Genomic DNA, 115343 nt, shown 5'->3' on the forward strand with positions numbered 1-115343 from the left:
CAGTTAACGTTGGCTTTCTCGTTGGAGATCGTCCGTGGAAGAGCAGCGCATTCTACGCATTTCATGTTCGAAGTCAACATCCTTGATGAGCAATTAAAAGACATCTGACTTTCAGCTACATAAAGTATTGAAAACGATTCATCTGGTAAGGAATAATCCTGGCTTCAGTAACAGCAGAAAACACTTCCTTCATCTCCTTCTGCTCATCTATCGCACCTTTAACGACGACTCCATCCCTACTTAGAGGTGATAAATAAATGAGGTCTTCGCTGGTTAGCTCAAGATTTTCGATGGTCATCATTGTTTGCTTCAGATTTTCCATCCTCTGCTGTCTGGGAGCAGCACCCGCCAATATTGTCAGGCCAATGCTAACACCAGACCCTCGGGCAGTATTAATAGTCGAGACACACTTAGTTAAATCTCCCGCCTTACCCAGGCTGGCTCTCAGTTCACTCCAACCCGTTTCCAGACCCACAACTATATGACGAAGTCCTGCTTCTCTTAATTCACTCCAATCCTCAGCGCTGCGCTTTGCACTGAAGTCTGGATCTATAAATGAGCCAATCTCTCGTTTGAATGTACCCAGTTTTTCCTTTATCACCTCAAGACAAAACATCAGACGCCTTTGCGATAACGCCATTGCATTAGCTGAGCCGAGAAATACACCAGGAGATGACGAGACCTTACCTCTATACAATTGTTTCACAGCGGTCAGGTGATCAGTGAAAGCCTGTTCACTTAAAATTTTGTAGGGTTTGTCTTTATAAAAAGCACAGAAGGTGCATCGCCGATTAGGGCAACCAATGGCCGGCATCAACACAATATCGCTATAACGGTCTGGCGGTAGTATGGATACCTCTTCCGGATACACTACACGATAAAGCCTGGCTTGATTTTCATAATCCAGAGTCGTCAAACCCTGGCTCGCCTTTATGGTCAAATCATTACAGGCAACACCTTGAACCCACAATTCAAACTCTTCATGCACTTTTTTTACCAGCGCCGCTGACATCGTGAGCGCCTCTGCCCCTTTTACCACAGAGCCATCCATACAACGCCGGTAGAATCTATTTCTCACCCGGAACGAACACCAGTACCCTTCGCTGTTTATTCGCGCCGATATACATTGATCACTGTCTTTTATTTTACAACCATCCTTAAGATAACGTAGTTCAATAGTCATACAACACACTTCTATAATTTCTGATATGATGAGCCTGCTTGGGAGACTTAGATCGACTAGTGACAGAACAATAAAGGACAAGCATTTGCGAAAAATAACTGTATTCGTATTCCTTGCTCTACTTTCCGGACAGCTGCCTGCTAAAGTATCTGATGTCTGTAAGGAAGTTGTATTAACAGGCCATCCAGACCTCCCTCCCGTCAGCTGGGGTGATTACCAAAACACTCATGGCGCAGCATCAGATCTGGTCACCGAGATCCTTGAAGAAGAAGGCATCAACGTGATTAATGATTTTTTTGGCGGAGCTAACAGAGTTACCTACAAGCTACGTCAGGGAATCATCCAAATTAACCCTGCAATGCCCTATCAGCAAAATCACTTGAACGACATTTACTATATATACCCGCCAATCTATACCCAAAGCTATATGGTCGTCACCCGTAGGGATCAAGAACATAAAATTAGTGACTGGTCCGACATGATCGACCTGAAGGGTGTTGCGCCACGGAATGTTCGATTCAGCAAAGCATTCAGCCAATACGCTGCAGATAACCTCCTCATCGTGAAAACCTTCAATGCTCAGCAAGGATTAAAAATGCTAAGCGTAGGGAGAGTTGATTATGCCGTTTATCCACAAATTCAGGGCGACCTGTTTGTTTCCCTGCTCGACCTGGAAGGTAAACTGGAAAAAATGCCGGTAGAACTTTCTAACTTTGACCTTTATGTCGCTATTTCCAAAGAAATGGGCTGCTCACTCCCCGTAAACTCAATCTCAAAAAAACTCACCGAACGACAGGAGTCCGGCTACGCCGACAAAGTATTCAACGACAGTCTTTACAAATGGATGGGGTTCAGTCTCGAAAAACGCAACACCTCCCCCAACTAGCCCAGAAAAATCCTCCATCTCACATTCTAAGCCCAGAAAACAACTCTGACTTTCCGCCGTCAACCTACCCTTCTTATATTTATTTGATCTACATCATTACTCGCTAAGCCTTTAATTTTTATAGTCTTTACACAAACACTAACTATCAAAAAAGCACATTAGCAGGATAAAACAGTCATGAGCCTGACCAAAGCCCCACCGATGCCCGACTCAAGCGCTGGCAATTCCAAAATGATGGATCGCTTTCTGAACGTCATTGAAAAGGCTGGTAACAAATTACCAGACCCAACACTGCTCTTCCTTTATGGGCTTATTATTGTCTGGGTGCTCTCTGCCCTCATGGCTCAGATGGATCTCGACATGATTCATCCAGCCACCGGTCAAAACATTGCCGTAAACAATCTATTAACCGGCTCGGCTCTGGCTACATTCCTGGCCAGCATGGTGAAAAACTTCACAGGGTTTGCCCCACTGGGTATTGTTCTGGTTGCCATGCTCGGCATTGGTGTTGCTGAAAAATCCGGCTTCATTAATACCGGCCTGAAAAAAATGCTCAGCGTGACGCCACCTTTTCTTCTGACTCCGATGCTGATTCTGGTGGCCATTGTCAGTCATACAGCAGCTGATGCCGGTTATGTACTGGTTATTCCATTGGGCGGCATCATCTTCCATGCGGCGGGTCGTCATCCTCTGGCGGGTATTGCGGCTGCCTTTGCAGGCGTATCCGGTGGTTTCTCTGCGAACTTTATTCCTTCCGGTATTGATCCGCTGCTGCAGGGTTTCACTCAATCTGCTGCCCGAATCCTTGATCCGGCCTTTCAGATGAATCCTCTGGCTAACCTGTTCTTCACCGGCGCATCCAGCATCGTGATTATTGCTATTGGCTGGTACGTCACCGACAAAATCATCGAGCCGCGCCTGAAGGCAACTACGGTTCTGGACGAAGACGCTGAGAAAGCACCAGACCTTAGCGTATTCACAGCAGAAGAGAGCAAAGCCTTTAATGCGGCTGGCCTGGCCATGCTGGCGGGTATCGGTCTGTTGGTTGCTGCAGTTTTCCCTGAAACTTCTCCACTGCGTTCACCAGCGGGTGAAATTACGGCGTTCTCTGCACCGTTGATGCAGTCCATCGTGCCTCTGATTTTCATTCTGTTCATCATCCCGGGCATTGTTTACGGTAAGGTCTCTGGTAACTTCAAAACCTCTAAAGACACCGTTCTTGCTATGAACAGCACCATGTCTACCATGGGTTCTTACCTGGTTATGGCCTTCTTCTGTGCTCAGTTCATCTACGCCTTTACTCAGTCCAACCTTGGTACCGTACTGGCACTGAGCGGTGCTGAAGTTCTGCAATCCATGAACCTGCCAGGGCAAATCACAGTCATCGGTATGATTCTGCTGACGGCTACAGTCAACCTGGTGATCGGTTCTTCTTCTGCGAAATGGGCGCTGATCGGCCCGATTCTGGTACCAATGCTCATGGCCGTGGGTATTTCTCCTGAACTGTCTCAGGCGGCTTATCGTGTGGGCGATTCCGTTTCTAACATTATTTCTCCGCTGATGGTGTTCTTCCCACTGGTGGTGGTTTATTGCCAGCGCTATGTTAAGGATTCCGGCATTGGCTCTCTAGCCTCCATGATGATGCCTTATTCCATCGCCATGCTGATCGGCTGGACCATTTTCCTGCTGTCTTACTGGGCGCTGGGGCTGCCACTGGGTATTCAAGCGTCTTATACTTACCCAGCGATGTAATACCTTTCTCATAGAAGACAATCAACTCACTCTTTAAGGGGCTTCGGCCCCTTTTTTTTGCCTTGAATTTCTCCTGCATCAAGAGGGAACGTATGCCCTAAAAAAGAGTCTATCCTTCTATAGCTGATAAAATGCAGAGGAGACTCCCCCTTGTTTAACCTGATGAAAATCATTGATGGCATGACAACGACCAACTGGATCATTGCAGCTATCTGCCTGATTTCATGGATTATTATCATTCATTACGCAGGTATGGTAACTGAAAAACGCTGGGGTGATCGAGAGTCCGGTGCCTTGGTTGGCTTTTTCCTGCCAGGCTTTGCCTTTATGGCTTTGCTCTACTGGCTGTAACCCATCCATGGGTCATTCAAACAATCCAATGATTTAATTCTGTGACGATTTCCAGGATGGCTTTTTCATCATATGAATAATGAAAGCGATGGATGGAAAAACAACTGTTCCCGCAATCACAATCCCTACGTAGGTAGAAGGGCTACCAATCGGCAGGTTACTTGGCGGAAAGAAGGACACAATAAATGCAAACAACACACCCAGAAAACCCAGCCCGGCTATAACAATCATGCCCCCTATACCGCCGGGCACCTTATAAGGTCGCTCCAGTTCTGGTTGAGTAAATTTGAGGCGAATGGCGGATGCGTACATCAGCATATACATCATCAGATACAGAGCGATCGTCATTGCGCTGATTAAGAAAAAAGCCACACTTACATTTTTGAAAACAAAATAGATGCACGACAAAACGGTGACAATGCCACCCTGAAGTAAAAGAATATTGGTTGGAATACCTTCCGCATTCGTTTTTGCCAATGCCGGTGGTAACTCCCCGTTGGTGGCCGTCCACAATAAACCTTTACTCGGTCCACTGATCCACGACATCACACCACCCAGAGCACCAAAGGCGAGCAGCAGACAGAATAATCGGTTCCACTCACCCAGCCCCAGCTTATCTAACATATCCTGACTGGCTGCCATTAAACCTGACTGCAGATCGATATCATTGGGTGGTATGACCGCCGCCACCGCCAGAGATCCCAAAGTAAATAGTAAAAAGATAATCAGGCTGGCCACCAGCATGGCAATGGGAAATTCTTTCTTGGGATTTTTCATCTCATTAGCATGAACGGCGTGTACTTCGACACCAGCAAACAACAGAATAATGCCCGCTAGAAAGGCTATATTGCCAAAGCTGGTAATCTCGGGCCAAAACCGTGGCAGCACTTTGCCCGCCTCTTCTTTTACCAGACCAGTATCTTGAGTGATTAAGTGCTCAAACGCGACAGGATCTCCATATTCGATCCACAAGAGTGCGAGAATGATAACAACAATACCCGGCAGCACCGTTCCAATCAGAAAGCTTCCTCCTGTCACCTTCGAAATAACAGCGCTCCCCTGAAACGTCATCCAAGTGGAAAGCCAATAGAAAATAATACAGAAAACACCAATATAATACTGATCATTGGCAAGGTCAGGCCGTGCCAGCATATAAGCGACACCCGCCGCTGCAAATGACATGACTGTTGGGTACCAGACCACATTTTGAATCCACTGCAACCAGATGGCGACAAAACCTGCTCTTGGCCCATATGCCTGCTCTACCCAGGTATAAACGCCACCACCGTGATCAGAAAACGCACTGCCCAACTCTGCGGCGACCAATGCTGCCGGTATCAAAAAAAGAAACGTGGCAAAACCTATATAGAAGAACATGGTCATTTCTTCTTTTGCCATCATCGGCAATCCTCTCAGGCTGATGACAGCTGCAGAAGTCATCAACGCAATGGCAACGATGGAATATTGTTTCTCGGATGAGCTTGAAGCGGTAGCCATATATCGAATACTCAAGGATTTGAATTTTGGGCGGGAATGAGATGAAGTGTAGGGATACGACAAAAGACACAGGGAATTATAGCTATCGTTTAAAGATAAAATGCTCAAGAAATAGGCAAATTAAGAATAACAGTCACCTCTTTTAAACTTATCGAGTCGTTTGTTTTCTCAGCTATCTTTACGCTACACCCCTCAAAGAAAAGAGCTTAATGAACATCAATACTCGCTCCATCCAAGAACAGAATCCTCGCAATTATCGTTTATCGCAGAATCTTTTGGTGCTTTAGAATAAGACAGGTAAACATCTGCAGCCTTGTATTAAAGAAGCCCCGTGTTTAAAGTCCTGACTAAAATAATGAGAACTCAGGATTTAGCCATGAACAACCCGCTCGCCCAACCTCTTGATCTACCCTGTGGCGCACAAATACCTAATCGTCTCGGCAAAGCTGCTATGACCGAAGGCTTGGCGACCAGTGAAGGCCTGCCCACGCCAGAATTAGACCGGCTGTATCGCACTTGGTCAGAAGGCGGTGCAGGCATGCTACTGTCCGGCAACATTCAAGTGGATGCAGATCATCTAGAGCGGCCCGGTAACGTTGTGATTGATCGTAAACCCAATGAAGAAATGAAAACTGCACTGGCGAGCTGGGCCAAAGCAGCCACATCGAATGGCAATCATTTCTGGGCACAGATCAGTCATGCAGGTCGTCAGACACAAAAAAATGTCAATCCAACCCCGAAAGCACCCTCTGCTATTAAGATCAACTTACCCGGTGGACAGTTTGGTCAACCAACTCCGTTAACCATTGCAGAGATAGAAGACATTGTTCAACGGTTTGGTATCGCAGCCGGTGCGGTTCGTGATGCTGGATTTACCGGTGTGCAAATTCATGGCGCCCATGGTTATTTAATTTCACAATTTCTGAGCCCACGCAGCAACCAGCGCACCGATCAGTACGGCGGTGAGCTGTGCAACCGAGCTCGCTTTTTGTTGGATATCGTCAAAACCGTGAGAGATGTGGTGGGGCCAGAGTTTCCAGTGGCGGTTAAACTCAACAGCGCAGATTTTCAAAAAGGCGGGTTTGCCTTTGAAGACAGTTTACAGGTATCCCAATGGCTGGAAGAGGCCAGTGTCGATCTGATTGAAATCTCCGGTGGCACCTATGAACAACCCAAACTGCTTGGTCTTGAAGGCCTGGAGGAAGAAGAAAAACAAAATGTCGCTCAGTCCACACAAAAGCGAGAAGCGTATTTTGTGGATTTCGCCTTAGCCATGCAGAAAAAGGTATCCATCCCTTTGATGGTCACCGGCGGTTTTCGCCAGCGCAGCGTGATGGAACGAGTCGTGAGCGAAGGCAGCGCAGACCTGATCGGGCTCGGTCGTCCTATGTGCGTTATGACTGACGCCCCCTATCGATTACTGCAAGGGGAAACTGAGCTTCCTAGATACGAAGACGCCTTGGCACTATTGCCGGGCTGGTTGTCATTCTTGCAACGCTTTAATGCAGTGCGCGCCATGGCAAGCTTTGCCATACAGTTCTGGTATTACGCTCAGCTCGACTCGATTGCTCGCACCGGTTCAGCTCAAGAAGATAAATCCGTATTCACTGCCACAAAAGAAGTGATGGCTCAGCAAAAAGTATTACTTCGTCATAGACAGTAGTTTGAATTCGTTCAAACGATGTCTAACGGATATGATGGAAGTCAATGGTCTCCTCTTTCACCCCTGCTTCAGGGTCGTAAAAGACATCAACATCCATCGCACCTTCTGATTTTGCGACAATACAGGTGACTGCACAGTCACCTGTTATATTGACGGCGGTTCTCACCATATCCAAAAGACGATCCACACCCATCACCAGGGCGATCCCTTCCAGTGGCAGCCCAACCTGCTTCAACACCATCGCCAGCATAACCATGCCTACACCCGGTACACCTGCCGTTCCTATTGAAGCCAGCGTGGCAGTCAATATGACGGAAAGATAGTCACTGATCGTCAGCTCTATGCCAAACGCCTGAGCAATAAAGACCGTCGCAACCCCCTGCATAATGGCTGTACCGTCCATATTAATGGTACTGCCCAGAGGGATGGTGAACGAGGCAATTCGATTGGAAACACCAAACCGATAGGTCACTGTTTCCATGGTCACGGGGATTGTTGCATTACTGGATGCCGTACTGAATGCAAACATGGCAGCGTCGTCCATTTTCGACAAGAACGTTCTCGGACTGAGTCCCGTGAAAATTTTCAATAAAGAACAATACGTCACCAGTGCATGTATCAGCAGAACACACAACAGTAAGGTAAAGTATTTAGCCAGACTGACAATGGCTGACAGTTCAATGGTCGTAAACAGCTTGGCCATCAAACAAAACACACCATAAGGCGCAACATTCATTAATAGCGCCACCAACTTCATCATCACATCGTTCAACGCATCAAATAAACGAGCGATCTTGTCACCAGAATCACCGGCGGCACCAATGGCAATACCAAACAGCACGGCAAATACGATGATCTGTAATGTATTACCGCTGGCCATGGCTTCTATTGGATTATCAGGAAACAGGTGTATTAACACTTCACTGATAGCTGGTGCTTCTTTGGCAGAAAAACTGGAAACCGCTTCCAGATTTGCCCCCACACCCGGCTTAACAATCAATGCCGACACAATGGCTAAGGTGATGGCAACTGCGGTGGTAAATAGATAAAGAGCCAGTGTCTTAAAGCCCAGTCGCCCCAACGTTGAGGCGTCAGAGAGGGAGCTGGTACCACAGACAATAGAGGTAAATATCAGTGGTACAACCAGCATTTTTAGGGAAGAAATAAAAATCTGCCCAATAATATGAAACAAGCCATCCGTTACGTATTGCGAGACAAAAACGTTCTCACTCAGAAACGTTCGAGTCAACACCCCTGTCGCTAAACCGGCAACCATGCCAACCAACACTTTTGTAGTTAGCGAATATTGACTCCAGCGCTTAATCATAGGACAACCAGGACGACACTATTTAGGGTAAAAGACAGAAGCAGACGTTTGTTAAATAAGAGCCAAACAACAGTGTTCTTACATTGCTTGAAACCAAGCATAGGTAATGAACAACACTGCCCATCGACAGAACAGACAGTGAACAGCCGGGACAGCACATTCCCGATGATGACTACCCAGTTTAGCAGAAGATAAACCACTGTCTTTTATTGGCATTCTTGGTAATCGAATACCAAAGTCGTCTGGCCTGCGCACAATTTGACTTAGCGCCAGCAGCTTAGCAACATGTCGTCGTGTTTCACCGGGCAGATCCAGCACCCAGAAGCCATTCAGCGTGTAATTCTGCTTGGATTGATTTACCAGCTTTTTAACCCGGTAAAGGCCTGCGTTATAGGCCGCAAATGTCAACAGCCAGTCATTCGTTTTACCATGAACATCCTGAATATAATCTAAAGCTGCTGCCGTTGATTTTTCGAGATCGACTCGTTCATCATCGAGCGTTGAAACTTCTAACCCGTAGGCTCGGGCCGTTCTTGGCATCAACTGCCATAGCCCTTTTGCCCGTGCTGATGAATGCGCATTAAGATTCAATTCGCTCTCGATCAGTGGCAAAAGCGCTAACTCTGAAGGCAGCCCCCTTTCCTGAACTTTCAAAATAATAAACTGTTGATAGGATTGAATTCTGTTGGAGTGTCTATTGAAGTAGTATTGAGGAAAGGCTTGCAGCTGATCTTTTACTCTTTTGGCATCATAATGTTCAGCCAGCTCAAAACCATAGCGAAGTGACTGCCAGCCATCACCTGGATTTTTAAGACAAACCGGTCGGCTTATCTTCTTCGGCCACTGACTTTTCTCAGAAAGGTCAGCCTGCAAGGCATACACCTGCGAACAACACCCATTTGTGACATATATAAAGAAAGACAACACTGCTGAGCTAAACAGCCGCTCTGAAATACCAACAGATCGTATCCATTGGAACACCCGTATACATTCATCACATATCAGGATCAGCAGGACTTTCAATGAATGCCCTGTACTCACTAGCCGTAACAGATAGTCAACCTCGCGTATAAAAGAAAACAACCAAAGGCTGCTAAGAACAACATCATCAGGGATGTCTGAAAACAGGAAGCTAATCTAATATAGTCCATACTTTCAAGAACTTGGCTCCCCATGTAGATTAACCAATTGTGATTTTTTTGAAAAAAAAGGCCGCTTCTGGTTCAACTGCCACTAAGGCTGTGCCATTATTGAGCAGATCCTTTTTAACTTTAATCCTGATAAGGGCACGTGCGTCCTGGCCGATATGATTCTTTGGCCAAACACAATGGAAACTGATATGAAAAAGGTTATGAGAATTTCTGCCCTGGCTGCGGCCGTGTTATTGGTAGCGGGCTGTCAGGATACTGCGCAAGAAGCGCCAAAAGCAGAAATCAAAACAGAACTGAAGACCGATGAGCAAAAAGCCGCTTACGCTATTGGCGCATCCATCGGGAATTTCGCCAGCCAGACCCTAAAGCAGCAAGATGAGCTGGGCGTTGCACTGGATCGTGATCTGGTCAAAACCGGCCTTTTGGACGCACTGGCTGGCCAGGAAATGATGAGCGAAGAAGAAATGGGTGCAGCCCTTCGTGCTCATGAGCAAAAAATGAACACAGTCGTTCAGGAAAAAGCCAAAGAAAAGCGTGAGGCAACTCTGCAATCTGGCGCTAAATACCTGGAAGACAATGCCAAGAAAGAAGGCGTTACTGTCACAGATTCTGGCCTTCAGTATGAAGTGGTTAAGCAGGGCGATGGCGCCAAGCCAGTTGCCGCAGACACCGTTACTGTTCATTACACCGGCAAGCTGACCGACGGCACTGTATTTGACAGCAGTAAAGAGCGCGGTCAACCAGCAACCTTCCCTCTGGCTAATGTGATCAAAGGCTGGACCGAAGGTGTGGCTCTGATGCCAGTCGGCTCTGAATACCGCCTGACCATCCCTGCTGAGCTAGCTTACGGCGATCAGGAAGTAGGCTCTATTCCTGCCGGGTCCGTTCTGGTGTTTGATGTTGAGCTGATCAGCATTGAAGGCAAATAAGCTTCAACTCTTGATTTGGGCAAAGCGCTTAGCTTTGCCCAATCTTTGTAAAGAACCCTCATGAAACTGATATCAATCCTCGTCATCCTGTTTATCAGCCTGTTTGTTGTCGTCAAACTCACTGAAAAACACGGCAAACCAATGACTGCTGAGCAGCAAAGCAAGCTGTCGCGCATAGCCATGGTTCTCATTTTTGTCATGATAGTCGCCGGACTGATCAAGTCTTGCAGTTAACCACCCCTTTATTTCTTATAACGAATCCTTATTCAAAACGTTTCATCCTCTCCTGAACAAATATTGATCTGGATCGATAAAAACACTCGGTCGATAGGTCTATGATGATGCATACATTCGGAAAACATCCCCTGATAAAGGAGCTGCACAATGAGTGACAGTGAAGTGTTTCATCTTGGCCTGAATCGCGAAATGCTTAAAGGCGCCGAGCTGGCTATCGTTCCTGGTGATCCGGAGCGGGTTCAACGTATTGCTGAACTGATGGACAACCCTGTCAAACTGGCAAGCCACAGAGAGTTTGTTACCTGGCGAGCGGAAGTGGACGGCAAGTCTGTGGTCGTGTGTTCTACCGGCATTGGAGGTCCTTCTACATCCATTGCCGTGGAAGAACTCGCCCAGCTTGGAATTCGTACCTTTCTTCGGGTCGGTACCACCGGAGCCATTCAACCACAGATCAATGTTGGTGATGTCATCATCACTACTGGCTCCGTTCGATTAGACGGCGCCAGTCTTCATTTTGCACCGCTTAGCTACCCGGCAGTGGCTGACTTTGCCTGCACTCGAGCAATGGTTGATGTCGCCATTGAAAATAATTTGACTTATTGGACAGGCATTACGGCGTCCAGTGACACTTTCTACCCTGGGCAGGAGCGTTACGACACCTATACAAAACGTGTCAGAAAGAAGTACCAGGGCTTGATGGAGGAATGGCAATCCATGGGTGTGCTGAACTATGAAATGGAATCCGCCACCTTGTTAACCATGTGCGCCACCATGGGTCTTCGAGCGGCTTGTGTAGCTGGTGTTATTGTTAATCGCACCTGCAACGAAATACCGGACACAGAAAGACTGGCCAGTGTTGAACCGAACGCCATCAATACCGTGGTAGCGGCAGCACGCTCACTGTTGAAATAGCATTCATTTATACAGAAAAGCCTGCACCGCAGGCTTTTTACGCATAAGAAACACAACTTTTCAAAGACTGATTCAGCGCCCTCAAAATATCCTGCCTGGCAACAATACCAATTAAACGACCATTCTCAATGACTGGGTAAACCTTAGGCTTATTGCCAGACATCTTCTGAGCGATATCAATAATCGAATCTTCCGGGCTCACCGATAGAGGACTTTCGTGCATCACATCTTTCACATGCAACCGGCTATCGCAATGATAAGAGCCACTGATCAAATGTGGAATGCAATCAAACTCGGATAAAAAACCAACCAACTGTTGATGATCATCCACCACAGGCAATCCGGATACATTAGCAGACAACAGCTGATCAACCGCATCACCAAGTTTGCTGTCCGATGAAAGCGGGTTAATATTTCTTCGTAAAATATCCCTGACAATGTTCATATTCATTCACTCCAATGCAGTCATAAATACTGTATTCAGCATGGGAGAACAGTGAGAAAACAGCCAATAATTTCTAGCTTTTCCCCCCATAGTTAAAATTCATTAAATACAACACGCTCATTGTTTCACAGCTAACACTTGAACAATATCGGTTGCTACCAGCCCCCACACCTGACTGAGTGTTTCCACATAACCGCTATCAGGCTCAGTGTCTGTATATGGCTTGTTATACACTGCTTGCCTGTGGGCAACTGTCTGCCCTTCAATATCCTCCAGTGTCCACCCAGCCATAAGGTTAAGCTGTCCGCCGGCGATAGAAATCGATTGAACCTCAATCTTGGCAACCATCTCTGGTCGATGTTTGCGAAGCCAAGGGCCTGCACTGATCCAGACCTCTGTTCCGGAAGCTTTTTGCAGGTTTTCCGCCATAGCTCGCGTCATTAACTCAGATAATGGCTCACCCCAGCGATCCAGAGTCGAGCTGTGAATATTGACACCACCATCGCTCCAGACCAACTGCCTTTTGTCCAGCCAACCAGCAACACTCACAGGAAAAACACCAACAGACAATGGCAGTTTATCTATGTCTGTTACAACGTTCAGTTCTGAGTCAGCAATAAGCCTGTAGTTGTGGAAGGCAGGATTTGAAGAAACGCACCCCGCCAACACCACAACAAAACAAACCATCAGAACTTTTATAAGCATCAGGCGAACCAACAACGGATTATGCGCTCTCACAATGGTTCTCCCACTGACCGACCAAAAATAATAGCATCAGGTTCACGGCGCAGCATATTAGCCAAATCACCCATAGCCCTAGATGCACGACTGATGTCTGTCGCACTCTGTTGCAACTGGAACATAAGCGGAGAATCAGGATTGAGCGTATCCTGCGCTGCTTCCATGGCTTTCTCCAACTGAACCAACGACCGGTTTAACTGACGGGTGGTTGCTGGCAACTCGGTTTGAAGCAACGTAGTGACCTCACCGGCATCTTTTGCCATGGACGCAAATTCTTCGCGAATACCTGCCATATCCGCACTCATCTCTTCCGACATAGCCCCCATACTGACAAACGCCTTGCCCACATCTTCAATCAAATTATTCATGCGAGCATCACTGGTAAGCGCTTCCAGGTTGTCCAGAGTGTCTTTGAGGCTTTCCGCCATTTCTGCCAGATTGATACTTTGAAAACGCTCCAAAAATTCATCCAGATCGTTAGGAACCGTCGGGATTTGCGGGTAACGGGTATTGTATGGCTGGAGCAAGGGTTTATTGTTAAAAAAGTCTACTTCGATATAGAGCAGCCCGGTTAACAGACTTTGCAGGCCAATCTGAGCACTCAACCCCTGTCGTATTAGCTGCCCCAGTACATCATGCTCCTCACCGGTTCCCTGCTCGCTGATGGCATCGGGATACATATCGACGGTGACGACATTCAGCACTTTCTGGTGATTGTTGTATAACCGTGTATTAATGCTGACAACTTCACCTAGCTTCACACCCTGAAGCGTGACGGGAGCGCCCACATTCAGTCCCTTAATCGACGTATCAAAAAGAATTTGATACCGCTGCACTTCTTTTTTTGAAAAACCATCGGTGTTTAAAAACAGCGCCAAACCAATCATCATGGCGAAAATGGCAATAACAAAGATACCCACAGAGACAGAAACGGACTTTTTATTCATCAACGGTTAAACACCTGCACGACGATCAGCATGTAATGGTTGAGGCTCTGCACCTTTGGCAGACTCACCCGAGTACTCCCCGCGGGAAAGAAACGCTCGAACTGTATTGTGCTGACTGTGATTTAGCATATCTGATGGTGAACCGGTATCCAGTTGAGTTTTAGTTTCGGCATCAAGGTACACACCATTATTGCCAATGGCAAAAATACTGGCCAGTTCGTGGGTCACAATCACGATGGTGGCGCCAGTAGAATCTCGTAATTGAAGTATTAATTCATCGAGTCGACGAGCACTGAGAGGGTCCAGACCGGCAGAAGGTTCGTCAAAGAAAAGAATCTCGGGATCAAGGGCAATGGCTCTGGCCAATCCCGCACGTTTTGCCATACCACCACTGATTTGTGATGGGTAATAATCTTCAAAACCCGCCAATCCCACCAGCGACAATTTATAACGAGCTAATTCTCGCATACTGCGTCGCCCCAGTGACGTGTATTGCTCCAGAGGCAGTGCAATATTTTCCGCCAGAGTTTTATCACTGAACAACGCGCCCCCCTGATAAGTGACGCCCCAGCGCTTGCGCATTTCTAGCTGTTTTTCAGACGTCGCTGAAAAGTAACTTTGCCCCTGAAACAGAATATCTCCCTCTGCCGGCTGAAAAAGGCCAATCATATGTTTGAGCAAGGTGCTTTTACCGCAACCACTGCCCCCCATAATGACAAACACATCACCTCGATTTATCGTGAAGTTCAAGTTGGCCTGAATCAGATTACTGCCATATGTCATGGTCAGGTTTTGGGCTTCAACTATCACGTTTATCATATTATTTTCTGATGACGACACGCTTAAACCCCCAACTTAAAGTAAAGAATGTTTAAGCCAGCATCTGCTACCACCAGATAAATAATGGCTGTAACCACTGCATTCGTCGTGGCCTGCCCCACAGCGGCGGAAGAACGACCGCAGGCCAGACCTGCACGACACCCGGCCATCGCAATCAGCAAGGCAAAAACGACACTTTTGATCACCCCGGTCAAAATGTCCGTATAGGTAATGGCTTCTCTCAGTTGATGCAGATACATCAGCCAGGTGACGTCCATACTGGTGGCGACCAAACCACCGCCCACCATCCCCAGCACATTACTGTAGAGCGTCAATAATGGCATCATCAATAACAATGCCAGCGTTCTTGGCAGCACCAGATAATCCATGGGTTTTATGCCCAGCGTGGTCAAGGCATCAATTTCTTCATTAACCTGCATGGTTCCGAGCTGCGCAGCATAGGCGGCACCGGTCCGGCCAGACATAATAATGGCCGTCATCAATGCCCCCATTTCCCGAACCATACCAACGCCCACTAAATCGGACACATAGATTTCAGCACCGAACTGCCGCAACTGAACCACCCCGAGATAGGCGAGAATCATGCCGACAAGAACACTCTGCAGAGAAACAATAGGAATGGCTGAGGGACCCGCTTGATGACAAAAACTGACAATATCCAGCCAGCGGGCAGAACCCTTTCCTGCAATCCAGCGAACCATGGTCAATGCAAGCTCACCAAGAAAGGCGAGAAAGTTGATAACACCATCACCCACATGGGTTATCCATTGGGAAGCAGTGCCTGCAAGAGAACGTTTTCTTTTTGGCTGGGCTTTGTTCGCAGGGACAGCGTTCGCCAGCCTGAAAAGATCACCGACATCATCAGGCAGACCCGACAAATCAAAGCGACACTGGGTGTTAGCCTGACAGGCCATTAGGTACGCCAACAGCCTGGAATCCCAACAGAAATGATCACCCGCTTTAAACAACAATGTACCAGACTGCCCATGGGTACGTTTTGAGGGAAGCTCATCCTGACCCGGAATATCCGCCCCTATCGTCCATGAGCCATTCAACGTGACCACAATCTCAGTGTCAGACAGCTGTTTAATGGTCAGTGTCGCCTGATTCATTTTTATTGGGACCTGTAATAATCAGCTGAACAGTTCAGAAATGTTTCTGGTAATCTCATCAACATCCTGAATGGTGGTGGGAACAACAAGAATCGTATCATCTCCGGCAACACAACCCATAATCCCACCCTTGGTGCCAATGGAATCCAGCAACCGTGCAATCATCTGGGCAGCACCAGGGCTGGTTTTGATCACAATCATCGTTTCGTTGTGGGCAATATCTTCAACGAGGTCTTTAACGGCAATACTGGAATCCAGTTTGCCCATTTCCGGAGGCAGGCAGTAAACCAGATCATTGAGCGCATTACGGGCACGAACCGCCCCAAAGCGGCTCAACATTCGTGAGACTTTCGACTGACTGATATTTTCAAAGCCCTGCTCCTGCAGGACGGAAACAATCTGCCCCTGGGAGCCACATCGTTCTTCTTTCAACAACTGGCGAAAAGCCAGAATCAGGGCATCCTGTTTTGGATGATTCATATCAGCGACACAACCTGTGTAATGTTCATCAATAATAATGACTGACGGCTCTATTGTGAATATTATTTACCAGCCGAAATGAATAGTTATTCATTTTTTTCTTGATTTTATCCATCTCAATCGATAACAATTCAGCCATAAATTCAGCGTTTAAGTAGATTCCGGCAATGGGCATCGCAGTACAGAGCCTGAACAAGTCCTTTGGGAACCATCGGGTACTAAAAGACATCAGCTTCAGCATTCATAAAAGTGAAACCACCGTATTACTTGGCTCCAGCGGCGCGGGTAAAAGCACCTTGCTGCGCATGCTGAACCTCTTGGAAACACCGGATGATGGCACTCTCAACGTAGCCAATATGGAATTTTCCTTCCACCGGGGCAGTGCATCTCACTCAAGTAAAACGCTTTCTCATAAAGCTGTCCAACTAAGACGCAAAGTAGGGATGGTCTTTCAGCAATACCACCTTTGGCCACATATGACCGTGTTGGACAATCTTATCGAAGCCCCAATCCAGCAGGGCATGTCAAAAACCGATGCGCTGGAAAAAGCCAATGCCCTGCTGCAACGGATGGGACTCCCTGATAAAGCACATGCATGGCCATCATCACTTTCCGGTGGTCAGCAGCAAAGAGTCGCCATTGCCCGAGCCCTGATGCTCTCACCTGAAGTGCTGCTGTTCGATGAACCAACGGCCGCTCTGGATCCTGCCATCACCAACCAGGTAGTCGACATTATTCAGGAGCTGGAAAGCGCCGGAATCACCATGGTGGTGGTCACTCACGAGGTAGACTTCGCTCGAAAAATCGCTAATCGCGTAGTCTATATGGAAAACGGTGAAATTGTCGAGAACGGCTCCGCAGAGCGATTCACCGCGCCTCAAACCCCAGCTTTCAAACGCTATTTACAACACTGAACCACAAAACACATATACCCAAAGGATTTCATGTTGCTACGCGGCGGCAATCGAGTGAAGCCAACAAAGTAGCAACTTGAAAGGCGACGGGTATAACCAGAAAATGCTGCCAAAAGCTGTAATAAGGAAAGCCACCATGAGAAAAACGACTATCGCCGTATTATTAACCTGCACTACCTTCACCGGAGTGACCTTTTCAAAATTTGCGGTAGCTCAGGATACGATTCGCTTTGGTATGGAAGCCACCTACCCTCCTTTTGAGTTCATCAATGAAAACAATGAGCTTGATGGGTTTGATGTAGAACTGGCCAATGCCATTTGCACAGAACTGAAGGCTAACTGTGAGTTCAACAACCAACCGTTTGATAGCTTAATTCCAGGCCTGAAATTTCGTCGGTTTGATGCGGTGATCTCCGGTATGGATATCACACCGACAAGACTGGAGCAGGTGTCATTTAGCCAGCCTTATTATGAAAACTCCGCCATTTTCGTTGCAAGCAGCAAACAGCCGTTGACCAATCAAGCCGACCTCCACAATAAAACCATCGGCGTACAAAATGGCAGCACCCACCAAAGTTACCTGATCGATAAGCTGGAACAAGATGGTGTGAAAATCCGTCCATACGACAGTTATCAGAATGCACTGTTAGATATGACCAACGGGCGTATCGATGCCGTCTTTGCTGACACCGCGGTGGCTCGCGAGTGGCTGGCACAGCAAACACAAGGCGCATTTAAAACGGTCGGTACAGAAGTTAAAGACGCCGACTACTTCGGAATGGGGATGGGTATTGCTACACGCAAAGACGATCCTTTGATGGAGAAGCTCAACAAAACGCTGACTGAAGTAAAAGCCAATGGTATTTACCAACAGCTCCACGCCAAATATTTTAATTCGGCAAAATAAACATCTGAATCTTGCTCCCATTCCAGAGGGTGTCACAAAAGGCAGCGAGCGCAGCCCTTTTGCGACAGCCTCTCTAATGGGAGCACATTACCTGATATTGTGAGGTCCCTGTGAGCCTGTCCGCTCTCTTTGTCGAAGCAACCCTGATGACGCTAGGGCTGGCACTGTCATCTCTAGGAGCCTGTCGGACTTACCACTGACCTACTGCGAAAAAGCCGGATTTGGCCATTTTTTATGCTCCTTTTCGTTGAATAGCTCGCTATTCGCCTCAAATGAGAATAAAAACTGACTCAAACCGGACTTTTTCTCGCTACGGTCGGCTAAGTCCGACAGGCTCCCAGCTCTGGGTATACTGATGGCCATTCTGTTTGCCCTGGCGGAGTTAAGCCGTTTCAAACCGCTGGCACTGGCCACCAGCACGCTGATCGCTTTGCTCCGAGGTCTACCAGAAATATTGGTGGTCTTTTTCGTCTATTTTGGATCAACCCACGCCATATTCTTACTGACCGACGAGTTTGTAGAAATCAGTCCATTTCTCGCCGGTACTATGGCCTTGTCGTGCATCTATTCGGCTTATGCTTCCCAGACACTTCGGGGAGCGCTCCTTACAGTGCCCAAAGGGCAGCTTGAAGCAGCGATCGCATTGGGCATGAGCAAACCCCATACATTTTTCAAAATCACTCTACCCCAAACCTGGCGCTATGCATTGCCCGGCCTTGGCAACCAATGGCTGGTGTTATTGAAAGATACAGCACTGGTTGCGCTCATTGGTGTTAATGAGCTTTTACTGCAAGCAAAAATGACTGCCGCCAGCACTTATGAGCCATTTACCTGGTATGCCACTGCCGCATTGATCTATCTGGGGATTACACTGGTCAGTCAAGCCGCTCTGAAAAAAATGCAGGCTCGATCCAACAGACACCTGACGTCCAACACCTCGAACACATTTTCTCAACACCCTGTTATGACGCAGGAGGTTACACCATGAATTGGGACTATTTGCCAGAGCTACTGAAAGGTCTGGGCACCACTCTGGAATTGACCGTGGTCAGCCTGTTAACAGGTTTGGTCTTGGCTATCCTGTTCACCATTGTTCTTTCCCTGAAAGTTCGGGTTCTGGACAGGCTGGTTAAATTGCAGATTCTGCTGTTCACCGGCACACCACTGCTGATTCAGATCTTTTTAATCTACTACGGCCCTGCCCAGTTCGAGACCATCAAAAACAGCGTTCTGTGGCCTTTGCTCAGCCAACCCTGGTTCTGTGCCATGCTGGCATTGGCACTCAACTCCGCCGCCTATTCCACTCAATTGTTTAAAGGCGCGATTGATGCGGTGCCGCGCAGCGACTGGGAAGCCTGTCAGGCACTTGGAATGACTGAGCGACAAGCGTTGATTAAGGTTATACTTCCCCACGCCGCCCGTCGTGCATTACCGGCTTACGGCAATGAAATCATTCTGGTAATGAAAGGTTCTTCTCTGGCCAGTACCATTACTCTGATGGATCTTATGGGCTATGCGGCAAGACTGAACACCCAAACGTACGACACCCTGACTGTATTCACCATGACAGGCCTGATCTATCTGGCCATGACGGGTGTGCTGACCTTACTGATTCGCTTTATGGAACATAAAGCACTGGCTTTCAGCCGTTGAACGAGAATTTTCTGTGCTCATTAATGATTTGAACTTTGAAGAGTCCCTGTCACCCTCTATTTCCAGGCACTCGATCAACAACCTCTCGATTCTGAAGATTCAGAGCTCGCTCTGTGAAGCGGCTATCTCTTTGCATGGAGGTCATCTCCTGCAATTTAAGCCTGCTGGAGAAAAAGACATTATCTGGCTGAGCGACAAAGCCATATATTCTCCAGAGAAAGCGATTCGGGGTGGTATCCCGGTATGTTGGCCATGGTTTGGTACCATTGGCTCACCATCCCACGGCTTTGCACGAATAAGCCCCTGGCAACTCATGAATTGGCAGGAAAACGAAGAGGCCATTGTTATAAAACTTGGTTTATCCGCATCAGAACAAACCAAAGCGATATGGCCCCATGAATTCAGTGCCACACTGACGTTTAGGCTCTCTGCATCATTAAAAACCACACTGGCAGTGACGAATACCGGAGCAACACCATGGCGCTGGAGCGGTGCTCTGCACAGCTATTTCCAGATTGCAGAAGCCACAGAGACCTCCATAACCGGCGCTGGAAAGGACTATATCGACAGTCTGCAAAGCGGTAACAAGTGCGAAAGCACAGGTGACTTATTGATCAATCAATCCATTGATCGGGTTTATACCGCTCCGGATGACAGCATTGTTATCCATGACAAGGGGAATCAGCGAAGATTATCCATTCGCAATACTGGCTCTAATGCCGCTGTTATTTGGAACCCGTGGGATGAGATCAGTAAAGGCATGGCGGATATGAACGACGACGGATACAAGACAATGGTGTGCGTTGAATCCACAAACTTTGCTGATAACCTTGAATCCGGCACATTGCTGTCACCTGAAGAAACTCATCAACTGACCACTGAGATCAGCATTCTGCCGCAGTAAACGGTTTCAGCTGTTGCGTCCCACAGGCAGAAAGAATCATTTCAACCGCACTTTTGGACATGGCATCGATCGCTCCTTTATCCAGATAGATGCCATCGTTCAATAAACGACTCATTCCGTGCAATGTGCTCCAGCTGACCTGGGCAATACGAAGGCAGTCAAGGTGGCTGGCAACCTGACCTTTATCTTGCCACTGCCGGATTAAATCCACAAAATTTTGAAAGCACCGAAACGAAGCAATTTTCAAAGCCTCGGTAGGCTCACCATTTTTCCATATTGTGCGCCCAAACATCAGGTCATATTGCTCTTGATGCTCCCGGGAAAAATCCAGATAGGCCTGAACAAACGTATTAAGCCATAGACTCATATCACCTGTCTGTTCAGACATCAGCAAAGAGAAATGCACGTCCCATTCTTTAAAACCCTGCTCTGCTATGGCGCACAGCAGCGCATTTTTATCTTTGAAATGGTGATATGCCGCTGTTCTGGACACCCCTGCACGCTCAGCAAGGTTACGCATGGATAACCCTTCAACACCAACAGTAGCAATGACACAGGTAGCCTCACGCACCAAACTCTGCCTCAGGTTTCCATGGTGATAGTTCTTTTTATCCATAATTCAGGGCTCACACATCTCGATAGGCTGGATTGTTACAAATCTATTATTCAGATAGCAATGCCGAATAACCTAAATAAGAATAATTCTCTACAAATAACAGGGCGAGTACACGCTTGCAACTTATAATGAGTTATCCAAACTCAGTTGCGTTTAAGTCATGCCCTTGCCTGATCTAAATCTGTTAAGAGTGTTTGATGTTGTCTATACAACTGGTGCCGTAAACTTAGCCGCTGAGCGGCTAGATATGACAGCACCGGCCGTCAGCCAGGCAATAACCCGGCTTTCCAAACAGATAGGCCAGCCATTATTTGTACGTCAGGGGCGAGGTATTGCTCCCACTGCGACGGCAACCTCTCTTCGCCAGGAAATCACGCCTCACCTTGGCATTATTGAGCAAAGCATTACCACAAAACATCAGTTCGACCCTGAAACCAGCCAGCGTACTTTTTTCATTGGCAGCGATCAGAACTACGATCTGCTCTACATTCAACACAGCTACGAACAAATTAAACGGGAAGCGCCCAATGTCACCTGCGAATGGGTGCCCGGGCTTCATTTAGAAGAAGAAAGGCACGATGCCCTGCGCCTCAGAAGTGTTGATCTCATCATAACATCCTATCCTCTTGACTCTCCTGGCTTTCATCATCGTCTGGTCACCTCTGAAAATGTGGTGGCCGTCTGCGCCCGACATCACCCAAGAATTCAGCAGCTTTCGGACTTTCACCATTTTTTCAAGGAGCCTCATACGGCACTAAACAGTTTCCGGCAGAATAATTTCTTCGTTGAATCTCTCTCAACGCAACCACTACCCGCCCGGGATATCGTTTATCGAAATGACTCAATGCTTAATCTGATGGTCATGGCCGCAGCCACTGACTGGCTTTGTATGTGTGCAGAAAAACTGGCTTTGCAATATGCCGATGCCTTACACCTTCATCGCTTTGATCTTCCCTTTGATGCTCAAAAGCTTCCGGTATACCTGAGTTGGCATAGCGCCCGGGAAAACGACCATGGCCTTCAATGGTTAATCCAAAAAATCACATCCGGCATCACTACCATGCCCGAGCCTCTGGATTAAGCACTGCTTAATCCACGCTGTCAGTCAGCTGCAATGATCCCCTTCGATAGATTCATTACAGTACCCCTGTCTTTAGCACCCAGGCATCAAAGCCTACCATCTTTCAAATAGACAGAGGCTCTTTATGAAGCGTTCTATTCTTTCAACCATTATTGCCAGCTTGATCGCAGCCAGTCCTGTTCATGCCATCATGAGCAGCTCAGCAACTGACTATGAAGTAAAATCAGCAACCGCCATCACCACGACAGTAAATGCTGACGTCAAAAAAAGCCTGCCATTCTCAGATACTTCAGATTTTGTTGATGCTAATCGTGGTTTTATAGCTGACCTCGCAAGCGGAGAAATTCTCGGCAGCAATGGAAAACCTGTTTACTCCATGAGCAGCTTTAACTTTCTTGAAGGACAAGCACCCGATACGACGAATCCAAGCCTGTGGCGTCAAAGTATTCTGAACGCCACCAGCGGACTGTTTGAAGTTACCGAAGGTATTTACCAGGTTCGTGCCTGGGATCTGGCCAACATCAGCTTTATCCGAGGTGATTCCGGCTGGATTATTGTTGATCCATTGTTGTCTACTGAAACCGCCAGCGCTGCACTGGAATTAGTTCGGGAGAAAGTAGAAGACTTGCCGGTATCCGCAGTGATTCTTACCCACAGTCATGGAGATCATTTTGGTGGCGTAAGAGGGGTAATTTCCGAAGAAGACATTGATTCTGGAAAAGTGCCTGTAATTGCACCGGATCATTTCTTTGAAGAGTCGGTCAATGAAAACCTGATGGCCGGTAACCAGATGAGCCGTCGAGCCAGTTATATGTATGGCAACCTGTTGGAAAAGAGTCCAACCGGGACATTGGGTTCTGGCCTGGGTACCACCACCTCCTCTGGAGAATTCACCATTGTTAAACCGACCATAGAGATCGGTCATACACCTACCCACCTTAATATCGATGGCGTCGAAATGGAATTCATGTACACCCCGGGTGCCGAAGCGCCCGCCGAGTTGATGTTCTACCTGCCTGAATTCAATGCGTTGATGCAGGCGGAAGAGATCAACAAAACCATGCACAACCTCTACACTCTGCGAGGCGCACAAGTTCGAAGCGGGCTGGACTGGTCTAAATACATTCAACAGACCATTGAGAACTACGGCGACGAGGTGGAAATATCTTTTGGCAGCCATCACTGGCCAACATGGGGGAATGAACGCATTGTGGATTACTGGGAAGGGCAGCGTGATACCTACCGTTACATCCACGATGAAACACTACGCCTCGCCAACCACGGCATGACTATGCTGGAAGTTGCCGAGAGCGTAAAACTACCAGAAAGCCTGTCGTCTGGTTTTGCCAACCGGGGTTATTACGGCTCGGTCAGTCATAATGCCAAGGCTCAATATCAGCTTTACTACGGCTGGTTCTCTGGAAACCCTGCCGAGCTGAATGAACTGCCACCTGTGGAAGAAGGTCAGAAGTTTATCGAATACATGGGCGGTTCCGACAATATACTCGAAAAAGCCCGGGCTGATTTTATTGATGGTGAATACCGCTGGGTGGCCACCGCACTGAACCATGTCGTCTTTGCAGAACCCGATAATCAAGAGGCCAAAAACCTGCTGGCAGATACATTGGAACAGATGGGTTACCAGGCAGAAAGTGGCCCATGGCGGAACTTTTACCTGTCTGGCGCCAAAGAGCTTCGACAAGGTGTGATGGCTGCTGCTACACCAAACACAAGTTCCCCGGATATAGTGAAGAACCTGAATTTAGAAACCTATCTGGATTATCTCGGTGTACGACTCAACCACCCAAAAGCCGCAGGTAAAGAGTTGTCGTTTAATGTCGTGATGCCCGATATTAATCAGCGGTTCACTCTAAACGTTGAGAACGGTGTGCTCAACTACACCATGAATAAACAAATGGATAACCCTCAGGCAACCATTCAGCTGGATAGATCTGTTCTGGATGCCATCAACCTTCAGCAAACCAAAGTGAGCGATGCCATTGATGCAGGCGATGTTCAAGTCCTTGGAGATAAAGACAAAGTGAATCAGTTCATTGCTCTGCTGGATGTGTTTCCTTTCTGGTTCAACATCGTTACGCCCTGACCATCCCTTCATCCATCAATCTAGCAGCTACTTAACCTGCCCTATCAGGTTGAGTAGCTGACTTTACGTTAAAAACCTAAAAGGACTGCTGCATGTCCCTTATGAATAAACTGTCGTCGATCATATTTTCTGTAACCACCGCACTCATCACTGTGCCGGTTATAGCTGATGAGGTACAGGATATGTCCGACCCTTTGGCTGTATATACGCAGGCTGGGGCTGGCATCACCAATGACGGCCTGAACCTCAAATTTGGCAATACTTACGACACCGGTAATCCAGACACCATGGCCATGAATATCATCGAGATCAAAGGCTTCGGTGGAGAGACTCTGGGGCTGGATGGTAATGACTCTATCAACTCAGCCCGTTTTCGCAACTTCACGCTGGATACCACCAACGGGCGCGGAGCCCAGATTGATGCAAACTGGGATTTCAACAACAATACCGGAAGCATGTCGTACAGTTTTATTCAGGCATTACCAGCAATCGGCTCAGTGCAATTCTATCCACTGGCCGGCGTCGGCTTAACACTAACCGATAGCGCGGAGATTCGTGGTCAGGAGAATGAAATAGGCAGCATAGGATACGCAATTCCATCCAGCTTTATGGTTATTGGCACCTACAGCAAGGTAACTGTGACAGATAATATCTGGCTGAATTACAATCCAATGCTTATCAACACCTTTAACAACAATGACTTCATGTCCGACATGATGGATGGCGTCCATCATGAAATCGCCGCCAGTTACCAACTCAACCCCAGACAGAATGTGCGGTTGTTCGGTAACTATGCAGATACTGAAATGAATGATGACTGGGACTGGCGAGTAGAGTTTAACCAGCAGTTTTAAATCTCTGTTTGAATCACTAGTTTTCATCATATCAGGCGCAGTAAACTGCGCCTGACTTCTTTTGTTCAACACCTTATGATGTTATCCAAAGGAGATTGAAAATAATCTTGACACTGTCAAAATGACTCTTTATCTTGACATCGTCCAGATGAGTTAAGCGAAACAAAAATAAACGGCTTATGCCGAATAACTAAGCGGTTAAACGTCAGATCTGATCCTATGAACTACACCACACTTCGAGTTGAACGTGAGGGTCCTGTCACGCAGGTTATCCTCAACCGTCCAGACAAACGCAATGCCATGAACCGAGAGTTCTGGCTGGAATTCCCCAAAGCCATCCGAGCGATAGACGAAGAAGGTAGCACCCGGGTGATTGTCATTTCCGGCGAAGGCAAGATGTTTTCAGCCGGCATGGATCTCACTGTCTTTATGTCGCCTAATCAAAAAATGATTTCCGGTGACCTGGGTCGTAAAAGTGAGAATCTTCGTCGTACCGTGCTTCAGCTTCAGGAATGCTTTAACGTTCTGGAAGAAGTTCGCATGCCAGTGCTGGCGGCGGTTCATGGTGGTTGTATTGGTGGCGCTATCAATCTTGTCAGTGCCTGTGACTGCCGTTATGCCACCGAAGACGCCTATTTCTCGATTAAAGAAACGGAACTGGGTATGACGGCCGACCTCGGTGTTTTGCAGCGCCTTGGCAAGCTAATGCCGGAAGGTCTTGTTCGAGAACTGGCCTACACCGCTCGTAAACTACCTGCCGATGAAGCCTTAAGAACCGGATTGGTGAATGCGGTCTTTGCGGATCAGGAAAGTCTGATGGCTCATGTTATGGGTATTGCACGACAGATTTCCAGCAATTCACCACTGGCCGTGATGGGCAGCAAAGAAGTGATCAACTTTTCCAGAGATCATAGTGTTTCCGATTCTTTGAGATACATGGCAGCCTGGCAGAGTGGTATGTTCCAGCCCGGTGAAATGATGGTGGGTTTTCAGGCCAAGATGCAGAAATCAGAACCCGAATATCAGGATCTCTGGCCAGTTGAAGAGCCCTTCTCTTAAAGAAAGCCGTCACAGAATAATAATTTGCGAATCACGTTTTAACGTAATGGGGAAAATACAATGACAACTCAATACCCACACCTTCTGGAGCCACTAGATCTTGGCTTCACTACTCTGAAGAACCGCGTTCTGATGGGTTCCATGCACACCAGCCTGGAAGAACAACCTAACGGCTTTACACGACTGGCGAAGTTTTATGCCGAACGGGCTGCCGGTGGTGTTGGCCTGATCGTCACTGGCGGTATCGCACCGAATATGGAAAGCGGCGGCATGCCCGGCGCAGCCCTGATGAAAACCATGGAAGATGTGGAACATCATCGGGAAGTGACCGATGCTGTGCATAAAGAAGGCGGCAAAATCTGTATGCAGATTCTGCACACCGGTCGTTATGCTTATCATCCAATGAGCATTGCGCCCAGTGCCATTCAAGCACCGATCAACCCTTTCAAACCAAAAGAACTGTCGGCAGAGGAAGTTGAAGGACAGATAGACGACTTTGTTAACTGCACGGCACTGGCTAAAGAAGCCGGTTACGACGGTGTTGAAATCATGGGTTCTGAAGGTTACTTCATTAACCAGTTCATCGTTAAGCGCACCAACCACCGTGAAGATGAGTGGGGCGGCGAATATGAACAGCGTATCCGCCTGGCCGTTGAAGTGGTTCGCAGAACCCGTGAGCGCGTTGGCAAAGAGTTTATTATTATCTATCGCCTTTCCATGCTGGATCTGGTTGACGGTGGCAGTACGTGGGATGAAATCGTTCAGCTGGGTAAAGAGATCGAAAAAGCCGGCGCCACCATCATCAATACCGGCATCGGCTGGCACGAAGCTCGCGTACCTACCATTGCCACTATTGTGCCTCGCGCCGCCTTCACTTGGGTGACTGCACGAATCCGTAAAGAGCTAAATGTTCCAGTGGTTACTTCTAACCGAATCAATATGCCGGAAACCGCCGAGGAAGTTTTGGCCCGAGGTGATGCGGATATGGTGTCCATGGCTCGCCCATTACTGGCCGACGCCGACTGGGTGAACAAAGCCGCCGACAATAAGTCGGATGAAATCAACACCTGTATTGGTTGTAATCAGGCTTGCCTTGATCACGTATTTGAGTTGAAAGCCATCAGCTGCCTGGTCAACCCAAGAGCTTGTCACGAAACAGAATTGAATTACCTGCCAACGGACAAGCCTAAAAAGCTAGCGGTTGTTGGTGCTGGCCCAGCTGGTCTCGCTTTTGCGACCACTGCCGCTTACCGTGGTCATAAGGTGACATTGTTTGATGCGGCTGATCAGATTGGCGGGCAGTTTAACATCGCCAAAAAAGTGCCCGGCAAAGAAGAGTTTGAAGAAACGATTCGTTACTTTAAACGTCAGATTGAGTTAACCGGCGTTGAACTGAAACTGAACCAGCGCGTATCCGCTCAGGATTTGGATAACAGCGATTTCGATGAAGTGATTGTCGCCACGGGTATCGCGCCAAGAAAGCTGGATATTGAAGGCTTTGATAACGCCAAAGTGCTGAACTATCTGGACGTCTTTAAAGGCGCACCCGTTGGTGAGAAAGTTGCCGTTATCGGTGCTGGCGGAATCGGTTTCGACCTTTGTGAGCTGATCACTCAGGAAGGCCCATCCACCAGCCTGGACATCCCGGCCTTTATGAAAGAATGGGGCGTGGATATGGAAATGGAAAACCGTGGTGGCCTGCTGCCAGAGTCCGGACATCACAAGACAGAGAAAGAAGTCTTTCTGCTGCAGCGTAAACGCAGTAAGCCGGGCTCCAAGCTCGGTAAAACCACTGGCTGGATTCACCGTTCTTCTCTGGCTAACCGTGGTGTGAAGATGATTCCATCCTGTGAGTATCACAAAATTGATGATCAAGGGCTGCACTTATCCATTGCTGGCGCGCCGGAGTTGCTGGAAGTGGATACCGTGGTGATCTGTGCCGGTCAGGAGCCTATGCGCGAACTGGCGGATAACATTCAGAGCAAAACGGTTCATCTGATTGGTGGCGCTGACGTTGCGGCTGAACTGGATGCCAAGCGGGCTATTAATCAAGGTTGCCGATTGGCTGCTGAGATTTAATGAGCTGAGTTGAACTGATCTGAGTAGCTTCCCGATAGAAAATTCTATCGGGAAGTTTTCTTTCTTAATGGGATTGTTTGTCAGTCCATTGAAAACAACCGATAAATCAATGGAACTTTTTAACAACCTGAAAGTCATTGTTCTGTATTGAGCTTGAGTTACTTTTACAGGTTACCCCATGAGTTTCCGCATTCCATTTATTCTTATTGCATTTTTCCTACCCTCATTCGCTATGGGTTTCGAAGACTATAACTACTCATTTATTAATGCAGGGCTTGGGTACAATCAACAAAGCCAGGGAGTGGAATCTATTGATGGAACCGCCTGGTACATCAATGCAGCCTATCGACTCTCATCGTCGCCCTTTATTCTTAATGCCGGCTACGCCTACTCACAGGTGGATAGAGGTGAACTTGCTGACAACACTGCCATCAAAAGCAACGCCTATTTTGCCGGTTTCAGCTTACTTCTCCAGCCAACTGAGCGCTTTCACATACTGCCTGCATTATCCAGCGGCTCACTGATCAACCGCCTGATTGAAGACACCAATGAAGCGAAAGAAAGAACCACCGTGTACAGTGGCTCTATTTCTGCACGCTACCATCTGGAAAGAGGGCTGTGGCTGTATTCCGGCTACATTCATCAAGAGTATGAAGAGAAAACTGACGCTCAAACCAACTTCTTTACTGCCGGTGCCGAGTATCAAGTTGATAAAAGCTGGGGGCTTGGCCTGGGTTATAAAGGCAACTCAGACCAGTATTCGACGCATTTATTCGTTAAGTGGTTTTTATAGATTCTTATGCCAACAGAGCTTAGGGAGCTGGAAGAGAAGATTATACCATCGTCATCTCCGCGAAGGCGGAGATCCACCGTCGTGATGGATTCCCGCCTTCGAGGTTGTCGCAAAAGCTCTGGCTCCCATGCTGTGCGTGGGAACCCATATTTCTAACTCATTGAAATTCAAGGGTATGCATTCCCACGCGAAGCATGGGAACGAGGTTTCTGGAGTTTTGCGAGACACCCTCTTGCGCGAGAATGACGTGTGCTGGTATTTTCTTAAATACCACTTGCCTTATGACGCCTTCTTGCGAGCACTTGTCGCTCGTTTACGACCTTTTCGTTTGAACGATTGTTTGGTGGGCGCTGCGATTCCTGCCACGGTTGGAAGCCCATCCGTCATGGTTTTTGTTAACAAGGCTCGCAGCTCATAATCAAGGTTTCCCATAAACTGTGCATAGCTGCCTTTTCGTTCAACAATGCTGTTCAATGCAGATTCCCAACGGGCCGTCATATCCGGAGTCGTAATGGCTTCCGGTAGCGCCTTGATCAACGCCCTTCCCGTAGCAGACGCATGAATGTTCCGCCCACGCCTTTCCAGAAACTGTCGCTTAAACAACAGTTCAATAATATTGGCTCGCGTGGCTTCTGTACCTAACCCATCGGTGTCTCTGAGCACCTTACGAATATCTTTGTCCTGAACATATCGTGCAATGCCCGTCATTGCAGAAAGCAATGAAGCATCATTGAATGGCTTGGGTGGTTGAGTCTGTTTTTCTTTCAGCTCAGCGTCTTTGCAATTAAGAACATCGCCTTTTTTAAGCTCTGGCAAAAACGCTTGTTCTTCTGCGTCTGCCCCTGAGTTTTTATCGCTTTTACCGGTCTGGATCAGTTGCTTCCAACCTTCTTCCACGGTCTGGCGACTGGTGGCGCGGAACAATCCTTTTTCTATTTCAACATCAACGGTTCTTTTTCTGAAACGATGATCCGGGTAGAACTGTGCGACATATTGTCGTGCAATCAATTGATAGAGCTTTCGATCCATCTCCGGCAAACGTTCAAGATCCATTCTTAACGCGGTAGGAATAATGGCGTGGTGAGCGCCTACTTTCTTATCATTCCACGCCGATGTTTTTCGATCTGGCAGCGCCTGATCAACCGCCTTACTTAATGAAAAGGCATTATGTCGAACCGCCGCCAATACCTCTGGCGCTTGCTGCAGATGTTCTTCTGGAAGATAACGACAGTCCGAGCGCGGGTAGGTCACCAGCTTTTGCTCATAAAGACGCTGACAACTATCCAGTACTTTTTTGGCGTCCATTTTTAGTTGCTTAGCGGCATCAATCTGCAACGCGGATAAAGAATAGGGTAATGGTGGGGTTTCTTTCCCTTGCTTATCATCGACTCGCTGCACCGTTCCGGGCTTTCCGATGACACGATCTACAACATTTTGCGCCAGTCGCCGGTCGAGCACCCTGCCCTCTTCATCCATCCAGGGCTGACAAGAGTCACTGGGAATCCACTTGGCTTTGAAGGTTTCCCCTTGGTCAGTGACCAGCATTGCCAGCACTTCAAAAAACGGCTTAGGTTGAAAGTGTTCTATTTCTTCATCCCGACGAGCCACCAACCCAAGAATCGGGGTTTGTACCCGTCCAATAGAAAGCAGACCGTTATAACCCACTTTACGACCCAACAACGTGCAACCACGGGTAAGGTTTATGCCATAAAGCCAGTCGGCACGGGAACGGGCAAGGGCTGAAACCGCCAGAGGAACGTAATCTTGATTAGAAGCCATACGCCCAAGCGCCTGAGAGACTGCTGAAGGATTCAGATCACTGATCAATAAACGACGGACTTCTTTTTTTCGGGCAGGTGACATTTTCAGGTAATCAAGCACTTCATCCACCAGCAGCTGACCTTCACGGTCCGGGTCTCCAGCGTTTACCACAATGTCTGCACGTTTGAGCAACTTTCCAATGACCGACAACTGGGTTCGTACACCTTTTCTTGGACGAAGTTTCCACTGAACAGGCACTATGGGTAAGTGCTCAAGCTTCCAGGTTTTATAAACCGGGTCGTAAGCCTCTGGCTCTTCCTGCTCTAACAGATGACCGATACACCACGTCACCACATCGCCCGATGCGGATTCGATATAGCCCTCATGCCTTTTCAAAGGCTTTTTCAGCACATCAGCAATGGCTCGCCCCAGACTGGGCTTTTCAGCAATAAACAAGCGCATTCAGGATCAGTCCAATCACACCATTTCAAAACACTGTTTTTTTATACAGCATTATTGAAGAATTAGCGAGCTACACATGACCTTAATTCTGTCATAGAGAAAGATAGAGCTGACCATTCCGGTTCTTCCAGAACTTCTGTTTCTTTGCTGCCGGGTTATCCGAATCAGAATGCTGAGTACTCATATCACGTTTGGGGTTAACCGGTTCTGGTAAGGGTACCGTTTCAATGTGAACAGTTTCTTTTTTAACGGCTTCATTTACAGGCATTTCCACAACATTATCCCGAATGATCTTTGAGGCTGACTCTTCAACTGCCCAACTGAATTCTGGAATTGAATACACTGTATCAATATCAGTTTCAGAATTATCGAGTCTTATTAATTCTTCAACCTCAGCTGGAACTGGCAAGAGTTCAACATCCGCAGTCTCTCCCCCACATAACCGCTCCCGCGCATCCCTTTCACTTTCCAATGTGTGAAAAATCTCATAAGGCGCCTGGCACACGGAGGTTGATAGCCGTGGAATCAAATACGTTTCCATTACCTCTTCAGGAATTTCCGGGCGAGCCAACTCAAGGGTTTCAATTGTTAACCCGGTGCTCTTGTCAATTTGTGCCTGCTCAAGCCTTTCTTTCAGCCGCTGTTTGAACAGAGGAAACTCAGTCAAAAAGAGGGCCTCGATGGTCATCTGCCGACAAAGATGACGCACTCCCTGAATAACCGGTTCAACCACCAGTGACTCTTCATACTTAGCGCCATAATTTGTCACCACTGGCAATACAGATTCAGGTGTAATTTGATGCTTAACCATGAGTTCAGGAATCGAAAGACTAAACCCTTCCACCGTCACACAAGGGACACGCTGAAGAAGCCTTACCACGGGCTCAATACTGATGGAAAAACCCTCGTCTCTTGGCCATGCGCTGTAGGTTCCTGGTTGATATACCTCACCGTAAAAAACACCCTGATTTCTGAAAACTCCAACACTGCCTTCTGGCACCGTATAGCGATAAGGCAAAAAACCACCCTGCGCACAATGGCTAAAAACGAACAACGCCACAAAGAAAATCTGTACCAGACACACACGCCGACTCATCACACAGCATCCTTATTTGATTAAAATTATTCGTGATGAATAGTTATAGACTACACTGGCAATGGCCTGTTTATGGAATGTTAAAAGGGTAAATTAATGATGCTTAAACTTTCTGGCCTTGCCGTTACGGTTATTGTACTGTCCATCAATGCACATGCTGCAACGAAACAAAAAGCAGATCCCTCCTCCGGAAAACCCGCCAAACCCATATCAAGCTGGACCTGTGAAGACTTCATCTCGCTACAAGAAAACTACCAACCTTATGCCATTGCCTGGGCAACAGCTTACAGCAAAGCCGGCAAACCAGAGGGAACAAACTTTGATACCGAAGGCATGGAGACCATCCGGCCAACATTACTTCAGTTCTGTAACCGAAACCCTAAAGCTTCATTCTGGGATAAAGTAAAAGCGGAAACCAAAAAGGTCTTTTGAGCACCGCTTTCATCTTCTTAAGTCCCTCTTGCCACAACATCTTTATACTCAACCAACTGCAGCCGAAAGATATGGTAATCTCTTATCTATCAACTCTTTTGGCTGCCAACTATGGATACCATTGATTACCGCTCAAAATTAACCTGCGATCGCCCTCAACCCCGGACGCACGACCAGCCAAGAGATCTGATTACAGAAACGGAAAGTAACCGTGGTCGTATTATCCAATCCGCTGCACTCCGAAGACTTCAGCAGAAAACTCAAGTCTATCCGTTGGAAACCAATGCTTCCGTCCGAAGTCGCTTAACTCATTCTCTGGAAGTACAACAAACCGCACGCTACCTTTCAAAAACCATTCTTGACCAATTGAAACACAGCGGAAAATTAGCAAACTATGGATTGGCGGGTATCGAAACGGCATTTACCAATCTTGTTGAGATGTCCTGCCTGTTACACGATGTGGGCAACCCACCTTTTGGGCACTTTGGTGAAGTGGCCTTCAGTCGCTGGGTTCAGGAGCATGGTCAAGCTTGCCATCACAAAGCCATCGCCAGACAAACGATGATCCAGCAGGGTAAGCCAGATTCTCACGACCAAAATGGGCACTCGGCCTTATTTACCCATATTCTTTTCCCAGACCTCTGTGTGTTTGAAGGCAATGCGCAAGGGTTACGCATCATACACAGCCTGCAATCTCTGAATCTCACCTGGTCACAACTGGCAGCGACCATCAAATACACTCGAGCACCTTACCAGGATGCACAAACAGGATTTCACTATCGCCAGAAGAAACCCGGATTTTATTATTCCGAACAGAGTTTAATTGAGGATATTTGTCAGCACCTTAAAATAGAAAAACACTGTCGTTTTCCATTGGTTTACATCATGGAAGCGGCGGATGATATTTCGTACTGCATTGCTGATCTTGAAGATGCGATGGACAAAGGAATTCTCACCCTGAGAGGCCTTAGCTATTGGTTGAACGAAGTTTGGCAGGAACACTCCGCCACCAGCGACTATCTGCCCAAGCTGATCAAGTCCGCAGAAACCTTTGCCAGTAATAACCCACAGGATTTTATTCGACATCTGCGATCTCACCTGGTGAGAGATCTGGTTAGTTATGCCGCCAATCGGTATCTGGATCAACACGAGGCGGTTTTCAATGGCACATTAGATGAGCCTTTAATTGATGGCGGCTCTGATCAGCATCTGGCTCTGAAAACGCTGAAGGCCGTTGCCATACGTCATGTGTTCAGCAGTCAGGAAAAAGAAACACCAGAATTAAGAGGCCATGCTGCTCTGCGGGGATTATTGGACATCTATCGTCCAATTCTGGAGTTACCCAGAGACGACTTTGCCAAACTTGGTCAGTTGGATGATAGCGAGCATTTTATTGAATACCGCCTGAACCATCGCCTGTCCCGAAAATACAAAGCGGCTTACCTGCGTGCCATCCAGCAGGTGGAACAAGAAAACCACTCACCAGCAGAAGCCAATGATCTCGAATGGTATTTCCGCACCCGATTGATCCTGGATTATATTTCAGGCATGACGGATCATTTTTTGTTGACGGAGTATCAGACGCTGTCGGCCATTTAGTCGAAATTGCTGGTTAACGGGAATTTAAACCAACTGCTTTTCTTTTTATCCACACCCTGCATTTTCTCCAACCATAATGCGCCTTCACTTTCAAAGTGCTTTTTGGAGGCGCTGTAACCCATATCATAAATAGATTTCAGCTGATCTGGCTTCACCATAAATGCACTGCAATCTTCAATGCCTTCTGGCGCCAAAGAAATTTCTGGTAGGCTTATATTTGAAAATTGTCTGGCAGAGCTGAAAATCTGAAAAACGCGATCCAGCACATCAAAGGTGTTTTCAAAGTGCTCGCTGGGTCTTGACACAATAGGTGACAGATACATGCCAATATGATGACGGCACTGGTCGTTAATCAGATCAGCAGGGTAATTATTAATGATGCCGCCGTCGGCATACACAGTGTTATTCCAAGTTAGCGGTGTAAACATTCCAGGGTAGGCGGAAGAGGCCGCCAGAGCGTTAATCAATGGCCCACTGTTAAACACCACCTGCTGCGCCCGATTCAGATCCGTGGCCACCACGTGGAGTGGTTTTTTCAGCGCTTCAAAGCGATCTTCCCGAAAATAGGGTGCTAAGTTTTTTGCCGCTTTTTCCGAATCAATTAATCCAAGGGAGTTAAACGACAGATTCCGCAGGCTGAACATTTTAGTGGAAATAAAAAACTCTAGTATCTCATCCGGCTCATAGCCAGCACAGTACAAAGCACCCACCATAGCGCCACCACTGGTGCCTGCGACGATATCCGGTGCAATACCCTGCTCTTTAAGGTATTGCAAAAGACCGATCTGTGCCATGCACTTGGCACCACCGCCAGAAAGCGTTAGTCCAAGCCGGTAAGGTTTTGTTTTGAATAACTCAGTCGAAAACATAGTCAGTCCTGAAACCCTTGAATCCTATCGTTTGCCTCATAGGTTATAAATCGATCTGCCAACTATTATGTCACGTTCGATGTTCTACACTACACTTATTCAAAAAAAAGACAGGGAGGATACAATGACAGACCTATCCATTATCGACCCGCTCCCCCTCCACGACACACTGCTGCCGAAGTTTATTTATGGCACTGCCTGGAAAGAAGCGGCCACCAAAGACCTTACTCTAAAGGCCTTGGAAAATGGCTTTACCGCTATCGACACAGCCAACCAGAGAAAGCATTACTTCGAACAAGGCGTGGGTGAAGCACTGCAGCATTTTTACCACAGCAGCGGCACTAGCCGGGATCAACTTTTCCTTCAGAGCAAGTTTACTTACAAAGAAGGTCAGGATGAGCGGCTACCCTATGACGTTAGCGCCAGTTACACGACTCAGGTCGAACAGTCTTTCCTGTCGTCACTGGAACATTTGGGTACCGATTATCTGGACGCTTATTTGCTCCACGGTCCATCACAGCGGGAAGGGTTGAGCGAGCGGGATTTTGAAGTATGGGAAGCCATGGAGAGTTTCTATCGATCCGGGCACATCAAGCTGCTAGGCGTTAGCAATATGTCCCACGACCAGCTTGAATACCTGCAGACACGAGCCTCCATTAAACCGATGCTGGTGCAAAATCGGTGTTTTGCCCATTCTGGCTGGGATACCCACGTACGTGAACTTTGCCTGCGCCACGGTATTCATTATCAGGGGTTTTCACTTCTAACCGCCAATACCGCAGTTTTTAAGCAACCTGACTTTCTAGCGATTATGCAACGAACTGGGTTAACTGCACCGCAGATCATTTTTCAGTTTGCTCTGAAAGTAGGCATGGTGGTGTTAACCGGTACGTCTAATGAAAAACATATGCAAGAGGATCTTCATTGTATGAAGATCCCATTGATGGATGAGGAAATCATCACTATTGAACAATTAATGATGACAAAATAACAGACAAAAAAAAGCCGACGATGACGTCGGCTAATCAAAAATGGTCGGGGTAGAGAGATTCGAACTCCCGACATCCTGCTCCCAAAGCAGGCGCGCTACCAGACTGCGCTATACCCCGTAAGAGTGTCCCGGACAACATGTCGGCTGTACAACTTGATCAGCCTCCATACCGGAACACAACATACTTTACTCGCTTACCGATTGATCCATTAGTCGCATCTTCCGAAGATTAATTTCGGCAAATACTCAGATCCGCTTACGGCTAACTAAAAAAGCTCGCGTTACAGGCGAGCCTTTAAAATCTGGTCGGGGTAGAGAGATTCGAACTCCCGACATCCTGCTCCCAAAGCAGGCGCGCTACCAGACTGCGCTATACCCCGTTGATCACTGATTCATCGCTGAGCCAGTGGTCGGCAATTATGCGGATTTTCTGGTCGGCGTCAACACTAATTAAGCAAAACCGATAATTTTTCCTGAGACATGAACAAAACATCCTTCCGTGTCATGTCACTCACCGATGGAATTCGTGAGATATCCACATGGTGAAGATGGAGATAAGGATGACTCTGACGAAACTCCCTTAAATCCCCACGAGTCACAATCGGGCAAAACTTTTGCCCGAATTTGGTTTGGAACTGACGGGCAATCTGCTGAAACCCACTTTTAGCCGGCAGTAGAATTCGACGTTTCTGACTGTCACGTACCGAAATGTAAAACCCCTCTTTGCCAACACATTCTCCAGGTATCAGAAATATACCCGTCTGTTTGGCCGCAGAGAGATCAAGCTGCTGAATAGTCCAGAGATGTTCTGAGAAATCAGGCATGACCACCAGTTTCTCCCTCTGAGACGTTCCCCAGTACACACTGTACCTTCCGTATAAACTCTGAGCTCCCGGCGAATAAACGCACAATGCAGAGCTGAGTGAATCAAAAAAGTCTGCCGCCTTTTTTTGCTGGCTGAATCTGGAAAGACTCCAGATCACTGTTTTTTGATGGTCAATTGTGCTCATAATTTTTTGTGAACTTCATCACATAATCATATTAAAACGGATCATAACAGCAAAAAAACTAACGTCCTAATCCAAATGGACCAGTCCGCTGTAATTTTTTCAAGATTATGAAAGCTGTTCATCATTTATTCAGACAACATGCATAAATACTGCGCTCAGAATCACATGATTAACCCTAAGTGATGAGACAACTCTCTCTTCCTTGGATCAGAATACGGCGCCATTAACGATGACAATTGAGAAATATGACCTTTAAAACCGCATGCTCCGATAGGACAAACTGACACCCTAAAGGAATCCTAGCGACTCTTAGCCTCCCAAGCTCAGCGCATTATGGAGACAGATGATCGGTAAACACAATAGTCTCCAAGAGACTGTTTACCCGAAAAGCGAACCTCGTCAAAACCTAAAAAGCAAAAATACTAACGGGTTCCGCTTTATGAACACTGACAAACAGAGTCGACTATAGAATCTGACGCGGTCACTGCCTGAAGTTAAAATGATTCCAATAAGAAAACCTTACCGCTGTCCGTGGAAAAATAAAGATAACCATCAGGACTGACAGCAATGTCTCTTATGCGCTCACCCAAATCTGCCATCAATCATTGAGATTCAGAGAGCCTGCTCTCATCAGTAGAGACAACATTAATATGCGTTAATTTTAATGCACCGGCTAAAAAATGATTATTGAGTTCAGGGTATTGGTCGCCCCGATAAAGCATCAAATTACCGGGCGCAATGGAAGGAATATAAACCAGCTTCGGATCCTCCATCTCGGGCAGCGAAATTGCATCACCCACATTGATTGGCCCCCAATATTCTTTTCCGTGGGAAACTGTCGCCCAGCCGTAGTTCGCACCTTTTTTAATGAGGTTAATTTCATCACCCCCTCTTGGTCCATGTTCAATGGACCAGAGCTGCCTGGTTGGTTCGTCGTAAAAAAGCCCCTGAGGATTTCGGTGGCCGTAGCTCCACATTTCTGCCAACCCTTCCGCTTTTTGAAACGGATTATCGTCAGGAACTGAACCATCAAGGTTAAGGCGCAAGATAGAACCCGCATGGGTGTTTTTATCCTGACCATTCTCGCGCTCACCCCGGTCACCAATGGAGAAAAAGACATACCCATCCGCAAACGCTATTCGACTACCAAAGTGACGCCCCGTGCTTGATACCGCATCAGCAACGAATAACTCCTGCCACTGGCTTAACTGATTGTTTTCTACATGCGCACGAGCCAATGCCACCGTTGTGCCCTTAGCCGTTTGCTTGCTATAGGTGAAATAAAGTAGTGGCCTTTCAGGGTCACTGTCAGGCGCCAGCGCCACATCAAGCAAGCCACCCTGCCCATGATCATCCACCGAGTTAACGACAAAAAGCGTTTGCCTTAACCCAGTGTGAATATTGAGGAGAGTAACAGTGCCATTCTTTTCGTTGATGACCACTCGCTCCGAATCCAGAAACTCGATTGCCCATGGTATACGAAAACCCTCGGCTATTTGCCGTGCACGATATTCAGCGGAGTAAGCGGCAGTTGTCAGGCAACTGAGTAGGATAATTATTATTGCTTTCATGTTTTATTCCAGTGAGCCCATCAGCATCACTGGAAATCTAACACGATAATACATTAACTGTCAGGAGAGCAGCGATAAGGAAAACGCTATGCGGCATCACTGCTTCCACTTAAAAATCGAGTTAATTGTATCAGCTAACGCTGAAAGCCATTATTAAACGCATTCACTTCTCGGTCATGCTGAACGGGAATAACCGCCGGCTCCTTGAAGTACTGACTTTCAACCCAATCCACTGCAACCTGAAAGGCCTGCTCGCCATAAGCCGCAAAACTGAAACGACGGGACAATCTTTTTCCAAGACCATTGACCGCCGCGCTGTATGCCTGCCATCCTGCTTGCCCATCACTGAGCGTATATTTTTCAATTTTCATCATAGCCAGAGGCCAAACTCAATTCTTATTGATAGTGACTGCGATTTGTCATGAGCGTTCAGAGTACTCAGGCTCTGTTACAACTTGATGACCGTCTCACATAATTTAAAGGTGGGTGATTATTAACCAGATGCAGGTATCGCACATTGATACGTACCAATACTTATTAACAACAATTCTATCGCAAACTGCAATAATGAAACTGCGAGGGCAAAGAAAAAATAAAACCAGAAAGAAAGGTAACGACAGGAGAGATAAAAACAACAAAAGGGAAAATGGTCGGGGTAGAGAGATTCGAACTCCCGACATCCTGCTCCCAAAGCAGGCGCGCTACCAGACTGCGCTATACCCCGTAAGACGACGACTATCTTATTGTTTTTGATGGATATGTCAACAGTAGAATCAGATAATAACTGATTCCACATAATTGCCACACACATCCATCATAGGCCGATAAGAGCCGCAAATGCGGCATCCATCACTAAGAAGCTCGAAGCTTGCGACACTTCTTCAAGGTTTCAGCAATCATAAATGCCAATTCCAAAGCCTGATCTGCATTAAGCCTTGGATCACAATGGGTGTGATAACGGTTACCCAAATGATCTTCGGTGACCGTTCTCGCACCACCGACACATTCAGTGACATTCTGCCCCGTCATTTCAAAATGAACACCGCCGGCATAAGTCCCTTCCGCCTGATGTACGGCAAAAAACTGCTCGACTTCTGCAAGAATGCTAGACACTTCACGGGTCTTATAACCATTACTGGCTTTATAGGTGTTGCCATGCATTGGATCGCAACTCCAGAGCACATGCCGTCCTTCCCGTTCAACCGCCTGCAACAATGCTGGCAGACCTTTCTCAACATTATCAGCTCCCATACGAACAATGACGTTTAACTTGCCAGGTTCGTTTTCCGGGTTGATAAGGTCAATCAACTGAATCAGCTCATCCGGATTCAATGTTGGGCCCGCTTTTAACCCAATCGGGTTTTGAATACCGCGCACGTACTCTACATGACCACCATCCACCTGACGGGTACGATCCCCTACCCAAAGCATATGAGCAGAACAGTCATACCAGTTGCCAGACAAACTATCACGGCGGGTCAGTGCCTGTTCGTAAGGTAGAAGCAGTGCTTCATGGGAGGTATAGAAAGACGTTTCACGAATGGTTGACGCGTTTTCAGCGGAAATCCCACAAGCCCGCATAAAGCCCAATGTTTCATCAATTCGATCCGCCAGATTTGTATACTGCTCGGATTGTGGGCTGCTGGAAATAAAGTCCAGATTCCAGGCGTGGACTTGCTCAAGTGAGGCCAAGCCTCCCTGGGCAAATGCACGAATCAAATTGAGCGTAGACGCTGCCTGATGATAAGCCTGCAACATTCTCTCAGGATCAGGCGTGCGGGATTGCGCCGAAAATTCCATGCCGTTGATGATGTCGCCCCGATAAATAGGCAGCTCAACACCATCAACAGTTTCTGTGCCAGAGGATCTTGGCTTGGCAAACTGCCCGGCCATTCGCCCGACTTTAATCACCGGACAAGCTGCGCCAAACGTCAGCGCAACCGCCATCTGCATCATGACCTTAAACGTGTCGCGAATATTGACCGCAGAAAACTCAAGGAAGCTTTCAGCGCAATCACCGCCTTGCAGCAGAAACGCCTTACCTGCCGTAGCATCCGCAAAACGGCTCTTCAGCTCATTAACTTCTCCCGCAAACACCAGAGGCGGCATCGCAGCCAGCCTGTTTTCGACTTGTGTCAGCTTTTCCTGATCGGGATACTCTGGCAGCTGGAGCAAAGGCATGCTTCTCCAACTATCCACATTCCATGATGTCATTCAATCACCAGCTTATTTCACGCATTGATTGAGCCTAATTCTACCTTAAGAACATGGGTAAAGCGCACTAAATACTTATGCCGTGACCGGTATACTATCGTTTGAATGATCTTTCGCTACGGCTCTATGAATCTGCGGGTCCTTAAGCCCTTCCTCAAATCAGTTAAACGAAGCTTGAAGGTAGCTTTAAGCCCCCTGCTTGAACATATAGAACCACACAAATTTGACCAATTTGAGAAAAATTCACCCTTCCAATATTTACAGCTCGAAGCAGTTTTGCTATAAGTTCACCTGCTTATTTTATAAGTAGTAGTACATAGACAAATGATTCTTTCTCAGATTTTCATGACGATTATTAAACTCGGCAAAATTATGATGTGCCGAGGGGGATCTCGTGGCTAGCTGAAAAGCAAAAAACGAGCCCCCGCACCTTCAACGGTCCGGGGGCTTTTTTATGTATAAAGGTATAAAAGCGTGAACGAACTGAATCTTCGACTGACCACTGTTAACGACCCATCATGCCTTGAGCAGGTTCTCCATGGCAGCAGCGAAAATGGCTTGCACCTGAAGAGCTTTGCCGCAGAGCTGAACCACGACAAAAATCAGTACGAAATTAAAATGTGTGTTTGCGGCTTCACCCATCAGCACCAGATTGTGGGATGGTTAGCGCAACAGGAATATATTCGCGAACTGAGCCCGTTAAAATCGGCGACTGGGCTCGTATGAATTTATGATTTTCTAACCTCGGGCAACAGGTCGTTCCGGGTTAGTAATCCATTCACTCCATGAGCCGGAATATAGTACAGCACCATGAAGGCCTGCGTACTCCATGGCCAGAATATTGTGGCAGGCCGTTACTCCGGAGCCACAATAGAAGACAAGGCTGGCACTTCCAGTTGTGAGTGATGAGAAAATTTCATTCAGCTGTTCAGGCGGCAAAAAACGTCCATCGTCGTTCAGGTTATCGGTAAAGGGATGGCAAGTAGCACCGGGAATATGGCCAGCGATAGGGTCTATACTTTCTTCTTCACCCCTGAAACGTTCGTGGGCTCGAGCATCCACCAGTGGGTTAAGAAGGCCGCCACTGACTATTTGCGCTTGCAGGTCGTCAGCAGAGATCACCGGCATATGACCGGTAGTCAGGTGATTAAGTACAGGAATCGTTTCAGAAGTATCTGCGGTCACTGGATAACGACCACCCAACCAAGCTTTCATACCTCCATGAAGCACGGACACATGCCTCAAACCGGCCCAACGCAGCAACCACCAGGCTCTTGCAGCCATGGCATGCCCGCCATCATCGTAAACGACAATTTGTGAGCTCTCTGTGATCCCCCACCGACTCAGCGTTTCCAGCCAATCAGAAGATTCTGGTAAAGGGTGCCGGCCGGTTTTACCCGGGATGATGTCACCGGATAGGTCTTTTTCCAGATCCGCATAAATCGCTCCGGGGATATGTCCTTGGTCATACATCACCCGGCCAAGCTTTATATCTGCAAGACTAAAGCGCGCATCAAGCACCACCAATTGCTCATCATTGAGCAGCGTTGCCAACATTTCAGGCTCGATTAACAGAGTCATCGCCTTACCTCAGGATCGACCATTAATGATTCATGACCGGACAATGACACAGTAAAAAAAACATGCGTGGTTTGCAAGAAACGAGGTCAGAATTGACCATGGTTATTGTCATTAAAACGTTGTGACAGAGGGGAAACAGGAAAGAGTAAGGTAAAACCCACCAGCAGAACTGGTGGGATCACATCCATGTGATCAGTGCGTCCTTGCACTATCTACGTTACCAGTCAGCAAGATTGAGAAACAGTCGACATTTTCACCAATTGACGTGAGACATATCTCACAACTCATTCATTTACCTTTGACGTTTTATCCACAATCTGATCATTACGTATGACTTTTTCAGAAAGCAGGTTTGTAAGCTCATCCTCTTCCGGCTCTACCAAAATAATGCGGGTTTCATCGGCTAACTCATCAAACTCAAGTTCAGGAAAGTTTTTTTCTCCCTCAAGATCAGACACTTCACCATCGTCTTCTACAGAGATCACCTCAGACAGCGGCAGCTCTTGAACCTCTTCACTGCCGGAGAACAGCAACCAACCTGCTACGCCAACCATTAGCACGGCAACTAATAATGCGACGACTGTTTTGCCTCCCATCCTCACTCTCCTTCTTAAGAACTACCGATTTAAGAACTGCCGATATCAATAAGCTCTGACCACTCGAGTGGTATTACCCTGAGTTAAGATTTTTACCTTATCACCCATCTGCAGCGGCGCATTAGAGTTCGCTTCCTGAACCACTGAAATATAACTGCCACTATCAAGGCGAATGGTCATTTCAATGCCCTGCTGCCCGGTCAGTTCTTTTTCAGTCATACTGCCAAGCACGCCACCGGCAACACCACCGAGCACGGCAGCTATATCACTGCCTCTGCCGCCACCAACTGTTGATCCGGCAATGCCACCAATGGCAGCACCAGCAATGGTGCCCACAGCACCTTCTGTACCTTCAATTTTCACATACTGAAGTTCAGAAATAGTGCCAAAACTCACTTGCTGAATGCGCCGGGCTTCACCACTGGAATACGTTGTACCAGTAGTATCCGTCATGCACCCGGTAAGAAAAATCACCAGAAAAGCGGTAGCCAGTTGTTTCATCATATTCATTACTCTTCAGTATTCCCGTACTCCAAAAAATCGGGGCACGGGAATAAACACTAACAATTATATTCGCCTAACCTATCCAGGCACGGGCATTGCGGAACATCCTCATCAATGGTGCATCTTCGCCCCAATGCTCCGGATGCCAGCTGTTTTGCACTTTACGGAACACTCGCTCCGGGTGCGGCATCATAATAGTGACACGACCATCGGCACTGGTTAAACCCGTAACCCCTTGAGGCGAACCGTTCGGATTATAAGGATAACGAACAGTTGGCTTGCCAAGATTATCCACAAACCTCAACGACACCTGTTCATTCGTGAACAGCTGGTCAACATGGGATGGATTGGCAAATTCAGCATGACCTTCTCCATGGGCAACCGCAATCGGCATTCGCGCCCCTTCCATACCCTGGAAGAAGATGGAACGGCTCTTCTGAACTTCCACCATAGAAACTCGAGCCTCAAACTGCTCCGACTGATTACGAACAAAATGCGGCCATAAATCTGCGCCAGGGATCAAGTCATGAAGATTAGACAACATCTGACATCCATTACAAACACCCAGCGCAAAACTGTCCCGCCGTTCAAAAAATTGGGCAAATTGTTCCCTTGCCTGTTCGTTAAAAAGAATGGATTTAGCCCAGCCTTCACCAGCGCCCAAGACATCTCCGTAAGAGAAGCCACCACAAGCCACCAGCCCTTTAAACTCCTCCAGGCTACGTCGCCCAGAGAGAATATCACTCATATGAACGTCATAGGTTTTAAAACCGGCCCGATCAAATGCAGCGGCCATTTCAACCTGACCATTTACACCCTGCTCCCGCAGAATGGCCATGGCAGGTCGAACACCGGTATTAATGTAAGGTGCGGCAATGTCTTTGTTGATGTCAAAAGGCAACGAAGCATGGAGCCCTAGATCTTTGTCGTCCAGCAGGTTATCAAACTCTTGTCGTGCACATTCCGGGTTATCCCGAAGTGCCTGAATGCGATAACTGGTTTCTGCCCACCAGCGCTGGAGCTTCACTCGACTTTCACTGATCAATTCTGCTCCGTTAAAGCGGAACTTCACTTGCTGAGCATCCGCTAACGTACCGATAGTGTGTGAGCAAGACGCCAGCCCATATTGAGCGAGAATGTCTTTTACAATGCCTTTGTCCCTGTGACGAACCTGAATCACTGCACCCAGCTCTTCATTAAACAGCGCGGGCAGAATCATGGATTTATTGCCCGCCAGTTTATCGAGATCCACCGCAATACCGGTATGTCCGGCAAATGCCATCTCGATCAATGTGGTAAACAGGCCACCATCAGAACGATCGTGATAAGCAAGCAGCAAGTCCTTAGCCATCATTTCCTGAATGGCATTGAAGAAGCCTTTAAGGTCTTCAGGAGAATCCACATCCGGAGCCTGGTCACCTACTTGACCATAAACCTGAGCCAGCGCTGACCCACCAAGGCGGTTATGATCCCGCCCCAGATCAATCAGAAGCAGATCGGTATTGCCCTGATCGGTTTTCAATTGGGGAGTTAGGGTTTTGCGAATATCCTGAACCGGCGCAAAAGCCGTAATGACCAATGATAAAGGCGAAGTGACGCTTTTAGTTTCGCCATCTTCCTGCCATTGGGTTCTCATGGACATGGAATCTTTGCCTACCGGAATAGCAATACCCAACGCAGGGCATAATTCCATTCCAACTGTTTTCACTGTCTCATAAAGATTTTCATCTTCCCCCGGATGCCCTGCTGCGGCCATCCAGTTGGCAGAAAGTTTGATATCGCTCATTTTTTCGATGCAGGCACTGGCAATATTGGTGATCGATTCGCCAACTGCCATACGACCGGAGGCCGGTGAATTAATCAGAGCAAGCGGCGTTCGCTCTCCCATGGACATGGCTTCGCCGGTGTAACGGTCAAAACTGGAGGCGGTCACTGCGCAATCTGCCACCGGCACCTGCCACGGACCCACCATCTGATCACGATTGACCAGGCCGGTAATGGTTCTGTCGCCGATGGTGATCAAAAAGCTTTTGCTGGCCACAGAAGGTAGTTTCAGAACACGTTCCATGGCTTCCAACATTGGGACGTCATCAAGGTTCAGTGGTTCACGTTCGAATGATTGCCTCTGAATTTCCCGATGCATTTTGGGCGGTTTGCCCAGCAGCACCTCCAAGGGCATATCCACGGGTTGGTTGTCGAAATGACTGTCATCAACCAAAAGATGCTCTTCTTCTATTGCTTCACCCACCACCGCATAAGGGCAACGCTCTTGCCGGCAGATCTCTTCAAAACGACTCAGGTCGTCTGTTGCCACCGCGAGCACATAACGTTCCTGGGATTCATTACACCACAGCGCCAGTGGCGACATGCCCGGTTCATCATTATTGATGGCCCGAAGCTGGAAGTGACCACCACGGCCACCATCGCTCACTAGTTCCGGCAGTGCATTTGACAAACCACCTGCGCCAACATCATGAATAAAGGCAATCGGATTATTATCGCCCTGCTGCCAACAACGATCGATGACTTCCTGGCAACGGCGCTCCATCTCCGGGTTGTCCCGCTGCACACTGGCAAAATCCAAATCTTCCTGACCGTCCGCAGAGGTCATGGAAGACGCCGCACCACCGCCCAGGCCGATCTGCATGGCCGGGCCACCAAGGACAATCAGTTTCGCGCCAACAGGGATTTCACCTTTTTCCACATGCTCCGCTTTGATATTGCCGAGGCCACCGGCCAACATGATGGGCTTGTGGTATCCGCGAACTTCATAACCGGCAGCGCCATTCACACGGGCTTCAAAGGTTCTGAAATACCCACAAAGATTTGGGCGGCCAAACTCATTGTTAAAACCGGCGCCACCCAGCGGACCATGAATCATGATATCCAATGGTGAAACAATTCGATCCGGCTTGCCATAACTCTGTTCCCACGGCTGCTCGTAGCCCGGAATTTGCAAGTTAGACACAGTAAAACCGGTTAAGCCGGCTTTCGGTTTGGAACCTTTACCCGTGGCACCTTCATCACGAATCTCACCACCAGATCCAGTCGCAGCGCCAGCCCACGGCGCAATCGCCGTTGGGTGGTTGTGGGTTTCTACCTTCATCAGGATATGGATAGCTTCTTCGTTGAAGCCATACTCCCGACTCTCCGCTTCCGGATAAAAGCGCTTGGAGTGGAAGCCTTCAATGACCGAGGCGTTGTCTTTATAGGCAGAAAGCACACCTTCACCGTTCAGGGCGTGGGTGTTTCGAATCATCTTGAACAGGGAGAGATCCTGCTCTTCGCCATCAATACTCCAGGACGCGTTAAAAATTTTGTGACGACAATGTTCTGAGTTTGCCTGGGCAAACATCATTAACTCAACGTCGGAAGGGTCTCGTTCAAGCTTTTGATAGCTTTCAACCAGATAATCGATTTCGTCATCGGCCAGTGCTAATCCTAACGACTGGTTTGCACTCACCAGTGCGTCTCTGCCACCTTCCAATACCGCCACTGTCTTCATTGGGGCGGGCTCAGAAACTGCAAACAGCTGGGGAATCTCGTCTTCACTGTGGAATACAGACTGAGTCATCCGATCATGAAGCCCGGCAATGACAGCCGCCTCTTGCTCCGAAGACAGTTCAGCATCCGCATAAACCACAAACCTCACACCACGTTCAATCCGCTGAATCATGGATAGGCCACAGTTCCTTGCTATTTCAGACGCTTTGCTGGACCAAGGAGAAATAGTACCAGGTCGGGGAACCACCAGATACTCACCTTTCCATGAAACACTATCTGGGATTCTTTGCTGAATCGTTGGTCCATAAGTGAGCAACTTTTCCAGAATGGCTGCTTGATTATCATCCAGCTCTGACATTTTTTTGACGTAATGCTGAAAATCAGCAACGACAGCAGTGATTGCAGGAACTTTGCCCTGAAGCTGGGCAAGCAGCTTTTGACTGCGAAAGTGGGAAAGTGCAGGAGCGCCACGCAGTATCAGCATGTTCTGGTCTGTCCTCGGGACTTGTCTATTAATAACGTGTCACAACAGGACTGCAGCCAGGAGCGAATAATTAAAATCAGAAAGCTCACAGGTGGTCACTTCCTGATTTGGATTACACGCAGTCCTTGTGCTGCAGTCTCTCAACTCAGGGGAATGATCAAAGGTCGCTATGATAATCGAAACTGGCCTCAGGAAACCAGCGGTCAACCGCCATAAATTTCGGCTTTTACTGCATTATCAGCGAAGAGGTTTACCTTTTTGCTCTCGGATTTGCCTGCGGCGGTCGCGAAAGAAACTACTAATCATCGTACTGCACTCATCCTGCAGCACACCGCCCACCACCTCCACCCGGTGATTCACCCAAGGTTGATCAAACACCCTTGAAGCACTGACCGCTGCGCCAGCTTTAGGTTCCATTGCACCGAAGATTAACCGTCGAATCCGGCTGTGAATAATCCCGCCAGCACACATGGTGCAAGGCTCCAGGGTGACATAAAGATCGCAGTCCACCAGCCGGTAATTACCGATAACCTCAGCGGCCAGTTGCAGAACAAGGATTTCTGCATGGGCCACCGGATTGCAGGACGAAATAGGCTGATTACAGGATCGTGCCAGTATCTGGCCATCTTTTACCACCACCGCACCAACAGGCACCTCGCCTTTTTGACGCCCTTTATCCGCTTCCAGCAGCGCTTCTCTCATCCAGATGTCGTCATTAATCACTAATCAGGGTCTCAATAAAAGAGGTAAAACCGTTACTTTGCAGCTAATTTTCACCCGAGCTTCAGAAAACTAAAACCCCAGCCGATCAATTCCATAGAATTTTTTCGCAACCGGGCAGTCTGAGCTATACATAGTGTCTAAGCTATAAATGACTAACATTATAAAACAGCTCAATGTTTAACAATAAAACAGCAAAATAAATCAGTGGAGGAAGGACCTGATGTCTTTCAAGCAGAATGTAGAACAACATCTACAACACTTTGCCCAGAGCATCGGTCTGGGTGAGCTTAAGCTCAACGAGCATGATGCCTGCGGTTTATGCTTTGACGACACCCTCATCGTCAATATGGAATACCTCGAAGACGATGAAGCTCTGGTCTTTGTCGCCTCTGTACGCCCGATGGATGCCCACGATTCGGCCAAAACCGAACTGTTTGAGAGAATGCTATCTCTTAACCTTCAGCATCACAGCATGCAGGGTGCCTTTCTGGCACTGAATCATGATAAGTCTGAAGTACTGCTGATTCGTTCACTTCAAGCTTCTTGTGACTACGGTTTGTTCGAATCCACCCTTGAGAAGTTTGTGAACACACTGGAATGGTGTGTCAGCGAACTGGATCTTTCTAAGCAGGGTCAACCCGTAACACCAAAAACACCACCTCGTCAGCAGAATAACCAGAGCGGCCCAGGTGGTCCTGGTGACATGGGCATGATGGTGTAAACACCAATATTGGTACTTTATAAAAGTGGGCTTTATGCCCACTTTTTTTATGTTAATTCCTACCTCTGATCAGCCATTAGGCACATATTCATTAAGACCCACGCCTCAAGGTCGAATACAGGAAATAGAAAACCATAATCTCCTCACAGCAATACTCACAACAATGGAGGCTTCAAGTTGGCACAAGCATTTAATTATTTAACCAATGCTCTCCAGGGAACGGTTGAAAGTAGCCGGCTTGTGGATATCCGGGGCCGAGTGACTGAAGTTCAGGGGATGATTATCAAAGCGGCGGTTCCTGGCGTGAAGATTGGCGAACTTTGCCAACTGGTTTCGCCAAACGATCCCAGTGATAAACAATCTTTTGCCGAAGTGGTCGGATTTCAGGGACATGAAACCGTGCTTTCTCCTCTGGGTGAGATTATGGGTATTTCATCAACCACAGAAGTATTACCCACAGGTAAGGTTCATCATGTTGCCGTAGGCCCTCACTTATTGGGTCATGTGTTGGATGGTATGGGCAGCCCTCTGCAGCCAGATGCCTTTGAAGGTATCGAACCAGAAGCACATTACCCCGTCTACGCCAATGCTCCCGATCCACTCACTCGGCAAATCATCGATCATCAGATTCCTTTGGGCGTTCGAGCCATCGATGGCCTACTCAGTTGTGGCGAAGGTCAGAGAATGGGTATTTTTGCAGCGGCGGGTGGTGGTAAAAGTACCTTGCTTTCCATGCTGGTAAAAGGCGCCGAGGTGGATGTTACGGTTCTGGCACTGATTGGTGAACGGGGACGAGAGCTCAGAGAATTTATAGAACATGACCTCGGACCTGAAGGCGTCAAGAAATCCGTCATCATTGTAGCCACCTCTGACAAATCATCCATGGAGCGAACCAAGGCAGCTTATACCGCAACCGCGGTTGCGGAATATTTCCGGGACAAGGGTCAGAAAGTTTTGCTGCTAATGGACTCCGTTACCCGTTTCGCCAGGGCACAGCGGGAAATCGGTTTGGCTGCCGGCGAGCCACCAACACGAAGAGGTTTTCCACCCTCCGTCTTCGCCACACTTCCCAAACTGATGGAAAGAACAGGGATGTCTGATGTTGGTTCAATCACGGCACTTTACACCGTGCTTGTGGAAGGTGATGACATGACTGAGCCAGTGGCTGACGAAACTCGCTCCATTCTGGACGGTCACATCATCATGTCCCGAAAGCTGGCATCCTCAGGCCATTACCCTGCCATCGATGTGTTGGCCAGTGCCAGCCGGGTAATGACAGCAATCACTGATCAGGCGCATCAGGCCGCCGCAATCCGAATGCGAGAGTTGATGTCAAAGTATGAAGAAATTGAGCTACTGGTAAAAGTCGGTGAATACAAGCCCGGCACTGACCCAACCGCCGATGAAGCCATACAGAAAATAGAAACCATCCGAACTTATCTAAAGCAAAAAACCGATGAGCTCACCACTGTTGATGAAGCCATCCAGCAGCTTCGCCACATCGTAGGTCGCTGAGTCAATGCTCAAGGAACTGCTAAAAGTCAAAAAGATCCGTGAAGAGTCGGCGGAACGAGAAGTCCATCGTTGTGAAGACATCCTTGAGCAACGCAAGAAAGATGTAGCAGACCGTAAACGGGAACTGACCGAGTACATTGACTGGCGATGTAAAGAAGAACAACAGCTTTACGATAACATAATGAATACTTCTGTCGTGCAGAACGATCTGGATAAGTTGAAACAGAAAGTGGCCATTATGCGAGAAAAAGACGTGGCCATGGAAGAAGCCATTTCGGAAGCAGAAAAACAGGTCGTCAGCGCCGAAGAAGCTCTGGAATCTGCAAAAGAGAAACACGTACAGGCAAAACTCGCCGTAGAAAAATTTGAAGAGTTCTGCAAGGTTCAAGATGAAGAGGCAGCAAAAGAAGCATTACGCCTTGAAGACTTGGAAATGGAAGAGTTCACCGGTAAATCAAAGCAATAGGAGCCAGTAGATATGGATAGTCTGACCCCAGGCGGAAAATCACAGTCAACACCACCGCCAGAACAGGACTACAACAAGCAAAGTCGTCAGGTATCTGAAAGACAGGCCAGTGACTTTGCGGATCGTATGGCAAAAGAAAAACGCGCCAAAGAGAAAAATACTGAGAACAACAAAAACAATCCAGAAACCAAAAAAGCAGACGACGGCGATCAGAGCCTGGAAAGCCTGCTTGCTGAGCGCAGTCAGACACCCAAAGGCGCCATAAAAGAACGGGAAGGCGATCAGGATGAAAACATGTTTCAAAACGAACAGGATGGCGCTGAACATGCATTGCTCCAAAGTACAAAAGAAGGACAAATAAAATCGGATCTTCAGCTTAGAGAGATTCAACAGACGAACAACGTCAAAGAAGTCGAGGCAACACTCAACAAGCTGGCAGATCAGATCAAAGTCTCCGCCAAGGATGCCATTAATGGTGCTGAAGTCAGAATTACCATGAAGGACAGCGTGCTTCCCGGCACAGAAATTCGCATTCAAAGAAACGCTGGGGAGCTGACCGTCACCATGAATACCAGCTCTGCAGAAGCAGGTAACTTTCTGGCACAACATGAAGCCGGTCTGCAAAAACTGCTAGCTGACCGATTTTCAAACGACCGGGTTCAAGTCAATGTCAATCTTGCCGGCAGTAATAATCAGGATGCCGATGGCCGCTCCAGAAACCAGTATGTTGGAGAAGAAAACGATCAAAACTCCAGTAACCGTCAGGCATGAGTTAAACAACAATGGCAAATGATCTTCTGGATCTACCCTCAGTCTCTCCATCGGAGCTGTTACTCAGCAAGCTTCTGAGCGAGCGTCAATCCAGTATCTCGATGTCTGTTGACGGACAACCTTGGGAGCTGGCACTGGGTAACGGTGCTCCCGCAAAAGCCCCGCCGTTAAAATTACAACTAGAAGTGAACCAACAGCCAGTGACGTTTTTTACCGGTGAGGCCTTTATTGATCAAATAATGCCTGCCGATTTATCCTCCTCTGTGCTCACTTCCCTGCCAAGCGATTTAGTTCAGGCTGCGATGGAGAGCAAACTTCATGTTGTTTTCCAGAGCCTTATTAATGCTACTGGCATTGCCATCAAGTTTATCAGCCTGACATCCAGTGACGGACAATCACCTCACGCAGATTTCACCATTAACATTCAAGTGGGCGGCACCCGGTATCCGGTGTTTATGGAATCCAGTCCGATCATTTTCGAGTTAATCAAGTTACTGCCAGTTCTGCATCCGGTGGATCAATCGTCTGATATTCCCGTATGGGCCGGGCTGGAACTTGGGCAAGCAAAACTGTCTAAGGTGGAGGTCGAACAACTTGGCACCGGTGACGTTGTTTTTTTCAATTACCACGTGACCGGGCAGCAGCTGATCGTCCGCATCAACCCTAAGCTAGCTTTTGTCGGTGAGGCGGAAGGGACAAAAATCACCATCAAAAGCAGGATGGATACGATGGAAGAAGATCAATTCGACGATAACGAACAAGTCAGCCTGTCAGACCTTGAGCTGGAATTGCTTTTTGAGGTAGGTCGGCAGCAATTCAGCGCCCAGGAAATTCAGATGCTGAAGCCAGGCCATGTGTTCGATCTGGAAAGACCAATTGAACAACCAGTGAATGTTCGAGCCAATGGCAAACTTATCGCAGAGTGCCAGCTGGTGCAGGTCAATAATCGACTGGGTGCGCGTATTACCAGAATTGTGAACTGATTCTGATAACCAGAGTCACAGCAAACCTCCTTCGAGGTTAAAGGCAGCCATGGAAACCGGCGCAATTACGCTTACCAGTCCCTTTTATTTGATGCTTCCGCTGGCGCTGATTGCGCTGGTGCCATTTTTTGCCGTGATGGGGACATCCTTTTTAAAGCTGGTGGTGGTTTTTTCCATTCTTCGAAATGCCACAGGTCTTCAGCAAATCCCACCCAATATCGCCATGAACGCACTGGCCATTATTTTAACTTTTTACATTATGGCGCCCATTGGGTTTGAAACCTGGGAGATGATTCAAGAGCAGGAGATCAGCTTTGAAATGGAAGACGCTGATCAACTATCAGAAAATATTGAACTGTTGATCACGCCCTACCGGGATTTTCTAAAAAAGAACACATCCGAGCGGGAAAGAAATTTCTTCCTGCGAACTGCGCGAAAAATCTGGCCTGAAGCCTATCAGGCCCAGCTTGATGCCGATGATCTGATTGTCCTGATGCCTTCTTTTTGCATCAGTGAGCTGACGAAAGCCTTTGAGATCGGTTTTCTGCTGTACCTGCCGTTTATCATCATTGATTTGATCGTCTCCAATATTCTCTTGGCCATGGGTATGATGATGGTCTCGCCCATGACCATATCACTGCCGTTTAAACTGTTATTGTTTGTCCTGATTGATGGCTGGACACGATTAATTCACGGACTGGTATTAAGCTATGCATGATCCCCAGATCCTAACGCTCACTGCCCAGTCTCTGTGGTTGACCCTGATTCTTTCCATGCCGCCCATCATCGCGGCGACAGCCATTGGTTTGATTATCAGCCTTATTCAGGCTCTGACCCAGATTCAGGAGCAAACGTTGCCTTTCGCCTTCAAACTGATCGCTGTTGTGATCAGTATCTTCCTCACTTCCCGCTGGATGGGCATAGAGCTCTACAACTTCACCATCATGATGATGAATATGATTGAAAGGCTCTAATCATGATTATTCCCATTGACGACCTGAAAGAATGGTTTTACATCCTCTCAATGGGCACTCCCAGAATTATTGCTCTGTTCACTGTGCTGCCCATATTGCATAAACGAAACCTCGGTGGCGCCATGATTCGTAATGGCATTGCCGCCTGCCTTGTTTTGTTTATGCACCCTATGCTCACCGAAACCTATTCTGGTGTAGAACCTACTATCTATAACACCGCCGGCATTGTGATCAAAGAAGCATTCATTGGTGGAATTATCGGGTTCTGTCTGGCCATTCCTTATTGGGCACTGGAGTCTGCAGGCTTTTTCATCGATAACCAACGGGGTGCATCAAGCGCCAGTATCCTTAACCCATTCTCAGGGGCTGAAACCTCACCCATGGGGATTCTGTTTATGCAGGCTGTCATCGCGCTGGTAATGACCAGTGGCTTGTTTCTGCTCATGCTGGAAGGCATTATCATCTCATACAAAGTATGGCCGGTATTTTCCTACTTCCCTCAAATCAACCTTGATGCAACCACATTTTTTCTTCTTCAGTTTGATCAGATTATCCAAATTTCAATGTGGCTCGCAGCACCGGTCATCATCTGTATGTTTATCAGCGAGTTCGGTCTCGCCCTGATCAGTCGCGCAGCCCCTCAGCTCAACGTATTTATTCTGGCCATGCCAATAAAATCAGCAGTAGCCTGCGCTATTCTCGTTGTTTACATGGACACCATTCTAGCGCTGACCCGAAAAAAAATGATGGGCCTTCCGCAACTGCTTGACTCATTAGGAGTCATCTGGAAATGAGCGACGAAAAAACTGAAGACCCCACCCCAAAAAAACTACGGGACGCCCGGCAGAAAGGACAGGTCGCCCAAAGTAAAGAAGTAACTGGCACATTTACCCTGATCGCCGTGCTTTCCTTGCTCTGGGCGAAAAGTGATGATTTTATCAGTGCTATTGAAGAAATGGTCATACTGCCTACTCAGTATTATAACGAGCCTTTCGGTCAGGCCTTCAAATTAGTGACCGAAGGCCTTTTGACCAAAACAATAGATTTACTCTTACCACTGGTCGCTGTTACTGCCACAGCAGCCATTGCTGGCAATTTAATTCAGTTCGGCTTTCTTTTTTCTGGTGAATCGATAAAGCCCGATATCAAAAAAATAAACCCCATTGAAGGCGCTAAGAAAATATTTGCTATAAAAAACCTTGTCGAATTTATTAAATCGATTATTAAGGTTGTTTTTTTAAGCTTTGTCGTTTATCACGTTTTAACCAGCAGCTTGAGGGATATGGTAAATATGCCTTACTGCGGTAAAGATTGTATTCTTCCAATAACCGGCGTTCTGATAAAAAAATTGCTAATTTATGCTTTGGCAGCTTTTCTGGTTATTGCCGTTTTGGATTATATGTTTGAGCGTTGGAACTTCATGAAGCAAAACCGGATGACGAAAGATGAAGTCAAACGTGAACATAAGGAAAGTGAAGGTAGCCCAGAGATAAAGGGTAAACGAAAAGAGATTCACCAGGAAATATTGAACGAGGCTGAAAATACCGGAAAATCAGACGTCGTCATCAAAAACCCTACTCACCTGGCCATTGGCCTGCAATATCGTCAGGGCAAAACACCTCTACCATTAGTTACTGTAAAGGGTCGGGGAGGACGCGCCCGCTTCATCGTTAAAATAGCTGAAAAGGAGGGAATACCGGTACTTGAAAACGTCCCCCTGGCTCATGCCCTATTTCACCTGAACATTGCCGATTTTATTCCGGGAGATCTCATTGAACCCGTTGCCGAAGTCTTCCGCTGGGTTCAGGAAATTAAAGAGCAGCAGCAGAAAAATGAAACACCGGCTGACGACTAACGCCAGCCATTTGTATCACTTATATCAAGCCCTTTTCTTTTGCCATCGTTAGCGCCAGATCTTCAATCATATCTTCCTGACCACCCACCGTTCCTCGACGACCTAACTCTGCCAGAATATCCCGAGCCGATACGCCGTACTTGGCAGAGGCACGTTTAGCAAACAGCAAGAAAGAAGAATAGACGCCGGCATACCCTAGCGTCAGCGCATCACGATCAATCCGAATGGGCTGATCCATCATAGGCACTACCAGATCTTCAGCTACATCACTGATTTTATAAAGATCTACGCCACTCTCGACACCCATTCTGTTCAGCACCGCGACAAAGACTTCCAACGGCGTGTTCCCAGCTCCAGCACCAAGGCCCGCAACCGAACCGTCAATTCGAGCAGCACCAGCCTCAATAGCAGACAGTGAGTTGGCAATTCCCATGCCCAAATTGTGATGACCGTGAAAGCCGATTTCAGTTTCAGGCTTAAGCTCTGAGCGTAACAAACCAATTTTCGCAGTCACTTCATCCGGCAACATATAGCCGGCAGAATCCGTACAATAAATGCAGTTCGCGCCATAGCTTTCCATCAGTCTGGCCTGCTCCAGAATTTTCTCCGGGCTAACCATATGTGCCATCATCAAGAAGCCCACGGTGTCCATGCCCATTTTCGCAGACATTCCAATATGCTGTTCCGAAACATCCGCTTCAGTACAGTGAGTGGCCACACGAATAGTGGACACACCGAAATCTTTGGCCATTCGCAAATGGTCCAGAGTGCCAATACCTGGCAGCTGCAATGCGGATACCTTGGCATTTTTCATTTTAGGAATAACGGCATCCAAATACTCTTCATCACTGTGAGCAGGAAAACCATAGTTGACCGAGGCGCCACCTAAGCCATCGCCATGAGTCACTTCAATTAAAGGAATACCTGCGTCGTCCATTGCGGTGGCGATATTCACCATCTCATCCAGAGAAATTTGATGACGCTTGGCGTGCATGCCATCCCGCAGGCACATATCGTGGAGAGTGACTTTTTTTCCATTCAGGTTCATTGTTATTCTCCACGTGCCGGAAGGGTGATGGCGCCGTTAGCCGCTTCTTCAGCAAACATTTCTGCCGTTCGTAAACCGGCAGCAGTCATAATATCCAGATTACCCGCGTACTTAGGCAGAAAGTCACCAAGCCCTTCCACTTCCATAAACATAGTTACTCGATTGCCATCAAAGACCGGACCATTAACCAGACGATAGCCCGGCACATATTTCTGAACTTCTGCCACCATATCGTGTACCGACCGGGTGATTGCCACTTGATCTGGTTCATTTTCCGTCAGGCAGTGAATCGTGTCCCGCATAATTAATGGAGGCTCTGCGGGATTAATAACAATGATCGCCTTGCCTTTTTTAGCACCACCCACTTTCTCAACAGCACCAGACGTGGTTCTGGTAAATTCATCAATATTTTGTCGTGTACCTGGACCGACAGAACGTGAGGAAACCGTGGCCACAATTTCACCGTATTCTACGGCCTGTACTTGTGACACCGCTGCCACCATAGGAATGGTCGCTTGACCACCACAAGTCACCATATTCACATTCAGCTTAAGCGCTTCCGTATGCTCTTTCAGATTAACCGGTGGCACACAGAACGGGCCAATAGCTGCTGGTGTCAGATCCACCATAATCACACCAAGCTCATTTAATTTTCGACTGTTCTCCTCATGAACATAGGCTGACGTCGCATCAAATGCGATGCGAATGTCGTCTTTAATCACATGAGGCAATACGCCATCAACACCTTCCGCCGAGGTATTAATTCCCATTTCACGGGCACGCTTCAATCCTTCAGACTCCGGATCTATTCCCACCATCCAAACCGGTTCAATCCACTCTGAACGCTGCATTTTCATCAATAAATCAGTACCAATATTACCTGGCCCGATAATCACAGCTTTCAATTTTTTAGTCATTATTCTTATTCTCCAAACGACACCGCAGATCGGCCAAGGCCTTCAATCTCGAGTTCCATAACATCCCCCGCCTGCACAGGTTCAAGAGGCACCAGAGAACCGGAAAGAATAATTTCCCCCGCTTTGAAGGGAATACCAAATTCACCGAGGGTATTTGCTAACCAGGCGACGGCAGTCAAAGGATTACCTTGAACCGCGGAACCCAAACCTTCGCTGATTAACTGACCATTTTTATAGACTTTCATTTGTGCTGATGGCAGGTCGATAGTTGCTGGGTCAACCTCCGTATCCCCCAATACAAACACTCCGCAGGAAGCGTTATCTGCCACCGTGTCCTGAATATTGATTTGCCAGTTATGAATCCGTGAGTCTACGATTTCGAAGCAAGGCATGACACATTCTGTTGCCTCCAGAACATCCTGTTCTGTGATGCCTGGACCAACCAAATCTTGTTTCAATTTAAACGCAATTTCCCCTTCTGCACGGGGTTGAATTAACTTATTATCTGAGCAAGAAATGGTGTCACCGTTTTTGAACCACATCTCTTCTGTGATAAAACCAAAATCCGGCTGGTGTACATTGAGCATGTCTTGAACCGCTTTGGAGGTCACACCAATCTTTTTCCCAATAACCCGATCTCCAGACTCTACCCGTCGTTTAACCACATAAAGGGAAATGTGATACGCATCTTCTACCGTGATATCGGTCTCACGGCTGGTTAATGGTTCAACGGTTTTTCCTGTCGTAAGAGCCCTATAAAGCTCATCGCCATACTTCACTCTGCTCTGATTATCCATTGTACTCTTATTCTTCTTATTGAAATTTCCAGTTACAAGCATTCTTCCAATGGCACGGTACAGTCTCATCGTCCAACAAGACTAATACAGCCCGAAAACGAATCAGTAACATCTCTACAACGATATTTAGAGATCAAGGCAGGATGTCGAATGAACAACCCATTGGATTTTTCAGGCAAAGTAGTACTTGTCACCGGCGGTGGTAAAGGTGTTGGTAAAGGAATTTCTGAACGCTATCTCGAACAGGGAGCCAGTGTCGTTATCTGTGGTCGGAGGGAGCCAGAAGAACTACCAGCAGCAAAAGATCAAAACGGAAATATTAATACTGCAACCTTCTTCTCCTGTGATGTCCGCGACCTCGAGCAAGTCGATACGCTAACTCACTCAATCATCGAACAATTTGGCCGCCTGGATGTATTGGTCAATAATGCCGGTGGAGCACCCCATGCGGATGCGGCGACTGTTTCCCCACGGTTTTCTGAATCTATTCTTAGATTAAACCTGATCGCTCCCTTGAACCTCTGTCAAAAAGCTAATGCGGTCATGCAGAAGCAGGCTGAGGGTGGAAACATAATCAATATCTGTAGTGTAAGTGCTAAAAGACCATCGCCAGGCACCGCCGCGTACGGTGCTGCAAAAGCCGGATTATTAAACCTTTCTCAATCTTTGGCGGTGGAATGGGCGCCGAAAGTGCGGGTTAATGCTGTGACTGCCGGACTGATCCGGACGGAGCAGTCACATCTTCATTATGGGGACGAAGAAGGTATTTCAAATGTAGCAAAAACGATTCCATTACAACGGATGGCAAACCCCAGCGATATCGGTGACACCTGCCTTTATTTAGCTTCTCCTCTTGCATCTTATGTCACCGGTGCGGATATCACAGTACACGGTGGAGGCGAGAAACCTTCGTTTTTGAATGCACATGAGAAAAACGAATGACAATGTCACTGCTCCTTACATCGATTCAATTCAATGAAGGTAACGGAAAGCAAGCGGCTTTGACCATTTGTAAAATGGTCAAAGCACAATTTCCCATCCTGAACTGAACCTTTAAGGATCAAGAAGTCAGAGTCACTCTCATCTAAGCCGGTCTGTTGTCTCAGATCAACATTATTATCAACGGAACATAGATAATGCTGAGCTACCCCAGCCTCCTGCTTTCTTTTAAGCGTTGTATACCAGTGATTTTTTATAGCATTGTCAGTCCTGCCAGGCATTTCTCTGGCGAGCTCAGCCCACCTTGTCCCACGCTTTGCAACAAAACCTGTAATCTGCTTGTCTTCTTCTGGAGACCAGTAGCCATGTTTAATTTCGCTAGAAAGCTGGCTTGTCCAGCGTTCACGGCACTGTTTACCTATCCTGCCCGGCACTTCCTGAGCGACTTTAGACCAACGACTGCCATGATTTTTGACTGCACTTCTTAAGCATTGGTCTTCTTCTGCAGTCCAACTACCAGTCTTTTTATAGATAGTACTTGTACTATCTATAACCCTATCAACTGATGAATCAAAATAACCACTTCCACTGCTCACAGTAATAGTAGAAGGCTCAATTTTTGGGACTTTGGGAGGCTTAACCTTCACTGTTTCAGTATCTGAATTACCATTTAATGCCCTTTGCCGTAATTCCAACTCTGTTCTGCTCGTTGAAAGAAAAGGGCGACAACTACTTGTATTCTTCCACTGACCATCCAACTCATTTTTGTCTTTATCGCTACCAATATCACTATCACTGCCAGGCTCCCATATAAAACAAGGCGATTCTATATTCCGCAATGTGTACTCAGAGAACTGTTGCTTTCTCCTGTTTTGCACCCGAGCACTCAAACTATGATGCCTTTCTTGAACAACACAGCTTTCATCTTGTTTTACATCCGATAAAGTCAGAATTTTTCTGCTGCTGATATTTTCAATATGAGCAGCTTTATTTCCAGAATCAAAGTACACATCCGGCTTGGCACAGAAGCCATAGTAGTTCGATAAACCATTAACAGGCTTAAACAAAGGCTGTATTTCTTGTGGGCTAACTACTCCTAGTTCCCTATCGAAACATTTGAACTCTGAATATACTGAACCTGAAGAAACCTCCTGCGTACCTGCAGGAGCGGACTGGTTACAGGAACTTTCCAATTTAGTATTAATATTCATGAAATCGAAACTTCTTATTTGGTGTAATTATGACTACAACCACATACAAAAGTTTCGACTACGTGCATCAAATAATTTCAAACAGCCCGGCAGCCCCCATCCCACCACCAATGCACATGGTAGTAACCACGTACTTCACGCCACGACGCTTACCTTCCAATAACGCATGGCCCACCATACGGGCGCCGGACATACCAAATGGATGACCAATCGCAATGGCTCCACCATTCACATTCAAGTTCTCATCAGGAATGCCCAATTGGTCACGACAATAAATGACCTGACAGGCAAAGGCTTCGTTCAATTCCCATAAGCCAATGTCGTCCATTTTCAATCCATGCCGCTTCAGCAACTTTGGAATGGCAAAAACAGGACCAATTCCCATTTCATCAGAAGCGCAACCCGCCACCGCAAGGCCACGATAAATACCCAGTGGCTCAAGCCCTTTCTGTTCAGCCAATTTGTTGCTCATCAGTACAGAAGCCGATGCACCATCCGACAACTGAGAAGCATTACCCGCAGTAATAAAACGCCCTTCTTTAATTCTACGACCCTCTTTCCAGACCGGCTGTAAGCTGTTTAAGCTTTCCAGTGTTGCGCCAGGTCGGTTACATTCATCTCGGTTCAGTAGCACCTCTTCATAGGTGACTTCTTTCGTCTCTTTATTAAATACACTTTTCACCGATGTCATTGGAACAATTTCATCTGAAAACAACCCAAGCTCCTGCGCTCTGGCGGTTCTTAACTGACTTTGCAGGCTGTATTCATCCTGCGCTTCCCGGGAAATCCCATACCTCTCAGCCACCACTTCAGCCGTTTCAATCATTGGCATATACGCTTCAGGATCATATCCAGTTACTGTCGTCGAAACATTTCGATAGGTATTTTTGTGCTTATTTTGCACCAGTGAAATGGATTCAAGCCCACCAGCAACCGCAATATCCAGCTCATCACACATAATACTTTTTGCGGCAGTGGCAATGGTCATCAAGCCAGAAGAACATTGTCGCTCCATTGCCATACCCGGAACCGAAGCAGGCAAACCACCAGCAATGGCACATAAACGACCAAGGTTATAAGACTGGGTGCCCTGTTGTGCGGCTGCGCCAATCAACACATCATCCACTTCACCGGCTTCGATACCCGCACGCTTGACCGCTTCACGAACAACATGCCCACCCATGGCCGGTGCTTCGGTGTCATTAAATGCACCTCGAAACGCTTTCCCGATCGCGGTTCGAGCCGTTGAAACAATAACAGCATCTTTCATTATTTTTATTCCTGTATGCGTTGTTTTTTTATTTAGGGTCTATTGACGTTTTGTTGCGAGTCTCAGTGGCTCAGAAAAACGTCAACCGCGCGAAAGGGTTGCGCCGTGCGTAGTCATTCTACGCCAAGCAAGCCTGACAAAGCGGGTGGCGTTTTTCTGAGTCACCCGAAGGGCGGTTCAGGGTGTCCCTTATACCCTCGGGCATGATCCGCTGAGCACGCAACGAAACGTCAATAGACCCTAGGGTAATAGCGGGAAATAGTGTCTACGACACAGGCCGGCCGGGCTTCATTTTCAATCTCAACCGTTACACGAACCGTTGATTGAAGTCCGCCCTTTACCTCTTCTACTTTAATTAACTCACCAACACCGCGCACTTTGGAGCCGACTATGACACTGTTTGGAAATCGAATTTTATCCGTGCCATAGTTCACACCCATGCTGATACCCTGAACATCCATAATCTCCGGCAAAAATAGATTCACCAGAGATAGCGTCAAGTAACCATGGGCAATGCAGGCACCAAACGGCCCTTCTTTTGCCCGCGCAGGATCAACGTGAATCCATTGATGATCGCCGGTTGCTTCCGCAAACAGGTTGATACGATCCTGATCAATAGTCAGCCACTGACTTTCACCCAGCACTTGCCCTACTTTATCTTTCAACTCATAAGGCGTTTTGAAAATGGTCGTCATTACTACGCCCTCTGACTACTGGCAGAAATCACTTCTCCAGCCATATAGGAACTGTAATCACTGGCGAGGAACATCATGATATTGGCAATTTCCCAAACCTCCGCTGCACGACCAAAGGCTTCTTTTGATGCCAGCTGCTCCAGCAAATCCTGTGGGGCTGACTTACGAAGAAAATCATGAAGGGCGATACTAGGGCTGACGGCATTTATGCGGATGCCGTGCTCCGCCGCCTCCAATGCTGAGCACCGGGTTAATGCCATTACGCCGGCTTTTGCGGCGGCATAATGCGCTTGTTCTTTTTGCGCGCGCCAGCCCAGCACTGAAGCGTTGTTCACGATAACGCCCTGTTTTCTAGCTATCATTTTTGGCAAGATTGCCCGAGTCATGCGCATGGTGCCCGTCAACGTGACATCCAATACACGGTTCCACTCCGCATCTTCCATCTCAACAATCAGCTTTGAGCCACCAAGACCTGCGTTATTAATCAACACATCCACGCCTTGCATTTGCTCTTCTGCTTCTGCAACCAACGCCTGAACCTGAGACTCATCTGTGACATTACACACCTTTGTGTAAATGGCTTTGAGGCCAGTGGCTGCTTTGATTTTTTCTGCAGCGTCATTCAAACGTCCATCGTGAATATCGCTGATCATCAATGCACGACAACCTTCTTCTGCTGCTCTCAGTGCCGCAGAAAAACCAATACCTGCACCTGCCGCTGCAGTAATTAATACGGACTTCCCTTTCAGTAGCTGATGCCCCTGAACATATTCCGGGTTCAACATAACTTTACTCCCGATGTTGTTATTGTAATTAACGCGTTATTTTGGGTTCTTTCGGCATACCCAGAGCACGCTCTGCGATTATGTTTTTCTGTATTTCGTTACTGCCGCCATAAATGGTGTCGGAGCGAGTGAATAGAAACAGCGATTGCAAACGAGTCAGCTCATAAGGGCTTTTATCCAGTAGCTCGGCTTCAGGCCCAAGAACATCCATTGCCAATTTGCCCAGTTCTGCATGCCAGGTTGCCCAGTGCAGTTTATAAATCATTGCTTCCTGTCGCAGAGCCCCATCCTGCTCACCGGAAAGCATACGTAATGCGTTGTAGCGCATAATCCGCAGGCCAATCCATGCATCAGCAATTCTTTGTCGTATAGCAGGGTCTTCAGCAGCGCCATTGGTTTTTGCCACACGGATAATGTCATCCAGCTCATTCTTGAACTGCATTTGCTGACCAAGCGTTGATACCCCTCGTTCAAACCCCAGTAACGCCATGGCTATTTTCCAACCATCACCGGGCTTGCCAATAATATTGGCAGCATCTGTCACCGCCTGGTCAAAAAACACTTCATTAAATTCAGAAGTACCCGTCAACTGTTCAATAGGTTGTACAGTGACTCCCATCTGATCCATGGGCACCAGTAAAAATGAAAGCCCTTTATGCCCTTGGCTACCCGGTTCAGTTCGGGCAATGACAAAACACCAATCCGCCTCATGGGCTAATGAAGTCCATACCTTTTGCCCATGAATCTCCCACCGTCCTTGTTCTGCATTCAATACCGCCCGGGTTTTCACATTTGCCAGATCTGAACCAGCGCTTGGTTCAGAGTAGCCCTGACACCAATATTCCGTGCCGTTTACGATACCCGGGAGAAATCGCTGCTTCTGCTCTTCGGTGCCAAAGGCAATAATCGTTGGCCCAGCTAACCCTTCGCCAATATGCCCCATATGACCGGGACCACCCGCACGGGCATATTCTTCATTGAAGATAACCTGCTGATTGATAGACAACCCACGTCCACCATAATCTTGCGGCCAGCCAACACAAAGCCAGCCAGCCTGTGCCATATGCTGTTCCCATTGCTTTCGCTCTTCGGGATACCTATGTTCATCACCGGGTCCACCTCGAAAGCGCAGCTGCTCAAATTCACCGCGCAAGTTCTCTTTAAGCCAATCCGCAACCTCCCTGCGAAATACTTCATCTTCCGGGCTGAAACTGATTTTCATACATCGCTCCTTGCTGCAGAGCTATCCAGCAACTGACTGGCGATTCGCTCACGATGCAAGTCACCAGCACCAAGAAATTGCTCTGAAGATCGAGCGCGCTTGAAGTACAGATGGGGATCATATTCCCAGGTGAATCCAACACCGCCGTGGAGCTGAATGGATTCTGCAGCACAATGGAAAAAGGTATCGGAACAATAGGCTTTCGCCAGAGAAGCGGCTTGCAACAACTCATCACTGATTTTCGATGAATCGCCTACAGTGCTTGACCGTTCAGAGAGGTATTCATCCGCCACACAGGCGGCGTAATAAACGGCAGACGTTGCACACTCAACCTGCAACATCATATCCGCGGCTCGATGCTTAATGGCCTGAAAGCTGGCGATAGGGCGATTGAACTGAACTCTTTCCTGAGTGTAATCAATGGTGAGATCCATCACCTGCCGGGCACCACCAAGTTGCTCTGCAGCAGAGGCAATGGACGACAATTGCAGTACCTTTTCCAAGGTTGGCCAGCCAGCACTTTCCTCACCGCCAAGACAGCAATCAGCACTGACAAACAAACCATCAACATCGACTCTCGCCAGTTTACGCGTCTGATCCATGGTTGGCGTCCACTGTCTATTGACGCCTTCCTGATCTCCGGCGATAACAAACAGCCGAATGCCATTTTCTGTTGAAACGCCTTTCTCTCTTGCCGCCAGAATCAATACATTCGCTGTATGTCCATCTGGCACATAATGCCAACTCCCCGAAAGCACATAACCATCGCCCTCTTTACGGGCATGAGCCTGCACACTCGCAGAGCCCCATTGCCGGTTTGCTTGAATATCCTCACTGGATATAAAGCCCAGAGAAACCGTTGAACGTCCTTCAGCGATCTCGGGTAACCAACGCTGTTTCTGCTCTTCGCTGGCAACAACCAGCAGGGCATTAACACCAAGGGCAACGGTCGAAAAGAACGGTGAGCAAAACAATCTTTTGCCCATCTCTTCCAGAATGATCGCCAGCTCCACATAACCGAGCCCGAGGCCACCATAAGCTTCCGGTATATGCAGCGCCTGCCAGTACATATCTCTGCAGAGTCCAGACCAAACCTCAGAGTCATAGCCCTGCTCTGTAGACATCACACGGCGAACGCCTGCTGATGTTGAAATATTTTGTAAATAGCCTGCAGCAGACTCACGGATCATTGCCTGCTCTTCAGTAAAAGCAAACTCCATTGCCAGCATCTCTTATGATTTTTATTGCTGACTAATGTGGCCTGAAACAAAGGGCAAGGTAATCGTCCATACGAACGATTGCCTTGTTTCCACTATTCTGATCAAACGTTATTGCTGAACTGAACCGCTGAACTGAACCAGATATATGAACTTTGTCGGTTGTTTATGGTTAGAGCAATGTGATTGATAGAACACACTGAGACATTCATGCTCTCGCTGAGAAATTTAACCCTCACCCGTCGCAGGACTGCCTATACTCCAAAGGTTCAATCTGCCAAGCCATCATTGGTAAACCATTATGAAGAGATATTTAAACGCGATAGCCTTATCAACGGTCATGCTAATAACCGCTAACAACAGCGCCTATGGTTATACTGACAAAGCCGTCAATCATCAAAAACCATCAGCGATTTCAAATCAGGCGATATCCAGAGAATATGAAGAGCAGCTGGATGACTATGAAAAAGACGCCCTTAAATCAACCATCATGCAGATGTTCGAAAAGTTAAATACATTTAACTTTCAAGAGTTCACCGATTTTTTCCCAAAGGACTCCCTGAATCTATTAAAACATCAGGTCTTATCTCACGCTGAAGGCAAGGTGTTTAATCACATTTTCCCAGAAGGCAAAGGCGCTGCACGAACACTGTCCCCTTCGGACTTTTTTAGCCGAATTGTTTCCAAATCCAAATTGAATGTTGGTATCACTCGCCCCTATGAGATCAACGTTTCACCTGAACTGACAGTAAACTCCAATGTTGAAGGTGACATTGTCACAGTGACCGCCATCTTTCCGGATTCATACAATACAGGCCACGAGAACCGCTCAGAAATACTGACATTTAGGAAACAAGGTGGAGAATGGCGACCTGAACCACCGGACTTTATTCTATCCAGTTTCCGTTATGACTTGCTTGAGGATTTTTCAAAGCATCATGTCTACTTCCCCTTCTCACCATTTATCACAGAAGGGTTTAAGATTATCTACAGTGAAGTGCCTTGATTAGAGTCGTCTATGGTTCAGCATAGGCACATGCGGCCCACTGAATAAGGTGATCGCAAAAATTCTCAACCAACTCGTTCCCATGTTTCAGCGTGGGAATGCATACCCCAAACATCAGGAATTCCGGCTCCCACGCAATACCCAAAGGGCATAAATGTATGGGAGCCAGGATTGAAGGGTTTCGCGACAATCTCAGAGCATGGGAACGAGGTTACAGCATCTGTACTTGCTCACCCTTTAATCAGGAAATTTAACTTTCACATCGTTACTTAACGGCCTCGCCTGACAAGCCAGAGTCCAACCTTTTTCCAGCTCTTTATCGGATAACACATCATTCTGAGCAAGCTGGGTTTCACCACGTTCTACGGTACACATACAGGCGCCACACATACCTTCTTCACAAGAAGCGGGGGGCTCAAGCTCGGCTTTATACAAAGCCTCCAACAATGTATCCCCTTTTTCGTATGGGATTTCATAGGTTTCACCGTCCAGCACGGCCTCAAACTGAACGGTATTAGAACTTTCCGCCGCTGCTTTTGCCTGTTGGACAACAGCCTCCGCCTGATCAGGATCTGGAGGTGAGACAAATCGTTCAGTATGAATGCGATCTTCAGGCTCACCCAGCCCGATGAGCGCTGACTCAACCGTATCCATAAATGGGCCAGGGCCACAAATGAAGTATTCACCATGTCGATACCCGTCCATCAACTGACAAACCATGGGCTGCGTCAGAAAGCCATGGACTGAATCGAGAATATGCACCACTTCCAGACGATCAATATGTTCGGCAGCAATCGCCTTCAACTCATCTTTGAAAATAACTGATCGATCATCGCGATTTGCGTAAATCAATTTTATCTTTCTATCCGTTGTTTCCAACGCCGATTTCAGAATGGAAAACACCGGTGTAATCCCGGAGCCGCCACCAAAAAGCACAATATCCCCAGCGGGCGTTTTATCATTCAGGCAGAACAAACCCGCTGGCGTCATCACCTCTATCTGATCACCGGCCTTTACGTAATCATTAATCCAATTGGATATACGACCATCAACAACACGCTTGATGGTTACCTTATGCTCTGAGTCTCTATGAGGTGAACTGGCCAGAGAGTAACAGCGGGTTAACTGCTTACCATCGTATGGCACCTTTAAAGTGAGAAATTGTCCGGGGAGATAGGCAAACTTTGCCTTTTTATCCTCTGGAATGTTGAACACGATTGACTTGCTGTCATGGGTTTCTTCGATGACGGCAGTTACTTCCAGACGATGGTAGCGCTGATCGGTTGATGTCTCCTGCGCCGGTGCCTCTGAACTGCTCATACTTTATTCCTGTAGTTGTACTGTATTAGTCATTATTTTTATATTCAGGCAGCAACACTCTGCTTAGAGGATTTGTGTTCAGATGTCGTATAACGACCATCCACATAAATCAGAGGATTCACTTCATGACTGTTTTGAATCTCATTAATTCGACCAATGTAAATAGTATGTGTGCCATAGTCGTACTTACCATCTTGCTGACAAACAAGCACCGACTGAGCATCAGAGAGAAAAGGAATTCCACCCCTGTTTTCCTGCCAGTTCCCGGTTAAAAAACGATCCTCGCCATGGGCTTTACCGCCACACATCACCGATACTGCTTCCTGCTCACGACTGAGAATATTCACACAAAAATCTCTGCCTTCTTCAAGCAAGTCATGCATTGCCGTTGAGCGATTAACACACACCAAAAGTGCGGGAGGGTCCATTGAAAGAGAAGTCACCGCTGTTGCGGCCATGGCGTGACGCTGCTGCCCGTTAGCGGTAGAAATGATGGTCACGGAACTGGCCAGACGACGCATTGACTGAAGCATTTGTTCTTTCAACGATTCGTTCGGATTGGATACGTTCATGTTCGGCTCACAGGTCATATTTACAAAGATAATGACCGGAGCCTGTAGGGCGCTCATCGTCCAAGGAGACTAAGCAATTTTAAGATTCAACCTGATGAATCATCACCCTTCTTATCTGTCTTCTCAGGTTCAATAATCAGCGCCCCATCCTGAACATCAAAAGCAACGCTGCCCCACTTTTCTGACCAGCTATCTAATCGGGTAGCCAATTCCTGATTATTGTGCAGTGAGATCAACGGTACATTGACCAGCTTGTTGTGCAGTGCTTTTTGAAAACTTTCAATAATTACCGCTTTGAAAATCGCCACTTCCAAGTCCAGATTGGCTTCCATAAACTCAATCTGATCCATATGAATGGTTTGATCTTCCGGTGAATACTTCAACTGGGTAAAGCCACTGATCTGAAGCGGAACTTTTTCCATGACAACACCGCCAAACACATCCGCATCCAGCTTACCGTTAATATGAAACATTAATGGTTTACTGTCACCCTGAAGGAAAACCTGAGGGGTTTCCAGATACAACTGGACATTCATCACCGGCATCATATCCATGGTGCAGATCTGCGGTGATAGAAATCCGTTATTCACCAACGCTTGCAATGACTCCTGATTAAACGACACCCGATCACTGGATGAACAACCCGCCAAAAGTAAGGCCAGACCACTAAACAGCAGTTTCACTAACCCATCACCTGCCAAGACGTTGGTTTGCCTTGTGGAGCGCCTGCCCACGGTTGGAAGCCAACGCATCGGCCCAGCGAATAGTTTCTGGCAACCGGTAGCGAGTAAGACACGATTCAACATAATGCACCGCCGTCGTTAACGATATTCGATGACCCACACTGATATACAGCGGACGCACACCGGTTCGGGTACGCAACACAGTGCCAATGATGTCTTCTTTGCCCTTCGTTCTGTCCCATAAGATTTCCCTGGCACCTTTTTCTTCAGCCAGTGGCTGGCTGTTTCCACATAAACGACTCTTAGCAACACCAATCGTTGGTAGCCCTGTGAGCACACCCAAATGACAGGCCACACCCAACCGCCTGGGATGGGCAATACCCTGACCATCACATAACAGCAAATCCGGTGAACTGCGCAGTTGCTCCAGCGCTGCCAAAATTGCCGGGCACTCACGAAACGAAAGCAACCCGGGAACATACGGTATACACGTTGGAACCCGTGCAATGCTGTAATCTAGCAGTTCAAGCTCCGGAAACGATAATACCGCCACTGCTGCCCGGGTTATTCTGCCACTGTCTTCGAATCCGACATCGACACCGGCAACCTTGTTCACAGTGGGCAAGTCATCAGACTGGATAACTTGTCGGGCCAGTGTCGTTTGCAGAGCTCTCAATTCTGCTGGCGACACATCCCATGAATGAGGTTCAGACACTCAGACCATTTCTCAAAGGCAATCGAATAGTGACCTCCAATCCGGGGTTAGCATTACGTGCAACAATACTGCCATTGTGTTGAGTCACTGCGCTGCTGGCGATGGCCATGCCAAGCCCCGTACCGTCATTCTCTTTGCCCCGGGTTTCATCCACCCGAAAAAAGGGTTCGAAGAGATCAGTCAACGCAGACTCAGGAACGCCTGGCCCATAATCACGTATCTTGATAACAGCAGAACCATTCTCCCTGAGAAGATAGACCTCAACCTCCGAGTCTTGGGGTGTAAATCGAATAGCATTGCGAATAATGTTTTCAATGGCACTGGAAAGGAATTCACGTACCGCCACCAACGATATATCCGACGACGCTTTTAACACGACGGCTTTCTCATAGGCCTGCGCTTCGAAATCACCATCATCCACCAGCGTTTTCACGATGTTTTCCAGCGATGTTTTCTCACAGGCCATATTGGCAACATTATGCTGAATCCGGGAGAAGTGAATAATCTGACCAATCAATTGATCCAGCCGTTCAATTTCCCGTTCTATGCGTGCATGTTCAGCTTCTGCCTCTGGCGTCTTACGTCGAGCCAGCGCCAAAGAAATCTGCAATCGAGTCAATGGCGATCGCAGCTCGTGGGACACATCCCGGAGCAATCGCTCTTTGGCAAACACCAGCGATCCAACCTGCTCTGCCATATGGTCAAAGTCTCGAGCCAGCTCACCCAGCTCATCTTTACGATGGGCAACTTTGCCACCTACCCGGGCTTCAAGATCACCGCGGGCCAATCGCCTTGATGCTCTTTGCAAGTTACGAATCGGACCGACCAGATAGCGGGCCAGAATCACGCACAAAAAGAAGCTGACACCAAGCGCCAGAACAATTAACGGCCAGCGACTGGCAATTACCTGTTTCACCCGCCAATGTACCAGAACCGGCATTTCTTTGGTCAGATACAACTCATAAGGCGCAGCATTCAGAGTAATACGTTTCGGGCCAACCACCACAACACCACTTCGAAAAGTGATGGTCGGATCCTGCTTATCTCGGGTTTTGTTGTAGGCTGAAATCAACTCTTCAGAAATCGAAGCGCTTCCCAGTACATTCCCTTCCGTATCAAAAAGGTAGTACCCGCTGCCAGGAAAATGTGGGATCGGCAAATGCACAGAGGTTCTGGAGAGTAACTCCATTTTCTTGGCTGCTATCTCCAGCTCCTGATGCAATGCCCGCCGTTCGGACAGAAAATCAGAAGGATCAACGGTGACCGCAAACGCGAGAAACAGCGTCACCAACATGGCGATCATGGTCAACCAGAACCAGAGAAAGATTTTCCAGAAAAGGCTATGCCATTGCCAAATTTCCAGCCCGGGAATACGCAGTCGTAAAATACGAAGCCGCCGCATAGCGGAAAACAATTTCATGGCAGAATGTAAAAGTAGCCGGAACCACGAACGGTTTTAATTCTCGGACTGCCGTCTGGGCGGGTGCCGATTTTCTTGCGCACATTACTCACGTGCATATCGATGGCACGATCATACAGAGTCAGTTTGCGGTTCAATGCGATCTGAGTGAGGTCGTCCCGGGAGATCAACTCACCGGCTTTTTCAATCAGCGTTTTTAATACCAAAAATTCCGTGGCGGTTAGCTCCAGAGGTTCGCCGGAAATAGCCGCTTCACGATTGGCCAGATTCAGCGCGATATCATCAATCTGCAGGGTTTTGCTGGTGCCTTCTGGAATCAGCGGCGTACGGCCACGGCGCAGAATGGCCTTTATTCTGGCCACCAACTCCCGGTGATTGTAGGGTTTTGGCAGGTAATCATCCGCACCGAATTCCAGGCCGATAATTCGATCCACGTCGTCACCACGGGCGGTCAGCATCATGACAGGCGTATTGGACTGCTGTCGAATTTGTTTCAACGCATCAAAGCCATTCAGTTTGGGCAGAGTGACATCCAGCAGCACCAGATCCTGATCACCGGACAATGCCGCGGCAACACCGGCTTCGCCGTCATGAACCGCAGTAACAGTGAACCCTTCGGTAGCCAGATACTCGATCAGCAACTCACAGAGTTCAATATCATCATCAATCAGCAACAGCTTGCCATCGGTTTTGCTCATTGCATTCATAGGAAAAAATGCTCCTGTAAAAAAAGCCCCCGCCGGGGGAGACGGGGCAATGGTACAGCTTGCGATGTCTGTAGGGGAATAGCCAGAGGGTAACGCCAACAACGGTAAAAGGACTTTTTACGCAAATCACCTGTGAGTTGCTATCCTGTAACCAATCTGCTGAACCAGTGAAGTTCATGTTTCACTGGTTTGTCACCCCTCTTTTTAATGCCATTTCAGTTTATGGACTCACATATCAACTGGGTAAATAGATCCGGTAAAAGCAGTGTAAAGTCCTGCGCAATAGGCACTAGCTCCGTAAACAATTTGCCAACTTCGGTTTTCCACATAGCGATAGTGGAACAAAACACCTACTATCCTTCGCACTTTGCAATTCAGTACCTATTTAATTGCCATGCACACCCCTCCCCCACAACAGGTGTCACTTATACACCTCCGTTGTTTACATATATGTGCAGTGTGCAATGGCAGGATAGAACAATTTTGTCCTTTAGCGATCGGCCACCCTGCTGGCGGCTAAGTGGGTTGTTGAGAAATAACCCTTTATGGAGCTATCAATGATCAAAAAAATTTCGCATTTCACCCCACGCAAATGGCTGCCCCTAAGCGCACTGGCAACATCGTTTCTTTTGCTGGCAGGCTGTGGCGATGATCAGAAATCCCAACATGCGCAAATGCCGCCTCCGGCTGTATCGGTTTACAACGTTGTTGAACAGGAAGTGGGTGATTACTACGAATACGTAGGCCGCTCTGAAGCTGTTAACACCGTTGATATTCGTGCCCGGGTCGAAGGTTTTCTGGTAAAGCGGAATTTTGTGGAAGGCGGTATGGTTGAAAAAGATCAGCTGCTTTATGAAATTGACCGTGCACCGTTTGAAGCAACGCTCAAAGGCGCAGAAGCGCAATTGGCCAGTAGTCGTGCCAGCCTGACCAACGCCCGTAAGAACCTTGAACGGGGTAAAGATCTGGTGAAAAAAGGCGCTATCAGCCAGTCCGATTTCGATCTGCAGACCAGCACTGAAGCTCAAGCGCTGGCCTCCGTAGAATCAGCAAAGGCGAGCCTTGAATCAGCCCGATTGAATCTGGGTTATACCCGCATCACAGCGCCCTTCAAAGGTGAGATCGGAAAATCCACCTACAGTGTTGGTAACCTGGTCGGACCAAGCAGCGAACCACTGGCCACACTTACCAGCATGGATCCTATATACGTCACTTTTCAGGTGGATGAACGACAGTTGGTCAGCCATCTATCTGAAGACCCAGATGCTAGATCTGCTGGCTCACAAGTTGAAGGTTCTTCATTAGCTGAGGGCTCTTCATTAGTTGAGGACTCTCCATTAGAAGACAAAGGCAGTTTTGATCTGACGCTGAAACTCCCCAACGGCAAAGAATATAACCAGCCAGGCACCTTCAGCTTTGCGGACACCCAAGTAGACCAAACCATGGGCACACTGACGCTGCGAGCGTCTTTCCCTAATCCTCAGGGCATTATTCTGCCAGGCCTTTATGTCACCCTGCAGGCTGAAAGCAAAGAAAAAACATTGCTGCCCCTGATCCCTCAAGCCTCCGTTCAACAAAATCAAACCGGCTTCTTTGTTCTGGTGGTCAAACCAGACAATACGGTCGAGAGCCGCCAGGTTGAATTGGGTCGACGGATCAATGCCATGTGGGTAGTCAAATCCGGCTTAAAAACCGGCGAACATATTATTGTTCAAGGTCTGCAAAAGGTGCGCGCTGGCGGTAAGGTCACCCCAACCGTTGTTGACCTGAACATCACCACCGGCACGATTACGGTGAAAACCTCCAGCAAGCAGGAACAGGTTCACTGAGATGATCAGCCAGTTTTTTATTGACCGGCCCAAGTTCGCATTCGTCATCTCGATTGTGATCACCCTTGTGGGCCTTATTTCTCTGAGTACATTACCGGTAAGCCAATTCCCGGAAATTACGCCGCCCCAGATTTCCATAACAGCGGTTTACCCCGGCGCCGATTCGGAAACGCTGGAATCCGCCGTGATGCGTCCGATTGAAGATCAGGTCAACGGAGTGGAAGGCATGATCTATATGGACTCCACTGCTTACAACGATGGCAGTGTATCCATTACGGTGACGTTTGAATCTGGCGTTGATCAGGACATTGCCATGGTCAACGTCCAAAACCGGGTATCTGCAGCAGAGCCAAAGCTGCCAGAACAGGTTCGGCGACTGGGCATCAACGTACGAAAACAATCGTCTAATATGCTATTGGGGGTAAACCTGCTTTCACCCAATGGTCAATTTGATGAAATTTATCTCAGTAACTACGCCAGTAATTACATCGCTGATTCCATGACCCGCATCACCGGGGTTGCCAAGGCCGAAGTACTTGGTGCGATGACCTACAGTATGCGCGTCTGGATGAATCCTACCCGCATGGCTTCCCTCGGCGTTACCGCCTCGGATATCAGCAATGCTGTCAGTGAGCAAAACGCCATTGTTGCTGCCGGTCAACTTGGACAGGCGCCAAACCAGCCAGAACAACAGTTCACCTACACCATCCGTACCCGTGGTCAGCTGGACTCCGCCAAAGCTTTTGGTGACATCATTATCAGAGCCAACCCCGACGGTTCTTTTATTCGGATTAATGATGTCGCCCGTGTGGAGCTGGGTTCCCAGAGTTACGGTGGCGTGGCCAAAATGGATAACATGCCCACCACGTTCATGGTTATCTATCAGCAACCTAACGCTAACGCCATGGATGTTGCGAAAAACGTTAAAGTGTTGATGGAGAAACTGAGCAAAAACTTCCCGGAGGGCATGGAGTACGCCATCAAGTTTGACACCACCGAGTTTATCTCAGCCTCCATTTCGGAAGTGGTGCAAACCCTGTTCGAAGCGGTGCTACTGGTTATTCTGGTGGTGTTCCTGTTCTTGCAGAATTGGCGAGCAACCCTTATTCCCGCAATTGCCATTCCAGTCTCATTGATCGGTACCTTTGCGGTGATGAAAGCCCTGGGCTTCTCCATCAACACCATCAGCCTGTTTGGTCTGGTATTAGCGATCGGGGTGGTGGTAGACGACGCGATTGTCGTTATCGAAAACGTCGAACGTCTTATTACCAAAGAAGGCATGGAGCCCAAAGCGGCCGTCAGCTTATCCATGAAGGAAGTGTCCGGCCCAATTGTCGCGACAACGCTGGTGCTGTTGGCGGTATTTGTGCCGGTTGCTTTTATGCCGGGCATTACCGGTGGCCTCTACACGCAGTTTGCGGTCACTATCTCCGTAGCCGTGTTGATTTCATCCATTAATGCACTGACTCTCAGCCCTGCTCTGTGTTCCGTTTTACTGAAAAAAGAAAACCTGAACCAGATTGTCTGGCTGAAGCCCATCGATACGTTCATCAACAAGCTCACCGGTGGCTATCAGAGCTGGGTGAAAGTATTACTTCGTCGTTCAATCCTGGGCGTTGGCCTACTGGGGATTATTCTGGCGTCTACTGGTTATCTGTTTACCGCAACGCCCGGTGGCTTTATTCCTAACGAGGACCAGGGGTTCTTTGCGGTGAACATTCAGCTACCAGATGCTGCGTCACTGAACCGCACCCAGACGCTGATGGAAGATATTTCTAACATCATCCGTTCAGAAGACGGTGTCGAAAGTGTCATCACCGTATCGGGCTTCAGTATTTTCAGTGGTGCCAGCAGTAACGCCGCCCTCGGCATCGTTGTACTGAAACCCTGGGATGAACGAACGACTCCAGAACTTCATCAGGATAAAATTCTTCAACGAGTTCAAGGAAAACTCTGGGGTATTCAGGAAGCACAAATCATGGCCTTTGCCTTCCCGCCGATTCCGGGTCTGGGCAACTCCGGTGGTTTTGACTTCCGATTGCAAGACACCATGGGGCGCTCTCCTCAGGAACTGGCTCAGGTGTTGAACGGTTTGGTTTACCAGGCCAACCAGCAGCCAGAACTGGCTCAGGTTTTCTCCACCTGGCAGGCGAATGTGCCTCAGTACTTTCTGGAAGTAGACCGAAATAAAGCCAAGGCGCAGGATGTATCACTGACAGAAATTTTCACAACCCTGCAAACACAGCTGGGTTCTTTATACGTCAATGACTTCACATTACTGGGTCAAAACTATCAGGTGAATCTTCAGGCAGAAAGTGCTGACCGGTCTGACCCTGCTGATTTAAGTAAGTTCTATGTGCGCAATAGCCAAGGGCAGATGGTGCCACTAACCACCATGGCTACCCTGACGCCAGTTCTCGGCCCAAGCAGCATTGGTCATTACAACATGTACCAGTCCACCAATATCAGTGGTCAGGCGGCGCCTGGTTACAGTTCTGGTGATGCTATCAATGCCATGGCAAGATTGGCGGACAATCTGCCAACCGGTTACACCTACGCTTGGTCCGGTCAGTCCCTTCAGGAGATTGATGCTGACAACCTGGCGCCTATGTTATTTGCCATGTGCTTCCTGTTTGCCTACCTGTTCCTCGTAGCTCAGTACGAAAGCTGGACGTTGCCTCTGGCCATCATCAGCGCCGTGCCTATCGCTACTTTCGGTGCGTTTGCTGGCATTAATGTCATGCGTCACTTCAATCCGATTCTGGCTAACGATATCTATGCCCAAATCGGTATGGTTCTGTTGATCGGTATTGCCGCCAAAACCGCCATTCTGATTGTCGAATTTGCCATGGTGCAACGCCGGGAAGGCAACAGCATCTTTGACTCAGCACTCAATGCTGCTGGCCTGCGTTTCCGTGCGGTTCTGATGACAGCACTGTCATTTATTCTGGGCGTAATGCCGCTGGTATTAGCGTCTGGCGCTGGCGCTGCGAGTCGTCAGATCATTGGTATTACCGTGAGCTCTGGTATGCTGGCGGCAACTATCTTTGGTACCTTGCTGATACCAGTGTTCTATCTTCTGCTGCAGAAGATGCGGGAGCACTTTAATCCGGATAAAGCGAATAGCTGATAGCCGAACATCTGATTCCCCCTTTTTCAGGGGGAATCAAATACTGTAGCACAAAGGAACTAATTCATTTCTTCAAAGTCTCAGTATAAAAGCACTCAGGCTTATTATTTATTCGTAAGAACTTTCTAATAAAAAATTGGCTTGAGTTCCTCATTTTTTCTTGGAGCCTCAAATGCCTAACAATGGAATCCCTCATACTACTCATTACGTAAAAAGACCAACTATTCCCTCAAGAGACACAAAGCCTGATGGAGCTGGCAGATCCAGCACTTATCAAACTCACTCGTTAGCACCTTCATCTTCTGCTTCAAAATACATTCCAAACAATTCGGCATCAGGCACATTGACGTTGCAAGTGAACAGTTCGAAAATAAATAAGCGAACAGCACATCTCGTGTTGCGTCAACCAGATATAGCCCAAAATCTTAAAGCCCCAATAAACCTTCTTTATCGCGAACTTGTAACCAATACCGCGCTGAAAAAAAGTCCGGTGATTTATGAGGAAGTAAAAAAATTAACAGATGACGCTAAAAGGTTTAAAGAGAATCGCGATCGGGATAAATCAGAGTCAATGGGTTTGATCATAACAAGCGAAAACCTTATTCAGAGAGTGTCTGATCAGACAACTGAAAGCGCTTTACGCGCTTTGGTAGATACGCTAAAAAATATATCTCTTGACCATGGTTCGTTGTTAAATCCATCACCGAATTTCCGTTCATCTTCCGAAGCGCTCAAAGCACTGATCGATGAAACTAGTTTAATCTCAGCTCAATTAATGCAAGAAGCCGATATCAATGGGCAAAAGACAGAGTTATTCCGAAAAATCCTTCAAACATTAAAAGAGAAAGAGCTTCAGTATCATACTCAGTTCCATCAGCAAACCACTGAGTTTTTTCATAACTGGAAAGAAGTAGCAATAGCACTCCTATCTGACAGCAATAAAATCACTGTGAGCTTTCTGGAGTCACATTACAAATCACTGACAGCAAGGGCGGAAGAGTTTTCTTTATTTTATACAAAGCAGACTTCTCCTTTAAATCACGACATAGCTAAACGGATAGATAATGCAATAACCATAGTCAGACAGGAAGAACGGCTTGCCAAATTAAATAGTTGGCTCGATGCTGGCGTAGACATAACACCAAACATGTTGAACAACGGCGATGACCAACACCTCTATCACCTACATGAAAACCTATTAAGAGACTTGGAGAGCCATCATCATATACTGAATTCTCTCGCTGAAAATGAACCCCAGAGAATTCAGGCTCAGCAAGCCACTGATAACTATCTCAAGCAACTAAGACAAGTTACTGGATTATTTCAACGCGTAGCCACTCGTTATGCTCGATTACAATCTGACCAGCAATACAAGTACCAACTAGAAGAGATGAAATGCGCTGAGCGGCGAATGAGGCACTTAATCCTGCAAGAAGAGGATCCTGCAACACAGCAACGCCTTACCCAAATACGTAATATGCATAACAGCTCGGTAGATCAGTATACGCTACTTGCCATGAGTGATGCTGATTTCAGAACCACCTTCAAGATAATAACTGGTGAAAACCTGGATGATACAGACAAGCAAACACTGGAGAAGAATGACTGGTTTCTCACTGAAAAAGGCCAGCTATTGCTGCAAAAAGGTCATGAAAGAATCGCCGTAATTCATGGTGGTCACACCAATCAATTAATCCTGAAAGACCCTAAAAGTGGGGCTGTAATAGCGTTTACTAATCAAACACAGCTCGATCGAATATGCACTAAACACAACCTTACCAATGTCCAGCAAGTAAGATTAAGCATGTTTGTTACAGACCAAGCCACTGCTTTCCACGAGAAGCTATATGAGGGTGTCGCAAAACCCCAAACATCTCGTTCCCATGCTTTGCGTGGGAATGCATAGTCTTTAATTACAATGGGTTAGAAGTATGGGTTCCCACGCAAAGCATGGGAACCAGGGCTTTTGCGACAAGCTCATATGGCAATAAAGGTAGAAGTGGTGATTTGGGATACACATCAAGAAAGCTCTAGGAGGCTGTCGGACTTGAAAGTAAAAACCGGAGATGGGCCGCAATAAAGTCAAAAATCACAGAATCCAGTCTGGAAGTGCTGTTTATGTCGTCAGTCTCTTTTGCCCAAATATCCAAATGCATGCGACAAATAACCTGTAAGCTGAAATAAACTGCATAAAAATGATACTTTCCTGAAGATCTTTCAGCATCAGCGTAAACATCCGCTTCAGGTTAAAACCCATGCACAGAAGATCCCATTCAGCAGACACTGCTTCAAGACCACGGACCAGAAATTGACGGTATCCCATCACTTCCTTCTGTATCCCAAACGTTGGCTCAATGGTGCTTTTTCTCAATGCATACACCGCCCGTCCTTCCCGGGTTTGCAATCGCCAACGCATCAACTCCAGTGCGGTAACATCATCGCCTGCGGGCATCGGCTCATCGGGCTTAAAGCGCTCCAGTAAAGGTTTGTTATGGGCATCCTTCTTTTCTGCAATGTAAGGGATAGCTCCAAACTTATCCACAGCAGACACATTGCCCTGACTGAAGTAGCCCGTGTCGGCAAGAATCGCGCTGGGCTTGCCAATCTGCTCTGCACGAGAGGCCAGTTCTTCGAGGGCAGGCGCTACCTGTTGTTTGTCATTGGTCGCCTGAGTAATATGATTTTCAACAATAAGACCACTGTCGTTATCTACTGCGGCCTGCGCATTATAAGCCTGTACAAAACCGTTAGCAGACGTTGGCATTATGCGAGACTCCGGATCTGTCAGGTTGACTTGATCTTTGTCCCTGGGACCCGGCGTAGGGGCTTTCGGTTCTTTGCCCCGTGGCTTTTTTCCCGTATCTCTGATCGCATCACGACGGGCAACTTTGTCCTGGAATTCTGCCAGCTCTTGCTGATAACGTTCTTCAGCTCGTCGCTCAATTTCAGCTTTGGCATCGGCAATCACCTTGAGGCGATCTTCCCTGCGTTTCAGCTCATCAGGAATGGATAATTCGTCTGGCAATTTTTCAGTATCTGCTTTTTCAGCCATCCTGAGGAGCTCTTCAACTTCTGCCTTGAGCTGCTTTTCGAGCTTGCATGCGTGCTTGTAACTGAGCGCCTTGTGTTTGCTGGCATTGGCCTTCATCTTGGTTCCATCGAGGCTGATGGTTCCCAGCTTCAACCATTCTGCCTGTTGCGCAATCAACAATATCTGAACAAAAAGTTCACTGATTTCTTTACGGAAGCGCTGGCGAAAGGTGTTGATACTGTCGTGATCCGGATGCTCGTTGGCGCAGATATATCGAAAGGCGATGGAGTCATAAGTTGCTTTCTCCAGTTTGCGACTGGAGAAGACACCTGTTGCATATCCATAGAACAATAACGACAGCATGAGGGATGGATGCCAGGCTTTAGAACCCCTTCCTTTATAGGCGCTGATCAAAGGTGTGAGGTCTAGCTGCTCAACCACCTCTACAACAAAGCGAGCAAGATGCACCTCTGGCAGATAATCCTGAACAGTGGCAGGAAAAAAGTCAGGGATGTCTCGGTCAATGGGTCTGAAAGTCCATTTGTTCATTGGCTGGCTGTCTTTTACGATCTTGCGGGTATTATACTCAAAAGTTGTTCTAAGTCCGACAGGCTCCTAGTTGAGCTTTTAAGGCACGACAATTATCGGAACCCTAGCAATAGCTGATTACAACGCTGTCTGCTAGGATTCGCCAGTTATGATCGACATAACAAATTGCCTAAAGGGATAACAATCGGGCCTATGGAAGTCACTCTACTCTCTTCAATCACGCTTATTGTGCTTGGCCTTTTCGCCGGCGCCATCAACACCCTTGCCGGCGGCGGTTCAAATCTGACGCTTCCTGCCTTGATGATCATGGGAATGCCAGCAGATATTGCCAATGCCAGCAATCGCGTCGGTATTTTTCTACAAAGCCTGACGGGTGCTATCGGTTTCAAAAAGCACAATCGCCTGGAAACCACAGAAATCATGCCCATGATGGTTCCAACGCTGCTCGGCGGCATTGCCGGAGCACTCACCGCATCTTACAGTCCGGAGTCTTTACTGAAGCCGATGCTTTTGGGCGTGATGATCATCATGAGCCTGATTATGGTGATACGCCCGGCAATGATTGTTCCAGATATAGGCTCCATCCCATTAAAAGTGTCTGAATCAAAAAAAGGATGGACTGGTCTTGTCATTGCTGGATTTTATGGCGGTTTTGTTCAGGCGGGTGTTGGTTTTATTCTTCTTGCCGCTGTCTGTGGAGTGCTTCGATATGACCTAGTGCGGGGAAATGCGCTTAAGTTGGTTTGCACACTGGCGTTCACTACAATGGCTCTGATTGTATTCATTGCCCGGGGGCAGGTTGATTGGATTCCTGCTCTGATTCTTTCCATTGGTTTTATTATTGGCGCCCATCTTTCAGTCAAATTTGCGATCACGGCAAAATCTGAAACCTTAAAACAGATTCTTCTGATCATGACGCTTGTCGGTTGTGGTGTCGCCCTATTATTTTAAGGCGGATGTCATAACTGGACTGAGCTAAACCCTCAGACCTCCTCTGCTAAACAGAGCATAGAGCCTGAGGGTTACTAAGGGAAGCTGCGGTTAAAAATATACCACCGTCATCCCCGCGCAGGCGGGGATCCAAGGCTCGCAATGGATTCCCGCCTGCGAGGTTGTCGCAAAAGCCCTGGTTCCCATGCTTTGCGTGGGAACCCATACTTCTAACCCTTTGAAAATTCGAGAGTATGCATTCCCACGCAAAGCATGGGAACGAGATGTTTGGAGTTTCGCGACAGCCTCCTGCGCGGGAATGACGGATGACTGGTAATTTCTACAATGCAACTTCCCTAAAAATAAGAGAAATTTTAAATACTCTTATTAACCACTTCATACACATCTGCAGAAAGCCCTTCAGAGTTCTTGATACGCTCCAACTGCACTTTCATTCGTTCCTGAGCTGCAGGCTCAAACTTACGCCAGCGGGTTAATGGCGTCAGAAGGCGGGAAGCAATCTGTGGATTTTTCTTATCCAAATCCAGCAACTGATCCGCAAGGAAGGCATAACCAGAACCATCAACCGCATGAAACTGCTTCATATTGCTGGCAAAGCCACCCAATACAGAACGAAGTTTGTTCGGGCTGGAAGCATCAAACACCTCATGCTGCATTAACGACAACACATGCGACAAACTACCCATCGCTGGGCTTGCCGCCTGAACGGACAACCATTGATCCATTACGTTAGTATCATCTTGATAGCGCTTGAGGAAATCATCCAGCACTTCATCCATCAACTCACGATCTTGATGGCCAGCATTGATCACACAGGACAGGGCAGCAAACCGGTCGGTCATATTGGTCGCGCCGTGATACTGCTGCTCTGCCAGCGCTAACGTTCCCTTTTCATCCAGAGCTGTGAGATAACCCAGACAGATGTTTTTCAGTGTACGCTCAGCAATATCTTCCGCTGCCGGACGATAGGGTTTGGTGCTGCTCAATGAACGCCAAACGGCTTCCAATTCCCCTTGATGGGCTTGCGCAATCGCGTGCTTTACCTGCTGTCTTGCTCGATGAATAAATTGCGGATAAACAACAGCCGCCTGTTGTGCCAAAGAGGCTTCTGATGGCAACACCAGCATCTCTGCCTTAACAGCCAAATCCAGAGATTCGTCGTGAATGACCGAGCCAAAAGCGGTGATCAATCGTGCATCCGGTGCAACGTCGTTACCGGCGACCATGGCAGCCACCATTTCTTCAATCACACTGGTCGCCAGGCGCTGACTGGCATCCCAGCGATTGAAGTGATCACTGTCGTTTTCCATCAAGAACAACAGGTCATCACGGGAATAATCAAACGCCACGCGAACCGGCGCCGAAAAACCTCTCAGGATAGAAGGCAATGGACGCTCTTCAATATTCTCAAACGTGAATACTTCCTTCGCCTGCTTCACATCCAGAACCAGGCTGGTGTCCCCTTCTGCATTCAATGGCAGATCTTCACCTTCACCATCCAACAGTCCAATTCGCACCGGGATATGGAAAGGTTCTTTTTTATCCTGACCTGGTGTCGCCGGGCAGCTTTGCTCAATAATCAGCTGATATTGATGGGTGTCTTCATTGTATTCATCGTTGACAGTCAACACCGGTGTGCCCGCCTGATTGTACCAGTTGCGGAACTGACCAAGGTCTCTCCCGGAAGCGTCTTCCATGGCCTTAACAAAATCTTCACAAGTGGCAGCCTGACCGTCATGACGGTCAAAGTATAAATCAGAGCCTTTGCGGAAATCTTCGGCACCGAGAATGCCATGAATCATCCGCACCACTTCTGCCCCTTTTTCATAAATGGTCACGGTGTAGAAGTTGGAAATTTCAATAAACGACTCAGGACGTATTGGATGCGCCATAGGGCCAGCATCTTCAGCAAACTGAGCAGTTCTCAGAACATTAACGTCTTCAATACGTTTAACTCCGCGGGAATTCATGTCCGCTGAGAATTCGGAGTCACGGAATACCGTAAAGCCTTCTTTCAGGCTCAACTGGAACCAGTCGCGACAGGTCACCCGGTTGCCGGACCAGTTGTGAAAATATTCGTGGGCAACAATAGCTTCAACCCGTTGGAAACGACCATCCGTTGCAGTTTCCGGACTGGCCAGAACCGCAGCAGAGTTGAAGATATTCAGCCCCTTGTTTTCCATGGCTCCCATGTTGAAGTGATCAACCGCCACAATCATAAAGATATCCAGATCGTATTCACGACCATAGACGTTTTCATCCCACTTCATGGATTTTTTCAGAGAAACCATGGCGTGGTCGCATTGATCAATATTATGGGCCTCGGTAAAGATGCGCAGTGTCACTTCCCGACCACTCATGGTGGTAAAATGGTCTTCCACACACTGCAGATCACCCGCTACCAGGGCAAACAGGTAGCTCGGTTTTTTGAAGGGATCTTCCCAACGAACCCAGTGACGGCCATTTTCCAGCTCGCCCCGATCAATATCATTGCCGTTGGAAAGCAGAATCGGGTACACGGATTTATCTGCAATCACTTTTGTGGTGAAGAGAGACATCACATCCGGGCGATCCAGATAGTACGTTATCTTCCGAAAGCCTTCTGCTTCACACTGAGTGCAGAACATGCCATTGGATTTATACAATCCTTCCAGTGACGTGTTTTCCTGAGGCTTTATTTTACATACGGTTTTCAGGAAAAACTGTTCCCCAGGAACGGTGACTTTCAGAACACCTGAGTCCCCTTGATAGTCCGTCCAGGGCTGGTTATCAATCTCGACAGAGAGCAGTTCAAGATCGTCACCCACCAATTCCAACACCGGCAGGCTGCCGTTAGCGATTTTTTTATCCTGATTCCTGACAACCGTGAGCACTGAGCTAACGGTGGCATAATCTTCATACAGATCAAAGGTGAGGTCAGTACGTTCTATCCAATAGTCTGGCGCTTGATAATCTTTAAGAAAAATCGCTTTTGGCTGCGCTTCTTTCATTGTATTTATTCCTTAGCTTTATGGTGCTTAACCATGTTCAGCCGACAGAAACTGTCACCTGATAGGCGGTGTGCTTACGCATATTGATGACGCCAGTATCCAGGATAAGGTACTGGCCCTTTATGCCGTGAAGAATACCTTCAATTAACGGCTTCTTATCAAATGACTGGGATGTCACTTTTACCGGGTAGTGCTCCACAGGGTAATCAATTTCGATCACTGCAGGCTTACTGGCTTCTCCGGCCATGTCACCCAGCATGGGCTGAATGGCCTGCAAACCAAACTGCTCTTGCAGCGCTTTGATCCGGCTACCGTTCATATCCAGCAATTCAATGGCATGCTGCTGCAAATCCAAAGGCTCCGCAGGACCTTTCAGCATAGCCCGCCAATTGGTTCTGTCATTGATAAACTCTTTAAAAATCGTTTCAATCAAGCCAGACTGCTGTCGCGTAGCCACACGAATAAACGGCATTGCCTGAACAGCGCCCTGATCAATCCAGCGCGTTGGAATCTGAGTTCCCCGGGTGATGCCGACTTTCAAGCCGGAAGAGTTGGCCAGATAGACCACGTGATCCGTCATACAAAACTTGTCGCCCCACTCAGAATCACGACAGGTGCCTTCAAAGTAGTGACACTTTTCCGGACTCATAATGCAGGTGTCGCACTGAGGTAACTTACGGAAACAAGGATAGCAAAATCCCTGACTGAAACTTTTCTTGGTTTTACGACCGCAGTGACAGCAGAAGATCTCTCCCAGATATTCCATGGAGAGCTTTTGCCCAATAAGTGCATTCAGAGGGAGCAACTGGTCTCCCACCGGCAAGGAATAATTAACCGTATTTTTCTGTCCTTCAGCGCCAGGGATCAGCTCTGAAGTCATTTTACTCAGGGTTCCGGTAAGGGTTGTTTCGGACACGTTCTATCTCTGAATGGCTAAATAAAATCAGGCGTCTTGAAAACGCAGAATGGAAGCTTCTTCTGCCTCTATTTTGTCATCATGCTTTTTACCCGAAGAGCCACACTTGGCCGGCATATAACCAATGCGCTCAGATTCTGGTAAATGCTGATATTCATAAACAATCACCGCCTGCAGGCTGGCATCCCGTTCTTCCTGCGTCATGGTGCGACCATCGGGCCACTTGCCCAGCTCCAGTGATTGCCTGAGAGACTGATGAATGGCAGGGTTCATTTTTTCAAGAAAAGCGTCTAACTGCATACACTTATATCCCTAAGCTTGATGTTCTTTAGATTTGAATAAAAAACCAGCAACCAGACCCAGCAGGCCACCCGCAACCAAACCACCCGTGTGTGCGGCGTTGGCCATATTGCCAAAGCCAATACTGCCAAGAATACCGGTATAACCAATGACCAGCCAGCCTAACATAAGCCCGTAATAAAGCGGCGGCAGACCAAATCGCCAGGCAGAATCAATCTTTTCACGAACCATGCAATAACCCATCAGGCCATAAACGACACCGGAAAACCCGCCAAAAATCGTGTTATCGCCGCCCCAGAAAAATTGGGCGACATTGGACAGAAAGCCGGTAAATACAATAATACCCAAAAGGTGTAATCCGCCCTGACGAACCTCCAGGCGGCTGCCAAAGATATACAGCGTCAGCATATTAAACGCCAGGTGACTGATACCAAAATGGAGGAAGATCGGCGTGATCAATCGCCAGTATTCTCCCTGTTCCAGCCCCATGGTTAAACTGCCAAAGTAAAGATAGCCCTGCCCTACCTGAAAAGGTACAAAGGAGAACCAACTGATGGTCTGCCAGTCTGTGCCCATCTGGGTAATGATGCCCACCAGCACGCAAGCCACAATAAACAGAAAGGTAATCGGCAGTTGCTTCCAGGGAATATTTCGGAATATTTGCCCCGCGTTCACTCCCACTCTTGGTGGTGCCGATGCCAGTTTCAATTCACCGGATTGCCACTGTTCATAAATACTGACAACCACCCGGGAATGTTCTTCACTCGCGGTCCAGATGACTTGCTGACCCGATTCTTCAGTAATTTTATGGGGAATCCCCCGACTATAAAGGAAGAAAGAGAGATCACTCAGATCAACCGTTCCGCCAATTTCCAGCGCTCTGTGCATGGTCAAACAGTTTCCTTAAACGAGTAATAGCAGAGTGCTGTTGTCAGCATCGATCTTCCTGATAGTTCCAGCGTAATTTTGAACGACAGGATTCATAAAAATTATGATTTAACGGATGAAGTAGCTTCAACCGCTGGGATTTTTTATGGATAGTGATTTCATCCCCTGGCGCGGAGGTAATATGAATCTGACCATCACAACTAACCTGAGGATAAATGCTGTTCTCTTCCCGAATCACCAGTTTCAGCTCGCTATCGCCATCCACCACCAATGGGCGGTTGGTGAGCATATGCGGATACATGGGCACCAGTACAATGGCATCCAGCCTTGGATGCATAATTGGACCACCACCAGAAAGCGCATAAGCGGTTGAGCCAGTAGGCGTGGCAATGATTAACCCGTCCGCCCGTTGTTTATAGACAAACTGCCCATCAATATAGAGTTCAAACTCAATAATCCGGGTGGATTTACCAGGGTGCAAAACCACATCGTTAAGTGCATCACCCTGCCCAATTACCTTACCTTTGCGCCGCACCCTGGCTTCTAAAAGGAAGCGGCTTTCCGCCAGATAACGACCTTCCAGTACTTCCGTCAGCTGGTCATCCAGCTCATCCGGAGAAATATCCGTGAGAAAACCCAGTCGGCCACGATTAATGCCAATCACCGGAATATCATAAGCGGCCAGATCTCGAGCGGCGCCCAACATACTGCCATCGCCACCCACCACAATCACCAAGTCACACTGTTTACCCATTTCTTCACGGCTAACCATGGGAAATACGTGGCCGGGAATCAGACTATCCAGTTGCTGATCCAATAGTACGTTAACGCCGCGTTTCTGGAGAAAATCGGCCAGATGCCTCAGGGTATCCTCCACATGGATACGTCCCTGACGACCGGTGACCCCGACATTTTTAAAATGTTCCATAAACTCAGTGATGCCGCCTTATGAGATGCGTTAGTATACTTTATGCATGAATTTTCACACCAAATCCTAAAGCATACTCTACACCAGGCGCTGCATTGGATACAAAGCGCCCCGCCGATCTTTTGCAGTGATGCTCACCCACTGTGTGTTGACCATGTCTTACCCGGCAATCTTTCGCTGTTGACCCCAACCGAAAAGCAGCTTGAGAAGCTGGCATCACAAGTACAAAATAAAAGTAATCCTTTGCTGGGTATTTTATATGAGACTCTATGGCAGTTCCTTGTGGATGAACTATCAGAGACTGAGCTGCTGGCTCATAATCTTCAGGTTTATTCCAGCGATAGATTGAAGACTATTGGAGAATTCGACCTGCTCTATCAACATCATCAGCGAACCGTTCACAGGGAATTAGCAGTAAAGTTTTATCTGGGTTTGCCCTGTAATAACGGCAGCCTTTCAGGTTCCAACTGGTCAAACTGGGTAGGGCCTGGACTTAGGGATCGCCTTGATATAAAGATGCACAGGCTTATCCATCATCAAATATCTCTCAGTAACTCTACTGAAGGCAGAGCAACGCTGGCTGCCAAAAACATAAAGAGTAGTAATATAAGAAGAGAGCTACTGATTCAGGGAAGGCTATTTTACCCACTTGCATCAGAAACTTTTCAGAACACAACGACTAGAAACAGCCAGACATCTCATAGTCTTATCTTCTATCAACAGCCCGATCACCTTTCTGCAGCCCTATGCCCACCACCGCAACATTGCCGACCGGATCACCTAAGAGGATACTGGATGACTCTCGGTCAGATGGAAGACCAACAGGCCTTATTTCGGGATAGTCATTTCCAGCTTCTTAGTAAATATCAGTGGTTGAGTAGCGAAGCAGAAAATACTCAGCACCGCTATAAGGACATCCAGAATCAACTGGCAGGCCTGCAACGACCAATATACCTTCGAGCTTCCCACCCTGAATCCAGCCTTCCCGTAGACTTATTCATTGTCCCTGATGATTGGCCTGAACGTGCTATCCAATACGCTGGGGACGATTGAACTAATTCAAAAAGATTCTGTCCAACAAGATACAATCATTTCATTGTTGAAGTTTGGAAGTTTGTTAGATGGCAAATGAAATCCCCAAAAAAACCGTCGATAACGTCTTTACAACAGACGCCATGATAGGTGCTTGTTCTTCAGCCACTAGAAATCGTAATGCCAACATGAACGGCTCAAAACTAGCCCCTGTTTCAATAAAAAATACAGATCGCTTAGGAGACGTTGATTCAAGCCCTTCCAAGAAAAATACGCCTGTTCACAAAAGATTAGCTGTAAACTTTCAAGGTTTGGCACTCGTAGATAAGCAGAATAGAGCGCTTGCCGATGTAACTACGCTAATTCAATCCATTAAAAGGCAATTTCCTGAAGGGGAGCTGCCTTCTGTTCGACAATGCGTTCTAGACTGGAATGGCAGAGATGTTACGTCCACTTATTCTGCGATAAATTTAGAGCTATCCTTCTCATTAAGTGCATGTAGGAATCCCCGGGAAAATGAAACCGCTAATGACACAAGCTTTATTGATAGTTTGATCTCATCCGGTGTTCTGATCCCTGTTGATCAACCAGAACGCCATCGGGGCAAAAAAGGGCCAGAATATCAGCACTTCACCCATGTAAAGCTCTCTGCTGAAGACCTTGTGATACTAAAACTAAAACTGCCAGAACTTTGCCATGATCAAACACCTCCAGCATGGATAAGTTCGGTTTACCATAAGTGCCCTAAACAAACATTCAATGATGAATGCTCCGATTCATCTCCAACGGATACTGTGATAGAAGAAACGGATAAGCAGAGTTTTGAGATATCTGACCTATCTACTCAATTACAGAAAGATAACTATTTAGATAACACATTCAAATTTCTTTTTTCGTCCCAAAGAAAAGAAACCGACACCACCAAAGCTGGAACACTGGAAATATTGAATAATTTTTTGAAACGTCCCAGCAAATACTTGCTCAGGTATTCTTTTAGAGACAGCACAAACCAGATTGAACCAAAAACACAGACTTTTATCATTGAAACAAGTCCATTTCATCGTGTTTTTGCGTTTTCTGATGTGCCGAGCTTACTGGATAATGACATTACTCGTTTTGATAGTGCTAAAACACTCATTACAACTATTTTTGACAACAGCTTTGATGATACTCAGGAGTCTTTCGAACTGCACATCACCAAAAACGAGTAACAGTAGCCACGGTTCCATACAACCGGGTATTTATAAATAGGGCTCTTCAGGGGTATCTGTGGGTAAAAATGAGCTAATTTGAAGAAAAAAGCACCAGCGATCGATTTCTGATAGATTTTTTTGTTTGCAGACAAAAAACAATAAGAAACGTCGCTGATGCTGATAAAAACTATCCTCAATAAAGTTCATAAACTCAAGTCATTTGTTTATCAGGATGTAAAACTCGGCTTCCATCAAGGCTCTGAAGTCTTCGATGTGACAGTCGTTCCCCGCAAGAATGGTCACGCTATCTGTTCAGGCTGCCACAACCCAGCACCGGGTTACGATCGCCTTGCTGAACGACGCTTCGAGTTTGTTCCTCTCTGGGGAATCAGAGTTTTCCTGATTTACAGAATGCGCCGCGTTCAATGTAAGACATGTGGCGTAAAGGTTGAGCAGGTTCCATGGGCAGAAGGTAAAAAAGAACTGACCAAAGTGTACATGCAGTTTCTCGCAGGCTGGGCTCGAAAACTCTCCTGGAAGGAAGTTGCCAAGACGTTTAATACTTCATGGGAGAAGGTATTTCATTCAGTCGAGTACATTGTTGAATGGGGCAAAGCCCATCGGGTGCTCGATAATATTGAGGCCATAGGTGTTGACGAAGTGGCGTATCAGCTGGGGCATAAATACCTGACAGTGGTTTATCAGATTGATCGGGAGTGTACACGACTACTGTKGGTTGGCGAGGAACGCACAGAAGCCACTATCCGYCAGTTTTTSACGTTTTTGGGTGCAGAGCGTTGCCAGCGATTAAAGTATGTTTGCTCTGATATGTGGAAGCCTTATGTGAAGGCTATTGCGGAATTTGCGGGGCAAGCTCTGCATATTCTTGATCGTTTTCACATCGTGGCGATGTTAAATAAAGCCATCGATGAAGTCAGGGCTTCGGAGCACAAACAGCTTCAGGCTGACGGTTATGAGCCTGTTTTGAAAAAGTCTCGCTGGTGCCTTCTGAAGCGGAAAGAGAACCTGACTGAGAAAGAAGAAGTCAAGTTAAGCACAGTGCTGCAATACAACCTCAAAAGTGTCAGAGCGTACCTGCTTAAGGAAGAGTTTCAGGTGTTCTGGGATTACGTGTCGTCACATTGGGCTGGAAAATATCTGGATCGTTGGTGTAAAAGAGTGATGCGATCAAAGTTAGAACCGATGAAGAAGGTTGCCAAAACAGTTCGACGACACAGACCACTTATCCTGAATTGGTTCAGAGCTAAAAAGGCGTATTCAAGCGGTATAGTTGAGGGKCTGAACACCAAGATAAAACTCACTACGAGAAAATCTTACGGYTTCAGAACCTACAGATGCGCGGAAATTGCGTTATACCATGCACTTGGCAAGCTACCTGAACCAGAAATTGCCCACAGATTTTACTGACTAGGCATAAATAGTAGAGCCCACACTTGGCGTTTGAAAAGAATGGAGGCATACTGCCCGCTCCATTTTTGCAAGACCCCTTCTTCCCAGATATGAGCACTCTCCAAGCACTGTTATCCCGCAGCAATTCCCATTGTGAGCTTTGCAGTTCTACAACGGATTTATCCGTGTTACCTGTTCCTCCAAAAAGCGATGATACCAACGCCGACCGTTGTATCGTGACCTGCCAGTTCTGTAAAGAACAAATAAACCAAACAGATACATTGGATGCTAACCACTGGCGCTGCCTGAACGACAGCATGTGGAGTCAAGTGCCTGCGGTACAGGTAATGGCATGGCGAATGCTGAACCGACTGTCTTCTACTGAAACCTGGGCCCAGGATCTTCTGGATATGATGTACCTGGATGATGAAACCCGTGAATGGGCTGAATCCGGCATGGCTTCTGAAGAGTCTGATACTCCCACGCTGGATAGCAATGGTAGTGTTTTAAGTGCCGGCGATACGGTCACTCTGATCAAAGACCTTGCCGTTAAAGGTGCTGGCTTTACCGCAAAACGCGGCACAGCCGTTCGTGGTATATCACTGACCGGCAACCCTGAACAAATCGAAGGCCGGGTGAATGGCGTAAGAATCGTGCTTTTGACTAAATACTTGAAAAAATCTTGATTGATTAGAAGCTGTTGATCATCGTTTGCAGCTCGCAGAAAGATTGTGAACAGCTTCTTAGAGCCTGTCTTATACGACAGGCTCCTCTATCTTCTGCCCCCGTACCGAAGGCGTTGCACTTCTTGGCTCCCTTTTCAACTTCAATGTCGGGCTGTAAGGTAAGACATCCATGACATTACCATGGTTGATCTGATCCTGAATGCTGCGCCAATAGCTTGCCGTAAACAAATCACCATGCAGCCTTGCAAAACGCGTTCGAATCTGCACATCTGGAAAAAGAAAGACCGGAAACTCTTCAGGAAATATATCGCCAGGAGAAACAGAATACCAAGGCTCGGCAGCCATCTCCTGTTCGGGATAAAGGGGCTCGGGAATATTCCGGAAGTTACACTCTGTCAGATAAATAATCTCATCGTAGTCATAGAAAACTACACGACCATGACGGGTTACCCCAAAGTTTTTCAGCAACATATCTCCAGGGAAGATATTGGCCGCCGCCAATTGCTTGATTGCCCGACCATATTCGTTCAACACTGCCTGAAGGGATTCTTCATCGCCATTTTTCAGCACCTGATCCACATAAATATTCAGAGGAATCATACGACGCTCAGTGTATAAATGCCGAATCAGTACTTTCTCGCCATAAACAATAACCGTCGAAGGAGCGACTGCCTGCAACTCTTCCAGTAACTCCTCACTAAAACGATCCTTGGGTAAAATCAGATTTGAAAATTCCTGAGTATCTGCCATACGCCCAACCCGGTCATGGGTCTTTACCAGATAATAACGATCTTTCACCATGGTTTTACTGATGTCTTTAGGCGGAGCAAAGTGATCCTTAATCACTTTAAATACCATATTCAGGGATGGCAGGGTGAAAACCGACATCACCATCCCCTTCACCCCGGGAGCGATCACAAATTGATCGTCAGAGCTCTGCAAGTGCTCCAGAAAATCCCGATAGAAGACACTCTTACCATGTTTAAAAAAACCTATGGAGCTGTAGAGCTCCGCTCTGTTTTTTTCAGGAATCAGGGATTGCAGGAACTCAACACACTCCGAGGGAATGCGCGCGTCCACCAAAAAATAAGAACGGGTAAAACTGAACAATACACTGACACAGTCGTTTTGACAGAGCAGAGCATCAACAAAAAGGCCACCGCGTTCATTATTCAGCACCGCTAAAACGAAGGGCTGCAGCTCATCACCAGAAACCATACGACCAATGAGATACGCCGCTTTATTCCGATAAAACACCCATTTCAGAACATCCACTCGAACATTGTCTTTTTTCACCCATTCCGGTTGCTGCTTTTGCAACGCATGGATGATATTGCAAATATCCCGACGGTGGTATTCCCATGGGCGCTCAAACGCAAAATCATCCAGCATTCGACCAACCAGGTTCACCAGCCCGCTTTCGAGATAATAAGAACGGTAAATTCCTCTGGGGCTGTGTACTTTGAAACCATCAAATTCTGACTGAATGAAACAGTGACCGGGGTTCACTGCTTCACCTTTAAATACTTTTCGGTACACCGAGTTGTAAAAAGTCTCGGCAAGTTCCGGATCAGTGCGATATGAAATCAAATCCAGATAAGCGTCATGAACATCCTGCCAATAGCCACTGTTCTGCAAATAACTCTTATCTACTGCATCTTCCAGCGCATCCATCACATTGGTAATGGCGAGGTAATATAAATTAATGCGGTCCGAGGCGGCGTGCTGGGCAACACTCCAGTCCGCCTGAAGAAAACGATCGCGGGCGCCGAGGGTGATATCAGTAAACTGGGTACGATAATCACTAAACCCTTCAAGAATGATTCTTGCAATCTGCCGGGCGATGGACGTATTCATGATAAAACCATTATTGTTTTAATGCATATTGAAACCGCGACGCCCCTGAAGCCCCCCCGTATGCACCACCAGCAAACGTTTATTCCGATATGGCTCAGTATTCTCGACACTATCGAGTACTGAGCGATAGAGGGCAAACATCAACTTACCGGTATATACAGGGTCCAGAAGAATTCCCGTTTCCTGCTCAAAAGACCGAATAAAAGCAAGCAGCTCTTTCGAAGTATGAGCGTACCCGCCATGATGATAATCCGTCAACAGTGTCCAATTATCTAACGAGTTTTTAGTAAAATGGTGAATATCATTTTTAAGAAAATCTGCGCCTTTCAATACAGCAACACCCATGACCCGGGTGCCGGGTAACCTGTCGTTTGCTGCCAGCGCGACACCGGACAGCGTGGCACCGGTACCGCAGGCGAGCCAGACTTCATCATAATGATTGGACGGAATCTGACTGGCCGACAAGATCTCCTGACACCCCATAACACCCAATGAATTACTGCCACCCTCAGGCACGATATAGACATCCTCTTTACGCAGTCCAAACCGTGATAACAGCTGTTGAATAAATTCAGGATCATTCTTATTGCGATAGTCACTGCGAGAAAGAAATCGAAGTGTCATTCCCCAGCCGGCGGCATCCGTAAGCATCGATGATAAATGACCATGTTCTTCTATAGGTTCGCCGCGGATGACACCGATAGTGGAGAGACCGAAACGATGCCCAGCTGCCGCCAGCGCATGAATATGATTGGACCATGCGCCACCAAAACTGAGGATCGTTGCTTTCTCTTGCACCTTTGCCGCGCTCAGATTGTGCTTCAACTTATACCATTTATTACCGCTGACCAGAGGGTCCAGTTGATCAAGCCGTAGCATGTCCAGCCGAACACCCGCATCATGCAGCCAGTCAGTAGACACTGGCTCCAAAGGAACCGGTTGATTCAATGTATCAAGATATTCAGTATTCATTCTTATTGGTCGGTTTATATATAAACGCACTTAGTCAGGATCACAAACCCGTGCCTCCGGACACCATGGCCCACAGGGTGCAATCTCAGCACAGGTGTGAGCACCATGGGTTTCACAGGCATCATATGTGGTAAACACACTGCATTCAAAGCAGCTTGTGCCATCCCAGCTGCACTGATGACAAGGGCTGACAAAACTGTTCGGGCCACAGTTTTCAAGATCTCCCCCTTTTATATGGTCTTTCTGCAGTTTACGAAAAAAAGGCACCCATCTCAGATAATCCGGATAGCCCGAATTGCTGGATGGCAATGTTTGAATGCGCAAGCTGCCATAAAAATTTTTGCCCTGATCATCGGTTATATCCGGATTCAGAATTAAATCATTACCCCTTACCCAGCCGGCGCCAGTCACAACCTTACTCTTATTTGTATTCACTGTGATCAGTGCATCCAGTAAACGCTGGATCTCATCCAAATTACGACCCACTTCCATAGGGTAAGTCATCGTTGCCTCTATTCTTTTACTGTCATTATTAATGACAAAAACGGCACGTATCGTGTAATTCTCTCTTGATGTCCGGCCATTGCCTATACTCTCGTCTGCCGCCAGCATTCCATATAGCTTCGATACAATCAGATTTTCATCCGCGATCACTGGAAACGTTACCGATGCTTCCAGCCACGGCGGCAACATCTTTCAACCAATATTGATGAGAGTGCACTGAATCTGCACTCAGCCCAATAACATTTATCCCTTTTCGCCGAAAGTCTCCGATTTTCTTCTGAACCTCGGCCAGTTCCGTGGTGCACACTGGCGTATAATCATGGGGGTGAGAAAACAGAAAGGTGTACAAGCCGCCCTCCCGATTAATCCACTCATAAAAACCAATGGCTTCACCTGTTGCCTGTTGAGAGGTGAGCTTCAAAATCTGGCGCCGTGTCACCAATATTTAATGAAGAAGCAAACAATGACTGTGTAAACAGCAACAACAGCACTGTATAAACAGTGCGCTTTCCTGAAGAACAATATAAACGACCGAGAAAGAAGGAGAGCATTGCTAGTGTAGTGCGCCGTTCTTTTTGCTGCTTAAGCGGCAATTAGCTCGAACTACCTTCTCCAGTATGTCATTAGCCTTGGCTGTCCATATAAACGGCTTGGGCTTCTCGTTATGTTTTTCGATATATTCCTCTATTGCCTCCACAAGCTCTGGAACACTTTTGAATACCYCTCGACGTAAACGCTGTGTGGTTAAATCTCGGAAAAACCTCTCAACAATGTTCATCCATGAAGCTGATGTCGGTGTAAAGTGAACGTGGAATCGCGGGTGCTTTTCCAGCCACTCTTTTACCTTCGGATGTTTATGAGTTGCGTAGTTATCACAGATAAGATGTAAAGACTTATCTTTTGGGGTTTCCCGATCAATCTGTTTCAAAAACTTCAGCCACTCTGCATGAGTATGCTTTTGCTGGCATTGACCAATAATATTTCCTGTAAGTACGTTCAGTGCTGCAAACAAGGTAGTTGTCCCATGTCGTTTGTAATCATGAGTCATTGTCGCAGCACGTCCCTKTTTCAGAGGTAAGCCCGGCTGTGTGCGATCAAGTGCCTGAACCTGACTTYTTTCATCACAGCACAACACTAGGGCATGTTCTRGAGGAGTCAGATAGAGTCCWACGATATCCTCAAGCTTTTCCACAAACTTTGGATCACGAGAAACTTTGAATGTCTTTTCCAGGTGAGGCTTAAGGCCATGGGCTTTCCATATGCGACGCACGCTTGTCGCACTAATGCCAGCGGCTTCAGCCATAGAGCGAGTGCTCCAGTGAGTAGCATTATCCGGCTTTGTTTGAGTGGTCAAACGAACGATTTCCGTAGCATTAATCTGTTTGTTACGACCACCACGAGGAAGGTCTTTCTCTATTCCCCGAAAACCTTCAGCTACATAACGAACTCGCCAACGGCTTACTTGTCCCCGTTCGATATTTAWTGCTTCCGCAATTTCAAGATTGGTTTTTCCAWCTGCAKCCAAAAGAATAATWTTAGAACGACGGGCAATGCGTACAGAGCTTTTATTTGACGACGATAGACGTTTTAGTAGTTTTTGTTCCTGTTCACTCAGGCTTATCTTGGCTGCGACTCTCATAGATAGTATCCGTCCTTAGNCATAGCACCCAAGATGAACTGGTGAAGAATGTCAAAGCCTTCTGCGTGCAGATTAACCAAAAACCAGTCGAGTTAGCCGACAGACTCCATACCAAAACGTCTCTTGACGAGGAGGAAGAGGTGCTCAGAAAACCGGTTAAGCCAAAACCAAAATAAAACCGATGGTTTCAAGTGAGTTTTGGTTTAGTAGTTTTTGTTCCTGTTCACTCAGGCTTATCTTGGCTGCGACTCTCATAGATAGTATCCGTCCTTAGATGCTCTTACCTATAATGGCACAGCGAGATTATTTATGTTGTATTAAATGCAGCTCACTACACTAGACACCTCGAGCCCTTGTTTGGAACAAGGGCCTGACTGCAGATTATTCCAACGCTATTGATACCATCCAAATGCTCACAAAACCAGTAGCTTTAGTGAGGTCAACAGATCTAGTTAGGCTCACAGATCGGATATATCGGACACCATGGATTACATGCCTGGGCTTGACCACATTTATGGCCATTATGTTGCTCACAACTATCCCATGTGGTGAAAGCACTGCACCAGAAACACTGCGAGCCATCATACGAACACTGGTGGCACGGTGGAATAAATGTATCCTTACCGCAACCATTGGCATCAGATAATTGAAGATCTCTCTCTTGACTGCAATCAGGATAAGGAATGAATCGTAAATAGTTTGCATACCCTGCACTGGCAGAAGGCAAGTTCTGAATATCCAGAGTATCAAACCACCCTCTGGCTTCTTCATCAGATACTTGAGGGTTAACAGTCAGCTTTTCTCCCTGCACCCAATCAGCAGCAGTGGCTACTTTTTTCCCGGATGTTAATACAACCGTCAGCGCATCAATTAGTCGATTGAGTTCATCGAAACTACGCCCAACTTCCATGGGATAATTAATGGTCGCTTCAATTTTCTGATCCAGATTGTTGATAACAAACACGCTTCTGACCGTATAGTTTTCGTTTGCGGTTCTTTGCTCTCCTGCTTGCGCATCCGCTGGGAGCATACCGTACATTTTCGAGATTGAAAGATCCTCGTCAGCAATCAATGGATAACTGATTGACTGCACATTGGCATAGGCAGCCACATCCTTCAGCCATAACTGCTGAGAAGCCACGGAATCAGCACTTAAACCGATAACGTTCACCCCCTTGCGGCGAAACTCTGCAGCCTTATTTTCCAGTGCAGCCAGCTCTGTTGTACAAACAGGGGTAAAGCTATGAGGGTGAGAGAGCAACAACGTTAAACCACCACCTTCTTTTTTTATCCACTCATGAAAAGAGACCGTTTCACCGGTAGACAAGTGGGCCTGAAAATCCGGGGCCTTATCACCAATACTTAACATTGAGGCATGTGCCCCGGTTATAGAAGAGAGCAACAACATGACACCGACCAACCAGGAGCAACTCATCCATAGCCTTCGATAGTTCCCATTTTCAAAACTTCTGCAAACAGTCATAACAGCCACCTTTCGTGTTTGGGTTATCTGCGATATCGCATATTGAACTTTGAAATTGTGGAACTGCAAAATCGCCATCGAAGTATAGTTCAAAATTATTGGCACCAATGGATTCCCTGCCCCAGTGTTCAGACATCATCTACACTCAATGCTGTTTATTATCTAACCGACTAAAAAGGAGCTCTGGAGATGAGCAATCCCCTCTCTCTGGATCAATACCAGCGCCCCCTGCTATCTCTACCAGATGACGCTGAATCGGTGCTGCTGCATTCCTGTTGCGCACCCTGTGCTGGAGAAGTGATCGAAGCCATCAAGGCATCTGGAATTCATCAGACAGTGTTCTTCTACAATCCAAATATTCACCCGCTGGAAGAGTACGAACTCCGCAAGGATGAAAACAAACGACAGTGCAACAAACTATCCATTCCGTTTATTGATGCGGATTACGACACCGAGAACTGGTTTCAACGCACCCGTGGTCTTGAGAATGAGCCAGAGCGAGGCCAACGTTGTACCGTTTGTTTTGATATGCGCTTTGAAAGAACTGCGCTGTATGCCCATGAACATGACTTTTCGGTGATATCCAGCACGTTGGGCATTTCACGCTGGAAGGATATGAACCAGATCAATGACTGCGGTATTCGCTCCGCCAGCCATTATCCCGGCATTCAGTACTGGACCTATAACTGGCGCAAACAAGGGGGCAGTCAGAGGATGATCGAGATTTCCAAGCAAGAAGCCTTCTATCAACAAGAGTATTGTGGGTGTGTCTACAGCTTGCGGGATACCAACCGCTATCGGCTTTCCAACGGTCGCCCCCGTATTAAACGGTTGGTGAAATTCTATGGCCAGCAGGCCAACACAGATGACAATGAAAATATCATCGCCAAGACAACTTGATGAGGTTTATCTCAACCTGACTCAATATGGAACTATCGTTTAAAAAATAGTCATACTCCATAATGTTTGTTGATATGCAGCGCAGAGTCCTTAAAACCATGCCCCATAAAATCAGGAAGATACTGTTACTTCTGCTACCCATTTTGCTCATTATCTCCGTACCCTGGTACAGAGATACGGATGCCAACACTGATGCCTCACAGCAATCAGGCATGCCGGATTGGGCGCTCATTGCCATTCTGTGCTATCTGGCTCTTTCCATCATCAGCGCGAGCATATGGCTATTCTTTCCTCCAGAAAGTAGCAGAGACGATATCTAAGTTATGTCACCCGTTACCTACAGCCTGCTCGCAATTGCCCTGTATCTTTTATTACTGATACCCGCTTGCGTGAAAGCCAATCGATGTAACGTCAACAATACTGCGTCTGAACATTATCTTGCTGACCGGTCTCTGGGCTTTTTGGTTCTTCTTTTAACCATCTATGCCACCACCATCAGCGGCAATATTCTGGGTTTGAGTGGTCAAGCCTATAAAGCAGGGTATCTATGGGTCATTTATTCCGGAATGGCCGCTGGTATTACCACCGCCTTTCACTGGCTGGTCCCCAAACTCAGGCCACTGAGCATTAAACATCAATTTGTGACGCCCGGTGACTGGGTGCGATTTCGCTTTGGTGAGCAGGAAAATACACTGAGAATCTTGGTAACTGTCGTATTAATTGCCGCACTGGGCAACTATCTTTTTGCTCAATTAAAGGCAGCCGGTGAAATCGTTGCCGTTATGACGGAAAACACAATTTCTTATGAAACCGGTGTTATCAGCTTTACTTTGATCATCTTTGCCTACGATGTGTTAGGTGGCCTGAGAGCCGTTGCCTGGACCGACATGATTCAGGGATTGATTATGATTATCGGGTTTTCCCTGCTCGGTATTTGGATTATCGACTCATCCGGTGGACTGGATAATCTGGCAGCCAACATTAACCAGTTTCGGCCTGAAAGTACTTCTATTCCTACACCCGATAAAATGACCAAATGGTTCAGCCTTATCATCATGACCGGGCTAGCCATCACTATTTATCCTCAGACCCTGCAACGCATCTTTGCTGCCTCATCCGATCAATCTCTTTATCGCGCCTTGGCAGCCCTTGGCATTTTGTCATTTCTTACCAGCTTGGTGGCACTGTTAACTGGCTGGTCTGCCATCGCTCTTTTTCCCTTTGAAAGTGCTCTCAGTGCTGACCAGGTATTGCCAAGATTACTGGAACACTGGGGAACCAGCAGCATCTGGAACCGGGTTGCATCGGTACTGGTGCTGCTGGCGATTCTGGCCGCCATCATGTCCACAGCGGACTCAGTTTTACTGTCCCTTGTGTCGATCATTCGGCGAGATTTGAAGACAACACCTCAACACACAGGGCTTTTTTACGACAAAATCCTCACCGCGTTTCTAATGATTATGGTTACCCTGCTAGCCCTGAATCGTGACATTACTCTCTGGAGACTACTGGAGCTAAAGCTGGAAATTCTGGTTCAGTGCGTGCCGGTATTTTTTATCGCCCTACACTGGCGACACGTGTCTTCAAAGTCGATACTGATTGGGCTATGTGCAGGCTTACTGACGTTAACCTGGCTGCTGGCTCATGGTTACCAATCGCTGCAGGGCATCAGCTCTGGCTTGGTGGCCCTGGGTGTGAACATCAGCCTGGTAATCCTCTGTCATATATTCACTGTGAGACTAAAGCCGATCAAACAGCAAACACCCACCACTGACAATGCCCTTGATTGATTTTTTACGCTGAATCCGATTTTCACTTTATAGATCAGGCTACAAGCTATGATGCGATTTGTTGCCCCGCTTTCTGGTATGTTCATTTTTGCCTTGGCCAGTGGTTACCTGACCACACTGATCCCACTGCGAATCAACGCCAACAGTGGTGATGATTTTCTGGCCGGCTTAATGGGCACCGCCTATTATCTTGGCCTGCTGGCAGGGTCTTTTCGCTCCGAAAGCATTGTTGCCGCCATTGGCCACATTCGTTCCTTTGCTCTGTTTATGTCTGTGCTTTGCGCTACCGTGCTGAGCTTGGCATTGTCGGAACACACAGCCAGCTGGTTAGTTCTGCGGTTTTTAAATGGTATGGCGGTGGCTGGCATTTTTGTCGTGGTGGAATCCTGGCTGCTCTGTGAAAGCAACGCTAACAACCGTGGTCGTGTTTTATCCTTCTACATGGTGTCACTCTACGGTGCTAACGCCATTGGTCAATTATTTGTCGGGGTTCTGGATAGCAGTAGTCTAACGCCGTTTATTCTCATTGGTATTCTGCTTTCGTTGTCCATCTTACCACCAGCCATTAATCGTATTCCTACACCAGAAATTGAACAGGCATCGACACTGGGTTTTAGAAAACTGTTCCAATTAACGCCCTCCGGCGTGCTCGGGTGTTTCGCGGGCGGGCTGGTGCTCGGCGGGCTTTATTCTTTGCTTCCTATCTATCTGGTCAAACAAAGTGGCAGCGATGACTATCGGGTAGCACTCTTTCTTGCCATCACGATGCTGGGCGGAATGGCACTACAGTTTCCCGTGGGTTATTTGTCCGACATTATTGATCGGAGAAAGGTGCTCGTCGCCGTGATGTTGCTCGGCTGTCTGACTTGCTTCTGCCTGATTATGACGCCAGATAACAGTTGGCTAAACATCCCTTTACTCTTCCTGTTTGGTGGTGCCACTTTCACACTATATCCACTGGCAATCAGCCATGGCTGCGATCACATGCACCCGGATGATATTGTTGCCGGAACTCAGGGATTGCTGTTGGCATACAGCCTTGGAGCCTGTATCGGCCCTGTTATGGCATCACTTTCCATGGATTATATTCCTGACGGCTTAATGGCCTATTTCATCGTCACTCTGGGAATGACAGGCGTCTTCTTTCTGGCCAGAATGCCATACCGTCCTGTTATTTATTCCAGCGAAGAACAGCCCTTTGTGCCCGTTACCAGAACAACACCCGTCATCGCACAGATTGATCCCCGCTCAGAAATAGAGGAAGCTACAGAAGCAATGAATAAACAAACGACTTGAGTCTTTTAGAAATAAAAAACCCCTGCCGAAGCAAGGGTTTCTAGCTGCCAAACAGCAATGGTCTTTTTATTGTTATTGGGTGGAGGTTATTCTTTTAACCCGGCGCTGACACTGAATCGTTCTTATTGTCCGCTATACCGGTTCGGCTTCCACTCAATCGACAACTGAATCTTACGTAGTTTCCGAAATAAATTAATTGATCCAGATCAATTTTTTTGTGACTAATCCGGATCAACACTTATTTCTATTCGCAAAAATCATTTTTCCCGGCTACGTAGAAGGTCATCTTCTTTTACAGACTGCCTAAAGCCCTTGATAGCGTTTCCAAGGTCTGAACCGAAACCTCGTAATCGCTTCGTGCCAAACACCAAAACAACCACCAATAGAATAATCAATAGCTGCCAGAAACTGACTCCACCAAGGTTCATAGACCCAAAGCATTTCAAGTTGCTACGCGGCGGCAAGTGAGCGAAGCCTTTAGGCCCTCGGGTCCCGTGAGCCTACAAATAGTAGGTGATCGGGGTGAGCGAGCGCAGCCAACAAAGTAGCGACTTGAAAGGCGACGGGTATAGACCATCTCCTTTAAAGACCAATCTCACCACCATCTTCACGTCGAATGACTACGGTGGCGGCACGAGGTCGTACAGACACACCTTGAGGCGTAGCTTCCGCAGCATTAGAAGAATAGGGCCAATTCCCAGGATGCTGAATATTAACGAAGAATGTCGTGTTATCAGCATTGAAGGCCAGTCCAGTGACTTCACAATCATTAGGCCCTACAAAAAAACGTTTAAGTTGATCCTGGTTACCTTCATTAATTACCGGAGAGTTACCTTCGGCCTGATTTAACTGGGTAGGAATAACAGCAAGCATCTGGTCATTGGTGTTATCTTCAACCTCATCCGCACCATTATCGGTCTGAACCCAGAGAATACCTCGTTTATCAAACACCAAACCATCTGGGCTAGCCAGTTCATTAGTAGAGTTCAAACCTGAAAGGTTTATTTCTGCATCGCCATTAGCAGGCGAACCAAACAGAAAGAACTCCCAGTCAAACGTGGTGGCATCACTGCGTTCCGTCCAACGAATAATATGACCAAACCGGTTATTCGCTCTCGGATTGGCAACATTGGTATCGTTATCAGAATCGGAGTCGTCGTCATCACGTCGGGTGTTATTGGTCAACGTGACATATACGGCACCATTTTTAGGGTCAACTGCCGTCCATTCGGGGCGATCCATGGGGGTCGCCCCCATCAGGTCGGCTGCGCCAGGAGCATTCAGTAGAATTTCAGCAAGCGTACCAAAACCATCAACATCGCCCAGACGACGATTATCTTCTGTTACACTCTCAGGTGTCAGCGCCAACCAGCTGCCTTCACCACCTTGTGAAAATCGAGCAACGTAGAGTGTGCCTTCATTCATATATTTAGCGCCTGTCGCCAATCTGTCAGATGGATCTGCATCCGCAGGATTCCAAAGTGCCTTCGACACAAATTTATAAATATATTCGAAACGGCCATCATGCCCTGAATAGAAAACCACTGGTTTTCCTGCTTCTACATTGCCAAACGAACAATCCTCATGGCGGAAGCGGCCCAAAGCTGTGCGCTTTACTGCCCGTGAAGCGGGGTTATAGGGATCAATTTCAACTATATATCCATGACCGTTTGCTTCATTGCGAAAATCATCATTGGCGTCGGTGCCGGATGGCGTGATATTGAAGCGCGAGAATTCTCCGGTAATACTGTCATCCGGTAGGGTGTGCCAACCATATCGGTTACCACGATTACTGATACCCATTCTTCGCTGTTCCGCCGTCCATTGTGATCTATTATCTGTCCGCACAAAGTAGCCCGGCCAGTTTTCTTCACAGGTGAGGTAAGTGCCCCAGGGCGTATGGCCATTACCACAATTATTGTTGGTTCCCCGGGCAATTTTCTTATTCCCCTGCTCTACCGTGTAACGGGTAACCAAAAAATCAAGATCACTGTCGGCAATAGGCCCGGCTATATCCATTTCGGTAGCCGACGTAAATCGCCTGTTCAGATTACTTCCAGCAACCACATCCCAGGTGTCGTTTACCAGCTTGATATGAACCACCGACACACCATGAGCGTTAATTTCTTTTCGAGCTTTTTCCCTCCGCTCATTATCCGTCGTGACAGGGGCGCTTGAGTGAAGCGCAGATGTGCTGATGTACTCATGATTAATGCACAACACGCCCTCATCAACACCATCCCCAATGGGGAAAAAATGCATTCCATCATGATGCATTCCCATGGCATTCAACTGATCAACCGAGGTATTCGACCCATCGTTTTTCCACGCATCTGCTGCATCATTCAGTGGCGTTCCCCAGGGAGCCAGAACGGTTGCTGTATAACCGGCAGGAACCACGATCGCATCCAGTTTTGCGCCGGGAATAGACTCAAAACCCAAGGTTAATGGGTCTTCAGAATTCGTTGCACCAGACGACGATGAACCGGTGTTGTCGTCACTTCTGCACGCCGTTAAACCAGTCCCTGCCAAGGCTGCAAACGCCGTCACCATCGCAGTGCGCTTAAGCACTGAACGACGACTAATCTCTGCCTCCAGTACTGACGACATGGGTTTATTCTTGCTTTTATTATAAATTGTCGGATCAAAGGTAAATTTGCTCATTGTCGTTTTTATGCCTCTGGTTGCCTTTGTGATTACTGCAAATCCAGAGTTATTACACGGGAAGACAATGACAGTAAGATTGCTCGTTTGTGACAGAATTTTGAAGATTTAACGATCAATTAGCTCATGGGGAATGACTTAACGAAAACAAATCAATTGAGCATAAAAAAACAACCCAATCACCCCATTCACTGTCTACACTCTAAAGTGCTAATCCTACAAAACGACTAAAGTCGTTTTTAAAGAGTAAAGGAGGCTGTCGCAATAGTTCTGATTCCCATGCTTTGAGGTTGTCACAAAACCCCATACTTCTCGTTCCCATGCTCCGAGGTTGTCGCAAAACCCCATACTTCTCGTTCCCATGCTTTGCGTGGGAATGCATAACTCTTAATTTTCAAAGAGATAGATGTATGGATTCCCACGCAAAGCATGGGAATCAGGGGTTTTGCGACAGCCTCGCTTTGCGTGGGAACGAGATGTTTGGGGTTTTGCAACAACCTCTAAAGACGGGGTGTCTAACACAAACATCCTTGATTTAGTTCATACGAGGTGAAGTGATGGAGTACAAAAACTTTACGACATTTGGCGTTGATATTATCAACGGCGTCGCCTGGGTAACTTTTGATTTCCCTCCAGTCAATGTTCAAGGACAGGAAATGCTGGCAGATCTCGCCAGCCTCTGCCTGCGGTTGGAACGTGACCGCAGCGTCAAGGTGGTGGTCTTTCAGTCTGCTAACCCTGATATCTGGGTTTGTCATTACGATACCGATTTGCTCAGAGACATGTCCGAAGAGGCTGTGTCTCGCGATGAGGCCAAGCTCCTTGATCTTCAGGCAGTGCTAGAACGAGTCAGTAAACTACCACAGGCAACCATTGCCAAATTAGAAGGCTACGCCCGGGGTGGCGGCCATGAGTTTGCCCTGGCTTGTGATATGCGCTTTGCCGTAAGAGGTAAGTACAAGTTGATGCAAATGGAAGTGGCGATGGGCATCTTGCCCTGTGGCGGTGGTACTTCACGAATGGCACGCCAAGCCGGCTTGGGAAGAGCATTAGAAATCGTGTTAAGTGCCCGCGATTTCAGTGCCGATGAAGCAGAAGCCTATGGCACTATTAACAAAGCCTTTGATGCCAACGAAATTGGTCCTTATGTCGAAGAACTGGCAAGCCGAATCGCCAAATGGCCAGCCGACTCCATCAACGCCTGTAAGAAAATGGTCTATGAATCCATCGATCAGCCCATTGATCAGGCGCTCAAATCCGAAGCTTATTGGTTGTATCAATGTACCAGCCACACGCCAACCATTAAACGCTTTGTCTATGCCGATGATAACAAAGCGCAATACAGCATGGAGAATCAGCACAACTGGAATCAGCTGGTCGTTGATATTCAAGAAATCAATTAGGTCCAAATATGAAATCAGCACATCGGCAACTGGTCGAACAATTTTTCGATCAGTTTTGTGCCGGCAATGTTGACGAAGTGATGAGCATGGTCACTGATGATATTGATTGGCAAATGATGGGACAACATGGCGGTTTACCCGTTTCCGGGCATATGGATAAGCAAGGTATACAAGGCCTGATGCAAACGGTGGCGGACGCCACGTACGGTTTAAGTGTCACCTATAACGGGTGGACCATAGAAGGTAATCGTGTTGCTCTGGAAATGGAATCCAATGCGGATCTGAAAAACGGTCGTCACTACCATAACCTCTATCACTACCTGATTATTGTCGAAGGACAGAAACTCAAGCAAATCAAGGAGTACGCGGATACTGATGAAGTACGTCGTGTATTTCTGGACCCTTAGCTTCTAATCAATAAATACGCAACATCCGGGGGACGGTTTGCACACATATCCAGTCCCTCCGTTAAAAATACGACAGTTTCAAATTATTTATACGAATTGGATAAATATCATGAACAAACTTACTATCGTTGCAGACATTGTTGCCAACAAAGATCATATCGATCTGGTAAAAAAGGAGTTATTAAAGCTGATTGATGTTACCCGTGCTGAAAACGGCTGCATTCAATATGATCTGCATGAAGACAATAATAATCCAGCTCACTTCGTCTTTTATGAAAACTGGGAAAGTTATGAACTCTGGCAGATCCATATGAAAAATCCGCACTTAACCGATTACCTTAATGCCACAGAAGGTGCCGTCGAGAGTTTTATCGTTTATGAAATGCGTCATATCGACTAATTCTACCGAACCGTTATTGGTCGCTTCCGGGTTGCTGCCATATCGTGATAACACTTCGCCCTCCCACCCGATATGGCGTTTACCTTTATTTAAGATGTTTTTCCAACACCGCTTCAAGCGCCTTAACGACACGGTCATTCTTCGCTTCGTTAAGAGCATCAGGATGGGGCGAAGAAAAAGCGCCGATATCATTATCAAAATACAGCCCTGACGCACTGGAAAATTCCTCACTCAACGCTGCACGACAGAGAATGTCTACGCCAATGGAGAGATCCTTGCCTGCAACCCCAAAACCTTCTTTGACCATTTTGCTGGCCAACATAGAGCCCGGATTCACGGCGATAATAGCAGGCCCTTGTTCACCAAGTGACTCAGCCATTACCCGGGACCACATAGTAAGCGCCAACTTGCTTTGAGCATAGGCGGTAAAATCATCATTGATATGAACGTTGCCTGCCAATGCCTCCAGATTGACCGTATCCTGAGCTGCCGACGACAGGTTCACCACCCGTGAAGATGGCCCTAGCAATGGCATCAGTTTTTGCGTCAGTCGATACGGCGCAATAGTGTTAACAACAAACCGACTGTCCAAACCGTCTTCAGTAATGGGTGATGGTATTTTGAAAACGCCAGCGTTACTTATGATGATATCCAGTTGATTGTGTTTTTGAGCAATGGCATCTGCCAGCTGATCAACACTGGCGAGTATGGATAAGTCAGCAGCGAACTGCTCGACAGGGCCAGCGCCCTTGATTTGAGAAAGCTCGTTGGCTATTGCCATTAATTTGTCAGTATTACGACCATGCAATAGTACAGAGTGCCCCATTGCAGCAAGCGCTTTTGCAGTTTCTGCACCGATTCCATCGGTAGCACCTGTGATCAGAATTTTCTTTTGCATGGTGACCTGCTCAATGTGAATGCATTAATTTTTGAATTTTAGTCGATGTCATTATTTACGACAGAAACCCTCTGATGTTTCAAGAAAAACATCAGAGGGTGCAACAGCACAATCACAGAACGGTGATGACATCTTCCAAAGCAAGACGGGCTTTTGGTTTGCCAAAATTATAGTCTTCCAGTTCCAGCGGGTAGCCCATGGCGAGGGCAACTTCACAAACATAGCCACCTAATTCGTCTTTAAACAGTTCACTGATCATCTCAGGATCTACACCCTCCATTGGCGTAGAGTGAATACCCAGACGCGCCAACGTATGCATAATATTGCCAAGCGCCAGGTAGACCTGCGCTTTTGTCCAGTTGCCGTTAAAACCATGGTCGTCTGTATTAGATTCTGCAAAGGTGTAAGCACCGTTCAAGAAATCATCGTACATTTCACTGGGCAGATGGCCGGAACTAACCTCAACATCCACCACTTTACGGTATTGATCTTTGGTGTAATGAGGGTTGTAAGCCAACAGCAAGGTATGGGACGCCTCTTTGGCATGAGGCTGATTAAACTGGTGTTTGTTCACAAACGTATCATGCAAGCGCTGTTTTGCCCCGTCGCTTTCAACAATAATAAACTTCCATGGCTGAGAATTAATGGAAGACGGAGAAAGACGCAGTGCTTCTTTGATAATCGCCATATCGTCACCAGAAATTCGCTTGTTTGCGTCATACTTTTTAGTGGTGTAACGCAGGCTCAGTTCACTGATGATTTGCTGAGACATTGAGATAATCCAACTTCAAGGGATGATGGGCATACACTACCACTCTCCAATCATCCTATTGAGCCCACCTCCGCATAATCAGTTTCAATGAATTATGTATAATGAAAATGTTTAGCAGGTTGCATTTCTTAATTTTGGCCTATGAATATTGACCATGTTCGTTTGTTTGTACGGGTGGCTGCCACCAGCAATATCAGTAAGGCAGGACAAGAATTAAGGCTCTCTCCTGCAGTCGCCAGCTCTTACATCACCAGATTGGAAGAAGAGCTTGGTGTTCGCCTTATTCACCGAACCACACGAAAAGTTTCACTAACAGAAGAAGGCGTTTCTTTTCTGCCTTATGCCGAGGAGGTTCTGGCCAGTGTTGATCAGGCGCTAACATCCGTAGGTTCCGGTCGCTATTCACCCAGAGGCGTTCTCCGTATTACTGCTCCGGCGTCGTTTGGCTATATGCACTTGGTGCCAGGCCTGAAAGGTTTTCTGGAAACGTATCCGGATATCTCGATTGATTTGAATTTAAGCGACACTGTTGTCGATATTGTTGCCGGCGGGTTTGATGTCGCTATACGCAATGCGGCGTTAAAAGACTCCACACTGATTGCACGAGCTTTGGCATCGGATCGTCGGATTGTTTGTGCATCCCCAGACTATATAAACAGGCACGGCGAACCAGAAACCCCCGAAGACCTCAAAAATCACGACTGCGTTATTCTATCAGGCATAGACAACTGGTCATTCAAGACTCCGGAAGGTGACACCCATGTAAAAATTTCAGGCCGTTTGCATCTGGATAATGGCAGCGCCATGCGGGAGGCCAGTGTGGAAGGGCTTGGTTTGTCACTCAACTCCACCTGGAGTGTTTACAAGCAACTCAAGCGGGGAACGCTGATTCAAGTGTTGAAAGACTATCCTCTGATCAGCGGTTCTTCAATATGGGCGGTGTACCCAAGCTCACGACAAGTATCTCCAAAGGTGAAAGCATTTATTGACTATTTTCACCACTTGTTTGGCACACCACCCTATTGGGATCACCAAGAATAAGTTTCGATCACTTCTTTTTTCGTCACTGGATTATTGGCAATATGAAAATTCACTCGCTCCAGAAAAGCATCCCTCGCCTGAGGTAACATTCCTCGCATGGGCGAAATATTATTGCCATGATCTCCCCAGTAATAGCAGGGGAAGTCACCCAAATTTTCCAGTAAAAATTTCTCCTCTTCCAATACCTGGAGAGGGGATGGCATCAAAAACTCTCCCCGTCGCACTTCCTCTTCCATCTCAGTACCCGGCTGTATTGCCAGTGCCATAGGCGCTATCTCATCTGGCCGCATTTCATTGACCAGACGGGTGGTTTCCTCAATATGCTCTTTTGAACGCTCACGACCACCTAACCCAAAGATAAACGACGCAAGTACACGAACCCCGGCTTCACGGGCTTTTGCCATGCCTTCCAACATCCGCTCACGGTTCATGCCCCGTTTGTTGATTCGCTCGATAATCACCGGATCTCCAGACTCCAAACCGGTATAAACCATGGAGAGACCTGCAGCCTTCAAAGCTTTCAATTCATCAACCGACTTACGACGAAGGTCATTAAACCCTGCATACATGGCAATATTCTGAATTTCTGGAAACGTGTCGGTAATCTTTTCCAGAATCGTCAGCAACTTCTCAGTAGGGATGACCAGTACATTGCCATCCACCAAAAACATGGATTCAACTTTTGAGTAATAACGACGGGCGGCATCAATATCCTGAAAAATGTCATCCAGTTCACGTATCCGAAATGTTTTATCCCGGAACATGCTGCAGAAAGTACAGGTATTGATTGAGCAACCCACGGTCACTTGTATCAAGACACTCTCGGCTTCAGGCCATGGTCGATATACTTTGCCCTCAAAACGCATTTATCTTCTCCAAAAAAAGGCCAGCTCCTGAGTCAGGTTCTGCATGCCTTATGAAAGTGTCGCAAAACTCCAGAAACCTCGTTCCCATGCTCCGCGTGGGAATGCATACCTCTGGATTTTCAAAGGGTTAGAAGTATGGGTTCCCACGCAAAGCATGGGAACCAGGGCTTTTGCGACAACCTCGCTTTGCGTGGGAACGAGATATTTGTAGTTTTGCGACAACCTCTTATGTGCCGTGAAGATTAATACTTTCTTCTCCAACAAAAGATCCCTTTTTAATGGAATCAGTTTTCAGTAAATATTGATAATAGGTCGAGACAATGCCCGCACGTTATGCGTACCATCTCATGTCTAACTTAAACTAATCGACGGAAAACTAATGATCACTCTGGCTGTAATCGGAACTAACTGGATATCCAACAAGTTCGTTGATGCTGCCCTGCAAAGCGAACGATTTAGCCTTCAGGCCGTTTACTCTCGCTCTATCGACTCTGCAAAAACATTCGCTTCGAGCCTGCAATCCTCAGACTGTCTCTATTTTGATGATTTACAGGCTTTGGCTGAAGAGCCGTTGGTGCAGGCTGTCTATATTGCTTCACCCAATAGCCTTCATTGCGAGCAGGCCTGCTTGATGATGCAACATGGCAAACATGTGATTTGTGAAAAGCCCATCGCTTCTAATGTTCATGAAGCAAAAAAAATGTATCAAGTAGCCAGAGACAATGGCGTGATTTTGTTTGAGGCGTTCAAAACAGAATTTTTACCCAACTTCATTGCGCTTAAACGACATTTGCCTGTAGTAGGCAGGCTTCGTCATGTTTTCCTCAGTTACTGCCAGTATTCCTCTCGCTACCAAAAGTACCTTGATGGAGAAAACCCGAATACGTTTAATCCCTCTTTTTCTAACGGTTCCATCATGGACATTGGCTACTACTGTGTTGCGGCAGCCATTTCTTTGTTTGGTAAGCCTGATTCAGTCTCTGCCTCAGCCTGCCTATTAGATTCCGGTGTAGATGCTCAGGGTTCGGTTCTGTTGAACTATCCCGATTTCATCGTGACGATTCAGCATTCCAAAGTATCCGATGGCCTTATTAGCAGTGAAATTCAGGGAGAAGGTGGTTCAATTATTCTTCCTCATTTCTCCGAGTGCCCTGGTTTTGACGTTGTAAAAAGAGGATGCCCAGCCACCACGCACTCTGTTGAACAAGCAGCTAACTCGATGCTCTATGAAGCTCAGGCGTTTGCTCGCCAGATTGATAAATCGAACATGTCAGAAGAGATGATTCAACGTTCCCTATCCGTCGCAGAGGTTATTACTGAGATCCGTCGTCAAACAGGTGTTGTCTTTCCTGCCGATACCTGAAAAGTTAGACACGAGAGGTAAAGTAGGTCGTTCTGCTCATCCAATTATCAGGCACTCCCTTATCGGAATCATGAAAACAGGCTGCCAGAACAGCACCCAGAGTGATTGATCGACCACAGTTGTCACCTCCACAGAGAATATTCTCTCTTATCGCCTGCTCATAGTTTTGAGCATTCAGCAGCAGATGGGTGATAACAGTGAAAGAAGCATCAAGATTGCAATGCATGCCGACTTCTTGAGCAACTTCCTGAGATGATTGCTTAATCATCGATTCTGCTTTTTCTATGCAGGCATCAACATCAGGTATTCCTCTGGCTGCCTGCACACAGTCAGCAGGCGTTTTGGTTCCAATGGCTGCTTTGATCATACGGGCAGAGGCCAGAGCAAACTGAACTGCCATATCATTATTATTGGTGACTCTCACCGCCGACTCCACCAGTTGATCCAATGTCTGATTACCATAATGTTGCGCCAGTAATGGTGGCAATTTCGACACGGCAGGGTTCTGGGTATCATCTGCACCACAGGCATTTAATGATGCTTCTGATGCAAGGCGGTCATAAATGTTTAACAACGTCCCACGAGTTGGATGGTCAATATAACCAACCCACTGTCCACCAAAATCAAACCAACGACGGAATGACTCTATATAGATTTTTTCTTCGTAGTGTCCGGCAAGGTCAATCGCTTCCTTCATCACCAGAAGCTGGGCTCCATAGTGGGAAAACTCACCAGACTCTTTGCCATCATGAGCGAAATACCCTTTATCACCATACTCAACGCGATTCGGTGCATGAAACTCTGGTTTATCTCCGCCATACTGCTTAATTGTTTCCTGATCATATAACCAGTGAAACCCAAGAGATGCAGCATCAGCCACCAGTGCACCTTTAATTGCTGCGTCAGCTCTACTTTCCTGATCCATCGTCGTTCTCCAGTCGTTATATAGGACAGCATACATCAGATAATGACAAAGTCAGGGGCTTCATTGAGCGGGAAAAAAGTAAGCACAAGAAAAAACCTCACACAAGGCAAGGCAGCAGCTGTTAGAAAACAGCAAGGGAACGTTTTTTATTTTTATCGGACGGTATTTATACTTTATCTGAACAGGCTAACAATGTTTCTTATTCCATCAGCCCGTTTCAGTGAATCCCTTCACGCTTCGGTAAGCACCAAAACAACACCCCAGATAATACGTACTTTCCACCGCTCACTAATTGATCTAGATCACGCTTTCAGTATCCACCTATATCAGAAATGGTTCTTCGCAGGAGAATGTAGGTAATAGAACTGCTCCAATCTCTTACACAGCCAACAGAAATCTCTGTTTAAAGCCACCATTTATCGGTTGGAGATGGCAATGTAATAACTTTGTAAGGCAGAATGTCTGAATAAAAATAAATGGCAGCTAAAAGGAATTTTAAGGAGTAACGCCAGTGGTCGTTCTGCCCAGTGAGAAAAAAATAAATTGGCAGCGCCCTCCCTGGGTTTTATTAGGGATTGTGCTGCTGAATGTCGTCATATTCTTTGCCTACCAGTCCAGCGATAACGAGAAGTATTATGAGGCCTTGTCACTCTATGATGAGATGAGGTTCATTGATACAGAAGCTGAAGACTATCTGACCTATCTGCAGGAAAAGGGTTTTTCGAAAGATGAGCCTCTGAACTACGCCGAGTATGTAAATCTGTTTGAGGAAGACCCTAAACTTCTCACCAATATTCTGCTGATGGATCGAGGCTTTTATCACTGGTTGGCGGATAATCGTAAAAACTGGGCTGAGGCGGACTTCAAAGTCTGGTCTGGGTCACGCCTTGCTGTCGAAGATCAGCTGACGTCTATTTCATCCTATGCATTTGGTTTAACACCGAAAGAGTTGAGTATCACCACTCTACTCAGTCATCAGTTTATGCATGGTGGTTTCATGCACATACTGGGCAATATGATCTTTCTTGTTATTTGTGGTTTTGCCGTCGAAGCGGCTCTGGGCAGCATTCGTTTCCTGATTTTTTATTTGCTTTGCGGTATTGGCGGCGGATTACTTTTTGCCGGCCTTGAGCTCTATTCCGGTAGCGGTAGCACGCCATTGGTCGGAGCCTCTGGCTCAATTTCCGGCGTGATGGCGATGTATCTGGCACTATTTCGATTAAAGAAGATTGAGTTTTTCTATTGGGCCTTTGTGTTTGTTGGGTACTTTCGAGCTCCGGCACTTTTGATATTGCCGTTTTACATCGGTAAAGAAGTGTTCAGTTTTCTTTCAGAAACCCAAAGCTCTGTCGCCTATATGGCGCACACGGGTGGTTTTGTTACCGGGGGCATACTGGTAGCCCTTGCGCTGGCGTTAAAAAGCGAAAGCATTGATCATGATTATCTCGAGCAGGATCAGAATATCGATCCTTATCGGGAAAAACTCGACAAAGTCTATCGGTTGATTGATGACTTCCAATTCGGCCCTGCCCAAAAGGCAGTGACTGCATTACTTTCAGAGTCTGGCCAACGGACAGAACTGTTATTAATTCAGATTAATCTACTTAAAGTCGACGGTGGCCCTGCCTATCAGATAGCCGTCAATCGTCTGTTAAACAGTTCTGGCTACGATACAGAACTCGTGCAGGCACAGCTGAGAATCTGGCA

General features: G+C 47.3%; 105 protein-coding genes, 3 tRNA genes and 2 pseudogenes (1 of these 110 running past the window's edge). 51 read left to right on the forward strand and 59 right to left on the reverse strand.

Annotation, left to right across the window (positions count from 1 at the left end; all coding sequences use genetic code 11):
• Nucleotides 1-115 precede the first annotated feature (115 nt).
• Complete coding sequence (locus AKL11_RS18505) at nucleotides 116-1183, reverse strand: radical SAM protein (RefSeq protein ID WP_157673657.1); 1068 nt, start codon at nucleotides 1181-1183, stop codon at nucleotides 116-118.
• 85 nt (nucleotides 1184-1268) lie between these two features.
• Here AKL11_RS18505 and AKL11_RS18510 point away from each other — a divergent pair, with 85 nt between their 5' ends.
• From AKL11_RS18510 to AKL11_RS18520, 3 genes are all read left to right on the forward strand, one after another.
• On the forward strand, nucleotides 1269-2069 hold the full coding sequence (locus AKL11_RS18510) for a substrate-binding periplasmic protein (protein ID WP_067520243.1): 801 nt from the start codon (nucleotides 1269-1271) through the stop codon (nucleotides 2067-2069).
• A gap of 177 nt (nucleotides 2070-2246) precedes the next feature.
• Nucleotides 2247-3821, forward strand: coding sequence for an AbgT family transporter (locus tag AKL11_RS18515; RefSeq protein WP_067520245.1), 1575 nt, complete (start codon nucleotides 2247-2249; stop codon nucleotides 3819-3821).
• A 150-nt stretch (nucleotides 3822-3971) separates the two neighbouring features.
• A complete protein-coding gene (locus AKL11_RS18520) occupies nucleotides 3972-4172 on the forward strand; it encodes a hypothetical protein (RefSeq protein WP_157673658.1) in 201 nt (66 codons plus the stop codon).
• A 33-nt stretch (nucleotides 4173-4205) separates the two neighbouring features.
• On the opposite strand, the gene AKL11_RS18525 is transcribed toward AKL11_RS18520, so the two are convergent.
• Complete coding sequence (locus tag AKL11_RS18525) at nucleotides 4206-5669, reverse strand: amino acid permease (protein WP_067520249.1); 1464 nt, start codon at nucleotides 5667-5669, stop codon at nucleotides 4206-4208.
• A 376-nt stretch (nucleotides 5670-6045) separates the two neighbouring features.
• Between AKL11_RS18525 and AKL11_RS18530 the strand changes: the two genes are divergently transcribed.
• Complete coding sequence (locus AKL11_RS18530) at nucleotides 6046-7332, forward strand: NADH:flavin oxidoreductase/NADH oxidase family protein (RefSeq protein WP_067520251.1); 1287 nt, start codon at nucleotides 6046-6048, stop codon at nucleotides 7330-7332.
• A gap of 22 nt (nucleotides 7333-7354) precedes the next feature.
• Here AKL11_RS18530 and AKL11_RS18535 read toward each other — a convergent pair whose 3' ends face one another.
• Nucleotides 7355-8659, reverse strand: a complete 1305-nt coding sequence (locus AKL11_RS18535; RefSeq protein WP_067520253.1) for a dicarboxylate/amino acid:cation symporter — start codon at nucleotides 8657-8659, stop codon at nucleotides 7355-7357.
• Between the two features lie 78 nt (nucleotides 8660-8737).
• Nucleotides 8738-9532 (reverse strand): lytic transglycosylase domain-containing protein, encoded by a 795-nt coding sequence (locus AKL11_RS18540; protein ID WP_067520255.1) that lies wholly within the window; start codon nucleotides 9530-9532, stop codon nucleotides 8738-8740.
• Between the two features lie 466 nt (nucleotides 9533-9998).
• Between AKL11_RS18540 and fkpA the strand changes: the two genes are divergently transcribed.
• The 3 genes from fkpA (at nucleotide 9999) to udp (ending at nucleotide 11888) form a co-directional block, all read left to right on the forward strand.
• Nucleotides 9999-10739, forward strand: a complete 741-nt coding sequence (gene fkpA / locus AKL11_RS18545) for an FKBP-type peptidyl-prolyl cis-trans isomerase (RefSeq protein ID WP_067520604.1) — start codon at nucleotides 9999-10001, stop codon at nucleotides 10737-10739.
• A gap of 60 nt (nucleotides 10740-10799) precedes the next feature.
• The gene (locus AKL11_RS25720; RefSeq protein WP_172807328.1) at nucleotides 10800-10973 is read left to right on the forward strand and encodes a hypothetical protein; all 174 of its coding nucleotides are present in this window, start codon (nucleotides 10800-10802) and stop codon (nucleotides 10971-10973) included.
• A gap of 150 nt (nucleotides 10974-11123) precedes the next feature.
• Nucleotides 11124-11888 carry a uridine phosphorylase gene (gene udp, locus AKL11_RS18550; RefSeq protein ID WP_067520257.1) on the forward strand — a complete coding sequence of 255 codons (765 nt, stop codon included), beginning with the start codon at nucleotides 11124-11126 and terminating at the stop codon, nucleotides 11886-11888.
• Nucleotides 11889-11925: 37 nt separating this feature from the next.
• Here udp and AKL11_RS18555 read toward each other — a convergent pair whose 3' ends face one another.
• The 6 genes from AKL11_RS18555 to argR all read right to left on the reverse strand — a co-directional run bounded on the left by AKL11_RS18555 (nucleotide 11926) and on the right by argR (nucleotide 16453).
• Nucleotides 11926-12333 (reverse strand): CBS domain-containing protein, encoded by a 408-nt coding sequence (locus AKL11_RS18555; RefSeq protein ID WP_067520607.1) that lies wholly within the window; start codon nucleotides 12331-12333, stop codon nucleotides 11926-11928.
• A 117-nt stretch (nucleotides 12334-12450) separates the two neighbouring features.
• Nucleotides 12451-13071, reverse strand: a complete 621-nt coding sequence (locus tag AKL11_RS18560; protein ID WP_067520259.1) for a PqiC family protein — start codon at nucleotides 13069-13071, stop codon at nucleotides 12451-12453.
• Complete coding sequence (locus AKL11_RS18565) at nucleotides 13068-14021, reverse strand: MlaD family protein (protein ID WP_067520261.1); 954 nt, start codon at nucleotides 14019-14021, stop codon at nucleotides 13068-13070. The genes AKL11_RS18560 and AKL11_RS18565 overlap by 4 nt, the downstream gene beginning before the upstream one ends.
• Nucleotides 14022-14027: 6 nt before the next feature.
• Nucleotides 14028-14840 (reverse strand): ABC transporter ATP-binding protein, encoded by an 813-nt coding sequence (locus tag AKL11_RS18570; protein WP_067520263.1) that lies wholly within the window; start codon nucleotides 14838-14840, stop codon nucleotides 14028-14030.
• A 23-nt stretch (nucleotides 14841-14863) separates the two neighbouring features.
• A complete protein-coding gene (locus AKL11_RS18575; protein ID WP_067520265.1) occupies nucleotides 14864-15973 on the reverse strand; it encodes an MlaE family ABC transporter permease in 1110 nt (369 codons plus the stop codon).
• Nucleotides 15974-15994: 21 nt separating this feature from the next.
• Complete coding sequence (gene argR / locus AKL11_RS18580; RefSeq protein WP_067520267.1) at nucleotides 15995-16453, reverse strand: transcriptional regulator ArgR; 459 nt, start codon at nucleotides 16451-16453, stop codon at nucleotides 15995-15997.
• A gap of 167 nt (nucleotides 16454-16620) precedes the next feature.
• On the opposite strand from argR, the gene AKL11_RS18585 reads away from it, so the two are divergent.
• The 5 genes from AKL11_RS18585 to AKL11_RS18605 all read left to right on the forward strand — a co-directional run bounded on the left by AKL11_RS18585 (nucleotide 16621) and on the right by AKL11_RS18605 (nucleotide 20831).
• Complete coding sequence (locus tag AKL11_RS18585) at nucleotides 16621-17367, forward strand: ATP-binding cassette domain-containing protein (RefSeq protein ID WP_067520269.1); 747 nt, start codon at nucleotides 16621-16623, stop codon at nucleotides 17365-17367.
• Nucleotides 17368-17503: 136 nt separating this feature from the next.
• Nucleotides 17504-18274, forward strand: coding sequence for a transporter substrate-binding domain-containing protein (locus AKL11_RS18590; protein ID WP_067520271.1), 771 nt, complete (start codon nucleotides 17504-17506; stop codon nucleotides 18272-18274).
• Nucleotides 18275-18617: 343 nt separating this feature from the next.
• On the forward strand, nucleotides 18618-19262 hold the full coding sequence (locus tag AKL11_RS18595; RefSeq protein WP_301335671.1) for an ABC transporter permease subunit: 645 nt from the start codon (nucleotides 18618-18620) through the stop codon (nucleotides 19260-19262).
• On the forward strand, nucleotides 19259-19927 hold the full coding sequence (gene artM, locus AKL11_RS18600; RefSeq protein WP_067520275.1) for an arginine ABC transporter permease ArtM: 669 nt from the start codon (nucleotides 19259-19261) through the stop codon (nucleotides 19925-19927). Before AKL11_RS18595 ends, artM begins: the two co-directional genes overlap by 4 nt.
• Before the next feature lie 13 nt (nucleotides 19928-19940).
• Nucleotides 19941-20831, forward strand: a complete 891-nt coding sequence (locus tag AKL11_RS18605) for a D-hexose-6-phosphate mutarotase (protein ID WP_067520277.1) — start codon at nucleotides 19941-19943, stop codon at nucleotides 20829-20831.
• On the opposite strand, the gene AKL11_RS18610 is transcribed toward AKL11_RS18605, so the two are convergent.
• Complete coding sequence (locus AKL11_RS18610) at nucleotides 20812-21447, reverse strand: TetR/AcrR family transcriptional regulator (RefSeq protein WP_067520280.1); 636 nt, start codon at nucleotides 21445-21447, stop codon at nucleotides 20812-20814. The two genes, AKL11_RS18605 and AKL11_RS18610, sit on opposite strands and share 20 nt — an antisense overlap.
• Nucleotides 21448-21613: 166 nt before the next feature.
• Between AKL11_RS18610 and AKL11_RS18615 the strand changes: the two genes are divergently transcribed.
• The 6 genes from AKL11_RS18615 (at nucleotide 21614) to AKL11_RS18640 (ending at nucleotide 29417) form a co-directional block, all read left to right on the forward strand.
• Entirely contained in the window at nucleotides 21614-22528 is a 915-nt protein-coding gene (locus AKL11_RS18615) for a LysR family transcriptional regulator (RefSeq protein ID WP_172807329.1), read from the forward strand.
• A gap of 124 nt (nucleotides 22529-22652) precedes the next feature.
• Entirely contained in the window at nucleotides 22653-24632 is a 1980-nt protein-coding gene (locus tag AKL11_RS18620; protein ID WP_067520284.1) for an alkyl/aryl-sulfatase, read from the forward strand.
• A 92-nt stretch (nucleotides 24633-24724) separates the two neighbouring features.
• On the forward strand, nucleotides 24725-25486 hold the full coding sequence (locus tag AKL11_RS18625) for a hypothetical protein (protein WP_095210516.1): 762 nt from the start codon (nucleotides 24725-24727) through the stop codon (nucleotides 25484-25486).
• Nucleotides 25487-25705: 219 nt separating this feature from the next.
• Nucleotides 25706-26545: a crotonase/enoyl-CoA hydratase family protein gene (locus tag AKL11_RS18630; RefSeq protein ID WP_067520286.1), complete on the forward strand. Its 840-nt coding sequence runs from the start codon at nucleotides 25706-25708 to the stop codon at nucleotides 26543-26545.
• Between the two features lie 60 nt (nucleotides 26546-26605).
• Entirely contained in the window at nucleotides 26606-28624 is a 2019-nt protein-coding gene (locus AKL11_RS18635) for an NADPH-dependent 2,4-dienoyl-CoA reductase (protein WP_067520288.1), read from the forward strand.
• A 178-nt stretch (nucleotides 28625-28802) separates the two neighbouring features.
• The gene (locus AKL11_RS18640) at nucleotides 28803-29417 is read left to right on the forward strand and encodes a hypothetical protein (protein WP_067520290.1); all 615 of its coding nucleotides are present in this window, start codon (nucleotides 28803-28805) and stop codon (nucleotides 29415-29417) included.
• Nucleotides 29418-29696: 279 nt separating this feature from the next.
• On the opposite strand, the gene AKL11_RS18645 is transcribed toward AKL11_RS18640, so the two are convergent.
• Together AKL11_RS18645 and AKL11_RS18650 are read right to left on the reverse strand one after the other, a co-directional pair.
• Nucleotides 29697-31640: a DNA topoisomerase III gene (locus AKL11_RS18645; protein ID WP_067520292.1), complete on the reverse strand. Its 1944-nt coding sequence runs from the start codon at nucleotides 31638-31640 to the stop codon at nucleotides 29697-29699.
• A gap of 91 nt (nucleotides 31641-31731) precedes the next feature.
• Complete coding sequence (locus AKL11_RS18650; protein WP_067520294.1) at nucleotides 31732-32736, reverse strand: SPFH domain-containing protein; 1005 nt, start codon at nucleotides 32734-32736, stop codon at nucleotides 31732-31734.
• 96 nt (nucleotides 32737-32832) lie between these two features.
• Here AKL11_RS18650 and hdeA point away from each other — a divergent pair, with 96 nt between their 5' ends.
• Together hdeA and dgt are read left to right on the forward strand one after the other, a co-directional pair.
• Entirely contained in the window at nucleotides 32833-33168 is a 336-nt protein-coding gene (gene hdeA, locus AKL11_RS18655; RefSeq protein WP_095210517.1) for an acid-activated periplasmic chaperone HdeA, read from the forward strand.
• 111 nt (nucleotides 33169-33279) lie between these two features.
• A complete protein-coding gene (gene dgt, locus AKL11_RS18660) occupies nucleotides 33280-34767 on the forward strand; it encodes a dGTPase (protein ID WP_067520296.1) in 1488 nt (495 codons plus the stop codon).
• Here dgt and AKL11_RS18665 read toward each other — a convergent pair.
• A complete protein-coding gene (locus AKL11_RS18665; protein ID WP_067520298.1) occupies nucleotides 34764-35636 on the reverse strand; it encodes a patatin-like phospholipase family protein in 873 nt (290 codons plus the stop codon). The genes dgt and AKL11_RS18665 overlap by 4 nt on opposite strands.
• Before the next feature lie 124 nt (nucleotides 35637-35760).
• Here AKL11_RS18665 and AKL11_RS18670 point away from each other — a divergent pair, with 124 nt between their 5' ends.
• On the forward strand, nucleotides 35761-36627 hold the full coding sequence (locus tag AKL11_RS18670) for an aldo/keto reductase family protein (protein ID WP_067520299.1): 867 nt from the start codon (nucleotides 35761-35763) through the stop codon (nucleotides 36625-36627).
• A 41-nt stretch (nucleotides 36628-36668) separates the two neighbouring features.
• On the opposite strand, the gene AKL11_RS18675 is transcribed toward AKL11_RS18670, so the two are convergent.
• From AKL11_RS18675 to AKL11_RS18705, 7 genes and pseudogenes are all read right to left on the reverse strand, one after another.
• Nucleotides 36669-36745, reverse strand: a tRNA-Pro gene (locus tag AKL11_RS18675).
• Nucleotides 36746-36930: 185 nt separating this feature from the next.
• Nucleotides 36931-37007: transfer RNA gene (locus AKL11_RS18680), tRNA-Pro, on the reverse strand.
• 66 nt (nucleotides 37008-37073) lie between these two features.
• The gene (locus tag AKL11_RS18685) at nucleotides 37074-37637 is read right to left on the reverse strand and encodes a hypothetical protein (protein WP_067520301.1); all 564 of its coding nucleotides are present in this window, start codon (nucleotides 37635-37637) and stop codon (nucleotides 37074-37076) included.
• A 494-nt stretch (nucleotides 37638-38131) separates the two neighbouring features.
• Nucleotides 38132-39208 (reverse strand): annotated as a pseudogene (locus AKL11_RS18690) (PQQ-dependent sugar dehydrogenase).
• 134 nt (nucleotides 39209-39342) lie between these two features.
• Nucleotides 39343-39582: a hypothetical protein gene (locus AKL11_RS18695; protein ID WP_067520303.1), complete on the reverse strand. Its 240-nt coding sequence runs from the start codon at nucleotides 39580-39582 to the stop codon at nucleotides 39343-39345.
• Between the two features lie 273 nt (nucleotides 39583-39855).
• A tRNA-Pro gene (locus AKL11_RS18700) sits at nucleotides 39856-39932 on the reverse strand.
• Nucleotides 39933-40060: 128 nt separating this feature from the next.
• Nucleotides 40061-41422: a class II 3-deoxy-7-phosphoheptulonate synthase gene (locus AKL11_RS18705; protein ID WP_067520305.1), complete on the reverse strand. Its 1362-nt coding sequence runs from the start codon at nucleotides 41420-41422 to the stop codon at nucleotides 40061-40063.
• 474 nt (nucleotides 41423-41896) lie between these two features.
• On the opposite strand from AKL11_RS18705, the gene AKL11_RS25320 reads away from it, so the two are divergent.
• Entirely contained in the window at nucleotides 41897-42148 is a 252-nt protein-coding gene (locus AKL11_RS25320) for a hypothetical protein (protein WP_157673659.1), read from the forward strand.
• Between the two features lie 12 nt (nucleotides 42149-42160).
• Here the strand turns inward: AKL11_RS25320 and AKL11_RS18710 are convergent, their stop codons facing one another.
• The 5 genes from AKL11_RS18710 to tadA all read right to left on the reverse strand — a co-directional run bounded on the left by AKL11_RS18710 (nucleotide 42161) and on the right by tadA (nucleotide 48814).
• Nucleotides 42161-43003, reverse strand: coding sequence for a sulfurtransferase (locus AKL11_RS18710; protein ID WP_067520307.1), 843 nt, complete (start codon nucleotides 43001-43003; stop codon nucleotides 42161-42163).
• Between the two features lie 284 nt (nucleotides 43004-43287).
• Complete coding sequence (locus AKL11_RS18715) at nucleotides 43288-43599, reverse strand: hypothetical protein (RefSeq protein WP_067520309.1); 312 nt, start codon at nucleotides 43597-43599, stop codon at nucleotides 43288-43290.
• A gap of 45 nt (nucleotides 43600-43644) precedes the next feature.
• Nucleotides 43645-44103, reverse strand: coding sequence for an outer membrane lipoprotein (locus tag AKL11_RS18720; protein WP_253705254.1), 459 nt, complete (start codon nucleotides 44101-44103; stop codon nucleotides 43645-43647).
• Between the two features lie 73 nt (nucleotides 44104-44176).
• On the reverse strand, nucleotides 44177-48091 hold the full coding sequence (gene purL, locus AKL11_RS18725) for a phosphoribosylformylglycinamidine synthase (RefSeq protein WP_067520312.1): 3915 nt from the start codon (nucleotides 48089-48091) through the stop codon (nucleotides 44177-44179).
• 237 nt (nucleotides 48092-48328) lie between these two features.
• Nucleotides 48329-48814: a tRNA adenosine(34) deaminase TadA gene (gene tadA / locus AKL11_RS18730; RefSeq protein WP_216636539.1), complete on the reverse strand. Its 486-nt coding sequence runs from the start codon at nucleotides 48812-48814 to the stop codon at nucleotides 48329-48331.
• 220 nt (nucleotides 48815-49034) lie between these two features.
• On the opposite strand from tadA, the gene AKL11_RS18735 reads away from it, so the two are divergent.
• The 9 genes from AKL11_RS18735 to sctU all read left to right on the forward strand — a co-directional run bounded on the left by AKL11_RS18735 (nucleotide 49035) and on the right by sctU (nucleotide 56099).
• Nucleotides 49035-49535, forward strand: a complete 501-nt coding sequence (locus AKL11_RS18735; RefSeq protein WP_067520314.1) for a type III secretion system chaperone — start codon at nucleotides 49035-49037, stop codon at nucleotides 49533-49535.
• A 177-nt stretch (nucleotides 49536-49712) separates the two neighbouring features.
• Nucleotides 49713-51050, forward strand: a complete 1338-nt coding sequence (gene sctN, locus AKL11_RS18740; RefSeq protein ID WP_067520316.1) for a type III secretion system ATPase SctN — start codon at nucleotides 49713-49715, stop codon at nucleotides 51048-51050.
• A 4-nt stretch (nucleotides 51051-51054) separates the two neighbouring features.
• Nucleotides 51055-51516 carry a type III secretion system stalk subunit SctO gene (gene sctO, locus AKL11_RS18745; RefSeq protein WP_067520318.1) on the forward strand — a complete coding sequence of 154 codons (462 nt, stop codon included), beginning with the start codon at nucleotides 51055-51057 and terminating at the stop codon, nucleotides 51514-51516.
• Between the two features lie 12 nt (nucleotides 51517-51528).
• Nucleotides 51529-52287 carry a type III secretion HpaP family protein gene (locus AKL11_RS18750; protein WP_067520320.1) on the forward strand — a complete coding sequence of 253 codons (759 nt, stop codon included), beginning with the start codon at nucleotides 51529-51531 and terminating at the stop codon, nucleotides 52285-52287.
• 11 nt (nucleotides 52288-52298) lie between these two features.
• On the forward strand, nucleotides 52299-53270 hold the full coding sequence (gene sctQ, locus AKL11_RS18755) for a type III secretion system cytoplasmic ring protein SctQ (RefSeq protein WP_067520322.1): 972 nt from the start codon (nucleotides 52299-52301) through the stop codon (nucleotides 53268-53270).
• A gap of 49 nt (nucleotides 53271-53319) precedes the next feature.
• On the forward strand, nucleotides 53320-53988 hold the full coding sequence (gene sctR, locus AKL11_RS18760; protein WP_067520324.1) for a type III secretion system export apparatus subunit SctR: 669 nt from the start codon (nucleotides 53320-53322) through the stop codon (nucleotides 53986-53988).
• Nucleotides 53981-54244: a type III secretion system export apparatus subunit SctS gene (gene sctS, locus AKL11_RS18765; protein WP_067520326.1), complete on the forward strand. Its 264-nt coding sequence runs from the start codon at nucleotides 53981-53983 to the stop codon at nucleotides 54242-54244. Before sctR ends, sctS begins: the two co-directional genes overlap by 8 nt.
• A 2-nt stretch (nucleotides 54245-54246) precedes the next feature.
• Nucleotides 54247-55038, forward strand: coding sequence for a type III secretion system export apparatus subunit SctT (gene sctT, locus AKL11_RS18770; protein ID WP_067520328.1), 792 nt, complete (start codon nucleotides 54247-54249; stop codon nucleotides 55036-55038).
• Nucleotides 55035-56099, forward strand: coding sequence for a type III secretion system export apparatus subunit SctU (gene sctU, locus AKL11_RS18775; RefSeq protein WP_067520330.1), 1065 nt, complete (start codon nucleotides 55035-55037; stop codon nucleotides 56097-56099). The genes sctT and sctU overlap by 4 nt, the downstream gene beginning before the upstream one ends.
• Nucleotides 56100-56118: 19 nt before the next feature.
• Here sctU and dmpG read toward each other — a convergent pair whose 3' ends face one another.
• From dmpG to AKL11_RS18790, 3 genes are read right to left on the reverse strand one after another with little or no spacing between them, the layout of a single operon-like run.
• The gene (gene dmpG / locus AKL11_RS18780) at nucleotides 56119-57147 is read right to left on the reverse strand and encodes a 4-hydroxy-2-oxovalerate aldolase (RefSeq protein ID WP_067520333.1); all 1029 of its coding nucleotides are present in this window, start codon (nucleotides 57145-57147) and stop codon (nucleotides 56119-56121) included.
• 2 nt (nucleotides 57148-57149) lie between these two features.
• Complete coding sequence (locus AKL11_RS18785; RefSeq protein WP_067520335.1) at nucleotides 57150-58064, reverse strand: acetaldehyde dehydrogenase (acetylating); 915 nt, start codon at nucleotides 58062-58064, stop codon at nucleotides 57150-57152.
• 5 nt (nucleotides 58065-58069) lie between these two features.
• The gene (locus tag AKL11_RS18790) at nucleotides 58070-58861 is read right to left on the reverse strand and encodes a fumarylacetoacetate hydrolase family protein (RefSeq protein WP_067520336.1); all 792 of its coding nucleotides are present in this window, start codon (nucleotides 58859-58861) and stop codon (nucleotides 58070-58072) included.
• Between the two features lie 150 nt (nucleotides 58862-59011).
• Between AKL11_RS18790 and AKL11_RS18795 the strand changes: the two genes are divergently transcribed.
• Nucleotides 59012-59803 carry an SDR family oxidoreductase gene (locus AKL11_RS18795; RefSeq protein WP_067520338.1) on the forward strand — a complete coding sequence of 264 codons (792 nt, stop codon included), beginning with the start codon at nucleotides 59012-59014 and terminating at the stop codon, nucleotides 59801-59803.
• A gap of 5 nt (nucleotides 59804-59808) precedes the next feature.
• Here the strand turns inward: AKL11_RS18795 and AKL11_RS18800 are convergent, their stop codons facing one another.
• The 6 genes from AKL11_RS18800 to AKL11_RS18825 all read right to left on the reverse strand — a co-directional run bounded on the left by AKL11_RS18800 (nucleotide 59809) and on the right by AKL11_RS18825 (nucleotide 66203).
• Nucleotides 59809-61011, reverse strand: a complete 1203-nt coding sequence (locus tag AKL11_RS18800) for a Myb-like DNA-binding domain-containing protein (RefSeq protein WP_067520340.1) — start codon at nucleotides 61009-61011, stop codon at nucleotides 59809-59811.
• 67 nt (nucleotides 61012-61078) lie between these two features.
• Nucleotides 61079-62281 carry an acetyl-CoA C-acyltransferase gene (locus AKL11_RS18805; protein WP_067520342.1) on the reverse strand — a complete coding sequence of 401 codons (1203 nt, stop codon included), beginning with the start codon at nucleotides 62279-62281 and terminating at the stop codon, nucleotides 61079-61081.
• Between the two features lie 230 nt (nucleotides 62282-62511).
• The gene (locus tag AKL11_RS18810) at nucleotides 62512-62976 is read right to left on the reverse strand and encodes a MaoC family dehydratase (RefSeq protein ID WP_067520344.1); all 465 of its coding nucleotides are present in this window, start codon (nucleotides 62974-62976) and stop codon (nucleotides 62512-62514) included.
• A 2-nt stretch (nucleotides 62977-62978) separates the two neighbouring features.
• Nucleotides 62979-63761, reverse strand: a complete 783-nt coding sequence (locus AKL11_RS18815) for an SDR family oxidoreductase (RefSeq protein ID WP_067520346.1) — start codon at nucleotides 63759-63761, stop codon at nucleotides 62979-62981.
• Between the two features lie 28 nt (nucleotides 63762-63789).
• Nucleotides 63790-64983 (reverse strand): acyl-CoA dehydrogenase family protein, encoded by a 1194-nt coding sequence (locus tag AKL11_RS18820; RefSeq protein ID WP_067520348.1) that lies wholly within the window; start codon nucleotides 64981-64983, stop codon nucleotides 63790-63792.
• Nucleotides 64980-66203, reverse strand: a complete 1224-nt coding sequence (locus AKL11_RS18825) for an acyl-CoA dehydrogenase family protein (RefSeq protein ID WP_067520621.1) — start codon at nucleotides 66201-66203, stop codon at nucleotides 64980-64982. Before AKL11_RS18825 ends, AKL11_RS18820 begins: the two co-directional genes overlap by 4 nt.
• A gap of 298 nt (nucleotides 66204-66501) precedes the next feature.
• Between AKL11_RS18825 and AKL11_RS18830 the strand changes: the two genes are divergently transcribed.
• Nucleotides 66502-67206 carry a hypothetical protein gene (locus AKL11_RS18830; RefSeq protein WP_157673660.1) on the forward strand — a complete coding sequence of 235 codons (705 nt, stop codon included), beginning with the start codon at nucleotides 66502-66504 and terminating at the stop codon, nucleotides 67204-67206.
• Between the two features lie 237 nt (nucleotides 67207-67443).
• Here AKL11_RS18830 and AKL11_RS18835 read toward each other — a convergent pair whose 3' ends face one another.
• From AKL11_RS18835 to AKL11_RS18860, 6 genes are all read right to left on the reverse strand, one after another.
• Entirely contained in the window at nucleotides 67444-68526 is a 1083-nt protein-coding gene (locus AKL11_RS18835) for a ferredoxin--NADP reductase (RefSeq protein ID WP_067520352.1), read from the reverse strand.
• A 44-nt stretch (nucleotides 68527-68570) separates the two neighbouring features.
• Nucleotides 68571-69098 carry a flavin reductase family protein gene (locus AKL11_RS18840; RefSeq protein ID WP_067520624.1) on the reverse strand — a complete coding sequence of 176 codons (528 nt, stop codon included), beginning with the start codon at nucleotides 69096-69098 and terminating at the stop codon, nucleotides 68571-68573.
• Nucleotides 69099-69184: 86 nt separating this feature from the next.
• Nucleotides 69185-69781, reverse strand: coding sequence for a hypothetical protein (locus tag AKL11_RS18845; RefSeq protein WP_157673661.1), 597 nt, complete (start codon nucleotides 69779-69781; stop codon nucleotides 69185-69187).
• Between the two features lie 7 nt (nucleotides 69782-69788).
• Complete coding sequence (gene nfi, locus AKL11_RS18850; RefSeq protein WP_067520356.1) at nucleotides 69789-70496, reverse strand: deoxyribonuclease V; 708 nt, start codon at nucleotides 70494-70496, stop codon at nucleotides 69789-69791.
• Nucleotides 70489-71916 (reverse strand): ATP-binding protein, encoded by a 1428-nt coding sequence (locus tag AKL11_RS18855; protein ID WP_095210519.1) that lies wholly within the window; start codon nucleotides 71914-71916, stop codon nucleotides 70489-70491. Before AKL11_RS18855 ends, nfi begins: the two co-directional genes overlap by 8 nt.
• Nucleotides 71913-72623, reverse strand: a complete 711-nt coding sequence (locus tag AKL11_RS18860; protein ID WP_342669740.1) for a response regulator — start codon at nucleotides 72621-72623, stop codon at nucleotides 71913-71915. The genes AKL11_RS18855 and AKL11_RS18860 overlap by 4 nt, the downstream gene beginning before the upstream one ends.
• A gap of 557 nt (nucleotides 72624-73180) precedes the next feature.
• Here AKL11_RS18860 and AKL11_RS18865 point away from each other — a divergent pair.
• From AKL11_RS18865 to AKL11_RS18875, 3 genes are all read left to right on the forward strand, one after another.
• Nucleotides 73181-74452, forward strand: coding sequence for an efflux RND transporter periplasmic adaptor subunit (locus tag AKL11_RS18865; protein ID WP_095210520.1), 1272 nt, complete (start codon nucleotides 73181-73183; stop codon nucleotides 74450-74452).
• Between the two features lies 1 nt (nucleotide 74453).
• On the forward strand, nucleotides 74454-77582 hold the full coding sequence (locus AKL11_RS18870) for an efflux RND transporter permease subunit (RefSeq protein WP_067520360.1): 3129 nt from the start codon (nucleotides 74454-74456) through the stop codon (nucleotides 77580-77582).
• Between the two features lie 172 nt (nucleotides 77583-77754).
• Entirely contained in the window at nucleotides 77755-79488 is a 1734-nt protein-coding gene (locus AKL11_RS18875) for a hypothetical protein (RefSeq protein ID WP_157673662.1), read from the forward strand.
• A 318-nt stretch (nucleotides 79489-79806) separates the two neighbouring features.
• On the opposite strand, the pseudogene AKL11_RS18880 reads toward AKL11_RS18875, so the two are convergent.
• Nucleotides 79807-81162: pseudogene (locus tag AKL11_RS18880) on the reverse strand (IS1182 family transposase); the annotation flags it as partial.
• A gap of 192 nt (nucleotides 81163-81354) precedes the next feature.
• On the opposite strand from AKL11_RS18880, the gene AKL11_RS18885 reads away from it, so the two are divergent.
• Nucleotides 81355-82113: a sulfite exporter TauE/SafE family protein gene (locus tag AKL11_RS18885; RefSeq protein WP_067520364.1), complete on the forward strand. Its 759-nt coding sequence runs from the start codon at nucleotides 81355-81357 to the stop codon at nucleotides 82111-82113.
• A 353-nt stretch (nucleotides 82114-82466) separates the two neighbouring features.
• On the opposite strand, the gene pepN is transcribed toward AKL11_RS18885, so the two are convergent.
• From pepN to AKL11_RS18910, 5 genes are read right to left on the reverse strand one after another with little or no spacing between them, the layout of a single operon-like run.
• Entirely contained in the window at nucleotides 82467-85103 is a 2637-nt protein-coding gene (pepN, locus tag AKL11_RS18890; RefSeq protein ID WP_067520366.1) for an aminopeptidase N, read from the reverse strand.
• Between the two features lie 37 nt (nucleotides 85104-85140).
• On the reverse strand, nucleotides 85141-86019 hold the full coding sequence (locus AKL11_RS18895) for a DUF2797 domain-containing protein (RefSeq protein WP_253705256.1): 879 nt from the start codon (nucleotides 86017-86019) through the stop codon (nucleotides 85141-85143).
• A 27-nt stretch (nucleotides 86020-86046) separates the two neighbouring features.
• The gene (locus tag AKL11_RS18900) at nucleotides 86047-86319 is read right to left on the reverse strand and encodes a DUF1315 family protein (protein WP_067520368.1); all 273 of its coding nucleotides are present in this window, start codon (nucleotides 86317-86319) and stop codon (nucleotides 86047-86049) included.
• Between the two features lie 12 nt (nucleotides 86320-86331).
• Nucleotides 86332-87207 (reverse strand): rhomboid family intramembrane serine protease, encoded by an 876-nt coding sequence (locus AKL11_RS18905; RefSeq protein ID WP_067520370.1) that lies wholly within the window; start codon nucleotides 87205-87207, stop codon nucleotides 86332-86334.
• Nucleotides 87208-87250: 43 nt separating this feature from the next.
• The gene (locus tag AKL11_RS18910; protein ID WP_067520372.1) at nucleotides 87251-88135 is read right to left on the reverse strand and encodes an NAD(+) kinase; all 885 of its coding nucleotides are present in this window, start codon (nucleotides 88133-88135) and stop codon (nucleotides 87251-87253) included.
• A gap of 42 nt (nucleotides 88136-88177) precedes the next feature.
• On the opposite strand from AKL11_RS18910, the gene AKL11_RS18915 reads away from it, so the two are divergent.
• The 4 genes from AKL11_RS18915 (at nucleotide 88178) to AKL11_RS18930 (ending at nucleotide 92456) form a co-directional block, all read left to right on the forward strand.
• The gene (locus tag AKL11_RS18915) at nucleotides 88178-89188 is read left to right on the forward strand and encodes a DUF1853 family protein (RefSeq protein WP_067520374.1); all 1011 of its coding nucleotides are present in this window, start codon (nucleotides 88178-88180) and stop codon (nucleotides 89186-89188) included.
• 68 nt (nucleotides 89189-89256) lie between these two features.
• A complete protein-coding gene (locus AKL11_RS18920) occupies nucleotides 89257-90378 on the forward strand; it encodes a hypothetical protein (protein WP_067520376.1) in 1122 nt (373 codons plus the stop codon).
• 156 nt (nucleotides 90379-90534) lie between these two features.
• Nucleotides 90535-91788 carry an ISL3 family transposase gene (locus tag AKL11_RS18925; protein ID WP_067520378.1) on the forward strand — a complete coding sequence of 418 codons (1254 nt, stop codon included), beginning with the start codon at nucleotides 90535-90537 and terminating at the stop codon, nucleotides 91786-91788.
• A gap of 92 nt (nucleotides 91789-91880) precedes the next feature.
• Nucleotides 91881-92456 (forward strand): PhnA domain-containing protein, encoded by a 576-nt coding sequence (locus AKL11_RS18930; protein WP_095210537.1) that lies wholly within the window; start codon nucleotides 91881-91883, stop codon nucleotides 92454-92456.
• A gap of 69 nt (nucleotides 92457-92525) precedes the next feature.
• Here AKL11_RS18930 and aceK read toward each other — a convergent pair whose 3' ends face one another.
• From aceK to AKL11_RS18960, 6 genes are all read right to left on the reverse strand, one after another.
• Entirely contained in the window at nucleotides 92526-94313 is a 1788-nt protein-coding gene (gene aceK / locus AKL11_RS18935; protein WP_067520383.1) for a bifunctional isocitrate dehydrogenase kinase/phosphatase, read from the reverse strand.
• 18 nt (nucleotides 94314-94331) lie between these two features.
• On the reverse strand, nucleotides 94332-95285 hold the full coding sequence (locus AKL11_RS18940) for a 1-aminocyclopropane-1-carboxylate deaminase/D-cysteine desulfhydrase (RefSeq protein ID WP_067520386.1): 954 nt from the start codon (nucleotides 95283-95285) through the stop codon (nucleotides 94332-94334).
• Between the two features lie 30 nt (nucleotides 95286-95315).
• The gene (locus AKL11_RS25725; RefSeq protein ID WP_172807330.1) at nucleotides 95316-95978 is read right to left on the reverse strand and encodes a thioredoxin domain-containing protein; all 663 of its coding nucleotides are present in this window, start codon (nucleotides 95976-95978) and stop codon (nucleotides 95316-95318) included.
• Entirely contained in the window at nucleotides 95926-96210 is a 285-nt protein-coding gene (locus AKL11_RS18950; RefSeq protein ID WP_067520390.1) for a redoxin domain-containing protein, read from the reverse strand. Before AKL11_RS18950 ends, AKL11_RS25725 begins: the two co-directional genes overlap by 53 nt.
• A gap of 132 nt (nucleotides 96211-96342) precedes the next feature.
• Entirely contained in the window at nucleotides 96343-97428 is a 1086-nt protein-coding gene (locus AKL11_RS18955) for an IS630 family transposase (RefSeq protein ID WP_067520392.1), read from the reverse strand.
• Between the two features lie 448 nt (nucleotides 97429-97876).
• A complete protein-coding gene (locus AKL11_RS18960) occupies nucleotides 97877-98911 on the reverse strand; it encodes a redoxin domain-containing protein (RefSeq protein WP_157673665.1) in 1035 nt (344 codons plus the stop codon).
• A 189-nt stretch (nucleotides 98912-99100) separates the two neighbouring features.
• Here AKL11_RS18960 and AKL11_RS18965 point away from each other — a divergent pair, with 189 nt between their 5' ends.
• From AKL11_RS18965 to AKL11_RS18980, 4 genes are all read left to right on the forward strand, one after another.
• Nucleotides 99101-99811 carry an epoxyqueuosine reductase QueH gene (locus AKL11_RS18965; RefSeq protein WP_095210523.1) on the forward strand — a complete coding sequence of 237 codons (711 nt, stop codon included), beginning with the start codon at nucleotides 99101-99103 and terminating at the stop codon, nucleotides 99809-99811.
• A 74-nt stretch (nucleotides 99812-99885) separates the two neighbouring features.
• Nucleotides 99886-100131: a hypothetical protein gene (locus AKL11_RS18970; RefSeq protein ID WP_157674211.1), complete on the forward strand. Its 246-nt coding sequence runs from the start codon at nucleotides 99886-99888 to the stop codon at nucleotides 100129-100131.
• A gap of 3 nt (nucleotides 100132-100134) precedes the next feature.
• On the forward strand, nucleotides 100135-101601 hold the full coding sequence (locus AKL11_RS18975; protein WP_067520399.1) for a sodium:solute symporter family protein: 1467 nt from the start codon (nucleotides 100135-100137) through the stop codon (nucleotides 101599-101601).
• Nucleotides 101602-101649: 48 nt separating this feature from the next.
• Nucleotides 101650-102897, forward strand: coding sequence for an MFS transporter (locus AKL11_RS18980; protein ID WP_067520401.1), 1248 nt, complete (start codon nucleotides 101650-101652; stop codon nucleotides 102895-102897).
• Nucleotides 102898-103154: 257 nt separating this feature from the next.
• Here AKL11_RS18980 and tatA read toward each other — a convergent pair whose 3' ends face one another.
• Together tatA and AKL11_RS18985 are read right to left on the reverse strand one after the other, a co-directional pair.
• On the reverse strand, nucleotides 103155-103325 hold the full coding sequence (gene tatA, locus AKL11_RS24750) for a twin-arginine translocase TatA/TatE family subunit (protein WP_095210524.1): 171 nt from the start codon (nucleotides 103323-103325) through the stop codon (nucleotides 103155-103157).
• Between the two features lie 154 nt (nucleotides 103326-103479).
• Entirely contained in the window at nucleotides 103480-105561 is a 2082-nt protein-coding gene (locus AKL11_RS18985; protein ID WP_067520404.1) for a PhoX family protein, read from the reverse strand.
• Between the two features lie 557 nt (nucleotides 105562-106118).
• On the opposite strand from AKL11_RS18985, the gene AKL11_RS18990 reads away from it, so the two are divergent.
• The 3 genes from AKL11_RS18990 (at nucleotide 106119) to AKL11_RS19000 (ending at nucleotide 107771) form a co-directional block, all read left to right on the forward strand.
• Entirely contained in the window at nucleotides 106119-106964 is an 846-nt protein-coding gene (locus tag AKL11_RS18990; RefSeq protein ID WP_067520406.1) for an enoyl-CoA hydratase/isomerase family protein, read from the forward strand.
• A gap of 8 nt (nucleotides 106965-106972) precedes the next feature.
• Nucleotides 106973-107371, forward strand: coding sequence for a nuclear transport factor 2 family protein (locus AKL11_RS18995; protein WP_067520408.1), 399 nt, complete (start codon nucleotides 106973-106975; stop codon nucleotides 107369-107371).
• 109 nt (nucleotides 107372-107480) lie between these two features.
• A complete protein-coding gene (locus AKL11_RS19000; protein ID WP_067520410.1) occupies nucleotides 107481-107771 on the forward strand; it encodes a putative quinol monooxygenase in 291 nt (96 codons plus the stop codon).
• Nucleotides 107772-107856: 85 nt separating this feature from the next.
• Here AKL11_RS19000 and AKL11_RS19005 read toward each other — a convergent pair whose 3' ends face one another.
• Nucleotides 107857-108669 (reverse strand): SDR family NAD(P)-dependent oxidoreductase, encoded by an 813-nt coding sequence (locus AKL11_RS19005; protein ID WP_067520412.1) that lies wholly within the window; start codon nucleotides 108667-108669, stop codon nucleotides 107857-107859.
• Nucleotides 108670-108781: 112 nt separating this feature from the next.
• The gene (locus tag AKL11_RS19010; RefSeq protein WP_067520415.1) at nucleotides 108782-109441 is read right to left on the reverse strand and encodes an NAD(P)H-dependent oxidoreductase; all 660 of its coding nucleotides are present in this window, start codon (nucleotides 109439-109441) and stop codon (nucleotides 108782-108784) included.
• A 141-nt stretch (nucleotides 109442-109582) separates the two neighbouring features.
• Between AKL11_RS19010 and AKL11_RS19015 the strand changes: the two genes are divergently transcribed.
• Nucleotides 109583-110482, forward strand: a complete 900-nt coding sequence (locus tag AKL11_RS19015; protein ID WP_067520417.1) for a LysR family transcriptional regulator — start codon at nucleotides 109583-109585, stop codon at nucleotides 110480-110482.
• Here the strand turns inward: AKL11_RS19015 and AKL11_RS19020 are convergent.
• Entirely contained in the window at nucleotides 110470-111348 is an 879-nt protein-coding gene (locus AKL11_RS19020) for a radical SAM protein (protein ID WP_067520420.1), read from the reverse strand. The genes AKL11_RS19015 and AKL11_RS19020 overlap by 13 nt on opposite strands.
• A 379-nt stretch (nucleotides 111349-111727) precedes the next feature.
• Here AKL11_RS19020 and AKL11_RS19025 point away from each other — a divergent pair, with 379 nt between their 5' ends.
• Nucleotides 111728-112711, forward strand: a complete 984-nt coding sequence (locus AKL11_RS19025) for a Gfo/Idh/MocA family protein (RefSeq protein WP_067520422.1) — start codon at nucleotides 111728-111730, stop codon at nucleotides 112709-112711.
• A 4-nt stretch (nucleotides 112712-112715) separates the two neighbouring features.
• Here AKL11_RS19025 and AKL11_RS19030 read toward each other — a convergent pair whose 3' ends face one another.
• The gene (locus tag AKL11_RS19030) at nucleotides 112716-113636 is read right to left on the reverse strand and encodes an ADP-ribosylglycohydrolase family protein (protein ID WP_067520425.1); all 921 of its coding nucleotides are present in this window, start codon (nucleotides 113634-113636) and stop codon (nucleotides 112716-112718) included.
• Nucleotides 113637-114147: 511 nt separating this feature from the next.
• Between AKL11_RS19030 and AKL11_RS19035 the strand changes: the two genes are divergently transcribed.
• Nucleotides 114148-115343, forward strand: the 5' portion of a protein-coding gene (locus AKL11_RS19035) for a rhomboid family intramembrane serine protease (protein ID WP_067520427.1). Its footprint extends 253 nt past the window's final position; 1196 of the gene's 1449 nt are visible here — the first part of the coding sequence; its start codon is at nucleotides 114148-114150; its stop codon lies beyond the right edge, outside the window.

The sequence above is a fragment of the Endozoicomonas ascidiicola genome (genome assembly GCF_001646945.1).
Taxonomy (GTDB): domain Bacteria; phylum Pseudomonadota; class Gammaproteobacteria; order Pseudomonadales; family Endozoicomonadaceae; genus Endozoicomonas; species Endozoicomonas ascidiicola.

What these genes read in the sequence shown, in the direction of transcription:
- AKL11_RS18505 (WP_157673657.1), bottom strand. Translation starts at nt 1,183, where the DNA reads ATGACTATTGAACTACGTTATCTTAAGGATGGTTGTAAAATAAAAGAC.
- AKL11_RS18515 (WP_067520245.1), top strand. Translation starts at nt 2,247, where the DNA reads ATGAGCCTGACCAAAGCCCCACCGATGCCCGACTCAAGCGCTGGCAAT.
- AKL11_RS18525 (WP_067520249.1), bottom strand. Translation starts at nt 5,669, where the DNA reads ATGGCTACCGCTTCAAGCTCATCCGAGAAACAATATTCCATCGTTGCC.
- AKL11_RS18530 (WP_067520251.1), top strand. Translation starts at nt 6,046, where the DNA reads ATGAACAACCCGCTCGCCCAACCTCTTGATCTACCCTGTGGCGCACAA.
- AKL11_RS18535 (WP_067520253.1), bottom strand. Translation starts at nt 8,659, where the DNA reads ATGATTAAGCGCTGGAGTCAATATTCGCTAACTACAAAAGTGTTGGTT.
- fkpA (WP_067520604.1), top strand. Translation starts at nt 9,999, where the DNA reads ATGAAAAAGGTTATGAGAATTTCTGCCCTGGCTGCGGCCGTGTTATTG.
- AKL11_RS25720 (WP_172807328.1), top strand. Translation starts at nt 10,800, where the DNA reads ATGAAACTGATATCAATCCTCGTCATCCTGTTTATCAGCCTGTTTGTT.
- udp (WP_067520257.1), top strand. Translation starts at nt 11,124, where the DNA reads ATGAGTGACAGTGAAGTGTTTCATCTTGGCCTGAATCGCGAAATGCTT.
- AKL11_RS18555 (WP_067520607.1), bottom strand. Translation starts at nt 12,333, where the DNA reads ATGAACATTGTCAGGGATATTTTACGAAGAAATATTAACCCGCTTTCA.
- AKL11_RS18565 (WP_067520261.1), bottom strand. Translation starts at nt 14,021, where the DNA reads ATGAATAAAAAGTCCGTTTCTGTCTCTGTGGGTATCTTTGTTATTGCC.
- AKL11_RS18570 (WP_067520263.1), bottom strand. Translation starts at nt 14,840, where the DNA reads ATGATAAACGTGATAGTTGAAGCCCAAAACCTGACCATGACATATGGC.
- AKL11_RS18575 (WP_067520265.1), bottom strand. Translation starts at nt 15,973, where the DNA reads ATGAATCAGGCGACACTGACCATTAAACAGCTGTCTGACACTGAGATT.
- argR (WP_067520267.1), bottom strand. Translation starts at nt 16,453, where the DNA reads ATGAATCATCCAAAACAGGATGCCCTGATTCTGGCTTTTCGCCAGTTG.
- AKL11_RS18585 (WP_067520269.1), top strand. Translation starts at nt 16,621, where the DNA reads ATGGGCATCGCAGTACAGAGCCTGAACAAGTCCTTTGGGAACCATCGG.
- AKL11_RS18590 (WP_067520271.1), top strand. Translation starts at nt 17,504, where the DNA reads ATGAGAAAAACGACTATCGCCGTATTATTAACCTGCACTACCTTCACC.
- artM (WP_067520275.1), top strand. Translation starts at nt 19,259, where the DNA reads ATGAATTGGGACTATTTGCCAGAGCTACTGAAAGGTCTGGGCACCACT.
- AKL11_RS18610 (WP_067520280.1), bottom strand. Translation starts at nt 21,447, where the DNA reads ATGGATAAAAAGAACTATCACCATGGAAACCTGAGGCAGAGTTTGGTG.
- AKL11_RS18620 (WP_067520284.1), top strand. Translation starts at nt 22,653, where the DNA reads ATGAAGCGTTCTATTCTTTCAACCATTATTGCCAGCTTGATCGCAGCC.
- AKL11_RS18625 (WP_095210516.1), top strand. Translation starts at nt 24,725, where the DNA reads ATGTCCCTTATGAATAAACTGTCGTCGATCATATTTTCTGTAACCACC.
- AKL11_RS18630 (WP_067520286.1), top strand. Translation starts at nt 25,706, where the DNA reads ATGAACTACACCACACTTCGAGTTGAACGTGAGGGTCCTGTCACGCAG.
- AKL11_RS18635 (WP_067520288.1), top strand. Translation starts at nt 26,606, where the DNA reads ATGACAACTCAATACCCACACCTTCTGGAGCCACTAGATCTTGGCTTC.
- AKL11_RS18640 (WP_067520290.1), top strand. Translation starts at nt 28,803, where the DNA reads ATGAGTTTCCGCATTCCATTTATTCTTATTGCATTTTTCCTACCCTCA.
- AKL11_RS18645 (WP_067520292.1), bottom strand. Translation starts at nt 31,640, where the DNA reads ATGCGCTTGTTTATTGCTGAAAAGCCCAGTCTGGGGCGAGCCATTGCT.
- AKL11_RS18650 (WP_067520294.1), bottom strand. Translation starts at nt 32,736, where the DNA reads ATGAGTCGGCGTGTGTGTCTGGTACAGATTTTCTTTGTGGCGTTGTTC.
- hdeA (WP_095210517.1), top strand. Translation starts at nt 32,833, where the DNA reads ATGATGCTTAAACTTTCTGGCCTTGCCGTTACGGTTATTGTACTGTCC.
- dgt (WP_067520296.1), top strand. Translation starts at nt 33,280, where the DNA reads ATGGATACCATTGATTACCGCTCAAAATTAACCTGCGATCGCCCTCAA.
- AKL11_RS18665 (WP_067520298.1), bottom strand. Translation starts at nt 35,636, where the DNA reads ATGTTTTCGACTGAGTTATTCAAAACAAAACCTTACCGGCTTGGACTA.
- AKL11_RS18670 (WP_067520299.1), top strand. Translation starts at nt 35,761, where the DNA reads ATGACAGACCTATCCATTATCGACCCGCTCCCCCTCCACGACACACTG.
- AKL11_RS18685 (WP_067520301.1), bottom strand. Translation starts at nt 37,637, where the DNA reads ATGAGCACAATTGACCATCAAAAAACAGTGATCTGGAGTCTTTCCAGA.
- AKL11_RS18695 (WP_067520303.1), bottom strand. Translation starts at nt 39,582, where the DNA reads ATGATGAAAATTGAAAAATATACGCTCAGTGATGGGCAAGCAGGATGG.
- AKL11_RS18705 (WP_067520305.1), bottom strand. Translation starts at nt 41,422, where the DNA reads ATGACATCATGGAATGTGGATAGTTGGAGAAGCATGCCTTTGCTCCAG.
- AKL11_RS18710 (WP_067520307.1), bottom strand. Translation starts at nt 43,003, where the DNA reads ATGACTCTGTTAATCGAGCCTGAAATGTTGGCAACGCTGCTCAATGAT.
- AKL11_RS18715 (WP_067520309.1), bottom strand. Translation starts at nt 43,599, where the DNA reads ATGGGAGGCAAAACAGTCGTCGCATTATTAGTTGCCGTGCTAATGGTT.
- AKL11_RS18720 (WP_253705254.1), bottom strand. Translation starts at nt 44,103, where the DNA reads ATGATGAAACAACTGGCTACCGCTTTTCTGGTGATTTTTCTTACCGGG.
- purL (WP_067520312.1), bottom strand. Translation starts at nt 48,091, where the DNA reads ATGCTGATACTGCGTGGCGCTCCTGCACTTTCCCACTTTCGCAGTCAA.
- AKL11_RS18735 (WP_067520314.1), top strand. Translation starts at nt 49,035, where the DNA reads ATGTCTTTCAAGCAGAATGTAGAACAACATCTACAACACTTTGCCCAG.
- sctO (WP_067520318.1), top strand. Translation starts at nt 51,055, where the DNA reads ATGCTCAAGGAACTGCTAAAAGTCAAAAAGATCCGTGAAGAGTCGGCG.
- AKL11_RS18750 (WP_067520320.1), top strand. Translation starts at nt 51,529, where the DNA reads ATGGATAGTCTGACCCCAGGCGGAAAATCACAGTCAACACCACCGCCA.
- sctQ (WP_067520322.1), top strand. Translation starts at nt 52,299, where the DNA reads ATGGCAAATGATCTTCTGGATCTACCCTCAGTCTCTCCATCGGAGCTG.
- sctR (WP_067520324.1), top strand. Translation starts at nt 53,320, where the DNA reads ATGGAAACCGGCGCAATTACGCTTACCAGTCCCTTTTATTTGATGCTT.
- sctS (WP_067520326.1), top strand. Translation starts at nt 53,981, where the DNA reads ATGCATGATCCCCAGATCCTAACGCTCACTGCCCAGTCTCTGTGGTTG.
- sctT (WP_067520328.1), top strand. Translation starts at nt 54,247, where the DNA reads ATGATTATTCCCATTGACGACCTGAAAGAATGGTTTTACATCCTCTCA.
- sctU (WP_067520330.1), top strand. Translation starts at nt 55,035, where the DNA reads ATGAGCGACGAAAAAACTGAAGACCCCACCCCAAAAAAACTACGGGAC.
- dmpG (WP_067520333.1), bottom strand. Translation starts at nt 57,147, where the DNA reads ATGAACCTGAATGGAAAAAAAGTCACTCTCCACGATATGTGCCTGCGG.
- AKL11_RS18785 (WP_067520335.1), bottom strand. Translation starts at nt 58,064, where the DNA reads ATGACTAAAAAATTGAAAGCTGTGATTATCGGGCCAGGTAATATTGGT.
- AKL11_RS18790 (WP_067520336.1), bottom strand. Translation starts at nt 58,861, where the DNA reads ATGGATAATCAGAGCAGAGTGAAGTATGGCGATGAGCTTTATAGGGCT.
- AKL11_RS18795 (WP_067520338.1), top strand. Translation starts at nt 59,012, where the DNA reads ATGAACAACCCATTGGATTTTTCAGGCAAAGTAGTACTTGTCACCGGC.
- AKL11_RS18800 (WP_067520340.1), bottom strand. Translation starts at nt 61,011, where the DNA reads ATGAATATTAATACTAAATTGGAAAGTTCCTGTAACCAGTCCGCTCCT.
- AKL11_RS18805 (WP_067520342.1), bottom strand. Translation starts at nt 62,281, where the DNA reads ATGAAAGATGCTGTTATTGTTTCAACGGCTCGAACCGCGATCGGGAAA.
- AKL11_RS18810 (WP_067520344.1), bottom strand. Translation starts at nt 62,976, where the DNA reads ATGACGACCATTTTCAAAACGCCTTATGAGTTGAAAGATAAAGTAGGG.
- AKL11_RS18815 (WP_067520346.1), bottom strand. Translation starts at nt 63,761, where the DNA reads ATGTTGAACCCGGAATATGTTCAGGGGCATCAGCTACTGAAAGGGAAG.
- AKL11_RS18820 (WP_067520348.1), bottom strand. Translation starts at nt 64,983, where the DNA reads ATGAAAATCAGTTTCAGCCCGGAAGATGAAGTATTTCGCAGGGAGGTT.
- AKL11_RS18825 (WP_067520621.1), bottom strand. Translation starts at nt 66,203, where the DNA reads ATGGAGTTTGCTTTTACTGAAGAGCAGGCAATGATCCGTGAGTCTGCT.
- AKL11_RS18830 (WP_157673660.1), top strand. Translation starts at nt 66,502, where the DNA reads ATGAAGAGATATTTAAACGCGATAGCCTTATCAACGGTCATGCTAATA.
- AKL11_RS18835 (WP_067520352.1), bottom strand. Translation starts at nt 68,526, where the DNA reads ATGAGCAGTTCAGAGGCACCGGCGCAGGAGACATCAACCGATCAGCGC.
- AKL11_RS18840 (WP_067520624.1), bottom strand. Translation starts at nt 69,098, where the DNA reads ATGAACGTATCCAATCCGAACGAATCGTTGAAAGAACAAATGCTTCAG.
- AKL11_RS18855 (WP_095210519.1), bottom strand. Translation starts at nt 71,916, where the DNA reads ATGAAATTGTTTTCCGCTATGCGGCGGCTTCGTATTTTACGACTGCGT.
- AKL11_RS18860 (WP_342669740.1), bottom strand. Translation starts at nt 72,623, where the DNA reads ATGAATGCAATGAGCAAAACCGATGGCAAGCTGTTGCTGATTGATGAT.
- AKL11_RS18865 (WP_095210520.1), top strand. Translation starts at nt 73,181, where the DNA reads ATGATCAAAAAAATTTCGCATTTCACCCCACGCAAATGGCTGCCCCTA.
- AKL11_RS18870 (WP_067520360.1), top strand. Translation starts at nt 74,454, where the DNA reads ATGATCAGCCAGTTTTTTATTGACCGGCCCAAGTTCGCATTCGTCATC.
- AKL11_RS18875 (WP_157673662.1), top strand. Translation starts at nt 77,755, where the DNA reads ATGCCTAACAATGGAATCCCTCATACTACTCATTACGTAAAAAGACCA.
- AKL11_RS18885 (WP_067520364.1), top strand. Translation starts at nt 81,355, where the DNA reads ATGGAAGTCACTCTACTCTCTTCAATCACGCTTATTGTGCTTGGCCTT.
- pepN (WP_067520366.1), bottom strand. Translation starts at nt 85,103, where the DNA reads ATGAAAGAAGCGCAGCCAAAAGCGATTTTTCTTAAAGATTATCAAGCG.
- AKL11_RS18900 (WP_067520368.1), bottom strand. Translation starts at nt 86,319, where the DNA reads ATGCAGTTAGACGCTTTTCTTGAAAAAATGAACCCTGCCATTCATCAG.
- AKL11_RS18905 (WP_067520370.1), bottom strand. Translation starts at nt 87,207, where the DNA reads ATGCACAGAGCGCTGGAAATTGGCGGAACGGTTGATCTGAGTGATCTC.
- AKL11_RS18910 (WP_067520372.1), bottom strand. Translation starts at nt 88,135, where the DNA reads ATGGAACATTTTAAAAATGTCGGGGTCACCGGTCGTCAGGGACGTATC.
- AKL11_RS18915 (WP_067520374.1), top strand. Translation starts at nt 88,178, where the DNA reads ATGCATGAATTTTCACACCAAATCCTAAAGCATACTCTACACCAGGCG.
- AKL11_RS18920 (WP_067520376.1), top strand. Translation starts at nt 89,257, where the DNA reads ATGGCAAATGAAATCCCCAAAAAAACCGTCGATAACGTCTTTACAACA.
- AKL11_RS18930 (WP_095210537.1), top strand. Translation starts at nt 91,881, where the DNA reads ATGAGCACTCTCCAAGCACTGTTATCCCGCAGCAATTCCCATTGTGAG.
- aceK (WP_067520383.1), bottom strand. Translation starts at nt 94,313, where the DNA reads ATGAATACGTCCATCGCCCGGCAGATTGCAAGAATCATTCTTGAAGGG.
- AKL11_RS18940 (WP_067520386.1), bottom strand. Translation starts at nt 95,285, where the DNA reads ATGAATACTGAATATCTTGATACATTGAATCAACCGGTTCCTTTGGAG.
- AKL11_RS25725 (WP_172807330.1), bottom strand. Translation starts at nt 95,978, where the DNA reads ATGTTGCCGCCGTGGCTGGAAGCATCGGTAACGTTTCCAGTGATCGCG.
- AKL11_RS18960 (WP_157673665.1), bottom strand. Translation starts at nt 98,911, where the DNA reads ATGACTGTTTGCAGAAGTTTTGAAAATGGGAACTATCGAAGGCTATGG.
- AKL11_RS18965 (WP_095210523.1), top strand. Translation starts at nt 99,101, where the DNA reads ATGAGCAATCCCCTCTCTCTGGATCAATACCAGCGCCCCCTGCTATCT.
- AKL11_RS18970 (WP_157674211.1), top strand. Translation starts at nt 99,886, where the DNA reads ATGCAGCGCAGAGTCCTTAAAACCATGCCCCATAAAATCAGGAAGATA.
- AKL11_RS18975 (WP_067520399.1), top strand. Translation starts at nt 100,135, where the DNA reads ATGTCACCCGTTACCTACAGCCTGCTCGCAATTGCCCTGTATCTTTTA.
- AKL11_RS18980 (WP_067520401.1), top strand. Translation starts at nt 101,650, where the DNA reads ATGATGCGATTTGTTGCCCCGCTTTCTGGTATGTTCATTTTTGCCTTG.
- tatA (WP_095210524.1), bottom strand. Translation starts at nt 103,325, where the DNA reads ATGAACCTTGGTGGAGTCAGTTTCTGGCAGCTATTGATTATTCTATTG.
- AKL11_RS18985 (WP_067520404.1), bottom strand. Translation starts at nt 105,561, where the DNA reads ATGAGCAAATTTACCTTTGATCCGACAATTTATAATAAAAGCAAGAAT.
- AKL11_RS18990 (WP_067520406.1), top strand. Translation starts at nt 106,119, where the DNA reads ATGGAGTACAAAAACTTTACGACATTTGGCGTTGATATTATCAACGGC.
- AKL11_RS18995 (WP_067520408.1), top strand. Translation starts at nt 106,973, where the DNA reads ATGAAATCAGCACATCGGCAACTGGTCGAACAATTTTTCGATCAGTTT.
- AKL11_RS19000 (WP_067520410.1), top strand. Translation starts at nt 107,481, where the DNA reads ATGAACAAACTTACTATCGTTGCAGACATTGTTGCCAACAAAGATCAT.
- AKL11_RS19005 (WP_067520412.1), bottom strand. Translation starts at nt 108,669, where the DNA reads ATGCAAAAGAAAATTCTGATCACAGGTGCTACCGATGGAATCGGTGCA.
- AKL11_RS19010 (WP_067520415.1), bottom strand. Translation starts at nt 109,441, where the DNA reads ATGTCTCAGCAAATCATCAGTGAACTGAGCCTGCGTTACACCACTAAA.
- AKL11_RS19015 (WP_067520417.1), top strand. Translation starts at nt 109,583, where the DNA reads ATGAATATTGACCATGTTCGTTTGTTTGTACGGGTGGCTGCCACCAGC.
- AKL11_RS19020 (WP_067520420.1), bottom strand. Translation starts at nt 111,348, where the DNA reads ATGCGTTTTGAGGGCAAAGTATATCGACCATGGCCTGAAGCCGAGAGT.
- AKL11_RS19025 (WP_067520422.1), top strand. Translation starts at nt 111,728, where the DNA reads ATGATCACTCTGGCTGTAATCGGAACTAACTGGATATCCAACAAGTTC.
- AKL11_RS19030 (WP_067520425.1), bottom strand. Translation starts at nt 113,636, where the DNA reads ATGGATCAGGAAAGTAGAGCTGACGCAGCAATTAAAGGTGCACTGGTG.